Here is an 84,462-nt window from a genome sequence, read left to right on the forward strand (position 1 = left end):
TGATTACCAAACACCGGATGAGGTGTACTACCAACAACCCATGACCCTGGCAGCTTGAACCGGGAATAAAACTGGATCAGAGCTTAACCGCACCTTCAAGCTGTCCAACTGATGGGGTCCACCTCACGGCATCGACGGGATACCTGTCTGCAATCTATCAACCTACTCTGGCGACGTTGAAAAATTCCTAGGGATTATTGAACAGCGTGCGGCCAGTGCCTAACCAGTGCAGGCACGGCGACGCCCATTACATTGCGCCTTTGGCTCCATTCCATGGGCGCGCATGCTGCAGGCGTTAAGTTCTATGGATGGCATCGATACAAGTTTCGTAGCGCAGTTCAAAAATCTTCCATCAGAGCCGCCAATTTCGCTCAGGGGAGGCGATGCTCTCGACGAACACAGAGAGGTGCCTGCGTATGAGCCATCTATCGATAAGCTTTCGCCAGATTATCTAGAAACTTACTTCTGGGGCATCACATATCTGGACGCTATCTCTTGGCGCTATTACCTGCCTTATCTGCTGGGTTATGCGATTCAGAAAGTTAGCGACCCAAACTCTAATGCAGTTGATCATTTTCTATCTAATCTCAGACCTCCCGACCGACAGCCACCTCGATTTGGCTCACTTTCTTCGGGTGAGCAGAGCGTAGTGGTGTCGGTACTCGAAAAGCTCGCTTTTTCGGAGGAATCTGTGTGGCAAGACCAAGCTATAGTCGCACTAGAAGAATATTGGGGGCCGGGGGCGTTGTACCGGTAACTATTAAAAACTTAACAAGTCACTGTTGCGGACTGCCGGTGCTGCGCACCGTCAGCCCCAAAGCTCAGCGTTATGGCTACAAGGAAGTCGAGTGAAAACGAAGGTTTATCTATCCATTTTTGCCAGCCTCATACTGGCAGTCCTTGTCAGCGCACTCGGCGGTTCTTTTGGCAAGGCACTGGCAGAGCACGTAACCAAAGAGACTGCTGAATTGGCATTGGATGGCAGGTCAATATCAGATCTTTCCCGAGAAGAAGCCAACGCGTTGATGCGGGATCCGGAATTTGGCGACCGCTTGGTCGCAGCGAAGAAAGAGGTAACTGACGAGTACTGGTGGTATTTCGGCGCGAACTTCGCTATCCAAATATTGCTAATTCTCGTCATTTGCTTGGTTTGCGGAAAATATGTAATTCATACGGTGACCAAGCATGCGAGGCCATAACCAGGCGGTCAACCGGACGCCAAAAGCGTGGCGCTTTTGGTTCCCTCCGCTGCGCTCCGGCGCCGGTTACCATCAGCGTTAGGTGTGTATGGATACCATAGTCATCGATTGCCAGAATGTCAGAGATGAGAGCGATTTCTGGCAGTTATACGTGGAAATAGTGCGTCCTGAAGGTGCGGAATTCTTCGGTAGAAACGTCTCCGCTTTCTGGGATGCGATTTCCGGGGGCGGGCCAGGTTGGCCCGGCGATGTGAAGTTGCTGTTCGTTCACGCCGAGACTCTTTCGTCGATCAATAGCGGTAACCTTCTCCGCCGATTGCAAGGGTCAACTAAATTGGACACCCACCCCCAACAACTAAATAGAGGACACCCACCCCAAAATCCAGCACTATCACTCCACTCGAACAATAGCCCCAGCCTCATCCACTCTAACTGGCCTAAAAAATCAACCAATCAGCGCCAAACAGTCACCAACGGGTCGCTAAATCGGCAAAGATCGTTTTTTAGACAAAAGCTATCCAGTCTCCCCTCAAAGAGGGCAGACATCATCAAGCAAAGTGGGAACGGTTAAACGGTCGCTATCCCAACAGCACTTGGCAACTGCCAAGCCCAACGGTCCGTCGGTAACCGAATTGCTGGCAGGCAGCCTTCAGGCTGAAGGCTGTGCCGACCAGCCCCTTGAAGCGGCTCTCAAACCGGCGACTCATGTAAAGCCAGTGTTGAGGGTCTATGGCGAGACGTTGGAGGATTGGAGGTAGCGCCTCGGGAATATGGCCTTTCTTGTCGTCTCGAAGCTGGCGGCCGGTCCAGTCCACCAACTCCAGGTAGTCCTCTAGCCGGAAGGGCAAACCGGTCGGCATGTCTTTTCGGGGGTAACCGGCAAACGGGAACAGCCCCCTGGGCTGACGGTGAGCCTCTCGAAGGTACTGTCGCACCCGGGCTCTGACGGAGGTGAACTCGCTTGCCTCCGGTGCCCTGGCGATGCCGGCCCGTATCGGATTGAGATCGACGTACGCCAGGCAGGCAGCAAGGGCCTGCTCGTCCAGCAAGGCCTGTGACTTGAAGCGGCCCTCCCAGAACCGGCCGGTACAGCCGTCCTCAAGGTTGGCCCGCCGGGCAATATCTTCATTCAGGCAGCGCATGAACCAACTGATGTCGTGCAACCGTGCCCGCCAGGTCTCCGCCTGCTCTTCCAGTTTGCGCTGCTCGATGGCGCGCAAGGGTTCGCCCCGCAAGTAGCGTTGGCTGAAGAGAGTCCCCTTGAACAACTGGTGCCACCGCTCGATCGTTGTCCTCAATGACCACTGCTCCGCTTCCGCCTGGTTGATGTGCAGGACCACATGGACATGGTTACTCATAACGGCATACGCGCAGACGTCCAGGGCGAATACGGTCGCCAGCTTCAATAGTCGAGATTCAATCCAGGCTCTACGGTGGGAGAAATCCTGCCCCGTCAGCGGATCCTGGCCGCAGAGGAAGGCGCGGCGGACACAACGGCTGACGCAGTGATAGTACGGTGTCGCTTCGACAGCGACCTGGGCGTTCCTTGCCCGGGGCATTGGCAGATCCTTTCCTTATACACTGTGTGAACGAACAGTATCAGATGTCGTTCGGCCAGACCATGGTTGTGGTAGAGGTTCTGGCCGAATCAGTTTAAAAATAGTGATTTTAATGTATTAAAAATACCTTCATAGAATAAAAAATAAACCTACTCGTTGCCGATGTTTAAAATTTACTTTAAATTGGCAGTATGAATACCGTTAGAGCCTCAAAATTAAACAAGCTTTTAAGCACGCAGCCCAGAGGTATCGTGCTCTTATCCGCATGGCTGGCTGAGCAGGGCTATAGTCTGGAACTGCAAAAGCAGTATCGTAAAAGCCAGTGGTTTGACTCTATCGGCACTGGTGCTCTCGTGCGCTGCGGCGATCAGCTGGACTATCTGGGCGGAGTCTACGCCCTGCAAACCCAGCTTGGCCTGTCAGTGCATCCGGCAGGCAAGACAGCCCTCGCCCTGCAAGGCAAATCACACTATCTGGAGCTATCGGCTAAAAAAGCCCAGCTCTTTGGTAGTGCCGGCGAGAGCCTCCCGCTTTGGTTTAAAAAGCACGATTGGGGGTTAAGCGTTGATTGCAGGCTGAGCTCATTCCTGCCCCCTGAGCTGGGGATGGTGGACCATGAGCATAAGAGCTTCACGGTCAAAATATCATCGCCAGCCAGAGCGGTGATGGAATGCTTGTATATGGCGCCTAAATCCCAGCCGCTTGTTGAGATCTACGAGCTGATGGAAGGACTAAATAACCTGCGTCCGGCCAGCGTTCAAAAACTGCTGGAGAGCTGTCGTTCGGTCAAGGTCAAGCGGCTGTTCCTTTATATGGCCGCAAAAGCCGGTCATCAGTGGCTGGACTATCTCAATCTGGACAAGGTGGATCTCGGATCAGGCAAGCGCGCTATCGTGCCTAACGGCGTTTATGTCTCCAAATACCAGATCACCGTGCCAAGGGAACTGGAGGCGCACCTATGAACGAAGCCTATAAAACGTGAAAACCGGGACGAATTTATTTTCGTGACTAACGCAGTCACAGGGACACATTCCCCCCTCCCCTATCCTGCAAAAGTGCTCCTGCTGCGGGTGTTAGGTCGTAAAAATGAGTGACAAAGACGACGAATCAGGAAAATTAGGCCATCTACTTTCTGCGCTCATCGGGTTCGCGGCTTTCGCAGCATTCGGCTATGAACTTCTCAAAGGGATGCTTGGTGAGGAAATTACGTTCAACTCGTCAAAGTATGGAATCAGCGCGCATGGGCTACCAGCTGTAGCCATGATCAGCTCTATCTGTATTGGTGGTCTTGTATTGTTTATCGCCGGTGTGAGGGGAATTCTTCGTTAGTGAGTGCAGTAACGAAAGGAAAACCGGGACAGACTTATCTTGGTGGCTGTCAGTCCGCAAAATAGTTTTGTGCCGGTTTCCGGGCGAGACAGACTCTTAGTTAATCATAACTCTCGGTACGAACCTCAAACCCCATCTCCCGACAACGCGGCGTCAACGCATCAATCATCCCGGAGTGGCCACACAGATACACCAGCGTGTCCTCCGGATGCAATCCAGCCTCCCGAATGTAATCTTCCGCTAGCGAATCCACCCTGCCCGTGCAGCCCGACCAGCCGGCATTACGGTTTTCATCCGGCCGACTAACAGTGGCCAGGTAGCACACCCGATCCGGGTGGGCCGTGGCCAGTTGGGTCAGCTCGTCGTCGTAGCCGAATTCGTCCTGATAGCTGGTGCCTTGCAGGACGTGGAAGCGGTGTCCGGGATCGGTCTTCTGGAACGCATTCCGCAGGATGCTGATGAAGGGGTTGATGCCGGTGACGGTGGAGATCATGAGGTGATTGGCGAACCGGCTGTCGAAGCGTAATCCGCCTTTGGGTTGGCCCAGGTCGACGGGTTGGCCGATCGTCAGGTTCCGCATCTGTTCGGACATTCGCCCGCCCGGGACAAGCTCCACGAAGAATTCCAGTTGGGGTTCGTGGGGCGCGGAGACGATCGAGAAGCTGCGCCGCACGTCGCCTACGCCCACCTTGACCGACTGACCGGGCACGAAGCGGAAGTCCGTCGGGCGCGGGACGGTGAAGCGCACCAGATCGTCGGTCACGGTCACGATGTCGCCGACGGCGGGATGGGCCGGGCTTTCCACCGATGGGGTTTCGGTCGTACCGGAAGCGGCTTCGCCTTGATCGGCGGAGATCTCCGGCACCACGCCGCCCATCTGGCGCCCGGCCCATTCCAGCAAACGGGACGACTGCGCCCAGCGGCGTTGATGGATGCGGGACAGCATCGACTGCAACCCCGCATCCCCACTGTTCCGGCGGAACGCGTCCAGGCTGTCCAGATCCTCCAGTGTGGCCTGGGCGAGCTGCCGGGCCCGGCGGATGTCGGACGGGCTGGCCATGGCGGTTTACTTCTTCCGGACCAGCGTGCAGATCGCGCCCGGCTCCTCCACCCGCAGCACCAAGCTCTCGCTGGTGAACATCTGGTGATGGATACCGTCGTTGGACGAGTAGCCGGTCATCAGGTCCTGGCCGATGATGATGCGCCCAACCCGCGCATCCACCAGCACGGCGCCCTCGATTTCCGCCTTGAACACGCCCAGTTCGCACAGACGCTTGAGGTGCTCGAGCTGAAGCATGTCGCTGCCTTCGTAGCGGCGGAACAGCTGGTTGTACCAGCTCGGGGGCAGCGCCAGGGCGTAAGGCCCATGGAAGCCTTTTTTGTCCAGCTCGTCGACGGCCGACAGCACGTCGTTGAGTGCCTGCTCGACCTTCGTCCAGTCGGCGGACTTCACCTCGTTGCGGCCTTTGGCGGTCATCAGGCCTTCCAGACCGAAGTCCGGCTGGCCGTAGTAGATGAACTCTTCCTCGCGCCGGGCGACGGCTTCGGCGGCGTCTTCCACCGAGCGCAGGTCCAGCGGCTGGCCCATGGCTTCGTAACCCTGGATGCGGCGCACGCTGAGGCCGAAGCTCTTGCGCAGCATCGGGATGGCGACGGAGCGGCTGAGCACGGCCCCGGCTTCATCCGGCGCCGGTTGCCGGCAGTAGCCTTCTTCGCCCACTTCGATGGCGGTCAGGCCGACGCCGTAGGGGCCATCCACTTCCAGGAAGCGACGGCCAGTAAGGATTTCCCGCGCCGCATTCACGGCCGTGGCGTCGATCTGTTCCCAAATCTCCTTGGAGAATGATGCATTGTCCCGGTTGAGGTAGTTCATGCCTTGGACTCCCCCTTCATCTTGCCAATGGTGAAATTGCTGAGTGCCCGGCGATCCCCGTTACCGACCGGGGTTTCCGCCAGGTCCGACTCCCCTTCCTCGGCTTCCAGGATGGGCTTGTCGGTGTACAGGTAGATGTCCATCTGCTTGGCAAAATCCGGGCTGTTGCGGCGCAGCCATTCCAGCACCATGCAGGCGTGCTCGATCTCTTCCCGCATGTTGTGCAGGAGCAGGCCTTTCAACTCCTCGTCGCCGCTGGCGTCGGCCCGCTGCTGGTACCAGTCGACGGCTTCCAGCTCTTCCTGGACTGACACCAGGGCCCGATGCATGTCCTTGGTCTTCTCGGACAACATCTCCATGGGTTCATGGTAACTCTCACTCGCTCCGGCCATTGCAATCTCCTTTGTGAGGATCCTCAACAAAAGTGGATGACTGTCATCAGCTTAGCTCTTATTCAAGACCTTATGGCACTGAACGCAGATTACAAGGTGACGCAGGCGACTTATCGCCCGGACCGGGAGGGGGAAATCGAGGAAGAGAACGAACAGGGAAAGCCCGGACGCCGCCTTACAGCAGCGCCAGGGTGAGACCGACGCCCAGCAGGCTGCCCAGCGTCAGCCCAACGCCGGAGACTTCGAGACTCCACTTCAACGAGGCGTCGTTGGCGCGGTAGCCGGTCAGGCGCTCCATGATCAGGGCGTTGGCCGCGAACGGTGTTCCGAAGGCCGTGATGGACCAGCCGGAGACCATGGCGACCGCCAGCCCCAGCAACGCCTCGTGCGGCCAGATCGAGCCGAGGATGCCGCCGGTGAGCGTTCCGATCACGATCGGGTTAACGCCCATCAGGCCTGCCACGAAATAGATCCAGGGCACGCAGGCCGCCAGCACCGGCCAGCCCCAGTCCGGCAGTTGGGCACTGCCGTGAATGTGTCCCAGCACCACGCCGCTGATGATGGCACCAATAAACGCCGAACCACCGACAATGGCCAGCTCGTTGCTGACCCGGTCCATCGGGGCGATCGGCGGGTGTTCATCGCGCAGCCAGGCCTGTACCCGTGCGCCCAGCACGACGGCCAGACAACTCAGGGTCACCGCGTGGGCGTAGCTGACGCCCAGCCCATGACTGAGCCCGAAAACGCCCGCGCAGATGCCCAGGATCAGGCCGCCAAATCGAAGCCAGCTGCCAGCGCCGGCGGGTTGGTTGCGGCTGAGCGGCTGACTGGCCGGTTCCGGTTCGCGCCAGATCAGCCCCAGGAAAATCATCACCACCGCAAAGGGAATGGCCACGGCCATCAGGGAGGCGCTTTTCAGCCCCGGCAACAGCGTCAGGGTGAGCACCACGGAAATCGACAGCGGCGAGAACGCCGGCGACGTGCCGAAGCCCCGCAAGACGGCCCGGGTCGCGTTGCGGGTGGCCGGGGAATCGCCGTCGCCACGAATCCGCTCGCCCACCAGGCTGCCCACCACGGCGACCGATCCGAAGTTCAGCGGGATCGACACCAGGGCGGTACCGAACGCCAGGCTGAGATAGCGGCCCGTTGGCCGGCCGTCGAACAGGCTGACGGAAATCCGCTGCAGGTCGCGGGAGCGCCCCAGCACCGTGGACAACAGCATGACCGCCAGAATCAGGCCCGCCAGCCGCGTGACGTTGGCGATCGCGTCGCCCACCAGCGCTTGATCCGCCACCAGCGCATAGACCAGTCCGGCACACGCCACCAGGAACACGCCCTGCGGCACCCGGCGCATCTCCCCCCAGCCCAGGATGACGACGATGGCCACGGCAACCGCGCCGACATAGGTGGCGCCGGGCAGGAATGCCAGGACAGCGGCCAGCAAAGCCAGGTAGGCGAGAATAGATCGTAGACGTGGCGACATGGCGGGTCCTTAGGGAGCCTCAGGTAAAATGAAGGGCCATTGTAAGCAAGCTAAGCACCCCTCGGTATGCGCAATTATGCGAGTACCGTGAACGGGATACGGGTTGCGCTTCCGGCCGTTGCCTCCGGAAAAAAGCGCATTGAACAATCATTCAATTTTGCATCTGTCAACATTGAACGCCCGTTCAATGCCCCGTACCCTGCTTCTGATCCCGACTCCTACAAAAGGATAAGACGCTCTCGAAAAGACGCATTCAGACTGGCTAGAAGGAGATTCCATGCCTAATGCAATCAAGACCACGGCCCTGACTCTGGGCCTTACCCTGGCCACGGGGCACGCCCTGGCCGATGTCTCGGTCGAGCGCGGACCGACGCCGCTCAGGAACGGTGACGCCAAAGCCGCGCAAGACATCCAGCTGCGTAACGACCATCTGGTCGCCTCCATTGCCGTCGACTCGGCACCGCCCTGGGGCGTGGCGCCCGGCGGTATTATCGACGCCGCACCGGTTCACGACGGCAAGCCGGCGCGGGACAAGGTCTCGCTGATCGACTTTATCCCCAACAACTGGTCCAGCTGGCCCACCACGCACCAGGATTTCACCATCGTGGAGAACGGCCCGGAGCGCGGCGTCGTGAAAGTCCAGCGGGACTGGGAAGGCGTGGAACTGACCACCACCTACACCCTCGAAGCCGGTGCCGATCAGATCCACGTCGTCACCGAGATGCTCAACGACAGCGACAAGGCCTACAAAGACATCCTCTCCGGGTATGTCATGTGGCCGGACGGCGGGCACCTGTTCGGACCGGCGGGCATGCACGGCACCGAGGAAGGCCCCACGGACGCGGCCTTCGCCGACTGGTCCGCCGCCTATGACGAGGACTGGGGCTTCGTGCTGCACGCGCCGTACATGAACTACATCGACTACGACGCCCGCGACCTCTACAAGAAACACGATCTGGCACCCGGCGAGTCCCGGACCTTCGAGGGCTGGGTTCAGGTCCTGCCGGACGGCAGCATCGCGCGGGCGGTGGAATCGGCAATCCAGCGCAAGGGCGTGGCCGCCGGCGAGGTGTCCGGCGAGGTGGAAACCGCCGATGGCGACACGGTGGCCGATCCCGTCGTCGTGGTCGAGAAAAACGGCAAGCCCTACACCTGGGCGATGGGCCACGATGGCCACTACGACCTGCAACTGCCCACCGGCGAATACCAGCTCTACGCCACCGCACGCAGCTACGCGGACAGCGCGCCGGTCGATGTCATGGTGACGGCCGACGGCCAACAGACCGTCGACTTTGACGGCGTTAAAGCCCCCGGCACCGTCCACTTCAACGTCACGGATGCCCAGACCGGCGAGCCGCGGGACGCGCTCCTGAAGATCAAGGAAGGCCAGAAACCACTGGTTGGCTTCCTCGGCAAGGAAACCTACTTCACCGATCTCAAGCGGGTGGGTCAGCGGGAAATCCCCATCGCGCCGGGCGACTACGTGTTTGAAGTGGCGTATGGCGAAAACTTCCTGAGCCAGCCGACCAACGTGAAGGTTCATGTCGATTCGGGCGAAACCACCGATCAGGCCGTCACCGTCACCCAGACCACCGCACCGAACGACCGTCACTGGTATTCGGCGGACATGCATCATCATTCCGATGTACTGGACGGCTTCACACCGCCGGAATACGTCATCCGCTCGGAGCTGTCCGCCGGGCTGGACCTGATGCTGTTGCTGGATCACGACACCACGCGCAACCTGCACGAGGCCGCAAAGCTGGCCGCCAGCCGTGACGTGCCGTTCATCCCGTCCATCGAGATTTCCGCATCCTGGGGGCACTTCAACCCCTACCCCATCGATCCGGACGCGGACTACCGCATCAACTCCGGCACCGCCTCCATCCAGGACATCGTGGGTCAGCGGGAAGCCCTGGGCGCGGAAGCGATCCAGATGAACCACCCGTACATCAAGTACGGCTACTACACCAACGTGGAGAACGGCACCGCCACCGGCGGCTACTTCCCGCGGTTCGACCTGATGGAAATCAACATCGAGGGCGAATACGAAAAGACCCTGCACAAGGCCTGGGATCACTGGAGCCACGGCGAGCGGATTTACCTGAGCGCCGGGTCCGATGTGCATGACGTCTGGCAGCACCGTTCCGGTGCCGTGCGGGCGTATGCCCAGGTGCCGGGTGCGGTGGACGCCCAGAACTTTGTCGCGGCCCTGCGAGACGGCCACGCGTTCGTGAGCTTCGGCCCGCTGATCTACCCGGATCACGCCTTCGGCGATGACCTCACCTTCAAGCAGGGGGAATCCACCACGCTCGGGTTTGATCTGGAAGCGGCCAACGGCCTGAAATCCATTCAACTGATTGGCCAGGGCGGCCAGGTCGTGGACGAGCAGACCTTCGACGACAGCCCGACCCAGGGCCGCGCCGAGTTTGACATCACCGTGGACGAGGATACCTTCTACGCGGTGGTGGTCGAGGACGCCGACGGCAAGAAGGCGTTCTCCAACCCGATCTGGATCGATGCCATGGAGCACCGCCCGGCACCGGCGGAAGAGAGCTGATCGAAACCGGCCAACGCTGGGGCGCATCGCGCGCCCCAGTGTTCAACCTGCGGTCCTTCCCCGCAGCCGATATCACCCCATCGCCCATTGCCAAGCCCCCGCCGCACACCTAACCTGAAAGCTCCGTCCATGCTTTCAGGGAGGTCCCCATGCCACTGACGCCGTTTCACCTGGCCATCCAGGTCCGGGATATCGCCGAAGCCCGTGAGTTCTACGGCGGGAAACTCGGCTTCCCGGAAGGCCGCAGCTCGGACCACTGGATCGACTTCAATGTCTTTGGCCATCAGGTGGTGACCCATCTGAACCCGGCCTTGGGCAAGGACGGCAGCGTGCAGGCGATCGCCAATCCCGTCGACGGCCACGGCGTGCCGGTGCCGCATTTCGGTGTGGTGCTGACGTTCGAGGACTGGGAGCGGTTTGCGGAGCAGACGCGTCAGGTGATCGACCGTTTCATCATCGAGCCCTACGTCCGCTTCCAGGGCCAACCCGGCGAACAGGGCACGCTGTTCTTCTCCGATCCCAGCGGCAACGCGCTGGAGTTCAAGGGCTTCCGGGACATCGACAGCGAACTGTTTGCCCGTTGATGCCGTATCCTGACGGGACACGCTTGACCACACGACCACGCCCGATCACAGGATCCCGCTCTTTTGCGCACCTATTCCGATAACGACTACCCCGCGAACCACAAGCCCGACTGGCGTGTGATCGCCAGTCTCTGGCCCTACCTGATGGAGTTCCGGGGCCGGGTGATCCTGGCCGCCGGCTGCCTGGTAATCGCCAAGCTGGCGACGGTGGCCACGCCGATTGCCCTGAAATACATCGTCGATTACCTGGATGCCAGCCGCTCGGGCAATACGGTGCTGTGGATTCCGGTGATGCTGGTGATCGGCTACGGCCTGCTGCGCTTCGGCGGCACCCTGTTCAACGAGGTGCGCGATGCGGTGTTTGCCCGGGTGGCGGAGCGCGCCATGCGCCGGGTGTCCCTGAAAGTGTTCGAACACCTGCACGCCCGGGAACTGGCCTTCCACCTGGACCGCAAGACCGGCGGCCTGGCCCGGGACATGGAGCGAGGCAGCAGCGGGATCAGCTTCCTGCTGCGCTTCACCCTGTTCAACATCGTGCCGACCATCCTGGAGATTGTGATGGTGGCGGGCATCCTGTTGGTGGCGTTCCGACCGGCCTACGTGGTCGCCATCATCATTGCCGTGGTGGTCTACGTGGTGTTTTCCATCAAGGTAACCGAGTGGCGCACCGGCTTCGTGCGGGAGTCCAACGCCCGGGACAACGCCTCCAACGCCCGCGCCATCGACAGCTTGCTCAACTACGAAACGGTCAAGTACTTCAACAACGAGACGTTCGAGGCACGGACCTACGACGAGGATCTGGAAGCCTGGGAACAGGCCCGGCTCAAGAACCGGTTATCCCTGGCCACCCTCAACGCCGGACAGGCCCTGATTATCGGCGTGGCGCTGATCGTGATCATGGGGATGGCCGTCGGCGATGTGGCCAGCGGCGCCATGACGTTGGGCGATTTCACGATGGTCAACGCCTACCTGATCCAGCTGTTTATTCCCCTCAACGCGCTGGGGTTTGTGTACCGGGAGATTCGTCAGGCGCTAGTCAACGTGGAGCGTCTGTTCGGTCTGCTGGAGCAGACGCCGACGGTCACCGACGCGCCGGATGCCCAACCGCTGGCGCCCGATGGCGCGGAGGTTCGCTTCGAACACGTGGGCTTCGCCTACCGCCCGGACCGGCCGATCCTGCGGGACATCGATTTCACGATTCCCGCGGGCCATCGCGTCGCGGTGGTGGGTGCCAGCGGTGCCGGCAAGTCGACCCTGGCGCGCCTGCTGTTCCGCTTTTTCGATGTGGACAGCGGCGCTATCACGATTAACGGCCAGGACATTCGCCACGTCACCCAGGACAGCCTGCGCCGGGCCATCGGCGTGGTGCCGCAGGACACGGTACTGTTCAACGACACGCTCTACAGCAATCTCGCTTACGGTCGCCCCGGCGCCGATCGGGACGACGTCTACCGCGCGGCCCGGCTGGCGCACCTGGACCGGTTCATCGAGAGCCTGCCGGACGGTTACGACACCCGGGTCGGCGAACGGGGCCTCAAGCTGTCCGGCGGCGAGAAACAGCGGGTGGCCATCGCCCGGGTGATCCTGAAGGATCCGCCGCTGCTGATCCTTGACGAAGCCACGTCGTCACTGGATTCACTCTCGGAACAGGCGATTCTCGGCGCCCTGGATGAGGTCAGCCGCAGCCGCACCACGCTGGTGATCGCCCATCGCCTGTCGACCATCCGCGACGCGGACACCATCCTGGTGATGGATCAGGGGGAGATTGTCGAGACGGGGACTCACGCGTCGCTGATCCGGGCCGGTGGACTCTACAGTCGGCTCTGGCACCAGCAGCATGAGGATACGGAGACGGACCGCCCGTCCGCATCGATGGAAGCGGCCGGCCCGGCGCCCAACCGGTCTCAACCGAAGTAGTAGCGCAGCATCTGGGCGACGATGAGCAGCGCCATCAGCGGGAAGATCCACCGCCGGATGCGGCTGAAATCGCGCCCGTCACTGCGCGGCGCGTACTTCTCCACCAGCGGCACCAGGACGAACAGCGCGCCAAACAGCACCGCCAGGATAATCAGCAGGTTGGTCATGAAAACGGTCTCCCGTATTCGGGACGGTCAGGATCGGGCACAAACGTTGCCCTGCCCGATCCATTCCAACACGCCGCCCCACAAGGGTAAAGGCTTCCGAAGGCGCCAGGTTGACCCGGCTTACTCGTTCAGCCAGGCAATGGCCTCTTCTTCGGTGTGGAAGAATTTCAGATCCCCGGAAATAAACCAGGCGGCGATCTTGGCCAGGTGATCCCGCCAGCGCTTGTCGCCAAACACCGCAATCTTGTCGAACTGGTTGCCGTGTTTCAGGCCCAGGTTGAAGTCGTCCCAGGCCGCGCGCAGCTCCCAGCCTTCCAGTTCGGTGGCGTCGAACAGCGCTTTGACGTGGGGTTTCTCCACCGCCGCCAGGGCCGAATCGATCATGGGTGTGATGGTCTGATAATCCTCGTGGGTCAGTTTTCCCTGGGCCTTGAAGGACAGGAAAAACTGGTCCCCCACCCGATCGATGCCAATGGCCAGGCCGTGTCGTTTCATATCCATCGATGTGTTCTCCTGCCGTCACGAATGAAAGAGCGATCTGATATTCAGACTGACAGGAGACGGAAAAGTGCGCCTTGATTCAGGACAGGTTCTGGTGGGATGGCCGGACCGGCCAGGCCTTCAGGCCCGCCGGTCCGGTTCGCTTCAGACGGTAAAGCGGCGGGTGCTCGAGGACAGCCGGTCGGCGTATTCCGACAGGCGCTGGTTCTGGGTGCCCAGCTCGCTGCCGATGGCCTGGGTTTCGCTGCTCTGCTGACGAATCTCTTCCATCTTCTGGGCGATGTCGTCGGTGGTGGTGGAGATCTCCTCCACGGCGACCACCACCTGATCCATTTCCGCATTCAGCGTCTGGATCGACTCCGTGACCGTGCCCATGGCACCAGCGATCTGACCGGCGCTTTCCTCGCTTTCCCGGGCCAGCTTGAGGCCGTGCTGGGTGAGCGAGTCCATGTTGGCGGTCTGCTTGTTGAGCTCGTCGATGATGCGGGTGATGTTGTCGGTCGCTTCCACCGTCTTGCTGGCCAGGGTGCGGACTTCGTCGGCCACCACCGAGAAGCCGCGACCGGCTTCACCGGCCCGGGCCGCTTCGATGGCGGCGTTCAGGGCCAGCAGGTTGGTCTGTTCCGCCAGCCCATTGATCACGTCGATGATACCGGTGACCTTGGTGCAGGACTGGTTCAGGCTCTGCACGCCACTATGGGTGTCCTGGATCAGGTTGGATAGACGCTGCATGGCGTTGACGCTCTCGTCCACAACACGCGCGCCGGACTGGGCAGATTCGTTGGCTTTCTGGGTGGACACGCCCACCTGGGAGGTGCGCTCGGCTACGTCGGTCAGTGTCACGGAAATCTGCTGGCTTGCGGTGGCGGCCTGGACGGTCTGGGATTCCACCGCCTCGCTGTTTCTCGCCAGGCGCTCCATGCTCTTGTCCAGCTCGCCGCGGACTTCGATCAGGTTGTTGGTGCTCTCGATGGAGTCCCGCATCAACCGGTTGATGTTGTCGATCATCTGGTTGGTGGCGGTGGCCAGCCGGTTGAATTCGTCCTTGTCGTTACGGCCGACATCGAGTTTGCGGGTCAGATCGCCGTCCGACACCCGCTGCAGCATTTCCATCACGCCCTGCAGCCGATTGACCAGGGTGCGGGAAATGATGAACAGGATCAGCACCAGAATCGGCGCGAAGATCACCAGGGCACCGAGGCTGACTGTTTTGGCCGACGACTCAGCAGAAGAGGCCTGTTCAATCGCCGCGGCAATCGGGCCGGTCTGGAGCGCTTCGTTCTGGGTATGGATCGCCTTCTGCAGCTTGTTGCCTGCGGCGATGGCGGCGGTGTCCATGGCGGCAATCGCCTTCATCCTGGCCGCTGCCTTGTCGAAGGCCTTACGGTATGCTGCGACCGTCTTGCCCACGACGCTTTCCTGCCAGTCATACTGCTTGACCATCAACTCCAGCCCCTTGACCGCATGCTCGGCAGGCTTGGCAAAGGACACATCGCGGTCCGCGAAATAGCCCTTCTGTGTCCGCGAGACTTCGGCAATGCTCTCATCGAACAAGCTGAGCTGCAGATCCTTGAGGCCGGCGTAGGCTTCGGAAAGCCCCTTGCGCAGGCCGGTCTCGTCGTTGAGGCCAAGATCCGAGACGTTGTCGATCCAGTCACGACGCTGCGCCACGTAGGTGTCCGCCGCACCGACGATCTGCTCGGCGGCGCTGACGATGTCATCGTCTCCCAGTTCTCCGGCGCTGTCCCGGAGTGCCTTTGCATCGGCTTCGAACGCTTCCAGCTGCTGCCTGGCGGCGGTCTGCTCGCCTTCCTTGAAGGAGGCCAGGTTCTTTTCGATCGAGTTCCAGTCAGTGAGCAGCTCACTGGCCTGGTTCTGGTAGCTGACCAGTTCGTAGGTCATTCGGTAGGACGACGACACCGAGGTAATCCCCCAGTAGATGGCCGCGCCAACCGCCAGAAAACCAAGGGGGGTAACAACAATCAGGGCCAGGAATTTCTGGCGCCACGACAGACTGAGATTCACCGGTATTCTCCGTTTTTGTTTTGGGTCGACGCTGAAAAAATCCGCGGGCCAGCAGCCACCCGGCCGTTTTCCAGGGACTTAATCGGTGGCTCAGTACAGAGCACCGCCGGATTCAGGTCAACAGAGTTGTGATCGATTTAACAATTCAATTCAAAAGATTTGCATTTGATTTTTGTAACTCGCGCCACCATCCATGATAAAACCGTTTAGTTTCCTATCGGCCGGCCCAGGCATTACTTCAGTTCCGACTTTGCCCGGATCAACACGAACGCCAGTGAACCCCGTTACCCGGCCGGCTTTTGATGAACGCCAAACACCAAGAGGTCCCATGAATCCAACCATTGAACTCCTACAATCCCACCGTTCGATCCGCAAGTTCACCGGCGAGCGTATTCCGCGCGACCTGTTTGAAGCCTGCATCCGGGCCGGCCAGAGTGCCGCCACGTCCAACCATGTTCAGGCCTACACCATCATCCACGTCGTGAATCCGGAAAAACGCGCCAAGCTGGCCGAATTGGCGGGGGGCCAGGCCTATGTTCACGACAGTTCCGATTTCCTGGTGTTCTGCGCGGATATGAAGCGCCCCACTGAAGCGGCGGCGCGGGCCGGGGCCGATGTGATCCGGGGGATGACGGAGCAATTGCTGGTGGCGAGCATCGACACCGCACTGATGGCGCAAAACATTGCCATTGCGGCGGAATCGGCGGGACTCGGGCTGTGCTACATCGGAGGCATCCGCAACAATCCGGCCGAGGTGAGCGAGTTGCTGGATTTGCCGGAAAATGTGTATCCGGTATTCGGGATGTGCCTGGGCTATCCGGATCAGGACCCGGAGGTCAAACCGCGCCTGCCCCTGGCGTCGATCCTCAAGGAAGACACCTACCAGGACGCAGGCGACGAGGATCTGGTTGCCGGCTTCGACGAAACCATGCGGGGCTACTACCGCAACCGCACCGGCGGCACCAAGGACACCACCTGGTCGGAGCAGCTCAAGCCGCTGTTCACCGCGAAACTGCGCCCCCATATGCAGGACTTCCTTCGGGGCAAGGGCTTTGGTCTGAAGTAAGACTCACAATCAGACAGGCAACGGCCTTCGCCGTTGCCTCAGGCCAAGTTTCCCAGCAACAGCCAGCCGCCAACCAGGACTGCCAGTGCCCCCGCGCCCCTGGCCAGCCAGTCACCGCCGGGCAGCACTTTCTCCAGCAGGACCAACACGGCCAGGCCGGCGATCACCAGCAGGTCCATCACCCCGCCCACGAACAGCAGTGCCATCAGCGCCCAACAACAGCCGACGCAGTAGGCGCCGTGCGTGACGCCCATGTGCAGGGCGCCGGACGATCCCGACCGCCAGTGATGGATCACGAATGCGGCTGGCCCACGACAGTGCGCCAGGCAGGCTTTTTTCCACGGGGACCACTGATACAAACCGGCAATGACCAGAACCATCCCGCTGAAGAGTCCGCTCTGGCTGCGCATCATGGGTGACAGGATCGCCCACTGCTCCAGAGCCCACTGCAATGCCGTGGCGGCGATGCTGAAGATCAGCCAGATCAGGACGTACCCGGCCGCGAACAGCAGGGTTCCCAGCCCGATGTCCGGCAGTCGATTGTGCAGGGCCACCCGCCGGTACAGGAGAATCATGGGGGTCGCACTGGGCAGCATCATCGCCATCATCATGATGGACCACATCAGGCCCATGGCCACGGCGTATGCCGGCGTCCAGGGATGGAAGGTCATCATTCCGCCCATGGCCATACCGACTTCCATACCCGTCGCCATGTCGACCAGATACCACCAGGACAGCACGACCACCGCGGCCAGCGCAGCCAACGTCAACACGGACATCCAGTCCAGCCGATGCGACAATGTCGCCGGCTCCGTCCGGAGCGTACTCATGACCGCCTCCGCTTACCGGAACACACCAGCAGGACCGATATCCAGCCGGGAAAAGTGACTGTGGCTGGCATCCAGCTCCAGCGGAATCGCCGCCCGCGCCGAAGTGTGTCCGCTGGCCACTTCGGCCACCGCGTACTCAAAGCCGTTGGGCAGGTCGATGCGCGCCCGGTGTTCCTGGCCGGTGATCGGATTGATAATGGGCTGACCTTCCGCCTCGATCATATCCCCCACGCGCACGGTAGCCTTGCGGGCATCGACGTCACCGTCGATATCGATGCGACAAAACACGGGATCGTGCATGTGGGTCAGGGTGCTGGCAAAGACGTTGAAGAAGGTCGCGCCGGGTTCGGACGTCTCGCCCGAGAGAATGGCCATCAAACCGTCGCGCTGGGCCTGGCTGGCGCGTTCATCGATAAAGGCCTGGGCGTCGCCGTTGCCTTCGTGGATCGCGCCGGGCCATTTGAAGGTGACCGCGAAGTTCAGATCATCCAGCCGGGTGTCGCCAAAGTGACCGTCCTCGATGTGGAAGGCGCCGAAGGCCTGGCAGTCACCCTGGGTGGGCCGCCCGTTGAACTGACAGGGGCAGCCGAAATCGCAGTTGCAGTTTATGAACTCAAAACCGCGTATTCGCCAATCGGTCTTGTCCATAGCCGTTACTCCTTTTGGGTAACGCCCGCCTCTGCAACAAGATTAAACGCACGAAAGCACCGGGAGCCAGCTTTGTCGGCTCCCGGCTTAGACGAATACGCAGCAAGCCATTCAGTGATAGATCAGGTGATTATCCCCGATCCGGCCCGATTCAATGGAACACCTGCCGGCGGATGGTTTCCTCGTCCTTGTCCACCAGATTTTTGTCCACGCTTTCGCTGACCATGCGGCTCAGCGGCTTGCTCAACGACTGGCGCAGGAGGCCCAGAAAATCCGGAGCCGCGACCAGCGCCAGGTGGTCAAACCGCCCCTGCTGGCGACCTTCTTCCAGGGTTTCGACGATATTGCTGGCAAAGGCTTTCTGCTCCTGGGCCCGGTAATCGGGTTCTTCCATCGGGTGCTGAGCCTGCCCCATCCGATCATTGGTGCGGCCGGGTTTATCAGTGACCAGCTCCTGCTCCTTCAGGCGGCTGTCTTCGTGCTCAAGGCTGGTGATTTCCGCCAGCACGTTATTGCGCTGTGTCGTGGCGAGGATGCGGGCATGGGCACTGTCCGCGACGACAATCCAGGTCTTTTCCATAAAGCCTCCTCGGCAAACCGTTGGCCGTGAATGTCATGACAGCCATGCCCGTGCGGCGGGCACAGCCCACTGCTCACTCTGACCCTACCGCATCGACGCTACCGGCTTAAAGGGCCCGTTGCCTCGCCTGACGAGACGGTCATGTGGCCGCCATCTTAAGTCCGACCTCACACATCAATTTCGTTCAATACGCGGGCGTTGTGGGCGGTCACACTGCAGGCCTGTCTGATCCGGAGAACACGATGAACCTGTCACTGATCCTGCCCATGTCCGCCTTCGCCCTGGCCGCTTCCATTTCGCCGGGACCGGTCAACATCGTCTGCCTGAGCAGCGGCATGCGCTATCGCCTGCACCGTGGCCTGATCTTTGTGACCGGGGCCACACTCGGCTTTATTGCGCTGTTCCTGGCGGTCGGCGCCGGCCTGCACTCGCTGTTGCTGCGTTATCCGGGTCTGAGTGAAGGACTGACCTGGGCCGGTATCGCTTTCCTGCTGTACCTGAGCTATCGACTGGCGCGGGACAACGGCCAGTTGCCGGAGACGGAGGAAGCGCAGCCGCCCGGCTTCTGGACTGGCGCGGCCATGCAGTGGCTCAACCCCAAGGCCTGGCTGGCGTCCGCCTCGGGAATCAGCGCCTACACCAACGGTTCGGCAACCGGCGAGCTGCTGTTGTTCGCCGGCCTCTACCTGCCGATTTGCTGGTTGTCCTTGGGAAGCTGGGTCTGTGCCGGCCGTTTCCTGCGCCAGCATGTGCGACAGCCAAAGGTGCTACAAACCATCAATCGCAGCCTGGCGGCGCTACTTGCGGGCAGCTGCCTGATCCTGATGCTGGACTGACGTGGTGACATACTGGCGGGGTGTCGCGGCGACCAGGCGCTTGAACACCCGCTGGAAATGCGGCTGGTCGGAAAAACCGGCTGCCAGCGCCGCATCGGCGATTGGCTGCCCCGCCTTGAGGGCCTGCTGGCCGAGCCGAATGCGCTGGTTGATCTGGTAGGCATGCGGCGTGAGGCCGAAGTGCTGTCGGAACGAACGGATCAGGTGCCCGGCCGTGCAGCCGGCCCGCTCACAGAGCTGCTCCAGGGTGATCTCGTCGGCGCAATGCTCGTCAATGTAGGCCGCAACCGCCTGCAGCCGCTCCGGCGGTGTGGCAAGCCGATCCGCGGTGGCGGACGAAGTTTCCGCCAGGGCCAGCATGACGTCAGACAGCAGATCGACCACCCGTGACTGCTTTTCCAGCAGTGTCGCCTCAGGCTGCAACAGGCACGCGGCCATGGCCCGGTAGCCGTCATACAGGGCCGGATCGCGCGACGTCGATGCGTCCAGATCGTCCCAGATCGGTGACGCCAGCAATCCCAGTTCGTGGCGCAACGCGGCCAGCCAGTCCTTGTCCACATAGAGCATCAGGTAGGCCCAGGGCTGATCGGCAATCGGGTTGCAAGCGTGCACCCATTCCGGGTTCATGAACACCAGGGTGCCCTCGGTGATCGCCTCCAGGCGATTGGCGTAATCGAAAGTGCTCTGGCCACCGGTGATCGCGCCCATCGACCACTGGGCGTGGGAGTGCGGCGCGTAGCACACCATGCGGCCATCCTCGACACAGCGCAGCTCCACATGGGGCATGCGGTCATCGCGCCAGAAAACGGGTTGGGCGGTCTTTTTCGGGTTCATGCGGGTGTCCTTTCCGGGCGTCCACCGACACCTGAATTCAAAACGTAACACATCTACGACAAAGGGGAGGATTTCCCTGTGCGCTCAACGCGCTATCATGTCGTCAATGTATGCTTTCGCTGAAACCCTGCTGGACCCATAAGAACGTCGGATAATGAGACGCGACATTCACATCGCTATGGCCACGCTGGCTGCCCTGCTGCTGGTGATCGCTGCGCCCCTTCGGGCGGACAGCATCAAGCGCATCGTCCATCCGGACGGGTCAGTGGAGTTCACCAACGTCAAAAGCGGCGGCAATGACCGTCGTGCCTCCTCCGGCGACCAGGTGGTCTACCGCTACAAGGACGAAAACGGCGTGGTGGCCTACACCGAGGAACGGCCGCAGAACGCCGACGTCCATGTGATCCACTTCTACTGCTACGCCTGCGACCCGAATTCCACGGTCGACTGGCACACCACACCGCTGTACCGTTCGCCGTATCGCTCGGAAATCCGCCAGGCCGCGACGACCTACGGCGTCGACCCGTCGCTGGTGCGCGCCGTGATCCACGCCGAGTCGGCCTTCCGGCCCGATGCGATCTCGCCTCGCGGCGCCCAGGGTTTGATGCAACTGATGCCGGCCACGGCCCAGGAACTGGGCGTGGGCAACGCCCTGGCCGCGGCCGACAACATTCGCGGCGGGGTCCACTACCTGGCGGAAATGCTCAAGCGATTCAATGGCGACGTGCGACTGGCGACGGCGGCCTACAACGCCGGCCCGGGTGCTGTCACCCGCTACGACGGTATTCCGCCCTACGCCGAAACCCAGGCCTACGTGAAGCGGGTCGGAATCCTGCGGGACCGGTACGCCGCCAGCCAGTGACCCGCGCGGAATACTTCAACCACCGGCAGTCCCGGCGGCTCCCTGCCCCGCTGCCGATTGCGGCAGCGGCTTTCCGGTCGCCTCCGCCACCGTACGGGCGGTGCGCTCAAACGTCAGGGCCAGGCGCTCGAACATACCCTCAATGATGGCCGTCTGCTGGTTGGGCTCACCGGCCTCTTCGACCGCGTGCAGCAGGCTGGCACTGGCATCCCGGAATTCGGGGTAAAGCAGGCCTTTCGAGCTCTTCAGGTAAGCGGTCGACAGGGCCTTCTGCCATTCTCTCAGGCGGAGGTCGACCGATGCGGAGCGATGACTCTGGATCAGTCGCCGCAGGCGGATGGAAACATGCCCCAGGTTGAGGCCGGTAAAGCCCAGGTCGGTCATATAGCGGTCGCTGGTGCCGGTGCCCTGGTCGAAATTGGCGATCCGCAACAGGCGCTCGCCCATCCGGCCGTTGAACCAGTTCTCGGGATGGTCGTGCTGGTCGATGTCCAGCAGATCCCGTGCGGTGGCGTGGATCAGGCGCCGCTGCAGCAGTTGGCTGTCCGGCGGCGAGATGAGCTTGAAGACCCAGTACAGCACGCTGATCCCCACGAACAGCCCCAGCGCGGTGCTGACCGCCGTATCGGCATGGAACGTCATGTTGTTGCTGGGTTGGGTAATGATGGTGAACGGGATGCAGAAGCCCAGTCCGTAAGGCAGCGTCGGCCGATTGGCCAGCACCAGCAGGCCCACGAAATACGGCCCGGCGAGGACCAGCACCAGAATCTCGAAATCGCCACTGCTCCGGGACAACAGCCCCAGCCCGAACAGCAGCGCCACGGGAATCGCCACCATGGCGCCGATCAGCACCCGTTGCAGGATGAAGGACAGCGCTACCAGCGAGAACCGCGAAAACATCACCGAAAACACCACGGGCATGATCATCAGCATGATGGCCGCCTGACTGGCGGTCTGGACCCAGACAACGGCCCCGATCAGGAACACCGCTGCGGTCCGGAAGCCGTTGACCGCACCCACCAGCGGATCCCGGTGGGTTTTCAGCCGAGGCGCATTGAGCAGCGTCTGGTCGCGGTTTTCCAGGGCATTGTAGGCGCGCAGCACGACCACCAGATCCCCGACCATTTCCAGCGACGTCTGGCTGAGCCGGGAAACAATGGCCTCTTCGCCTTCCTGCTGGTCGCGCAGCTGTTTCAGTTGGCGTCGGAGTTGTTGAGCGAGTCGATAGCCCTCTTCGTAGCTGTCGGTGTCGGCAATCTGTTTGAGCCGCTTGCGCATGAGGGCCAGCAACTCGGCAAACGCCGGCGACACCAGGTCCGCATGATTCCGCCGAAAACGCCCGATAATCTGCGTGACGGCCACCAGCGACAGGATCCGGTTGCACAGCAGGCTGGCCGCCCTGCCCCGCCCGGGGCCTTCCGGGCCTTCGTACGCGACCGCACTGGAGTCGTCGTTCACCGCCACCAGCGTTTCCAGGATCTGGTCGGCGTGCTGGTGGCGCTGTTCGTGGGAGCTTTCGGGATCCAGCTCGACCGTGATGTATTCCAGCGTACCGTTGATGGCCGAGCGGGCCTGGGCGCGCAGGCTGTCCTTCACCTTTACCGGCCACAACAGTTGGCTGACCAGCATGGCGCAGATGGCACCCACGGTAATTTCGCTGATGCGGGCCTGGGCAATGGAGAACACCGCCTGACTGTCGGCAGCACTGGCATTGGCCATGACCAGGATCACCACCAGCCCCGCGGTCATACCGGCCATGGCAAAGGCGTAGATGTAATTGGTGCTGTGGACCATGGACGCCGCTGCGGAATTGAGCCCGATCCACAACGTCAGGCACCCCAGTGCCAGCACCGGGTAGTCGGACAGGAACGCCAGGATCAGGATGCCCACCCCGCCGCCTACCGCCGACCCGACGATCTGGCAGATGGCCTTCTCGATCACCAGGCCGCTCTCGGGGCGAATCTGCAGGAACACCGCTGACACCAGCGCCCAGTAGGGCCGGTCCAGTTGCAGGTACATGGACACAAACAGCGCCAGGGCCATCGAGATCACCCCTTTGAGGGCGAAGATGACCGCACGCCGCTCCGGCATCAGCAACTGGGCGAGAACCGGGTGAAGCGCCATGATGGAGCTCTTACTCCTCGTCGCCGAGGTAGATAGACACCGTCATGCCGGCACTGATGTGCACATCCTCCGGCACCGGATCGAGGGCGATGTCCACCGGAATCCGCTGGGCCAGCCGCACCCAGTTGAAGGCCTGCTGCACCTGCGGGAGCATCTGGTTATTGCTGCTGGTGTTGCTGTCGGCAATGCCTTTCGAGATGCTGCTGACGGTGCCGGTCAGGGTCTCGTCACCGCCCATCAGCCGGATCCGCGCCTTCTGGCCGTCGTGCACCAGCTGAAGCTTGGTCTCCTCGAAATAACCGGTCACGTAGAACGATCCCGATTTAATCAGCGACAGCACCGCATTGCCGCGGGTCACGTAGTTGCCTTCGCGCAGGGTCAGGTTGCTGATGGTGCCGTCCTCCGGCGCCACCACTTCGGTCCGATTCAGGTCGATCTGAGCCGCATAGAGCTGGGCCTGGGCCAGGGTGTAGGCCGCCTTGGCCGACTCCGTGTTGATGCGGTAGGTGTCCAGATCCTCTTCGCTGATGGCCTGGCGACCGGACAGCTGCTGGCGACGCTTGTACTGGTGCTTGGCCAGTTCCCAGGCGATCCGCTGCTGCTCCACCTTGGCCTTGGCCTCGGTGATGGCGGCCTTGTAGCGGGTGTCGTCGATGTGGAAGAGGACATCGCCTTTCTTCACCGTCTGGTGATTACGGACCGCCAGGTCGGTGACCCAGCCGGACACGTCCGGGGCGATGGTGATGACGTCCGCGCGAATCCGGCCGTCGCGCGTCCAGGGTGAATACAGATAGTGGTTCCAGACCCAGGTGCCGGCAGCGATTGCAACCGCGACCACCAGCAGGGTCGTCCCTACACGTAACAGCTTTCCCATGTGTCAGGTCCATTTTCCGTACAGAAAGACAACCGCCGCCAGGAAGCAGACAAAAAGCCCGACGTCGAACCACGCTTCCTTCCAGATCAGTCGGCGCAGGTCCAACTGGTGAAGAACCAGACGGGCGAGCAGCGTCAGCGCAAACGCAATGGGCGCAAACACCACCAGCGGACTGAACAGCATTCCGCCAAAACCCAGTTCGTGCAGCATGGGCCCCTGGTCTCCTTGCTGGCCGGAAGAAAGAATCACCCCCTGCACCGCGTTTTCGGCGGCAGGGACTCCCCTGGAAGGATAGTCAACCCAGACGCCTCCCGGGGACCGGACACGTCTGCTCCCACATTCTGGCCGCTAACACCTTGAAATACCAGCTATCGCTTGAGCGGGGCGGTCCGTGATCTCCGCCATCGACCGGGTCTATTATGTCCTCCCGGCAGGCCAGTCACGCGTCGCCTGCCGTGTTTGCCCAGCAGGCCACATACTCCCCGTCGGGATCGTACTGCGCCGCCTGCTTATCAAGATTGAAACGTCTCAATCCCCGGGGATCGGCGCCCACACCGGCCAGGTACTGCCAGTTGCCGTAATTGCTCGCCACGTCGTAGTCGATCAACTGTTGCTCGAACCAAGCCGCCCCGTAACGCCAGTCGAGGCCCAACTCGTTCACGTAACAACTGGCCACCAGCTGGCGTGCCCGATTGCTGATGTAGCCGGTCTCACGTAACTGGTTCATGGCCGCATTGACCAGCGGATAGACCGTGTTGCCGCCACACCAGTCCGCAAACCGTTCCGCATCGAATTCAGAAGGCCGCTGCTGGCGCTGTGGGCCGTCCCGGTGAAACAGGTCGGCCCCGTGCTTCAGGGCGTACCAGTGGAAATAATCACGCCAGAGCAGCTCGAACCAGAGCCAGTAGGTGGATTCATTGCGGGTATGCACCTGCTCGTACTCCCGGATGGTTTCCGCCACCTCCCGGGCCGACACGCAGCCGTTGGCCAGCCAGGGCGAGAACTTCGAGGACGCGTCCCAGTCGTCCAGCGCGTTGCGGGTTTCCTTGTAGCGTTCAATGCCGTGGATGCCGAAGGTGAAGTGCTGGAGACGGTCGAGCCCTGCCGACTCGCCGCCGGTGAACGGCGTGGCATACTGCGGCTCGACAATGGGCGGGCAATCACCCCGGTTATCACGGGCAAATCCCGGCGGTGGCGGCAAGGCAGAGAGGGTACGAATGCGCAGGATATCGCTATGCTGGGCACCGGCCGCTTCCACCTGTTTGCGGAACCGGGAGAAGGTGGCGGGCAAATCCGCCAGCGCCATGGGCAATGTCCCTTCCGTCAATAATCCCAGGGTCTCGAACTCCCGGCACAACGCATCCGGCAGGGCGGCCTGGATGGACGCCCACTGGTCGGCCTCCTCGGTCCCCGGCTGGCGTGAACGAATCACCTGCTCGATGCCATGAGACGCCGCCAGCTCGGGGATAACCTGTTCCGGAGCACCAAAGGCGATGTGAAGACGCTGCCCCAAAGGCCGCAGGTTGCGCTCCAGGGCCATCAGGCTCTGCCACAGGAAACGCCACCGATGATCACCCATTGGCCGGCAGCCCCATCGGGAAGGAGTGAACCAGCGCGGATCCACCACGTAGACACACAGCAACGTGCCGGACCTGGACGCCGCAAGCAGGGCCGCATTGTCGTGAAGGCGAAGATCGCGGGTAAACCAGTAAAGGGTCTGCACAACGTTATCCCGAACAGCGGAGTGGTTTGTCTGATTACGTACCTCAGCCGCCACCGGATGGCCGTTCCTGCCGGATACGTGCGGCCAGTATAGGGGGACGGCCGGTGTGTTCGACACGGCCGGTTTTCAATGACCGCCATGGAGCCGAGTAATCAGCCTGTGGCAAGCCCCCATACCCTCCGGGAGACAGGCCGGTTATGGTAGCGGGACCGGATGACCAACCACGTCGGAGAAACAGGGCCCGATCATCCGGGAAGAATACGATTCTGGAGCATGAATGAACGACAACGACGAACAGGTGGTGTTGCTGGACAGCCAGCACCGCCCGATCGGAACCGCAGACAAGACGACGATCCATACGACGCAAACACCGCTGCATCTCGCCTTTTCCTGCTATCTGTTCAACGACGAGGGTGAGCTCTTACTGACCCGGCGAGCCCTGAATAAAGTGGCCTGGCCCGGCGTCTGGACGAATTCGGCCTGTGGTCATCCGCTGCCCGACGAGGCGCCCGCCGATGCCGTAAAACGGCGCTGCCGGTACGAGCTGGGCGCCGAGATTCGTGACGTCAAGATCCTGCTGCCGGACTTCCAGTACCGGGCCCGGGACGCCTCCGGCATCGTCGAAAATGAGTTTTGCCCGGTCTTTTCCGCCCGCTGCATCAGCGATCTGAACCGTCGGCCCAGCGAGGTGATGGATCATCAGTGGGTTCGTCCGAGGGATCTGCTGACGGCGGTCGCCGCCACGCCCTGGGCCTTCAGCCCCTGGATGGTGGCTCAACTGAAGCAGATGCAAGCGGCGGGCATCACGGCGTCCTGGTCCTAGTGTCCCGTCTGCAGGTCGATTTATTCCGGCGCCTTCAAAGGCGCTGTACCGGCGGTTTTCCGGGCCTCCGGCTGACCGGCCAGTTCCGCGGTGAGACGCTCCAGATCCTCGGTCTCCAGCGTTTCATGCGCCAGTAATTCCCGGGCGCAGTTTTCCAGCAGGGCGCGATGATCGGACAGCGCCTGGTAGGTTCTGTCAAAGACGTTCTGGACGATCGTTTTCACGGCCTCGTCAATCGCCTCGGCACTGTGCTCGCTGAACGGACGCTCACCCGGCGGAACGTACCCGCCGAGCAAATTCGGTCGCTCCGTGTCGTAGGTGACGCAACCGAGCGTCTCATCCATGCCGTAGCGGGCCACCATGCTGCGGGCGATGTCGGTGGCCTTGGCCAGGTCGTCCGCGGCGCCGGTGGATAGATGGCCGAAGATCAGCTTCTCGGCGGCGCGACCACCCAGCAGGACGGCGATCTTGTTTTCCAGTTCTTCCCGGGTCATCAGGAAGCGGTCCTCGGTAGGTCGCTGCAGAGTGTAGCCCAGGGCACCGATCCCCCGGGGAATGATCGACACCTTGTGGACCGGATCGACACCGGGCAGCATCAGCGCCATCAACGCGTGGCCCATTTCATGATGGGCGACAATCGCCCGCTCGCGGGCGTTGAGGATCCGGTTTTTCTTCTCCAGGCCCGCCACGATACGCTCAATGGCCTGGGTGAAATCCTCCATGGTCACCTGCGTGGCCCGCCGGCGCGTGGCCAGCAGGGCCGCCTCATTGACCAGGTTCGCCAGGTCGGCACCGGTGAAGCCCGTGGTCAGTGCCGCCACCTGCTCCAGAGAGACCAGCGGGTCCAACAGGATCTTTTTGATGTGGACTTTCAGGATCTGGACCCGACCCCGTTTGTCCGGCCGGTCCACCAGAACCTGCCGATCGAAACGCCCCGCCCGCAGCAGCGCCGGATCCAGGATTTCCGGCCGGTTGGTGGCCGCCAGCAACACCAGGCCCTCGCTGGGATCGAAGCCATCCAGTTCCACCAGCAACTGATTCAGGGTCTGCTCCCGCTCATCATGGCCGCCGCCCGGATTGAAGGCCCCCCGCGCCCGGCCCAGCGCATCCAGCTCATCAATGAAGATGATGGCCGGCGCTTTCTGCCGGGCCTGCTCGAACAGATCCCGGACACGGGCTGCGCCGACGCCCACAAACATCTCGACGAATTCCGAGCCGCTGATGGAGAAAAACGGCACCGCCGCCTCGCCCGCTACGGCCCGGGCCAGCAGCGTCTTACCGGTGCCCGGCGGGCCAACCAGGAGCACGCCTTTGGGGATATGCGCCCCGAGGCTGCCATAGCGCTTCGGATCTTTCAGGAACTCGATGATTTCCTGCAGTTCTTCCTTGGCTTCGTCGACGCCGGCGACATCCTCGAAGCCCACGCGGGTGTCCGTTTCCACGTAGATCTTGGCGCGGCTCTTGCCGACCTGCATGAAACTGCCCATGCCGCCGCCACCGGCACCGCCCGCCAGCCGGCGAATCACAAACAGCCAGACGCCGAGGAACAGGGCCATGGGCAGGAGCCAGGAGAGCACCTGGGTGAGCCAGGTCTGGTCCCGGGTGGCGCTGTACTCAACGCCCGCCTTTTCCAGATCGGCACGCAGATCCGCCGGCACGGGAATCGTCGTGAATTTTGAAACGCCACCCTGAAGGGACTTGTACTCACCGCGAATGCGATCACTGCCGATCACCACACTCGCAACCTGACCGTCCGCCAGTGCCTGCTGGAACTCGCTGTAAGGGATCGTCCGGACGTCGCTGTTTCCCTGTAGGTAATCCCGTAAGGCCAACATCCCGAACAGGAAAATCAGGGCGTACCAGAGATAGGACGAATTTCTGGGAGGTGAAGGTAACGTTGCCATAACGGAAACGATAGAGCGACTGGCCGGTCTCCAATATGACTTGCGTCAAGCAAATGTGAGGAAATGCCGGGGTACTTATCAGCCCGCGATGCCCATGCGCCGTCGTGCCCGGTGGGAGGCGCCGTTGCGCAGCGACCAGCGCATGGCCGGCGCCAGGGTGTTCATGCTGCGTTCCACGGCCCGGCGGCGCCAGGGGCTGAGGTTCATGCCGATCAGGGTTTGGGCCCAGTCCGGCAGCAACTGGAGACCGGCCCGGGTCATCACCCGCCCCACCGGCTGGGTGAGCCGATTGGGTGCCGGTGCCGTCATCAGCAGGGACAACACGTCGGCCGTTCGCTCGTCGAAAACCAGCTCCGGTCGCATGCGTTCGAGATAGTCCTGCACCGCCTGTCGTGAACGGGGCACGTCGGTGGCGCCCAGGGCTTCGGCGATCCGCGCCACTTCGTCGTAGTAGCGGTCCTGCTCCGCACCGCTCAGGTCGGGATTGCAATACTGCAGATAGGCCGCCAGAAAACTGCGCACTTCCGCCACATGAACCCAGACCAGCAAGTCGGGGTCGTCCGCGGCGTATGATCGGCCATCCGGCGCAGTGCCCTGCACTTGCGCATGGATCCGGCGCACCCGATCGATCAGTCGGCGGGCATCCGCTTCGGCGGCAAAGGTGGTCCCGGCAATAAACTGGCTGGTCCGCCGCAACCGGCCGATCATGTCCTCTCGGAAATTGGAATGGTCCAGCACACCCGCCAGCGCCAGGGGATGCAGCATCTGCAACATCAGCGCGCCGATGCCGCCACACAGCATGGCCGGAAAGTCCGCATGGACCCGCCAGCACACGCAGCCCGGCCCGAACAGCCCGGGATCTCCCGCCGGCGATTCATAGTCGATACCACCCAGCGCCAAGCCGCTCAGGCCCATGATCTGCTGTTCGAGACGTTGTCGAAGGAATTCCATGGAAGCTCAGGCCATCAATGAAAGACAGGATGCCAGTATCGCGAAATGGCTCGATGTCTCAAGACTTACGCCCGCAAAGCCCAGCCGGACTCAATACCTGGATCAACCGTGAATAGACGCTGCACGCCCATTCAGGCGCGGCTATGCTTTAGGGGTCCACATAGCCATCACGGATGAGCGCAAAGCGATACGAGCAAGGAGATCAGCATGTTCGGGAAACCCTCAATCGCGCGCCTGAATACCGCCTTACTGGGTGCCATACTGACACTGATGTCCAGCCAAGCGACCCAGGCTTGCACCCGCATTCTCTGGTCCACGGACCTGGGCGTGTTCACTGGCCGTACCATGGACTGACCGGAAACGACGGAGCCGGTGCTCATGGCATTTCCCCGGGGTATCAAGCGGGATGGTGGGATCCTTGCCGGTCACCGCATCGTCCAGGACAATCCGGCCCGCTGGACCTCGAAATACGGCAGCATCGTGACCGCAACCTACGGCATTGGTGCGATTGACGGCATGAACGAGCGGGGCCTGGCGGTACACCTGCTCTATTTCAATGCCACCGACTTCGGACCTCGGGATACGTCAAAACAGGGTCTGCAAGCCGGGCTCTGGGGGCAGTACCTGCTGGATAACGCCGCGACTGTTGGCGAAGCCATCGATAGTATGGATGACATCCAGTTGGTCATGGTGGAGACACGGGGTCACAAGGCGAACCTGCACCTGGCGGTGGAGGATGAAACCGGCGACTCCGCCATCATGGAGTACGAAAACGGCACCCTGCACATCTACCACGACCGCAAGTACCGGGTGATGACCAATGACCCGGCCTTCCCAGAGCAGCTGAACATGCTTGGCCAGCAAGACTATTCCAACCCCAGCCGGGATATGACGCTGCCGGGTAACGTCAACCCGATTGATCGCTTTCAGCGCGCCAGCTATTTCCTGAATGTGCTGAAAGAGCCCGCCTCCGACCGGGCGGCCGTCGCCACCATGATGTCCTTGCTGTACAACGTCTCGGTGCCCATTGGCGCCCCCTACAAAGGCCGTGATTCGACCTACGACAGCTACAGCACGGAATACCGCACGATCGCCGATCAGAAGCGCCGACGCTATTTTCTCCAGCTGTCCACCCTGCCGGGGATCATCTGGGTGGACCTCGCCAGCATCGATCTGTCCCGGGGCGCATCGGTGATGACACTCGATCCGAACGACTGGAATCTGTTCGGGAACGTCACCGGTCAGATGAAAGCCGTTAAAGACGCTCCATTCTGACCAAACCACAAGGGCGCCGGGCCCGACCGTACCGGTGGCCATGAAGGCAATCGTTCGGCGAGCGTCCCCGGGTCCGCCCGACCTTTAATAACCCGGCCGGTCGCGTCACGGGTCAGTGATCGCGCACAATCAACCAATGGGTGATGCCCAGGGCGAGCACCACAGCCGCAATCGCCAGAACATCGGTGTAGGCCACTTTTTCAATGTCCAGCACGATGACCTTTCGGGCGATCGCCATCAATGCGGTGGCGACCACCAGCTGGATGGGAATGACGTTGGTGCCGAGATACAGACGGATGTTAATGAAGATCTCCACGGCAATCAGCACGATCATGAAGGTGCCAAACAGCTGGAAGATGTCGCCCACCGACAACAGCAGGAACGGTGGCGACAGGAGTTTCATGATCAGGATGTACCCGACGTCCAGCACGCCCCACACAATCACCAGCGTCATCAGGATGGCCAGAATGGCGATCGAGCCACGTATGACGACGTGAAGCTTGCTGATCAGCTTGTTTTCGTAATCCCTCGGGAGCTCTTCATGGACAATCCGGTGGTCGCGGCGGGATCGTTCATTTGCCATAGTTGTCCTGCGTCCTGTGCTGACTCTACTCTCTGGAGCTTAGATCCCCGGCACCGTCCGGCAAGTTATTCTTTGAAGGCACCGCACCGACTGCAACTGACGCAACTATCCGACGCCAACGTCACCGTCGTAATTCCTTAACCATCCTGTCATTTATCATCGATAACCTCCCTTTCGGATCACCGGGCATAACCGCCCGACGCCTGGATAAAACCTGATGGGGAAATAAAAGCATGAGCAAGGAAATCGAGAGCCACGAAATCTTGAATCGCAGCACGAACGAACCCTTTTCATCGGTCATGGAACGTCGCCTCAACCGGCGGGATGTGATGCGGGGCAGTCTCCAGATCGCGGCCGCCACCATGCTCGGTGGTTTCGGGCTCAGCCTTGCCGGCTGCAGTGACGATGATGACGACAACGACGACGGATCAACCACGCAGCCGTTTTCCCTCGGGTTTGACGCGATCCTCGGCTCCAAGACCGACGCGATCGTTGTCCCGGACGGTTACACCGCCCAGATCCTGATTCCCTGGGGCACCGCACTGAACGACAGCATCAGCGGCTGGAGCGAGTCGCTGGCCTTTACACCGACCATCCAGGAAAACAGCGTCGGCATGCACCACGACGGCATGTACCACTTCCCGCTGGCCGAAGACACCGCCTCCAGCAATTTTATCCTGGCGTTGAACAACGAATACATCGATCAGGCCGCGCTGTGGGAACCGCAAGGCGGCCCGACCACCACCAGCCCACGCCCGGCCGATGAAGTACGTACCGAGATCAACGCGCACGGCGTCACGCTGGTTGAAGTCAAGAAAGCCTCTGACGGCAGCTGGAGCCACGTTGAGAACTCGCCCTACAACCGTCGCATCACGTCGGCCACCGAAATCGGCCTGGCCGGCCCGGTCGCCGGCAGCGATTACGTCATCACCAAGTACTCCACGGACGGCACCAAAACCCGCGGCACCAACAACAACTGTGCAGCCGGTTACACCCCGTGGGGCACCTACCTGACCTGTGAGGAAAACTGGCCGGGTTACTTCGTCAAGACCGCCAGCCGTTACAACGATGACGATCGACTGGGGATCGAGTCCAGCGGCGGTCGCTACGGCTGGGAAACCGCGGCCGGTGACGGCTCCGAAGTCAATGACGAGTTCGGCCGCTTTGACGCCACGCCCTCAGGCGCCACCGCTGCAGACGATTACCGTAACGAGCCGCGCACCTTCGGCTACATCGTCGAGATCGACCCGTACACCGGCGAAGCGATGAAGCGGACCCACCTGGGCCGTTTCCGCCACGAAGGCTGCTGGCCGGGTAAACTGGTGGAAGGCGAGCCGGTGGTGTTCTACTCCGGTCACGATTCCCGCAACGAATACATCTACAAGTTTGTTTCCGATGCCGTCTGGAGCGCATCGGATGCCAACAATGTCGGCGGCACCTATGACCGCATGGCCATCGGCAGCAAGTACATGGACGAAGGCACCCTGTACGTGGCCAAGTTCAATGCCGACGGCACGGGCGAATGGCTGCCACTGACACCGGACGCGGAAACCCCGGCCGGTGGCACCCTGGCTGCGGCCCTGGGCCTGGCTGCCGATGACCTGGCCGGCGTGATCATCAACACCTGTGACGCGGCCGATATCATGGGCGCGACCCCGATGGACCGTCCGGAATGGGGCGCGGTCGATCCGGCCAGCGGCGATGTGTACATGACGCTGACCAACAACTCCAAGCGTACCGCTGAGGGCGTTGCCGCCACTTACACAAACAGCGGCACGGACATCGATGACCTGGGTGTTGGCTATGCCACCGCACCGGTCAACGCCCCCAACCCGCGCGCCGACAACGAAAACGGCCAGATCATCCGCTGGCAGGAAGGCACCGCCTCCTCGACCACGTTTGAGTGGGAAATTTTCGTCTTCGGTGGTGCCGTGACCGGCAACGACAATCCGTCAGGCCTGACCGAACTGAACCAGTTCGCCAGCCCGGACGGTCTGTTCTACGACCAGCGTGATGGTGAAGAGGGTATCCTCTGGATCGAGACCGACAATGGCGGCAACGCCGTGGCAGACTACACCAACGACCAGCTGCTGGCCGTCGTACCCTCGTCGGTCTCCGGCAACAGCAACAGCCCGTCGGTCGTCGATCAGCAGGACCAGAGCAACCTCAAGCGCTTTGCGGTGGGTCCGAACGGCTGCGAAATCACCGGTATCTTTACGACACCGGACAAGACCGCGCTGTTCATCAACGTGCAGCATCCGGGCAACTGGCCGTCTGGTACAGACGCCACCGCGGTGACTTCCGGCACCGTGCGCCCACGGGCATCGACGGTGGTGATCCAGAAGGCCGATGGCGGCAAGGTTGGCGAATAAGCCGACTTTACGACGCTGACAGTAAAAACCGGGGCTTAGGCCCCGGTTTTTTTAACAGGCCACGTCAGCCACTTGCCTGTACTGAACGGACTGCCCCTAAGACAGGACCATCCCATGAGCCGAAGCCGGCGAAAACAGCAGGGCTATGTGCGCTTCGGTCAGGCGTTCAGCCGGATAGCCGTTACCAGATCAGGGGATGGGCGACAGGCCACTCGCCAAACCCCAGCTGATGCCGGAAGCTCGACGCTTCCGGTGCCACCAGGAACCAGGCCACCCCAGCAATGTTGACCAGCACCGCGAGCCAGAAAACGGCCTGGTAACTCACCTTCCGCGTCTTGTGTCGGAACACCTGCTGCGCCAACAGCGCCCCGGGCCAACCGCCCAACACCTCGAACAGATGCAGCCGGTTCTCTGGGATGCGGCGACGGTCCTTACCGGCAGCCCGCTTGTCGATCCCATAGGCAATGAAGGTCAGCAGGCTGGCCATGGCATAGGCGGCGGGCAGCCCCACGGGTACCCAACCCCGTTGGAACGCCAACCCGAGCGCGACGCCGACGAGCAGAACAACCCCGACAGCGACCCAGACGCCAGGACGAAAGCCCGCTGCCAGCCCGGCCGTGCCGACCAACCGGAATTGCCCGGCGCGCAGACGGCCCTGGTTATCACGCTCGATGCGATAGCTCACCTTGCGATGGGCGCGGGGCCGCCCCCGGCCAGCGTAGGCGCTGATGTGGGCAAAGACCTGAGAATCACCCTCGTCGGGCGCAATAAATCCGAAGCCCCGGTCGTCGTTCCAGGTCGTGAGTGTGCCTTTTCTGTTCACGGGCAGATTCCCTATCGAAAGCACGCACTAGAACATAAACCGGTTTAGCGCGCACTCTCCGGCGGCACTACCCCGCCGCCAGAATACGATCGTCGTCCTGCGCCGCGCTCCGTGTCAGCTTGATCGCAATGAATTTCGAGGTGGGCGTATGACTGCCCTCGCCCCGGCTCTCCAACGGCACCAGTGGGTTGGTCTCGGGATAGTAGGCCGCGGCCTGTCCGGCCGGGATGTCGTACGCGAGCACCTTGAAGCCGGTCACCGAGCGTTGACGGCCGTCTTCCCACAGCGACGTCATGTCGACGCGCTCGCCGTCCTCCAACCCCAGCCGTTTGATGTCGTCCGCGTTCATGAACACCACCCGGCGTTGGCCGGAAACACCCCGGTAGCGGTCATTGAGCCCGTACACGGTGGTGTTGTACTGGTCGTGGGAGCGCAATGTCTGCAGGATGACGTCCGGGGTCTGGCCGGAGGCCTTGACCCGGTCGTGCAGCAGGTCGCCCGGCAACGGATTCGGGGAGAAACCGGCCCGGCCACCCGCCGTCTGCCAGCGACGCTCCCGGGCCGGGTTGCCCAGGTAAAAGCCGCGACTCTGTTTCAGGCGTTCATTGAAGTTCTCGAAGCCCGGAATGGTGCGGGCGATCCAATCGCGAATACGGTCATAGTCGGCGATCACCGCATCCCAATCGATGGGTCGATTGCCGAGCGTCGCTTTGGCCATGCCGGCGATGATTGCCGGTTCGGACTTCATCCGATCCGACTGGGGCGGCAACTGGCCGTAAGAGGCGTGGATCATGCTGAAGGAATCCTCCACGGTCACCGCCTGCGGTCCGTTCGCCTGCCGGTCGATGTCCGTCCGACCCAGGCACGGCAGGATCAGGGCGTCCTTGCCGGTGATCAGGTGGCTGCGGTTCAGCTTGGTGCTGATCTGGACCGTCAGGTCGCAGTTGGCCAGGGCCTTGTGGGTCAATGCCGTGTCCGGCGTGGCCTGGGCGAAGTTGCCCCCCAGACCGATGAACACGCGGGCCTCGCCGCTATCCATCGCCTCAATGGCCTCCACCGTATTATGCCCCTGATGCCGCGGCACCTGGATTCCAAACTCCCGTTCCAGGGCGTCCAACAGCGGCGCCGGAGCTTTCTCGTCGATTCCCATGGTGCGATCGCCCTGCACGTTGCTGTGACCGCGAACCGGACAAAGCCCGGCACCCGGCCGACCGATATTGCCCCGCAGCAGTTGCAGGTTGACCAGCTCCTGGACCGTCGGCACCGAGTGTCGATGCTGGGTGATCCCCATCGCCCAGCACACCATCACGTTGTCGGCCTTGCGGTAGATGTCCGCCGCCACTTCGATATCGGCGCGAGTCAGGCCGCTCTGGGATTCGATCTGCGCCCAGGTGGTCATCCGGACCACCGCCAGGTAGGCCGCCAGCCCCTGGGTCTGTTCGTTGATGAAGTCCCAGTCCAGGACGGCAGGCTGTCCATTGGCGCGGGCCTCTTCATCCCAGGTCACCAGACACTTCACCATGCCCCGTACCGCGGCCATATCGCCGCCGAGTGCCGGTCGGAAATAGGCCGTGTTGAGCGGTTCCGAGCCGTTCTTGAGCATGTCGTGGATGGCCTGCGGGTCCTGGAAGCGTTGCAGGCCGCGCTCCTTGAGCGGGTTGAAGCAGACCACCTGCGCACCGCGGCGAACGGCCTCGCTCAACGGCGCCAGCATGCGCGGATGATTGGTGCCCGGGTTCTGGCCAAAGATGAAAATGGCGTCGGCTTCGGCAAAGTCGTCGAAGGTGACGGTGCCCTTGCCGGTGCCAATGGTCTGGGACAAACCAACACCGCTGGCCTCATGGCACATGTTGGAGCAGTCGGGAAAGTTGTTGGTGCCGAAGGTGCGGACGAACAACTGGTACAGGAAGGCGGCCTCGTTGCTGGCGCGGCCGGAGGTGTAGAACTCGGCCTTGTCCGGGCTGTCGAGCCGGTTCAGGTGGTCGGCGATCAGCGTGAACGCCTCGTCCCAGCCGATCGGCTGGTACCGGTCGGTCGAGGCATCGTAACGCATCGGCTCGACCAGGCGGCCCTGATACTCGAGCCAGTGATCGCTGCGCTGCAGCAATTCACTCACGCTGTGCCGGGCAAAGAAGTCGCGACCCACCTGACGCTTGGTGGCCTCCCAGTTCACCGCCTTGGCGCCATTCTCACAAAACTGGATGCGGCCGCCATTGGGGTCATCGCCCCAGGCGCAACCCGGGCAGTCGAAGCTGCCGTGCTGGTTGGTTTTGAGCAGCGCCCGGATGTTCTTGATGGGTTGCTTGCTGTCCAGCCAGAACGCCGCGACGCTCTTGAGCGCGCCCCAGCCGGCGGCGGGACCGTTGTAGGGTTCGAATCGGGGCTCGGGCGTGTGTCCGGGAAGAGACTCGTGCGTCATCAGGGCAACCTGTCGGGCAAATAATCAACAGGTTACGGCGCCGCTTCATAACCGTCCAATCACGATTAAAGATCTATTGATAAGCAATACTTATCGATCAAGACGTCGCTCCGATCAGCCCTGATCCGGCGACACGCGCTCCCGGACGAACTGCTGAAAGGCTTCAGCCAGCGCCGATACCGGATCGCCACGCCGTGTGGCCAGGCACAACGGCGCCAGCGTGTGACTGTCGGCGATCGGCAGCAGCTCCAGCGCCTCGTCGCGATGCTCCAGTCCGCTGCCCAGGGGCATGACCGCACAGCACAGGCCGGCACTGACCGACTGCACCAGGAACTCGACCGAATCCGTTTCCACCAGGGGCTTCAACGCAACACCGGCGCTTTGCAGGGCATGATCCACGGACTGACGAAAGTGCATCCCTTTGCTGAGGATGCCCAGGGGCAAGCTTTCCAGATCCATCCAGTCCAGCGCGGGACGTCCGAAGCGCCAGCGATGGCGATTGAACAGCAGCCCCATGGTGGTCTCCGCCACCTCAAACAACTGGTATTTGCGCTCGTGTCGGCCATCGGCGTAGGCGAAGCCCACATCCAGCCGGTTGGTGTCGAGCCCGGCCAGGATCTGCTCGCTGCTGAGGGACTTCAGGTCAAATCGCACATCGGCGTGCTCTGCCGCAAAGGCCTGCAGCAACGGGATGGGCTCGAAACCCGCCAGAGGCACCATACCGACGCGCAGGGTACCCACCAACTGCCCGCGGCAAACGGATGCCTCCGCATGCAACCCATCGTGCGCCGCCAGTACCGCCCGCGCCCAGGCCAGGATGCGCTCGCCCTCCTCGGTGAACCCGACGAAGCGATGCCCTCGCCTGACCAGCGTCAGCCCGAGTTCATCTTCCAACTGGCGCAGTCGCATGGACAAAGCCGGCTGTGTCACGTGGCATCGGTTGGCCGCCTCGCCGAAATGGCGCAGCTCATCCAGGGCGACGAGGTACTGTAACTGCCGGATATCCATGCCGGACCTCCTGAATCATTCGGAACGCCAAGGATAGCAATTGCGCCGGTCATTCATCAGGATTTTGCCCGGGATCGACGACGCATCAATCCATCAGGGTGATTCCGCGTCAGCGTACCCGGCCGTAGACACCCATGGCCACGACCAGTCGATCCGCCACATCCCCGAGCCGGCCGATCGCCGTTCCCGTCGCCTGGATCTCCTCACCGGTGGCGCGACGCAGTTCTTCCATGGCCTGCATGCTCTGCACCACTTCGGCACTGGCACCGGCCTGGTCTTCCGTGGTGGCCACCATCCGCTCAACCATGCGGGTGGTTTCGCGGATCGCGTTGTCGATCTGACCGAGGATGCGATCCATGGCATCTCCGGACGCCAGCCCCTGCCGGCTGGCGTCCCGGGCATCGCTCATGGCGGTCAGCACCTCTTCTGTGTGACTGCCAATGGTACGAATCAGGTTGTGAATGTTGGAGGTGGAGCTGGCCGTCTTCTGGGAGAGCTGCCGCACTTCGTCGGCCACCACCGCAAAGCCGCGGCCGTGCTCACCGGCCCTCGCGGCCTCGATGGACGCGTTGAGGGCCAGCAGATTCGTCTGTTCGGTAATCGTGCCGATGACCTCCAGGACCTGATCAATCTGGCGCAGCTCGCCATCCAGCGCATCCAGACGACTGGCGGCGGTCTCCACACGCTCGGAGACCCGCTGCAGGACCTGCACGGTGTCTTCACCGGCCTGGTTGCCCTGGTCGACCAGGGCCCGGGTTTCATCCACCTGACTCATCGCCTGCTGGGCGAAAGCCGCCATGTTGTGGCCCTTGTCGTCCATATCCCCCATGGCCGAGCCAATGCGGTTCAGACGTTCTTCCTGGGACTGGGCATTGGCATTGACCGAGTCGGATCGGTCCGCCAGATCGTGGACGGAGGTCCGGGTTTCCGTGACCGCCGTTCCGATCGCCTCAACCAGGCCTTCCACCTGATCGACAAAACTGTTGATGCGTTGGCAGATCTCGCCGATCTCATCGTTCTGGTGCGGTAACCGCTGGCTGAGGTCGCCCTGCTGGAGCCGGTCCACGGCCGCAGACACGTGATGGATGTTGCGACGCAGGCGCCGCCCCACCCACCCCTGGAACAGGGCAATGATCACCACCGCGCCGACCAACGGCGTAATCACGATCCAGACGATGCGTTCCATGGCCTGGGTGATACGCGCACTCGCCGATTCCGCCTCGGAACGGACCTGGGTCGCGAGGGTATTCAGCCCATCGACGGCGGGCTTGAGGTGTTGGTTGTAGAGCACGTCAGGAATGGACAGGGCGTCGGCCGGACTGTCCTGGGCGATATCCAGGGCGGTCATCCAGCCTTTGTAGTAGCTGTCCCAGTGTTCCTTGATGGCGGCGAGTGACTTCTGACTTTCTTCGGACTGGAGCGTTTCGGACAGCCTCTTGAACAGAGGTTCGACGATGGCTCCGGCCTGTTTGAAATGGGGGCGGGTCTCATCCACCAGGATGGGATCATCCCGCGATGTGGCCAATCCCCGGGCCTCGATCTGCAGAATCGCCTTCTCCACCGATTCCAGCGACTGGAAATGCTGATAGTCCTGGCGCAGGTTCAGGAGGGTGTGGCTGGACAGCGCCATGACGGCAAGAAGGCTGACCAGGGTCACCGCCATGACGAGACGGAGCTGGTTGCGGATTTTCATGACAGACCTCGTGGCAACAACAATATGCCTCGGGAAGTCTTTGGCCCGAGTACGCTCTGAAGCGGCCAGTGTGTCTTCAAAAAATGACAGTCAGGTTACAGCGCTATGCCGATAGTCGACTGATCCCGCTGAAAAAATCCATTCAACCGATAGACGTCTTTGCCCGGATCAGGCTTTCTTGACGAATTCCGACTTCAGCTTCATCGCACCCACGCCATCGATCTTGCAGTCGATATCGTGATCGCCGTCGACCAGGCGGATGTTCTTGACCTTGGTGCCGACTTTCACCACCAGGCTGGAACCTTTCACCTTGAGGTCCTTGATGACGGTCACGGTGTCGCCATCCTGCAACGTGTTGCCGTTGGCATCGCGAATCTCGGGACCGGCATCGGCGGCAGCCTGTTCGGCTTCGGTCCACTCATGGCCGCACTCGGGGCACACGAGTTGAACGCCGTCCTCGTAGGTGTATTCAGACTGGCATTGGGGACAGGGAGGGAGTTGTGACATGACAAGGACCTGCAGGTTTGAAAGGCGGAGATCATAGCAGAGGCGCCCATAATGTGCTCCCCAATCTCCGCCCTGCTCCAATCACCGGTCGGTCAGCCGTAACGGCCGGTGATGTAGTCTTCGGTCTGCTTGTTGGCCGGTGTGGTGAAGATCGTTGTCGTGTCGTCGAACTCGACCAGCTCCCCCAGGTACATGAAGGCCGTGTAGTCCGAGACCCGTGACGCCTGCTGCATGTTGTGGGTGACGATCACGATGGTGTAATCGTTCTTGAGCTCGTTGATCAGTTCCTCGATCTTGAGGGTGGAGATCGGATCCAGCGCGGACGCGGGTTCATCCAGCAGCAACACCTCGGGCTTCACCGCGATACCGCGGGCGATGCACAGCCGCTGCTGCTGACCACCGGACAGACGCGTGCCGCCCTGATGCAGTTTGTCCTTCACTTCATCCCACAGCGCGGCCTTGCGCAGGGCCCATTCCACCCGCTCTTCCATGTCCACCCGAGACAGGCGTTCATAGAGTTTGACGCCGAAAGCCACGTTCTCGAAAACCGACATCGGAAACGGGGTCGGCTTCTGGAAGACCATGCCCACCTTGGCGCGCAGCAGGTTCAGGTCCTGCTTGCGATCCAGCACATTGCGGCCATCCAGCAGGATTTCGCCGGAAGCACGCTGGTCCGGGTAAAGCTCGTAGATCCGGTTCATGGTGCGCAACAGCGTGGATTTGCCACACCCGGACGGCCCGATGAACGCCGTCACCTTTTTTTCAGGAATCTTGATATTGATGTCCTGAAGCGCGTGGTATTTGCCGTAGTGGAAATTCAGCCCGTTGACCACGATCTTGGACGGTTCCATGGTCGTATCGACGCTCACCGGTTCGGAGGCCGATGCAGCCACCTTTTCCGGCGCCGACATCTGGTATTGGCTGGACGATCCGTTATTCAGCGGGCCGGCCTGGGTTGCGGACATTCCGGGATAAAGTGCCATAGGTGCGTACCTTTACTTGCTTTCCCGCAGCCAGATGCGGGCGATGATATTGAGAAGCAGGATGGTAACCGTAATCAGAAGCGAGCCGGCCCAGGCCAGGTGCTGCCAGTCGTCATAGGGACTCATGGCGAACTGGAAGATCACCACCGGCAGGTTGGACATGGGCTGGGACATATCCGTTGTCCAGAACTGGTTGTTCAGTGCGGTAAACAGCAGCGGCGCCGTCTCCCCGCTGATCCGGGCGATCCCCAGCAGAATGCCGGTGGCAATGCCGCGAGCGGCCGCCCGGTACACAATCGCACTGACCACTTTCCATTGGGGAGCCCCCAGGGCCGCCGCCGCTTCGCGCATGTGATCCGGCACCAGCTGCAGCATGTCTTCGGTGGTCCGGACGACGACGGGCAGCACGATCAGCGCCAGCGCGACGCCGCCGGCCCAGCCTGAAAAATGCCCGACGTTGATGACAATCAATCCGTAGACGAAGACACCAATGATGATCGAAGGCGCGCTCAGCAGGATGTCATTCACGAAACGCACGACGCTGGCGAAGCGCGATCCCCGCCCGAATTCACACAGGTAGGTTCCGGCCAGCACGCCGGCCGGCGCGCCGATCAGGACACCCACCACCGTCAGCAGCACACTGCCCACGATCGCGTTAGCCAGACCGCCGGCCTCGCCGGGCGGTGGGGTTGACTGGGTAAACAGGTCCAGGCTGATCCACTGCAGGCCATTGCTGAACAGGGTCCACAAAAGCCAGCCTAGCCAGAACAGGCCGAACAGTGTGGTCAGGACCGACACGGTCAGATTGAAATAGTTGGTCAGACGGCGGCGGAGGTACAGTGAAGCGTTCATGAGGTTAGCTCGCCTTCCCTTCTTTGGCTTTGAGACGGATCAGCATGACCTTCGCGATGGCAAGCACGACGAAGGTCAGCAGGAACAGCACCAGACCAAGCGAGATCAGCGAGGACGTGTAGATCTCGCCGGCCGCCTCGGTAAATTCGTTGGCCAGCGTGGAGGAAATCGTGTTACCAGGCATGAACAGGGAGCCGGAGACGTTGTGGGAGTTGCCGATAACAAACGTGACCGCCATGGTTTCGCCCAGTGCCCGGCCCAGTCCCAGCATGACGCCGCCGACAACACCGATCTTGGTGTACGGCAGCACCACCTTCCAGACCACTTCCCAGGTGGTCCCGCCCAGACCGTAGGCGGATTCCTTGTAGACCGGTGGCACGGTCTCGAAGACGTCGCGCATGACCGCGGCCATGAACGGGATAATCATGATGGCCAGGATCAACCCGGCGGTGAACATGCCGATGCCCATCGGTGGGCCCTGGAACAATGAGCCGATCAGCGGCCATCCACCCAGGTTGTCGGTCATCCAGGGCTGGACGTTTTCAGAGAACCACGGGGCGAACACGAACAGGCCCCACATGCCGTAAATGATACTGGGCACCGCCGCCAGCAGCTCGATCGCCACGCCAATGGGGCGTTTGAGCCAGACCGGCGCCAGCTCGGTAATGAACAGCGCGATGCCAAAACTGACCGGCACACCAATCAGGAGAGCCAGCAAGGACGTCACCAACGTGCCGTAGATCGGAGCCACCGCGCCATAGACGTCGGTCACCGGGTTCCAGTCGTTGGTGGTCAGGAAATTGAAGAAGCCGTATTTTTCCAGGGCCGGCCAGGCCCCAACCAGCAGCGTGACAAACACGCCGAGAACAGAGAGCGCCACCAGGAGGGCGAAGAACTGGGTCAGACCGCGGAAGGCCTTGTCGGCCAGATGCCCGGAGCTGCCGGACCGGGTGTCCGTTGTCGGGACCGAACCGTCTGTTGTCAGTTCTGTGCTCACGCCGTGTCCTCCATAGATCCGACCGTTCGGCCGGTGACTAAGCGACCGTCTTTCAAGGTGTCGCTGATTGCAAAAAAACGCACAGGCCCCTCGCGGTGACCTGTTGCGTTCGTGGTGACAAAACCGGGCGGCGCTTCCACGTCCACCCGGTCCTGTCGCGGGTCAATTCACCCGATCAGTTGGACATGCTCACAGTCCACACATCTTTGCCATTGGAGCCTTTGATCTCCTTGGCCCAGGTCTTCTCGACCAGCTTCACAACGCTGTCCGGCATCGGCACGTAGTCCAGCTTGTTGGCCATGTCGTCGCCGTTGGCGTAGCTCCAGTCGAAGAACTTCAGGACCGCCTGGGTCACTTCCGGCTTGGACGCCTGCTTGTAGACCAGGATGAACGTGGCACCGGTGATCGGCCAGCTGTTCGCACCCGGCTGGTCGGTCAGGACCATGTAGAAGCCGTCAGCGTTGGCCCAGTCGGCACCGGCAGCCGCCGCCTGGAAGTTCTCGGCGGTCGGAGACACGTAGTGGCCATCGTGGTTCTCCAGCTGGGCGTAAGCCATCTTGTTCTGCAGGGCATAGGCGTACTCGACGTAGCCGATGGAGCCGTTGATGCGGTCAACGTAGGACGCCACACCCTGGTTACCCTTGCCGCCAACACCAGCCGGCCACTTGACGGCTTTCTCGTTGCCGATCTCGTTTTTCCAGTCGCTGGACACCTTGCTCAGGTAGTTGGTGAAGATCCAGGTGGTACCGGAACCGTCAGAGCGGTGAACCACGGTGATGGCCTTGTCCGGCAGATCCAGGTCCGGGTTCAGTTCAGCGATCTCAGAATCGTTCCACTTCTTGACCTTGCCCATGAAGATGTCGGCCAGTGCTTCGCCGGACAGCTTCAGGTCGCCGGCGTCGATGCCGTCGATGTGGACAACCGGTACCACACCGCCCATGACCATCGGGAACTGCATCAGGCCGATTTCGTCCAGTTTTTCCGGAGTCAACGGTGCGTCGGACGCGCCGAAGTCAACGGTCTTGGCAGAGATCTGCTTGATACCACCGCCAGAGCCGATGGCCTGGTAGTTGAACTTGACGCCGGTTTCCTTCTGGTAGGCACTGGCCCACTTGCCATACACCGGGTACGGGAAGGTGGCACCAGCGCCTGAAATTTCGTTGACGTCCGCCGCAGCGGCCGTGCTCAGGGCAAATGTTGCCGTTGCAACCATCAGGCCCCGTGAAATCAGCTTGAGCATTGTTTTCTCCTTGAATCGGTTTTGAAGGACGCGTTTTTCGCAGTACTCGTGCTGTGAGTCGGAACCAGCTTGGTCAGATCGTGTGACAGTATGGTGACGGCTATATGACAGAAAGATGACACCCCGGGTCAGCAGATGACCTAGAGCATTTGACGACAGGTTTTGGGTCTTGCCCGGACAGATTTTGTCGAAAAATCAGACGCTCAAAGAGGCGAGCGAGCAAACAGGAGGGAGTGGCCCCGGCCAGAACCGGGGCCTGAAAAACAGGGCCTGCGGCGTCACGCCCGGCTGAGGAACTTGCGTTCTTCCACGTTGATCTTGATCCGGTCTCCGGTGGAGATATGCTCGGGCACCTGCACCACCAGGCCGGTGGTCAGGCGGGCGGGCTTGGTCCGGGCCGTCGCGGAGCCGCCCTTGACAGACGGATCGGTTTCCTCAATGACCAGTTCCACGGTCGGCGGCAATGCCAGCGAGACTGGCGCGTCGCTGACCAGGATCACCATCAGGCCCTGCGTCTCTTCGCTGATGAACAGCAGCTCGTCGGCGATGGCTTCGCGATTCAGGCTGTACTGGGTGAAGTCCTCCGAATCCATGAAGACGTACTCCTCGCCGTCGGCGTAGGAAAAAGTCGCCGGACGACGGACCAGGTCGGCCAGGTTCAGCATGTCCGAGTCCTTGAAGGTCTCGTCAATCTTGTTGCCGGTGACCACATCGTACATGCGCATCCGATAAAGGCTGCCACCGGCCCGCCCCTGGGGAACGGAGCGCTCGATGTCCTTCACGAAATAGACGTTGCCCTGGTATTCAACGGCAGAATTCTTCTTGATCTCACTGGCTCTTGGCATGGGTCGGTTCCGTAAAAAAAGAAATGTGCGCTGCCGATATACCATGACGGCCGGCCGTGCGCGAGTGCTTCCACCGCATCAGGGCATCCGGACGACATCAAAACCGGCCATTGCCTCTGCGCGGCAAACACCCCACCATCGGGCTTTCCGGCCAGCCATAAGGACACACTGTCATGACCATCTACAACCTGGGCTCGATCAACCTGGACCATGTCTACCGGGTTAAGCATTTCGTCAGGCCGGGAGAGACTTTATCGTCAGCCGATTATCAGGTCCTGCACGGTGGCAAGGGAGCCAACCAGTCCATCGCCCTGGCCCGGGCCGGTGCTGACGTAAAACACATTGGCGCCATTGGCGAAGCCGATCCCTGGGTCATTGATCAGTTGGCCGATGCTGGCGTCGACACAACCGCCGTGGCCCGACTGAACCAGGCCAGCGGCCACGCCATCATCCAGGTGACAGGCGACGGGGAGAACGCGATCCTGATCTACCCCGGTGCCAATCGGAGCCTGAGCCGCTCTCATATCGAAAAGGCGCTGGCCGGCTGCGAGGATGGAGACTGGCTGTTGCTGCAGAATGAAACCAACGGCCTGGCAGAGGCCATGGACGAGGCGGTAAGTCGTGGGATGCGCGTTGCGTTTAACCCGGCGCCGATGGTCAGCGAAGCGGTCGGACCGCTGCTGGACAAGGTGGACCTGCTGATCGTCAATGAAGTCGAAGCGATGGACCTCGCGGACCGAACCCGTGTCGATGACGCCGAAACCCGGCTGCAGAGCGAGTATCCACACCTGCAGATCCTGCTGACCCTGGGCCGGGCCGGCGTCGTCTACATCGGCCCGGAAGGACGGCAGCAGGCGCCGGCTTTCCCTGTCGATGCCGTCGATACCACCGCGGCCGGCGACACGTTTATCGGCTACTGCCTGGCTGCACTGGCCGCCGGTGAAACGCCGGACGTCGCCTTACGTCGGGGCAGCGCCGCGGCCGCCCTATGCGTCACCCAACCCGGCGCCGCCGCAGCCATTCCCGAGCAACAGGCGGTCGACGCGTTTCTGGCGACCTTCGGGAGATAGGAAAGAAGGGAGAGAAACCGGGACCACCGGCGACCGAAGCGCCGCCCGGCATCAGACGTGCGGGATCAGAATGTGTAGGCGGCGCCTACCGAGAAGTAATCGATATCGAAATTGTCCAGATCGTAGCGTTCGTATTCAGCACGCACCTGGAAAGAAAACAGCGTAATACGGGCGCCCACGCCGTAGAGCGGGTCGGTTCCGTCATCGTCGCCGATGATGTCCGCGTCGCTGTCCCAGTTGATCACGCCAACCTTGCCAAACAGCCCGACCGGGCCCAGCTTGAACCCCGCCAGACCGGCACCGGTCCAGCCGGTCACATCGATGTCGTTACCACCGACACCGCCGATATCCCCACTGAAGTTGCCGAAGTCGACATAGGCCCCTTCCACCGCCAGATCGACCAGCGGCACCAGACCGAAGTTGTAACCGGCAAAGATCTTGTAACCGGCATCATCGTCGTCAAAGTCGATCTTGCCGTAATCCGGGTCATCTTCATCGTAATTGAGCTGGGCCGAGCCCACGGAAGCTCCCACGTAAACACCGCTATCACTGCCCGCGTACGCCACACCGGAGAGGAACAGAAGAGGGACTGCCAAAAAAGAAACAGCAGATATGGATGGAATGGAACGTGTCATGGTCTCAGCCTCCCTAGCTAAAGACACATCCCCCAGAATTTAGACCCGTTAAAGAGGCTTGTCGAAATAATGTCAATTAAAGTTGACGTGAGTACTTATTTACCGGCTACCCGCCTCAAATCGGTCATTGGCATCCGATCCATCACCGGACTCCGTCCCGCTCCCAGGTTCCACAAGCCTCGCCCGGACCCGAGGCAGCTGCTCTGGATAGTGCTGCTGGATATACGTCACCAGTCCCTCGCGAATGGCGCAGCGCAACTCCCAGCTCTGGCTGGAATCCGGCGCGCTCATCAGGAAGCGGATCTGCATGGCCTGGTCGCTCGAATCGGTTACCTGGACCAGTTCCACGTTGCCGTCCCACTGCCTGGACGCCCGCAGCAGACGACCAAACTCGGTTCGCAAGGGTTCAACCGGCATGGTGTAGTCCACCCAGATAAAAACCGTGCCGAGCATGTCGGCCGTGTTGCGCGACCAGTTCTGGAACGGGTTTTCGATAAACCATTGCAGGGGCACGATCAGGCGCCGCAGATCCCAGACCCGCAACACCACATAGGTGGCGGTTACCTCCTCCACCCAGCACCATTCGCCCTGAACGTACAGCACGTCATCGATCCGAAAGGGCTGGGTTAAAGCGATCTGCATCCCCGCCAGCAGATTGCTGAGCACCGGCCGCGCGGCAAAGCCCAAAATGATGCCACCCACACCCGCGGAGGCCAGTAGACTGGCGCCAAGCTGTCGGACGGATTCAAACGTCATCAGCGCCGCGCCCAAACCCAGAATCACGATCAACACGTTCAGGCACCTCACCAGGAAGCGGGTTTGCGTCTCCACCTTCCGGGCACGCTTCCACTGCCCTTCCAGTACCGGATTCAGGTGTACGATGACTTCGCCGATAGCCGACGTCAGACGCACCGCCGCCCAGGTCAGTGCCAGGATCAACAGCAGCGTGGCCATTTGCTGGAAGCCGTCCAGCAACGGAAGATCGTCGGGAACGGCGTTGAGCATCCCGTTGAGCACCAGCAGGCAGGACACGACACCCAGCGCCCGGGCGGCGGCGTCGAGGAACAGGCGGGGAACGGTTCGGGAATCGGTAAAGTGGCGAATCAGTGCGAGCGACAGGCGATAGACCACATAGGTGGCTGCCACCGCCGCCAACGCGGTCAGGCCCGGCAAGAGCCATGCCTGCAGACCAGTTTCCAGAGCTTTCAGCATGACCGGTATCCGAGAACCATGTATTGCAAAACTAACCCATGAACCCGGTGAGCGAAAGCATCCCGTCGGCGCGGGGCTCACAGAATCCGAACAAGCGCTCAACTAACCACCCCGGACGGCCGCCAACCCCCTCCCTTTCCCGTCCGGTGGTCCGAATTGAATCCGAACAAATGACAAAACTAACCTGTTAGCAAGGGGTTAGCTGCCCAGCCAGCCTGTATTGGCAAAGCGGCCACCCCATTCTATTTGCATCAATGACAGGTTATTCCGATGACAGCCGCAGCACTCAAAATGCCGAACAACGCCCAGCCCGGGAACGCCGACGACCACCCCAAGATCCCCATTCGTCACATGAACTTCGAGTTCGACGGCAAGGGCGTGGACATCGACTTCTACCTCAACGCCGAACTGGCCAGTGGTTATTTCTCGGCGCTGTCGATCTTCCTGACGTATGGCGAAGACCTGGTCATCGAGACCGCCCGTTACCATCGGGACTTTCTGAAAGACCCGGTGCTCAAGCAGCGGGTGACGGCGCTGATTGGCCAGGAAGCCCTGCACTCGAAGGTGCATGAGGAATGGAACGACATTCTCAAGATGCATCGCTACCCGGTGTCCTTCTACCGGTTCCTGGCGCAGAACGTCTTCGACTACGGATTCCGCCGCTTCCCGCAACCGCTGAAGCTATCCCTGATGGCGGGCATCGAGCATTTCACCGCAGTCCTGGCGGAATTCTTCATGAAGCATGAGGATTACTTCTTCGAATCCGACGACGAAAAACAGCGCGCCCTGTGGATGTGGCACATGCTCGAAGAGTCCGAGCACAAGGACATCGCCTTCGACGTTTACGAGACGCTTAATGGTAACTACGCCCTGCGTGTCAGCGGCTTTGCCATGGCCCTGTTTACCATCTGGTTTCTGGTGGCCCTGGGCGGCGTCGGCATTCCCGTAATGCGCCGGCCGCGCAACCTGTTCAGTCGACGCTTCTGGAAGGACGCACGGCGCAGCGTCGGGCTGATCATGGGCCGCAAGGACGGCATCTACGGCAGCACCCTCGGCCACGTGTTCGACTACCTGCGCCCGGGATTCCACCCCAACGACCACGACACGTCCGAATACCTGGCCTATTACAAGGAGCGCCTGCTGAATCCCGAGACCGGGCTGCTGGCCCCCTATCTCGTCAAAGAAGTGGTTCCGCCCGTCCGCGCCTGATGCGACGGGCAACCGACGGTCCCCACAAAAAGCGATAGCCAATAGCGATGAATACACCCTCTGTTTACGACACCTTTATCGTGGGCGCCGGCATTTCCGGGCTCGCAGCCGCGATCAAGCTCAAGAAAACCGGCTACCACAATTTCAAGATCATCGAGAAGGCCGACCGAGTCGGCGGCACCTGGCGGGAGAACACCTATCCGGGCTGCGGCTGCGACGTCCCGTCCTCGCTCTATTCCTATTCCTTTGCGCCAAGCAGTCGCTGGAGTCGTCTGTTTGCCAAGCAACCCGAGATCCTCGACTACCTGGAAACCGTCAGCGACGACTTCGGGATCACGCCCCTGATCGAGTTCAACTGCGAGCTGGAACAGGCGGTATGGGATGAAGATCGTCACCTCTGGTGCCTGGACACCAGCAGCGGCCAGTACCTCGCCAGAACGGTGGTGTTTGCCACCGGCCCCATCACCGAGCCGCAGACGCCGCCGATCCCGGGACTGGAGACGTTCACCGGCAATATGTTCCACTCCGCCCGGTGGGATCACGACTACGACCTGACCGGCAAGCGCATCGCCGTGATCGGCACCGGCGCCTCGGCCATCCAGTTCGTGCCCCGGATCCAGCCGAAGGCCAGGGAACTGCATGTGTTCCAGCGCACCGCACCCTGGGTGCTGCCCAAACCGGACCTGCCGTTAGGTGAGGCCGCCAAACAGGCGATCGAGCGGTTCCCGGCGATCCAGCAGGGCTGGCGCAAGGCGGTGGCCGGCTCACTCAACGCCATCAACTTCGGATTGCGCAACCCGCAGGTCCTCAAGCCGGTGAACGAAGCGGCCAAACAGCTCCTGCGCCTGCAGATCAGCGACCCGGCCCTGCGCAGGGCGGTCACGCCGAACTTCCTGCTCGGCTGCAAGCGCATCCTGTTCGCCAACGACTACTACCCCGCCCTGCAGGCGGGCAACACGTCGCTGATTCCCAGCGGCCTGGTGGAAGTGGACGGCAACACCGTGATCGCCGCCAATGGCGAGCGCCGGGAGGTGGATGTGATCATCTGGGGCACCGGCTTTGACGTGTCACACCCGCCCATCGGCAACCGGGTCTTCAACGACAAGGGCGAACGCCTGGCGGACCTGTGGAAAGACAGTTCGCCGGAGGCCTACCTGGGCGCTACCATCGAGAACGTGCCCAACGCCTTCCTGATCCTAGGGCCTAACGTGCTGGTCTACGATTCATTCATCCGCCTGGCCGAGGCCCAGTTGGACTACATCATCGACGGACTCTGGAAGATCAAGCGCCGGTCCATCAGCAAGCTGACCATCAAGCGGAAGGTGCTGAAAAAGCACAACCGGAAGGTCCAGAAAAACCTGCAGACCACCGTGTTCAATGCTGGCGGTTGCAGCAGCTATTACCTGGACCAGAACGGCCGTAACTTCGCCGCATGGCCCTGGTCTTTGAAAACACTGAAGCGGCGACTGAACGTGTTCGAGCTGAAGGACTACGACCTGGCTTATCGTCAGGACACAGGCACCCGACCGACCAAACGTCCTGCCAAATCGAACGCCCGTGTCCGGGAAGAAGCGTTCAGCTAACGTCTACCCTGTGAAGCGGCGGGTTGCCAGCCACGGCCCAACCCGCCCATCCGGATTTTTCAACGGTCTTCTCCCCCTGCGTGCACTACCCTTATCCAAGGGCCCGCTTGCTTTGCATTCTCCAAAGGCGGCCGCACAAACCTGTGCAGACGGTCAGGTTTTAACTATAGTGGTCTCCTATCATTTGCACCGATGAAGGATCTCGGTATGTCCAGATCGCACATATCCCGGCGCGCCTTTCTCAAGGGCAGCGCCATCGCCGGTGTGACAGCCTACCTCGCACCCTTTGGCAGCGACGCCTTTGGCGCCCTGTTCGAGGAACGGGTCCTGTCACCGACCCGGGAAGACTGGCAACTGGCGGAGAGCACCATGCGCTTCCGCCTCGACGGCATCGCCAAAGTCACCGGCAGCAAGGTGTTTGCCCGGGACATCCGGGCGAAGGACATGCCGCACTGGCCGGACCAGCAGTCCCATGCGTTTATCATCCGCGCCACCCGCTGCGATCACCGCTTCGAGGACATCGACCTCAGCCGCCTGGAAAACGCCGGACTGATGCCGGACCGAATCGTGACCGCCGAGGACATGGCCCGCGACCAGATCGAAGTACCGCGCTTCTTCGGCCCTGAATTCTTCCTGCCCAAGGGCGAGACGCCGCTGTACCTGGGCTACCCGGTGGCCATGCTGGTCTACCACGATTTCCCGCGCTATCGGCTGGCCAAGAACCGCATCCGCTTTGCCGACGATGTGGTGGTCTACGGCGACAAGACGCCGCTACCGGAAAAATCCCCTTACGGTGCGTTCCGTTACATCCGCGTCGGCGGCGACACGCCGTTTGCCGAGGACACCTTCTCCGCCCTGCAGGAAACCGTGCTCTATCCGGATTTCCGCAAGCGCCACCCGGTCTGGCCCGAGGCCCTGGAAAACGGCAAGGACACCGAAAAGGCGATGTTCTATGCCAACCAGCTGCAGGACAGACTGGACAATGCCCCCGACGACTGGCTGGTGTTCGAGGGCGAATACCATTCCCAGTACACCGACCATTTTGCGATGGAGGCGGACAACGCCAACTGCTGGTTCGACCGGGACAAGGGCGACATGCACGTGGTCTGTGGCACCCAGTCCCCACAGGAACTGGTCAACTGGATGCCGGAGCTACTGTCCAAGAGCCGCTTCAACAGCCAGCGCTTCTTCCTGCATCCGGCCTACACGGTGGGTTATGGCTCTAAGGACGCCACCATTTTCCCCTACTACGGGCTGATTGCCGCCCTGTATGCCGACGGCAAGCCGGTGCGCCTGGCCAACGACCGCTACGAGCAGTTCCAGGCCACCATGAAGCGCCATCCCTTTACCATGAAAAACCGGCTGGCGGTGGACCGCAAAACCGGTAAGTTCCAGATCTTCAAGCAGGACCTGACCGCCAACGGCGGCGGGCGCGCCAACTTCTCCAACTCCGTGGCCTTTGTCGGCACCACGGCGGCGCAGTCCATCTACTACATGCCCAACAGCGACCTGACGGCCACAGCGATCTATTCCCGCATGCCGGAGGCCGGCTCGTTCCGGGGCTACGGCACCATCCAGAGCATGTCCGCTACCGAACTGATGGTGGATGAAATCGCCGGGCAGCTGAAGATGGACCCGATCGAGCTGCGCCTGCGCAACGTGTTCAAGAGCGGTATGAAGAACACCCAGGGGGCGATTCCGGCCGGCCACCTGCGTGGCGAGGAGATCCTGCACAAGGCCCGGCAGCACACCATCTGGACCGGCCGGGAAGAGCGCAAGCGGACCTACGAAGCCCAGAATCCCGAGGAACACTACGGGGTGGGTTTTGCCTGCGTGCAGAAGGATTTTGGTCACGGTGCCGAATCCGCGTTCTCCGAAGTCCGCCTGACCCCGGAAGGCCGCATCGAACTGCGCAACACCGGCGCCGAAATGGGCACCGGCTATTCCACCGGTCAGGCTGCGGTGGTCGCCACCTGGCTGGGCCGCGCGGCGGATCAGGTGCGCACCGCGGAAATGGAATGGGACGACATGCAGATGTACGAGACCGCCAGCCCCTATTTCATCTCCCAAGACGAACAGGAGAAGGCCGCCCAGGATCCCCGCTGGACGCCGTTGCTGTTGCAGGCCTCGAGCGCCAGTAACTCCGCCTACTATTTCTCGTTCCCGACGCTGGAGGCGGCCAGGGTGATCTTCCGCCACGGCCTGTGGCCTGCCGCCGTCGACTACTGGCAACGCGGCATCGGCGGCGGTCAGTCAGCGCCCTATGTCGTGCGGGAAGATAACGCCCGTTGGGAAGGCGGTCACCTCACCGCCCGGGGCATGGAACCGCTGTCGCTGGAATTCCTCGCCAAGCGCGCCCACGAGATGGGGCTGGTGACCGGCGCCATCACCCACGCCTTCAACCGCTGGGAGTGGTCCCGGGCCGACTACGACATCAACGGTCGCACCGAGAACCTGCCGCTGGATGGCCTCGCCGTCCAGTATGGCCAGGGCGCGTCCGACGAGAAGAAGGCACTGATGTCCAGCAAGCGCGGCTATCACCTGCTGACCCGCAAGAATCTCTACATCCCGCCGACCCAGCGCAATAACGCGGGCGTCACCTACTACAGCGCCTGCGGGGCACTGGTGGAACTGGCGGTGCACAAGGGCACGGGCAAGGTTTCGCTGCTCAACCACCACACGTTCCTGGAATGCGGCAACGCCATCGTCGAACAACTGGTGTCCGGCCAGATCCAGGGCGGCGCGGCCATGGGCATCGGCCATGCGCTCTACGAGGAAATGCCACTGTACGAGGACGGTCCCGGCAACGGCACCTGGAACATCAACCGCTATCACGTACCCCGGGCCAGCGAGGTCGCCGTCTGGCAGCAGACCTCGGAAATCCTGCCCCCCCTGTCGCGCACCGATCCGCCCAAGGGCATCGCCGAGGTGGTGATGATTCCCATCGTCGGCGCCATCGGTAACGGCATCGCCCACGCGACCGGCCACCATTTCCGCAGCCTGCCCATCACGCCGGACAAGATCCGGGAGGTCCTATGACACCGGAGGAGCCCAACACCATGACGATTTCGACGCGGCCGCTGAAGGTGACCATCAACGGCCAGGCCCAGCCGGTGGAAGACATCCCCGAAGAGCTGATGATGCTCGACTACCTGCACGAGTACCGCAACCTCACCGGCACCCGCTTCGGCTGCGGCCAGGGCATGTGCCGGGCCTGCACCGTGATCGTCGACAACCCGGACGGCAGCAGCGAGGAGGTGCGCACCTGCATCACCGGCGCCCACTTCTTCGACGGCAAGACCATCCGTACCGTCGAAGGACACGCCCAACGGGACGACGCGGGCGAGGTCAAGGCGCTGTCCACTGTCCAGCAGCAGTTCCTGGAGCATTTCTCTTTCCAGTGCAGCTACTGCGCGCCCGGTTTCGTCAATGCCGCGACGGTGCTGGTGGAGCGCCTGCAGCGGGAGCCGGTGCCCCGGTCACAACTGGAGGACACCATCAGCGAAGCGCTGGAATCCCACATCTGCCGCTGTACCGGCTATGTACGCTATTTCGAAGCCGTCCGCGACGCCGTACTGAAGACACCCGGCACCACCACGGGGAGGAGCTGATCATGCGTTATCGCAGCGCCCTCACAACGTTGTTCGCCCTGTGCCTGGGCACGACCCCGGCCTGGGCGGCCGACGCCGACAAGGACACCCTGGAGCGGGGCCAGTACCTGGTGCGTGCCGCCGACTGCGCCGCCTGCCACACCCGTGAAGACGGCACCCCCTACGCCGGCGGTCGCCCGATCGACACACCGTTCGGGACCGTCTACGGCACCAACATCACCCCGGACAAGGAATTCGGCATCGGCGACTACAGTGCCGACGCGTTCTATCACGCGCTGACCGAAGGCGAGCTGCCCGACGGCACCCAGCTCTACCCGGCCATGCCTTACACGGCGTACCATACGATTCCCCGCGAGGACTCGGACGCCATGTACGCCTACCTGATGAGCCTCAAGCCGGTGAACATCCAGGCGCCGGAAACCGAACTCAGTTGGCCGTTCAGCATGCGCTGGACCCTTAACTTCTGGAACGTCATGTTCGCCGGTAAAGACGCCCGGGACAGTGACGGGCAGTCCGACACCTGGAAACGCGGCCAGTACCTGGTGGACGTGCTGGGTCATTGCGGCGAGTGCCACACCCCGCGCAACAGCCTGGGCGCCGTGAACCGGGACAAACATCTGCAGGGGGCCGTCATCGGTGGTTACGAGGCCCCCAACCTGAACGCCAAACCACTCGCGGAGCGCGGCTGGACTCCGCAGGCTCTGCGCACCTTCCTGCGCGAAGGCATGAGTGAGCAGGGTTCCATGTTCAGCGAGATGTACCCGGTGTTCCATCACAGCACCCGCCACCTGCACGATGAAGACCTGAAGGCCATGTCCGTCTACCTGATGGGAGACACCCCGCCCGAAGCGACGGTGGTGAAGGCCAACGACACCCAACAGACCGACAGCGCGGGGCGTCGGCACTACCTGAACGTCTGCGCCGGCTGCCACGGTGCCGACGGCGAGGGCATTCCCCATGTGGCGGTCGCCATGAAAGGCAACACCACCCTACGCCTGGACAGCGCCCGCAATCTGGTGAAGGTGATCCACGACGGCATCGGCGCCCAGTCGTTCAACGGTTTCGAGCGTATGCAGGCGATGCCCGGCTTTGCCGACCAGCTCAGTGATGCCGAGATGGCCGAACTGGTGAACTACCTGCGCCAGACCTGGGGCGGACAGGCTCGTTCGATCGACGCGGCCACCGTAAAGGACCTGACAACGACAGCCCACTAGCGGGAGTACCGCTTGCTGGCAAAGGCAACAACGCACAGCGCCAGTGCCGTCAGGCTCACGCCCTGACCAACCACCTCAGGCTGTCCGGCTCCATAAACGACTCCGGTCGGGGTTACGAGACGGCCTCGACTTCCGCTGCCGAGGGCGCGGGTTCATGCTTGCGCTCCGTTCGCGCAATGATAGCCGAGCCCACCAGGTCACCCGTGACGTTGAGCCCGGTGGCCCCCATGCCCACCAGCGCGTCGATCGAGGCCAGCAGGGCAACGGTTTCAATCGGCAATCCGACCTGGGAGAACACCGTCGCAATCATGACAATCCCCGCGCCGGGGACACCGGCCGTCCCGATGGACGTCAGGGTGCCGATCAACACGATCTCGATCATGGTCATCAGGTCCAGGGGCACGCCGACCACATTGGCCGCAAACACCGCGGAAATGGCGATCCGGATCGCGGCGCCGTCCATATTGATGGTGGCACCGAGCGGTAGGCTGAACCCGTAAATGTTCTGGGGAATGCCCATCCGGCGGGCCGCATCGAGGGTCAGGGGTAAGGTGCCGGAACTGCTCTGGGTGGCGAACGCCGTCGCCATGGGCGTGCGGGCCTCGCGGAAAAAGCCGCCCAGGCGCACGCCGAATACGCGCATCAGGCCGCAATAGAATACAAGATGGACCGCCAACGCGATGTACAGCACCAGCACCATATCCCCCAGCGCCAGGATGGTGTTCATGCCCTGCGCGCCCGCCGTCTTGGCCACGATGGCGAAGACACCGATGGGCACGAACTGGAGCACGCCGGCCATGACCTTCAGGGTCACCGCATTGAGCCCTTCGATCACCCGGTAGAGCTGTTCAGCGAGGCCCGCCTGATCCGTGCTTTCGCGGAGTTTCAGCAAGGCGATGCCGAAGACGATGGCGGTAAAAATAATGCCCAGCAGGTTCGGCTCGCTGAAGGCGCTCACGATGTTGGTGGGGACGATACCCAGCAGGACATTGACGACACCGGGGTTCTCGGGGACATCCACACTGGCGTTGTCGTCCAGGGTCATGCCACTGCCGGGCGCCAGGATCGAAGCCACGACCAATCCGACCACGATGGCCAGTGCCGAGGTCGCCACATAGTAGACCAGCAGCTTGCGGCCCACCCGCCCCATGCTGCCGATACTGGCCTGGTTGATGCCCACCATCAGCGTAAACAGGACGATCGGCACGATCAGGAACTTCAACAGGCGCAGCAGCAACTCGCCCACCGGTGCGAGCCACTCGGCCACCGGCTGACCACCGACCAGTCCGACCACAATCCCCAGCACAAGCGCGATACTGACGCGAAGAATCAGGGAGGAGGTCAGGTAAGCGTTCAACAAGGCTCTCATTCGGGTCTCCGATCATGAGTGGATGGATAGTCGGACGGCGGCATCCCTGGCACGCCCTGATTCTGAGGGATACGCCCGATAGGGTAAACCGCAAGGCTCTGAATACGGCGGACCTATGCCCGTCGGATCAGGTACACACCCAGCAGCACCAGAACCGTCCCCGCCATCTGCACTCCGGTGATGGGCTCGGCCAGCAGCAGCCAACTGAAGAAGATCGTCATGATCGGTCCCAGCATACCCACCAGGACCGTGGGCCCGGCGCCGATGCGCTGGATCGCCCCGGACTGGAAAAAAATCGGCATGACCGTCGAGAAAACCGCCATCGCGGCACAGTAGCCGTAGATGGACCAAGGCTGGACCAGATCGCTCACCGGGTTCGTGGCCAGGAAATGGATCTGCGCCGCGACAATCGACACCACCAGCGCCAACACCGAAAACCGGGCCGCCCCCAGTTTGGCGATGGACACTTCCGCAAAGGCGTTGTAGCAGGCGTAAGACACCGCCGAGGCGAACACCAGACCCGCGCCGATCCAGGGCGCACGGCTGTCCTCCGCCAGTTGCGTGTCGCTGACAAACACCAGACTGACGCCGGCATAGCACAGTACCAGGGCGGCGACCAGTTTCGCGCTGACGGGTTTGTTCAGGAACAGCAGACCGATCAGGATGGTGATGGTCGGGTAGGTAAACAGGATGACCCGCTCCAGCCCGGCCGAAATGTACTGCAGCCCCAGGAAGTCCAGGATCGAGGCGCCGTAATAGCCGGCCAGCCCTAAAAAGATCAGCAGCATCCAATCCCTGGCACCCAGTGTCGGACCGTTTCGCAGGTAGGCCCAGCCGCTGACCAGGAACAGCGGCAGCGAAAAGATCATCCGCAACGACAGCAACGTCACCGCGTCGACGGGCGCCGCCTGATAGGCGAGTTTGACGAAAATCGCCTTGAACGAAAAACCAAAAGCCGCCAGCACCGCCAATCCGATACCCAGTTGCCGGGGAGAAACCTGCATACGCATCAAAACCACTCGCCCTTCAAAGATTCAATAAATTGAATCATATGACTCACGAAACACTGATAGAATTGCGTTTTCAGCACACGAGCCTTCGTTTATTTCGAATTCTTCTCATGAAATACAACCTGACGGATTTACGACTGTTCATCGCGGTGGCCGAATGCCAGAGCCTGACCCACGGTGCCGAACGCGTGTTCCTGGCGCCCTCGTCGGCAAGCCACCGGATCAAGATTCTGGAGGGCTCGTTGGGCACCTCCCTGCTGCAACGCAAGGCTCGGGGCGTGCAACTGACCCGGGCCGGCGAGATCTTCCTGCGCCACGCGCGGCAGGTGTTCGCCAAGCTCGAGCAGATGCACTCCGACCTGGCGCCCTATGCTGAAGGCATCCAGGGACATGTGCGGCTGTGGGCCAACACCCATGCCATCCACAGCTACCTGCCCAACGATCTGGCCGCGTTTCTCAGCCGACACCCGCAGATCAGCGTGAACCTGGAGGAGCAGACCAGCGGCGACATCCTCGCCGGCGTCGCCCGGGGTGATGCGGAGATCGGCATCGTGGCGGAGCACGACGATCATCAGGACGTCACCCTGGTGCCCTACCGGGAAGACCGGTTGGTGCTGATCACGGCGCAGGGACACACACTGGCCGGCGCCCGTGCCCTGTCATTCGCGGACGTACTGTCCGAACCGTTCGTCATGCTGCACGCCGGGTCGGCCATCCATACGTTCACCATGAACATGGCGTCGAGCCTTGGGGCGCACCTGAACGTCCGGGTGCAGGTGAAGAGTTTCGAGGCGGTATGTCGCATGGTGGCAGCCGGCGTGGGGATCGGGCTGGTACCGCGGGAAGCGGTGAAGCCGTTTGGCCACCAACCACTCGCGCTCATCGAAGTGAAGGAAGACTGGGCCCAAAGGGATCTGAAGATTTGCACCAATCCGCGTGCCACACCCTCGCCGTTTGCCCAGGCGCTGATCGACCACCTGGCGGCCGCCCGGTCACCCCAGCCAGTGCAGACAGAGTGACAGGGTGACCACCGAACCCACCGTCGACAACAGGACGCTGCTGGCCACCACCGAGGCTTCACGGCGGTAATATTCCGCCAGCATGAACGGTCCGGTTCCAGTGGGCAGCGCACTCAGCAAAAGCGCGGCCTTGGCCCAGAGCGCCGGCAACTGGAAGACGTAGCTGGCCAGGAGCCAGACCAGCAGTGGGTGCACGATCAACTTGATCCCCACCAGACCCGCGGCCCCCTGCGCCCGTCCCCGCTCGCGCTGGGCCAGGAAGGCGCCCAGGGACACCAGGGCACAGGGTGTCGTCGCTGCCCCCAACATATCCAGGAAGCGACTGGCGGCCTCCGGCAGAGCCAGCCCCGAAGCCGCCCAACCGGCGCCCAGGATTGGCGACACCACCAGCGGATTCTTGGCCAGCGCGACGAGCACCTTGCGCACGGCGTGATAGGCCGACCCTTCGCTTTGCAGCCCCACCTCCACGCAGACGATGGCAATAGAAAACAGCACACAGACCACGATCAACGTGGCCACGAGCGCCGGCTCCAGCCCCTCATCCCCGAGCACCAGCACGCACAGGGGAATGCCGATATAGCCGGTATTGGCGTAGGAGGCACTCAACCCGTCAATGCTGGCATCGGCCAGGTGCCGCTCACCACGCCACCGATAGAGCAACGTGATCACGAAGACAAACAGGGTGCCGATACACACCACCGCGATAAAACCGGGGTGCCAGATGGCCTCCAGTGAGGCGGTCGCCGTGGCGGTGAAGAGCAGCGCCGGCAGGCAGAGCCAGACCACGAAACGATTGAGCTCCGAAGCCGCCGTTTCGCCCAGGCAGCCGGTTCGTCGGCAGACGTAGCCGGCCAGGATCAACCCGAAAATGGGCAGCAACACGTTTACAACAGCGGTCATCGACAGGCTCACTCGGCGGGTTCGACAAGAGAGCGCCAGTGTCCCACCTGGCCTTTGATACCGTCTAATGCTATATAATCCATCCATTGATACTTAATTTGCATCAACTATGGATATCCGCCAGCTTCGCAGCTTCCTGACCCTTGCGGACACGCTCAATTTTCGCCGGGCCGCCGAGCGTCTCAACATCACCCAGCCACCATTGAGTCGGCAGATCGCCGCGCTGGAAGAGAGTGTCGGCACGCCGTTGTTCTGGCGGCACTCCCGCTCGGTGGGCCTGACGCCGGCCGGCGAGCAATTCCGGACGGATGTCAGCCGGCTGCTGGACGACCTGGACGTCGCGGTCCAATCCGCCCGGTCGGCCGCCGAGGGCGAGCGCGGCACACTGACGATCGCGTTCACCATGTACGCCGCCTGGAACATCCTGCCGGAACTGGTCGCCTCCTTTTCCGACGCCTATCCCGACGTGGCCCTGGCCCTCGACGAAACCCTGCCCCGGGACCTGCACGCCGCGCTGGTGAACGGCAGCGCCGATGTGGGCATCAGCTTTCCGCTGCGTTTTGCCCACACGCTTCAGTACCGTCCGCTGTTCCACGAGCCGTTGTGCGCGGTCCTGCCGGAGACGCATCGACTGGCGGGAGAAACGATCGTGTCGGTGGGTGACCTCGCGCCGGATCCGTTCATCACGTTCCCGAGCACCACCGCGCCGGCCCTGCACGAAGCCGTCACTGCCTGCTGCCGGCTGTACGATTTCGAGCCCTCTATACGGGTGGAGGCTCACCTTCAGCAGACCATCGTCAACCTGGTGGCGAAGGGACTGGGCGTGGCACTGGTGCCCAACTCCATGCGCCGCATGCAACTGGCGGGAGCAGTCTTCCTGCCGTTGGTCGAATCCCCGCAGGTGGAACAGGGCGTCTACTGGAACGCTGACAACCCCAATCCCTGCCTGCATCGGTTTATCGAAGGACTGGACGCAACATGACCAACGCTGATTTTCTGGGAACAGCCCAACCGCGCCTGGTCCTCTACTTGCCTCATCGACCGAACAGGCTGGCGCAGCTGGCCGTTGATCCGAATGCGGGCGACCTCATCGACGCCAACTCCAACCACTGGCGCAAAATCGTCACCCTGCTGGCCAAAATTGCCAGTCCTGCCGCCGGAGACTGGCGAGCGTTCCGGGACACTGGCCTGTTCCGGCAAACCGCGCTGTGCTTCACCCCCGAACTGATCGGCGGCCCGACCTGGCACTGGATTGGCGGGAAGGACAACCTGCAGCGATTCAGGACACTGGCCCACAACGCCGAACCGCTCGCCGATTGCCCGGAAGTGGCCGTTGATCCCGACAGGAAGCTCCTGCTGACGCCCTACCCGGACTACCGCCAGCTCAGCAACGCGGTAGTGGAGCAGATCCGCGGCGCCTTGAGTGAGCATGCGTTCTACCCACCATGAGCCCCTTCCCGGGTCGATCCTGCCGGCCATATCGGTAGAATAGTCCGCCAACCTGGCCACCGTCTCGACGCTCCCATGACACACCCGTATTACCTCGGCAGCCCCCAATGGTCCGATCCCAAGTGGAACACCCAGCTTCCCGCCGGAGGCAATCCGCTTGAGCGATACAGCCAGGTTCTCAATACCGTGGAAGGCAACACCACCTTCTACGCCACGCCCAGCCTGGCTCAGTGTGCCCAGTGGCGAACGCAGGTGCCGGACGATTTCCGGTTCCTGTTCAAGTTCCCGCGGGCGATCAGCCACGACCAGTTGCTGGCCGGACCCACTTCCGAGATCAACCAGTTCCTGGACATCATTGCACCACTGGAGGACGTGCTGGGCCCGTTCCTCCTGCAGCTGCCCGCCGCCTTCGGGCCGGAGCACCTGGATCGGTTGTGGCGTTTTATCGACGCACTTCCCGAGCCGCTGACCTGCGCGGTTGAAGTTCGTCATGCGGCATTCTTCAGCAAAGGGGACGCCGAAAAGAGCCTGAACCGGGGCCTCCGGGACCGACGGATTGCCCGGGTCTGTCTCGACAGCCGGGCGCTGTTCAGCGCCCAACCGGAGAACGACATCATCGTGGATGCCCAGCGCAAGAAGCCGAAGGTGCCGGTTCATGTGCTGCCGGTCGAGGCGCCGCCGGTAATCCGCTTCGTCGGTCATCCGGTCCTTGAAGCCAACCGCCCGTTCCTGCAGCCCTGGGTGGAAAAGGTCGCCAGCTGGATCGAAGGCGGTCAGCGGCCCTACGTCTTCATGCACATGCCGGACAACGGCGATGCGCTGTCCCTGGCCGCGCTCTGGAGTGAGTTGCTGCAGGCTCGCCTGCCCCACCTGGAGGTGCTCAACCTGGACGGCGAACAGCCCCAGATGGGCTTGTTCTAGCCACTGGGAGGACATCGACGACTGACGTCAAAGACACGCTTTCAGACTTCAAGAGTCTCGCGAATCCATGTCAACGGGCCTTAAAACAACCCGCCCCAAGACAACTTAGATCATATTTGCCAACCCGTTGGCATTGAGCAAATGGCCTCTTGCGACTACAACTATAGAGGACACAACCATTTACGAACGCTCGCCGAGGACGTCGCTTCATCGTTTATCGGGATGAACTCGCTGACCATACGGATTGTCAGACGTCGTTCTGCGGGCCTCTCGAATGGGACGACCAAGCGTGCACTGAAGAGCTGGCGCATTAAGGGGCCGGGGCGGACCGGCCGAATAATAACTGGAGGAACTCATGGCAATAGGTGTCTGGATCAGCTTGCTACTCTACTTTGTCCTTATGCTCGCCATCGGCTTTTACGCCTGGCGCAAATCCACGTCATCATCCGAAGAATACATGCTGGGCGGACGGCAGCTCAGCCCTGCGGTAGCGGCCCTGTCTGCCGGTGCCTCGGACATGAGTGGCTGGCTGCTCCTGGGCCTGCCCGGGGCCCTGTATGCCACCGGGCTGGTTGAAGCCTGGATCGGTATCGGCCTGTTTGTCGGGGCTTTCATCAACTGGATTGTGGTGGCACCCCGTCTGCGTGAACAGACCGAACGCTACGACAACAGCCTGACCATCCCCGAGTTCCTCGCGAATCGCTTCCCGACGAAAGCCATGGCGCTGCGCACCGTATCGGCCATCGTGATCGTGGTGTTCTTTGCGGTGTATACCGCTTCCGGCCTGGTCGCCGGTGGCAAGCTCTTCATGAGCGCCTTCGGGTCCCTCATCGACTCCTCGGTCATCAGCGACTACTCCATCGGGGTCTGGCTGACCCTGGGTATCGTCCTGACCTACACCGTCATCGGTGGCTTCCTGGCGGTCAGCCTGACCGACTTCGTGCAGGGCTGCATCATGATGTTGGCACTGATCATCATGCCGGCGGTGGTGCTGTTTGGCAGCGGCGGCGGTGGTTTTGACCAGGCCTCGGAAACGCTGGCGACGGTCGATCCCAATTTCCTGTCCTGGACGAACGGGCTCACGTTCGTCGGCTTCCTGTCGGCGGTGACCTGGGGGCTGGGTTACTTTGGCCAGCCCCACATCATCGTGCGGTTCATGGCGGTCCGAACGGTTGAAGACGTCCCCAAGGCCCGGAACATCGGCATGACCTGGATGGCCATCTCCCTGATCGGCGCCATCAGCCTGGGCATTTTCGGTCGCGCCTACGCGGTCCGTAACGGCCTGGATGTGGGCGACTCGGAAACGATCTTCATCGTGCTGGCCGACCTGCTGTTCCACCCGCTGATCACCGGTTTCCTCTACGCGGCCCTGCTGGCTGCCATCATGAGTACCATTTCCAGTCAGCTGTTGGTGTCCTCCTCCTCCCTCACCGAGGACTTCTACCGCCTGTTCCTGAACAAGGAAGCCACCGACAAGGAAAGCGTGCTGGTCGGCCGGGTCTGCGTGTTGCTGGTGGGGATCGTCGCGGCCTTCATAGCCAGCGACCCGAACTCCAAGGTGTTGGGGCTGGTCAGTAACGCCTGGGCCGGTTTCGGTGCCGCCTTCGGGCCGCTGATGATCCTGTCGCTGACCTGGAAGCGCATGTCGGGTGCTGGCGCGGTAGCCGGCCTGATCGTCGGCGCCCTCACCGTCATCATCTGGATTTCGCTGGGTCTGAACGGCAGCTTTATGGGCGGCCCCGGCGTCTACGAGATCATTCCGGGCTTCATTGCCGCCTGGATTGCCATCTACGTGGTCAGCCTGGCGACCCAGTCCGACGGCGAATTCCGGCCCCTCGAAAGCCGATAGTAGCGGCGAAAACAAAGCCCCATGGTGCGCAAGCGCCATGGGGCTTTTTATGTCCGGCCAAACGAAACCGACGTCCTAGACGCGAATATCGACCTGCCCACCGATGTTCGGATTGGCACTCGTCGCCGACACAGGCGCATTGGCCGTGACGCTTTCCAGTAACTGAAGCGCGCCCGCCTGGGCCAGGTCCTGGGCGGACTTCAGCACACTGATCTGCACCTGCTCCTGCAATCGGCTCTGGCTGAGCTGGGTACTGAAACTGGCGATGGAAGCAACATCCATGACTGACCCTCAATGCGGTACCGTCACGACCAACCTTCGATCGATGGCCGTGTCGCCACGCTATCACTTTCTCGGGGGTCGACGATAGCGCTCCGACAACGTCATATGGCCTCCAACATCATGTGGCACTGAACCCGCTCACGACGACGGTTTCACAAGGCCCATTTTCTCCAGCGTCAGGGTCTCGTCGGCGCGGCCCCAGCCGCCGTCATTGACCTCTTCCACGAGCACCATCGTGTAGGGTCGAACCTCCTCGCCGAAATACTCGACAAACATCTCGGTCGTGCGATGGATGATCTCTTCCTTGCGGGCGTGATCCAGAATACCTTCGGGGAATTTATAATTGGCAAACGGCATGGTTATCTCCTTCCATTTAGATTGTGGTGGTCCAACAGACCGGAATATCAGGCCATGCCACCGTTGGCGCGCAGGACCTGTGCGTTGATCCAACGTCCCTGGGGTCCGGCGAGGAAGGACACCACATCGGCGATTTCCTCCGGCTCACCCAGGCGCTCCATGGGGGACATGGCCGCAATCGAATCGATCTGTTCCTGGCTTTTGCCTTCGAAGAACAATTCCGTCGCCACGGGGCCGGGTGCCACCGCGTTGACGGTAATTCCCCGTCCACGAAGCTCGTTGGCCAGGACCCGAACCAGTCCTTCCACACCGGCTTTACTGGCAATGTAGGCGCCATAGGCCGGAAAGGACTTGGCCAATACGCTGGATGAGAAGGCGATGATGCGACCGCCCTCGCCGAGGGTTTCAGCCGCCTTGGCCATCACCAGCCAGCTACCGCGCAGGTTGACCGCCACCATGCGGTCCAGCACCTCGACGTTCTCGGCGGTTATAGTGGCTGGCGTCATCACCCCGGCACTGTTCACGACCACATCGATACGTCCGAAGGCTTCAAGCGCCCTGCGGAACAGCTGGTCGACAGCGGTCGCGTCGGCCACATCGCCCTGGATCGCCACGGCCCGGCCACCGCGGGATTCAATGTCAGCCACGGCTTGCTCGGCCAATTGGACATTGCCGGCGTAATTGACCACCACGGCAAAGCCGTCGTCAGCCAGTCGGATCGCGGCAGCACGGCCGATACCGCGGGATGCGCCGGTAACCAGCGCGACAGGTTGGGTGTTTGTCATGTCATGGACTCCTGCTGTTGAATGGATGAGTCCATTATTGGCATTCCAGGTATGCGGATAAATCAGCTAATCTGTCATGACTATTCACTCAAAATAAACAATCGTTATGGACCGATTTGACGCGATGGCGCTCTTTACCCGTATTGTGGAGAGCCGCAGCTTCACCCGTGCGGCCAATGCCCTCGACATTCCGCGTGCGACGGCTACGCTGGCGATACAGCAACTGGAAAGCCGGCTCGGCGTGAGGCTGCTGGAGCGTACGACGCGCCAGGTACGCCCCACGGCAGAGGGCCAGGCCTTCTACGAACGCTGCCTCGGCCTGCTTGCCGACCTGGAGGAGGCCGAGGCCGAGCTGCGCCCGGTCGCCAGCAACCCGCGCGGCGTTCTCCGCGTCGAGCTGCATGGCACTCACGCCAGCCACATCGTGTTACCGCGCATCGACGAATTCCGCGCACGCTATCCCCGACTGGACCTGATCGTGACCAGTGGCGATCGTCGCGTGGATCTGGTTGGCGAAGGCGTGGATTGTGCCGTCCGCGGCGGCGTCCCCGGTGACTCAACGCTGGTTGCCCGACGTCTGACGGTTCTGTCTCAGGTCATCTGCGCCAGTCCGGACTACCTCGCCCGTATGGGCACTCCGAAAACGCCAGAGGATCTGAGCGCGCATCAAAGCGTGCATTTCGTCTCCGGGTACTCCGCGCCGGATGCGGCGCTGGACCTGGTCATCGACGGGCAAACGGTGTCCTTCGATACGAATGGCTGGCTCGCCGTCAATGAGGCAGAAAATTACGTGGTGAGCGGCCGACGTGGGTGCGGGCTGATTCAGCTGCCGCGCTTCCACGTCCAGCCATTCCTGGAGAGCGGAGAACTGGTCGAGGTCCTCGCCGATTGGGAAAAACCGATGATGCCCATCTATGCGGTTTACCCCCATCGCCGCCAGCTTTCTCCGCGGGTGAGAGTTTTTGTGGACTGGCTGGTCACGGTTTACAACGAGTATTTTGGGTAGACTGCGCAGGAATAGACACGGAGATCAATTCGGCTTTTTGCGTTCCGCGGCAGACGGATAGGTCTTGTGGAGCTCGCTGTCCTGCTCTTCCAGCATGACCGCCATATTGATAATCGCCCGTGCCATACCCCGCACCAGATTGAGGAGCATCAGGCCGAAGGCATCCGGCTGCTGCTGATGAAGGTCAAGGAACTGACCACAGGTTATTTCGAGAACCACGGAAGGCTCATCAGCCATCGTGCTCGCCGGCCGATTCGTGAGTGCGATCATGGGCACAAACCCCATGTCATCGCCTGGCTTGTGGCAACGGGCAAGCGTAAAGCCGCCATCGTTCCGGGGCATATAAGTACTGACTGATCCGGTCAGGATGATGTAGAAAGCCTCGCTGCGCTCGCCAATGTCGTAAAGCTTTTCACCCGTTTCAAGTGCGATGAGCCGCCCCTGCCGAAGAAGCTGCAGGACGACGTCATCTTGCAAAGCTCCAAACGTTGAAAGCTCACGAAAGTAGGCGGATCCCTGCGCCTGCCAAAACTCCAGGGCATCGATCTCGCGCATACACCTGTATCCGGTTGGGTGGTCGGCTTTTTTAGTATAGCCGCCCCTGCCGATCACCGGTGAACCATGCATATGTCATCACGCAGCACTTGACCTCAACCTAACTTGAGGCCTCATAACGCCCAACCATGTCCACGCAACAACATGGAGACCGGTACAATGCCTCAGAACATGCCCCCAAGAGGACAAGGAATGGTTGGTAAAACATCGACTGGGAAAGTACTCGTTCTGGGTCGCTCGGCCGCCCTGCTGGAAACCGTGCTGACTGAACTCGATGCCGCCGGTGTCAACGCGCAGGGAACGGCTACCCCGGAGATGGCGCCGCACCAATTCGATGCCCGCGACTTCGACCTCATTGCGCTTGGAAGGGGGCTGCTGGGCGAGACGGGTGACGGGCTTAAAGCACAGTTCCGGAATCGCAATCCCGAGGTGCGATTCCTTGACACCTATGCGCCATTCGCTGCGCATCAGATTGTCGAGGCCATGACCAATGAACCGGCGCCGGCACCGGACCTAGACGCCTATTGTGCCCGAATCGGCTACGCCGGCCCGCTGTCGGCGACCCTGAACACCCTGAAGGCACTGCATGAACGCCACCCGGATGCTATTGCGTTCGAGGCCATCGACGTGCTTCTGGACCGGGGTGTGGATATTTCGCCCGCTGCCGTGGAGCACAAGCTGGTCCAAGCCCAACGCGGAGGCTACTGCTTTGAGCACAATGGTCTGTTCAAACGAGTCCTGGAGGCCCTGGGTTTTCACGTCGAAGGAATGACTGCCCGCGTCCGCTGGATGGCCCAGCCAGGCGTAGCCCCGCAACCGCATTCCCACATGGCGCTGAGAGTCTGGCTCGACAACCGACCCTGGCTGGTCGACGTGGGTTTTGGCGGCAACGTCCTGACGGCGCCGCTGCGCATGGACACCAGCGATCCCCAGCCGACTCAGCACGAGACCTTCCGGCTGATTCCCTTTGGCCCGGGGTTGCTCCTGCAAGCCCAGATCGACGGTCAGTGGCGGCCGGTCTACGAGTTGTCCAGCGAGCCTCTGCTGAGCGGCGATTACACGGTCGCCAACTGGTACACCTCAACGTACCCGGGCTCTCCGTTCCGATCACACCTGATGGTGGCGCGCACCACCCCAACCGCCCGTTACAAGCTGCTCAACAGCCGACTGACCACACGCTACACGGATGGCAGTGAACAACGTGAGGAGCTGGATATAAATGCCCTGGAAGGTGTTTTGCGCGACACTTTCCTGCTGCCGGTGCAGCCGGAATGGCGACCCTTGATCGAACGTGCTGTAGGCTAAGCTGACATGATGAAAACCAGCCGATCTTCCCGATAAAAAATCCCTTCTGAACGATCAAAACCCCGGTTTCTACGAATTGAAACCGGGCCAACTCTATGAAGCATTTTCTGCTTACGTTTCAGCATGTTGTGAAAATGTAAAGAAGCAGAAACCGGCCTATCGGACTGAACGTCGGTTCAATATCATGCCGCGCTCTCATTACCGTCATTTAATCACTGGAGCGAGTTCATGAAAGGAAGAGTCGGGCTGATACTGGGCCTGCTGCTGATGACCGGCTGCGCCACCGCCACCGAGGAACTGCGTGTCTACACCGAGCAATACCCGCCTTACAACATGACCAACAACGGCATGCCGTTTGCCCATTCAGCGGACGACATCACCGGACTGTGCACGGACGTCCTGAAAGCGATCCTCGCCAAAACCGACCTGAAAAACAGCATTAAACTCCGGGATCTCAGTTTTGGTCTGAGCCGCACGGAAGAGCACCCGAACCACGCGATCTACTGCGTCTCCAAGACCGATGAGCGCGAGCCTTTCTTTAACTGGGTCGGCCCCCTGTCGTCCATCAAGTGGACGCTGTTCGCCAAGCCGGGATCGTCCATTGAACTTGATGCCCTGGACGACGCGCGCAAGTACCGCATCGGCGGCTACAAAGGCGACGTCATGACGAACTACCTGAAGGAAAAAGGGTTCGATGTGCTGGCCATCAGCAACAACGGCCTGAACGCCCGTCGTCTGGTGGAAAACCAGATTGACCTGTGGGTCGCCGATGGTCTGGCCGGTCCTTACCTGGCGGCTGACGCCTCGGACGTCACCCATCTCAAGCGCGTCCTGGTGTTCCGCGAGACACCGATGTACCTGGCCGTGAACAAAGACTCCGACCCGGAGATCCTGCATGCGCTGAACGAGGCGTATCGTAAGCTGGTCGAATCCGGTGAGAAGGAAGCGATTTCGCGGGCATACGGTCTCTGAGCCTGACCGGATGACGCGGCGGGATGCTCTTGCCGCCGCGTTATCGCTCTTTTGTCGAGCAGCAACCAAACCACGTGGCTTCCCTTTTTTGATACCTGGCCCAACCTGGCTATTAATCCTGGGCGCCAGGACTGCGCACGACACCCCCCGCCTGCCCCGCAACAGTGCACATCAACCCGTAAAACCACCAAAGACAGTGACTCAACGCTGGCACACTCCATGCTGTGATCCGGCTAAAGGGACTTCCCGCCCGATCAATCAGGAGCAGGCCATGACCACTGCGCATGAACACACCGGAAGTGTCACCGATGAACTCCACAACGACTCACTCACTCCGCTGCCCGCGGAGGAAAAGAAGTGGGGCTGGTTTGAGATCTTTAACGTCTGGGCCAATGATATCCAGAGCCTGTTCGGCTATTCCCTGGTGGCCTCCCTGTTCATTTCCTACGGGGTAACGGGCTGGACGGCGTTTCTGGCGCTGCTGACGGCCAGTGTCCTGGTGATGTTTCTGGTCAATATCTCTGGCAAGCCGGGCGTCGAGCACGGCATTCCCTATCCGGTTCTGGCCCGGGCCAGCATGGGTACCCGTGGCGCTCGCCTGCCGTCCATTCTGCGGGCCACGGTAGCCGTGTTCTGGTACGGCGCACAGACGTACTTCGCTTCAACGGCGCTCTACCTGCTGCTGGTCACGATCACGGGCTATCACAGCGAGTCGGAATGGATGGGCCTGTCGCTGCTGGGCTGGATTTCGTTCCTGCTGGTGTGGTGCCTGCAGATCGCCATCTTCTCTCGCGGCATGCAGTGGGTCGGCACCTTCCTCAATTTAGCCGGACCTTTTGTTTATCTGGTGATGCTGGGCTTGCTGGTGGTGTTGTGGCAGAAGTCGGATGGCCAGCTGTGGGACGCCGCCCAGACCATCTTCGCGCCTGAACATCCGACCTGGCAAAGTGAATTCACCGGCTTTATCGCCATCGTGGGCACCATGGTGGCGTACTTTGCGGCGGTAATGATCAACTTCAGCGACTTCTCCCGCTACTCCCGCAGCCACCGCTCCATGATGCTCGGCAACCTGATCGGCCTGCCCCTGAACATGGTGCTGTTCTCCGCGCTGGCCCTGCTGATCACCGCCGGAGCTGCCGTGCTTTACGGCGAGAAAATCGTCAACCCGTCGCAGATCGTGGAGCGCACCGACAGCGCCCTGCTCAGCGTCATCGCTGCCGTGACGTTCTTTGCCGCCACGGTGGGCATCAATCTGGTGGCCAACTTCATTCCCGCCGTCAACGGCATTGCCAACATGGCCCCGGCCCGGCTCAACTTCAAACGGGCCGGCTGGATCACGTCGCTGTTTGCTCTGGTGATCGGCGGCTTCTGGGTCAGCTTTATCAGCCGGATTGGCATCAGCGGCTTCGTTAACACACTTGGCGCCACCCTCGCCCCGCTCTACGGCATCATGGTGATGGATTACTTCATCGTGAAGAAGCAGCAGCTCAAGCTGAAAGACCTGTACAGCAGCGACCCGGAAGGCGCCTACGCCTACGAGGCCGGCTGGAACCAGAAAGCCCTCTTCGCCTTCCTGATCGGTGCCCTGTTCTCGGTCTCCAGCGTCTGGGTCGAGGAGATGAGCCAGCTCTCCGGTTACGCCTGGCTGCTGGGCGCCGTGATCGGCGCACTGATGTACGCCGTGGCGATGTCGTCCGCCGTCCGTGAGGCCGGTTCACGCTACCACAAGGGGCGCATGGCGCCGTAGGATTTACCGGGCCCGACGAACACCGGTGGCCAGGTCGCGTGTCAGGTCGTGGAGCGCGTCCCTGGCTGCACCGGGCGATGTGGCATGTTCCACACAGCTTACCAATGCTGACCCCACGATCACCGCCTCACTGAACCGGCCGATCGCAGCTGCATCTTCGGCCGTGCGGATACCAAAACCCACGCCGATGGGCAGATCCGTGTGTTTGCGGATGTCGGCCAGGGTGGTTTCCACGCTCTCCTGGGTGGGCGATGCGGCACCCGTCACGCCGGCCACGGAAACGTAGTAGACAAATCCGGACGCCTCACGCAGCACCTGCTTCAGCCGCTCGCCTTTCGTGGTGGGGGTGACGAGTCGAATGATGTGGATTCCCGCATCCCGGGCCGCCTGGAAAAACGCTCCGTCGTGATCGGGTGGCAGGTCCACGATGATGAGGCCATCGACCCCGGCCTCGACCGCGTCCCGCAGGAACCGGTCAGCGCCGTAGCGATAGATGGGGTTGTAGTAGCCCATCAACACCAGCGGGGTTTCCCGGTCCTGTTCGCGAAACTGTTGCACCATCGCCAGTGTCTTTCTCTGGGTCTGCCCGCCGTTAAGCGCTCGCAACGACGACTTCTGGATCGCCGGACCGTCCGCCATGGGATCGGTAAACGGCATACCCAATTCGATAATGTCCGCGCCAGCGGCGGGCAGCCCCTTGAGGATATCCAGCGATGTGTCGAGATCCGGATCACCGGCCGTAACATAGGTCACGAGCGCCGGGCGATTCTCGGCCTGGGTGCCTGCAAGCCGCCGGTCGAGTCGGGAAGTAAGTGTCATGATGCCATCTCCGCTGCGTGTGATGGGTTCGAACCGCCAAGGTACTCGGCGACGCTGGCCATATCCTTGTCGCCCCGGCCGCTCAGGTTCACGACCATCAGGTGGTCTTTCGGCAGTGTCGGCGCCCGCCGGGCCACTTCCGCCAGCGCGTGGGCCGTTTCCAGTGCGGGGATGATGCCTTCCTGCCGGCAACACAGCTGGAAAGCCTCCATGGCTTCCTGGTCCGTGATCGACACATAGTCCACCCGCCCCTGCTCGTGCAACCAGGCGTGCTCGGGGCCAATGCCCGGATAATCCAGGCCCGCCGAGATGGAGTGGGCGTCGGTGATCTGACCGTCCTCGTCCTGCAGCAGGTAGGTGCGATTGCCGTGCAACACACCCGGCGTCCCACCGCTCAGGCTGGCAGCGTGCTTGCCGCTCTCAACCCCATGCCCGCCGGCTTCAACGCCAATCATCTGCACCCCGTCATCCGCCAGGAACGGATGGAACAGGCCCATCGCGTTGGAGCCGCCGCCAATGCACGCCACCAGCGAGTCGGGCAGCCGCCCTTCCTGATCCAGCATCTGCTCTCGGGTTTCGCGGCCGATGACCGACTGGAAGTCCCGCACCATGGCTGGATACGGGTGCGGCCCGGCCACGGTACCGATCACATAGAAGGTGTCGTCGATGTTGGTCACCCAGTCGCGCAGCGCCTCGTTCATGGCATCCTTGAGGGTGCCGGTGCCGCTGCTGACCGGGATGATCTCGGCGCCAAGCAGCTGCATACGGAACACGTTAGGTTGTTGGCGCTCCATATCCGTCTTGCCCATATAAACCACGCATTGCATGCCCAACCGGGCCGCGACCGCGGCCGTAGCCACACCGTGCATGCCGGCCCCAGTCTCGGCAATGATGCGGGTCTTGCCCATACGCTGCGCCAACAGGACCTGGCCGATGCAGTTGTTGATCTTGTGCGCGCCTGTGTGATTGAGCTCTTCGCGCTTGAAGTAAATCGTGGCGCCGCCGAAATGCTCAGTGAGCCGATCCGCCCGGTACAGCGGGCTCGGACGCCCCACATAGTCGCGCTGGAAATACGCCAGCTGCGCCTGGAAATCCGGATCGTCCTGTGCCTTTGCGTAACAGGTCTGGAGTTCCTGGATCAGCGGCATCAGCGTTTCCGCCACAAAGCTACCGCCGAACTGGCCAAAAAAGCCGTTGACGTCTGGCTGCATGGAATAGGGATTCATAACGAACCTGCCTGCTCATTGATTGAGTGAACTGAAATGAGATTAACGAAGGCAAGCGCTGGAAAAAATCGATAGAATTGCATAAACATGTGAGCTGGAGTCACACTTTATGAGCCAGGACATGCCCCCTCTCAGCGCCCTTCGGGCGTTTGAGGCCACCGCCCGACTGGGCAGCGTGACCGCTGCCGCGGGTGAACTTCACGTCACCCACGGCGCCGTCAGCCGCCAGTTGCGCAGCCTCGACGAGCACTTCGGCACGCCTCTGTTTACCAAGGCGGGCCGGGGCATCCGACTCACCCATCAGGGCGAGCAGCTTCAGCGGGGTGTCGGGGATGCCTTTGCCCGCCTGCGCGAGAGTTGCGCCGAGCTCAAACGCAGTTCCGAGGAAGGGCCCTTTGTCCTGAACTGCCCCGGCAGCCTTCTGGCCCGATGGTTCATTCCCCGGCTGGAGCGGCTTCACCGGGAATTGCCGGACATCAGACTGCAAGTCGGTGACAGCGACAGTGAACTCGACCCTCGCCACAGTGAAGCCGGCGCCACGCTCCTTTTTTCCGAGCCGCCTTATCCCGCAGAACTGGGCGTCATCGAACTCGCCCCGGAAAACATCTGCGCCGTAGCCAGGCCCGATCAGGCCGAACGGTTCGATAGCCAGGACCCCGCCACGATATTCACGAGGCCCCTGCTCCACACCCGCTCGCGTCCCCAAGCCTGGCCGCAATGGGCCCAGGCGCACGGACTCGATGAGGCGCGCCTGGCTCAAGCCGTGGAAGCGGGCCAGGGCTTCGACCACCTCTACTACCTGATTGAAGGGGCCCTGGCTGGTCTGGGTGTGGCCATTGCCCCTCGCTTGCTGGTGGAGGACGATCTGGCCTCCGGGCGCCTGATCGTCCCCTGGGGCTCGGTCGAGACCAGCGGTCGGCTGTGCCTGCTGTTGCCGCACTATGTGTCGCACCGGCGTGGCGAACAGCTTGCCGCCTGGCTGCAACGCGAACTCAACCCATAGGCAGCCCAGCCCCGGCGCCCCGCGGTAGCGCTCTTCACATTCCCTCGCATTTAACGGGCTGATTCGTCTTTAAAAATGGCGACCTTTCGCAGTTTGAACCATGCTGTAAACAGGACATTTGACCCGTTTTTCAGTCCATCAGGGAAAAGCCATGATAAGGATGCATGGGGAATACCGCAGGCACCTGCGGTCAGGGATTCGGATTCCGGTCGTTTTCAGCCACGCCGGCCGCACCTTCGAAACGACAACACTCGACATTTCCGCCAGTGGTCTGCGTCTGAAAAGACCGGAGCACGTGCATATTCGTGCCGGCGAAACCATCGACATCGAGTTCCGTGACCGAACCGGCACCAGGGTCGCTGCGACCGTGATGCACTCCGGCAAAACCCACATCGGCTTACAGTTCTATGATCGGCGCTTCTCCGGCAATGAGCTGAAGGCCCTCTACGACGTCGCCCCTCTCTGGCAACGCCTCAGCGCCACCAGCAAACGCACACTCTGGAAGAAGAGCCGTCGTCTGGCGGTTTTTCTCGCCAACACTTACCTGCGCTCGCTGCTCCTCGCCCTGGTCCGGCCCCAGTTCCTGTTCGCCGTGTATGGCAATGAAAAGCAGGTCCGTTCCTACGTCTCCGACGATATGGCGCGGCGCCTGCCCTTCAACCTGATACTGGGGGTCATCCGCAACGAAAACATGCGCGGCTTGATGGTCGCCCCGCAATTCCTGGAGCATGAGTTGCAGGAAGACTCCGACAAAGTCCGCCTGTACATGGAGCGTCTGCAGGAGGATTTTCCGAATGTGCAGCGGATTGCACTGGTCGGACGACTGCCCAACTTCGTAAAGAAAGCAGGCATCGATATAAAGCGACCGCTGGTGGAGGGCAGTCTTGGCACGCGCTATATGATCTGGGACATCGCGCGGCAAATGCGGGAGCGGCCGCAGTATCGCAACCAGAACAGCATTGTCGTGCTGGGCGGGGCCGGGCGCATCGGCAATGCTGTATGCCACGATCTCACCAGCCTGTACGACAGGGTGATTGGCCTTGATCCCCGCTACGAGGAAGACAACGAAATCAAAACCGATCAGGGGACGGTCCTGCAAACCGCGTCCCTCGAGCGTCTGAACGACGAAACGCTGTATATCGCGCTCACTCATCAGGGCGACGCGGTACTGGATCTCTATCAGCACATGCCCAACGGCGCCCTGATTGCCGATGACACTCATCCCTGCATTAGTTTGAAAGTGCGGGAACGCCTGCGGGAGAGTCAGATTGAGGTGGAGAAGATCGTACTGTCTCACGACCAATTTATGATGTGGCCGCGCATGCCGGACTGGAACAACCGGGATATCCCGGGATGTCTGGTGGAGGCCCTCGTCCTGCTTCGACAGCCGGATGTGGCCGAAGGCGGCTTTCACAGATTCTGTCAGGAAGCGGAATTTCTCGGCTTTACCGGCCGCCTGATCCGACCGCTGGATGAATAGCGATAACGGGAACGCCTTATGGTGACTCTCTGCAAATGGGCAGCAGCACTGATGGCCGCCCTGCTGTTGTGCGCCTTTTCCGTCAACGCCGGAGAAGTGATTCTCGATGGGGAGACAGGCCATCACAGCCTGAACGATCGCATCGACTATCAGCTCAGCAGCGGCCAGACACTTGAGCAGGTTGTGCAACAGTCACATTGGCAGGTAAAACGGGATCGCAGCGTACTGAATCTCGGGTTCACGGATCAGTCCGTCTGGCTTAAAACAAATCTGAATATCCCTCACGCCCTGGACCAGCCCTGGTATCTGGTGATTCCCTACCCCCTGCTGGAGCAGGTGGATCTCTATCTCCTGCGCGACGGCCAGCTGCCGGCGTTCTACCACACCAGTCGCGAGGAAACCGAAACCCAGAGGGAGCAGGCCCAAAGCTATCAGATCGCCCTGCCTCTGCCTCAGGATCTCAGTGGCAACGTGAATCTTGTCCTGCGGGCCCAGTCCGCCTCCTCGCTGCAGGTGCCGGTGGAACTTTGGAGCCAGGATCGCCTGCTGGACGACTTTTCCCGGGAAAGCCTCTACTGGGGCATCTATTTCGGCATCCTCGGGGCGATGGCCACTTACAACCTGTTCCTGTTTCTCTCCATCCGGGATCCGGCCTACGGCTACTATGTGCTGTACATCGGCGCGATCAGCCTCTTGATGCTCTGCATCTCCGGCGTGGGCAGCGCCTGGATCTGGAGCGGCCAGCCGCTACTGACCCGATACGCCTTGCCTACAAGCACGGCACTGGTCTCACTCAGTGCCCTGATGTTTGCGCGCAGCTTTTTGAAATGGGAGGAGATTTCCTATCGCTGGGAACGCGGCCTGAACATCACCGCGGGCCTTGCCGGGGTGTTGATTGTCTACACCTGGGTCGATCCGATACACGGTGCCCTGTTCGCCGGTCTGTTGGGCACCCTGGTGATCGTTCTGGTTATCTCTGTGGGGCTGGCCGCCCTCACTGCCGGTGTCGCCAGTGCCCGTTATTTCGTGCTGGCCTGGGCCGCCTTCGCGCTGGGAGCCTCCCTCTACCTGATGAACGTGTTCAACCTGCTGCCGGTGAATTTTCTCACCAACCATGCCATGCAGGCCGGCTCCGCAGCCGAGGTCCTGTTGCTGTCCTTCGCCCTGGCCCATCGCATCAAGGACGAGCGCACCCGCAAACTGGCCGCATTGCATCGCCAGCAACTGGCTGAGCGACAGGTCCGCGACATGGAAATGCAGTCGCTCGAGCAGGCGATGCACGATTCCGCCACCAAACTGCCTAACGGCGCGCTGCTCAATCAGCAACTGCAAACGGTGATTGCCCAGGGACAACGGGTCGCACTCGCGTTGGTCCACTACCCCCAGGTCAAGGAGATTGCATCCAGCATGGGGCACAACCTGGCCGAGGACATGTTTTGCCAGCTGATGAAAACACTGAACCATACGCTGGCGATTCTCGGTGGTGGTATCTGCCTGGAAGCGAAACAGCCCGCCTACATCGCCATTCCGGAGTTCGGTTCTGCCGCGTTCCTGGTCGACCTCAACCAGCTGCAGGGCAACCTGAAGCCGTTCGTAGAGCAGGTGGTCGGGCACCATGAGGTGGCCTTTCATTCGGTCCGACTGCCGGTGCTCATGAACCTGCATTGTGGCGTGGCGCTCGCCCCGGAACATGGCAAGAGCACGGACATCCTCTATCAGCACGCGTCGGCAGCCCGGGACCGTAGCGAATCGAGAAAGGTGCCGGTGCAGGTCTACAGTGAGGAAATATCCGAGTTCGCCCGGCGACGACTGGAACTGCTGACAGCCCTGCCCCAGGCTATTGAAGATGACGAGATCGAACTCTACCTGCAACCGCAAATGAACGGCACCGGCCAGGAACTGGTTGGCGCCGAAGTGTTGCTGCGCTGGCACAGTTCCCGGTTTGGGCCAGTGCCTACCTGGGAGGTCATCGAGATCGCAGAAAATGCAGGGCTGATGGATCTGCTCTCCCGTTATGTGGTCGCCCAGGCCTGGAGAATCATGCAGACTTTACGGGCACAGCATCTGGACATCACCTGCAGCATCAACCTGTCGGTCGAGAACCTGACCGACCGCCACTTCGTGCCGGATGCCCTTGAGGGCATCAGACAACACGGTATCCCGACGGACCGCGTCATTTTCGAGATGACGGAAACGGCGATGATGCACAACATGGAATCGGTCATCGATTCCCTGCTGCTCATTGCCAATGAAGGCTGCCGGATCGCCCTGGATGATTTCGGAACGGGCTACTCGTCCCTGGCCTACCTGAGTCGCCTGCCCATCCATGAATTAAAGATTGATCGCAGCTTTATCAGCCAGATGTGCTTGAATCGCAACGATCAGGAGATCGTCAAGAACACGCTGACCCTGGCCCGCACCCTCAATCTGGAGACTGTGGCCGAGGGTGTAGAGGATAAGGCCACCCTGACACGCCTCAGCGAACTGGGTTGCCACCGCGTTCAGGGCTACCTGTTTGCCAAACCGATGCCGGTGAAAGAGTTCTGTCGCTGGGCGTTGCAGCAAACGGTCGGTGACAGTGCCGGCAAAGGTCACTGAGCGAAGCCCACACTCGCGCCGTTCATGAAGCGCTTTTACCGGACGGCACATGCCCCTATCCCACCCTGTGGCGATGAAACCGCGGCACCTTTCAGGCCAAAGAGAAGAGTGAGTACCTGACGGATATCGGGTAAAGTACGAAACGTGTGCGGCTTTCGCGACGATCGGCTGTGGTGTCTCCGGCCCGTTTTCACTCACAGCCCACCCGATAATCCGTTGCTACCACTGACTTTTCCAGAAGGCCCCTGGGAAGTGGCATGACTCGACACGCCTCGCGCCGCACTGGCCGGTTTTCCACAAGCTGTTTATCCCTGATCGGGTGTCTGGCGCTGTTGCTGCTGGCGTGTTTTTGCGTGCAGGCGACATCGTTCGATGCCCCCACACCGTCTGCCGGCAGCGTTTTCTCCCCGTTGAAATTGAGTCAATTGGACGCCCAGTATCCTCTGGAGTCCCTGAAGCACTCGCCCGGTTTCATTCCGGCACCAACCGGGCAACGGTTGGAGAATGCGCCCGAACGCTCCCCTGACGCCCACCCGTTCGGACTGACACCCGATTTCAGGCAGCACCACCGCTATTGGCTCTACACCCGTGTCACAAACCTCACGGAAAACGACCAGTGGATGCTGCACATCAGTAACTTCGGGAATGTGCAGCCCAGGGTACTGATCCGCGGCCCTCACAGTCAGGAATACAGGACGTTTGACGAACAGGGGCGCACCAAGGACACCACGTCGACCAACACAACGGGCCGGGCGATCCCTTTGACGCTAAGTCCGGGAGAGTCGTACCAGATCATTATCGAGCTGGAGGCCGGATTTGTTGCTATTCAGCCTTATATCGGGTTGATGAGCCTCGGCCATTACAAGCTGTGGACGGCCCAGATGGACTACGCCTTCAAGCTGGCCATTGGTATCGCTCTTGGGCTCGCCCTCGTCGGTCTCACCTGCTGGTTGCTGACGCTGGGAAACGTGTTCCTGTGGGCGGCCTTATCGTCGCTACTGCTGCTGGTCTATTATCTGTGGCACAGCGGTGCCCCCGCCCTCTTTTGGCCATCGAACCACGAAAGAACGAACATCTACTGGATCCTGTTGGCATCGACACTGATCACCCAACTCCTGTTCGCGGCCGGGTTTCTTCGTATCAAACGGACATCGGCAGGGTGGTACCCCTTCTTTGTCGGGGCGGGGGTCATTACCTTGCTGATGTGTGTGGCCAACATGTTCGTTTCTGCACGCACGAATGTGATCCTCATATCCGTGAACTACGCGGTTGTCTGGATCGTCATTATCGCCTCCGGTATTGCCAAGGTTCGAACCGAAGGTCGTTACTATATTATTTATCTCCTGGGTTGGATCGTCCCCATGCTTTCCGTGGCCCATGTCCTCCTGTCGATACACAGCTCCCAGCAGCCAACCGAAGAAATCGGGCCTTCCTATAGAAGTATCCTCGTCCTTTACGGGCTGGTCCTGCACATGTTCCTGCACACGATCGCGTTGATATTGCGGATCAAAAAGATGGGGGAGGAAAAGCTGAAAACCGAGTTCATCAGCCAGGCCAAATCTCGCTTCATCGCCCAGAGCAGTCACGACCTGAACCAGCCACTGCACTCGATGAGTCTTTTCCTGGACCACCTCAAACCGCACGTCCAGGGGCTGGACGGCCAGAAAATCTTCGTTCGTCTCAAGAACACGCATCGGCAGATGCGCGACTCTTTCAAGGCCATCATGGATCTGAGCAAGCTGGAAGCCGGGGGCATCCAACCGCAATTCAAGCCCATCCACCTCGCCGATCTGTTTTCACGTTTGCAGCATGAATACGGGGTACACGCCGCGGAGAAAGGTCTTCGACTGACGTTTCATGACTGTTCGCTGACGGCCTTCAGTGACCCGCTGTTGCTCGAGCGCATGCTGCGCAACCTGATCTCCAACGCCATCAAATACACGGCGTCCGGCCGGGTGGTTGTCGGCTGTCGACGGCGTGGCTCACGGATTGATATCCAAGTTCTGGATACCGGATCCGGCATCGAACTGGCCGCGCACGAGCACATTTTCGACATCTATCAGCGCTCAGCAACGGTATCGGAACAATCGGAAGGCTCAGGGATCGGTCTGTCCATCGTCCGGCACATCTCGGAGTTGCTGGATCATCCGGTCACGATAAGGTCTGAGCCGGGCCGGGGAAGCTGTTTCACCATCAGCATCCCCCGCCTGACGGAACGCTCGCCACGGCAAACCACGACGACTTTCCCGGAGGACAACCCCATCGTGGCACTGGTTTTCCAGGACCGGACACTGCAGGATGCCCTGAGCGAACGATTCCGGAAATGGCATTGCCCGGTGCAGACCTTCGGGTCCATCGAGGCGGCGCAGTCCGCAAACCCGGCACCGTCGGTATTGCTCTGCGACCCGCCCCGCCTGAGCGAGGCGGCGCTGTCTCAGGAAGCCTTACGACAGTTCGCCCAAGGGACCGTAGCAGCCTGCACCAGCAAACCCGACACCGCCCTGCCCGGCGCCTGGATTGCATTGACGCCGGTTATCCGACCGTCCCAGCTGCGAGCCCTGCTCAACATCGCCGTGCGGCGCCGACAGGCCCGATTGACGGGAGCCGCCCCGGACGCGCCATTATTCGACTATGCAAAAGAATCGTTGCAACCGGAGTGAGCTGTTCTCATGACCCTGAAAGTGCTGATCATCGAGGACCATGAACTGTATCGCGATGGACTCCGACTGCTCGTCCTGGAGGCGCTCCCGGGTACGACCGTCCTGGAAGCAGGCGACTTCGCAAGCGCCCGATCCCGGCTCGCGGAACATCCGGATACGGATCTGGTACTGCTGGACATCCACATCCCGGGCACCGTGGGACTCGATGGCCTGAAGACCCTCAAAGCCAACCACCCGGCACTGCCACTGGTGGTGGTCTCCACCGTCGATCATCACGCCAGCATCCAGCAGATGTTGCAACTGGGCGCCGATGGGTTTATTGCCAAAACCAGCTCCAGGGCCGTTATGATCCAGGCCTTCCAGGCCATCATGGACGGCGAAGAAGTCATCATCAGTGGCCAGGACCCCGCCGAAGCCATCAGCCTATCTCCGCGCCAGATTGCAACGCTCGAACAGTTGGCGCTGGGCCTGCCCAACAAGGAAATCGCCTCGCAACTGAACATCGCTCCGGCCACAGTCCGGGAATACGTGTCCGATCTGCTGATGCGGTTCGAGTGTGATAACCGGACGCAGGTCGTGCTAAAGGCAAGGCGTTTGGGATTTATTCTGGATTGAGGGGATCGGTCTGTTGCTTCCACAGCGCTGACTGACTCCTGTGAGCCAGCTGTCATGACAAACGATCATTGACGAGACACAAAAAAGCCGGCCTAGGTCTGGCCGGCTTTCTCTGGCGTGTCTGATTCAATCGTCCATGCTGTCTGCAGACACTGGCTTGGTCAGGTCGATCAGACCGAGGCAGACCGGCTACGCAAGCGCAGCATGACCAACGCCAGCAACCCCAGGCCCAGCAGCGCGCTGGATCCCGGTTCCGGCACGGAAACGGAGTGCCCATTAAATTCGGTGACATGGCTGAATGTCAGCCCATCCAGTTTTTTGACGCCGAAATATTGGGCCAGGTCCAGTACACCCCAATCCATGCTGTTATTGTTATTGAACAGCACGAAGTTTTGGCCATCCTTGACCACAAAGAAGCTCGGCATTGACGTCAGCGCAAAGGCAACGACGGTGCTGGACTCCAGTGTCACGAAGAGGTCGACGGGATCCGTTTTGTCTTCGTAAGTCACCTGATAGCCCAAGACACTCTCAACCCAGTTTTCTTCCGTGGTCGGATTGGCATTGCCCAATACCGACTGCGTGGTCGATGCGACGAAGGTATCAAGCCCACCAACGTCAGTACCGCCTGAGATCATGTAAGCATAAGACGCTGGGCTAATCCCAAGTATCAGCGCAGCTCCGACGAATAGCGATTTAAGACTCATGTTATTTGACTCCAATACCCTTATTACTTCGAACCTCATGAGCCAAGGAAACAACAGCATGGCTTTGAGCCCCATGTAACAACGAGCAATTGCCGCGCCATATCCGTAACTCTCTGTCTTTTAAGACAATGAGCAAGATTCGATCGGAAGAAAGCGACCTACCGTAAAGAAAATCGACAGGTAAAAAGTCGTCGGAGCAGGCAGCCCCCAGAGGCAAGGACCGAGTAGACTTATGCCGCAGCCTATCACCCGCGAGGAACGGCGGAGCAGGCGTTCAAGGGACTGTCACATTTATCGACACGGGTGGATATCAGAGGAGCCCTTTACCGAAAACCACCGCACAGAAACGAACACGGCCCCTTCCCCGGTGGCATCGGTGTGAGCCGTCCTGTGGCGAGCAAAAATCGGAACACGCCCCTACAGCAGAATGACGGCCCAGCAAACCGAAATGACCACCAGCCCCACAAACTGGGCGGCGCTGCCCATATCCTTGGCCTGTTTGGAGAGCGGGTGAAGTTCCATCGACACCCGGTCAACGATGTTTTCAATGGCCGAGTTCAGCAACTCGATGGCGAGGGAAAGCAAGGGCGCGGCGATCAGGACTGCCCGTTCGGCGCGGGTGACATCCACCCAACAGGCGATGGGAATCAGGATGACGTTGATCAACACCAGTTGACGAAACGCCGCCTCATTGAGAAACGCCGCCTTGAGACCCTGCATGGAATAGCGGGTTGAATTCAGGATTCGGGTTATTCCTTTCCCGCCTTTCAGCGCGTGGGCACCGGGTTCATGAATTGATTTGGACATCACTGGCCTTATGTTCATCGGGCAAGGAATAAGAAACCGGCGACGCGTCGAAGCTAGGCAACGGTCCGGGTTTAACAAGAGGCCGAATTATGACCGCTGGATTCGACTTTGAGAATGCGGGTCCTCCGAAGCCCGGCGCACGGTCGTGACCCAAGTCAGGTGTGACCCGCATCGCCCTACCCCTTCACATGGCCTCTTTGCTGGCATGAAGGGCAGAAATACAATCGACGACTCGCCATGGCGGTTTTCACGATCGGCCCATCGCACTCGTGGCAGGCCTGACTTTCACGATTGAACACCATGTGGCGGCGTTGGCCGAAGGTCCAGCCGTGGCGCTTGAGCCGTTCGGCCCGCTCCGGGTCGTTGGTAATGCCCTTCAGGTTATACGCGCGCTGGAGCATCCTCAGGATGGCCTCGGCCAGGCGCCGTCGTTCGACGTCGTCCAGATCCCGGGGGCGCATGTCGGGCGCCAGCCGGGCCTCGAACAGGATCTCCGAACGCAGGTAGTTTCCGATGCCCGCGATAAAGGCCTGATCCAGCAGCAGGCCACCCAGATTCCGGCCGCGGAATCGCCGGTCTTCAAACACAGCCAGCAGGTCGTCCACGCTGACGGCCTGGTTCAGCGGGTCCGGTCCCAGTCGTACCAGATAGTCCACCTGATCCAGTTCATCCGGACGCACCAGCCGGATATCCGACGAACTGTACAACCGGGCCGCTTTTTCCGCACCGAGGATCGCGAACCGAAGCTGCCGGTTGGTCGCCGGTTCCCGATCAGACGGGCCGATCATCCATTTCCCATACAGCTGGTTGTGACTGTACACACACCAGGGACCGTCCTCGTCGGTGGCGGCCAGAAACACCAGGACGGCCTTGCCCCGAGCTTCAACGCTCGTCACCTGACGCCCTGCCAGCAACGGCTCGAACGACTTGAAGCGCTCAAAGGCGAACATCACGGTCTCCGCAGTCCGTCCGGCAACCGCGCTGCCGATCTCATCAACCATGCGGCGTATTTCGGGGCCCTCGGGCATGGATCTCATCTCCTCAATTCGTCGTCCGAAGGACTACGCGAGACCGGCAGGCTCGGACCAGCTCTTTTCGGTATTCCTGTTCAGGGAAATGGCCTGGTGAGTTCAACCGGTCAACGCAAATATGCTTTGCAGCTTCTCCACAGGTGTCAGGTAGTCGAGTGTTTTCCTCGGTCGTTCATTCAGCTTCCTTGCAAATTCATTTAACTGCTTCTGGGAATAGC

At 61.3% G+C, this 84,462-nt stretch carries 77 protein-coding genes; 34 read left to right on the forward strand and 43 right to left on the reverse strand.

The features are described 5' to 3' along the window. Positions 1-304 precede the first annotated feature (304 nt). Positions 305-757: a DUF6714 family protein gene (locus EB809_RS14995; RefSeq protein WP_123635645.1), complete on the forward strand. Its 453-nt coding sequence runs from the start codon at positions 305-307 to the stop codon at positions 755-757. Between the two features lie 91 nt (positions 758-848). Further along, entirely contained in the window at positions 849-1,199 is a 351-nt protein-coding gene (locus EB809_RS15000) for a hypothetical protein (RefSeq protein ID WP_123635646.1), read from the forward strand. Positions 1,200-1,777: 578 nt separating this feature from the next. On the opposite strand, the gene EB809_RS15005 is transcribed toward EB809_RS15000, so the two are convergent. Beyond that, entirely contained in the window at positions 1,778-2,758 is a 981-nt protein-coding gene (locus tag EB809_RS15005; protein WP_123635647.1) for a transposase, read from the reverse strand. Positions 2,759-2,949: 191 nt separating this feature from the next. Here EB809_RS15005 and EB809_RS15010 point away from each other — a divergent pair, with 191 nt between their 5' ends. Continuing rightward, the gene (locus tag EB809_RS15010; RefSeq protein WP_123635648.1) at positions 2,950-3,720 is read left to right on the forward strand and encodes a type IV toxin-antitoxin system AbiEi family antitoxin; all 771 of its coding nucleotides are present in this window, start codon (positions 2,950-2,952) and stop codon (positions 3,718-3,720) included. Positions 3,721-3,844: 124 nt separating this feature from the next. Further along, positions 3,845-4,087, forward strand: a complete 243-nt coding sequence (locus EB809_RS15015) for a hypothetical protein (protein ID WP_123635649.1) — start codon at positions 3,845-3,847, stop codon at positions 4,085-4,087. 100 nt (positions 4,088-4,187) lie between these two features. On the opposite strand, the gene EB809_RS15020 is transcribed toward EB809_RS15015, so the two are convergent. The 4 genes from EB809_RS15020 to EB809_RS15035 all read right to left on the reverse strand — a co-directional run bounded on the left by EB809_RS15020 (position 4,188) and on the right by EB809_RS15035 (position 7,835). Further along, complete coding sequence (locus EB809_RS15020) at positions 4,188-5,147, reverse strand: FAD-binding oxidoreductase (RefSeq protein ID WP_123635650.1); 960 nt, start codon at positions 5,145-5,147, stop codon at positions 4,188-4,190. A gap of 6 nt (positions 5,148-5,153) precedes the next feature. After that, a complete protein-coding gene (locus EB809_RS15025) occupies positions 5,154-5,960 on the reverse strand; it encodes a family 1 encapsulin nanocompartment shell protein (protein WP_123635651.1) in 807 nt (268 codons plus the stop codon). After that, a complete protein-coding gene (locus tag EB809_RS15030) occupies positions 5,957-6,352 on the reverse strand; it encodes an encapsulin-associated ferritin-like protein (protein ID WP_123635652.1) in 396 nt (131 codons plus the stop codon). The genes EB809_RS15025 and EB809_RS15030 overlap by 4 nt, the downstream gene beginning before the upstream one ends. A gap of 175 nt (positions 6,353-6,527) precedes the next feature. Further along, on the reverse strand, positions 6,528-7,835 hold the full coding sequence (locus EB809_RS15035; protein WP_123635653.1) for a hypothetical protein: 1,308 nt from the start codon (positions 7,833-7,835) through the stop codon (positions 6,528-6,530). A 277-nt stretch (positions 7,836-8,112) separates the two neighbouring features. Between EB809_RS15035 and EB809_RS15040 the strand changes: the two genes are divergently transcribed. From EB809_RS15040 to EB809_RS15050, 3 genes are all read left to right on the forward strand, one after another. After that, a complete protein-coding gene (locus EB809_RS15040) occupies positions 8,113-10,395 on the forward strand; it encodes a CehA/McbA family metallohydrolase (RefSeq protein ID WP_123635654.1) in 2,283 nt (760 codons plus the stop codon). Between the two features lie 149 nt (positions 10,396-10,544). Further along, positions 10,545-10,979: a VOC family protein gene (locus tag EB809_RS15045; protein WP_123635655.1), complete on the forward strand. Its 435-nt coding sequence runs from the start codon at positions 10,545-10,547 to the stop codon at positions 10,977-10,979. Positions 10,980-11,042: 63 nt separating this feature from the next. Then, positions 11,043-12,896, forward strand: a complete 1,854-nt coding sequence (locus EB809_RS15050; RefSeq protein WP_123635656.1) for an ABCB family ABC transporter ATP-binding protein/permease — start codon at positions 11,043-11,045, stop codon at positions 12,894-12,896. Here the strand turns inward: EB809_RS15050 and EB809_RS15055 are convergent. The 3 genes from EB809_RS15055 to EB809_RS15065 all read right to left on the reverse strand — a co-directional run bounded on the left by EB809_RS15055 (position 12,884) and on the right by EB809_RS15065 (position 15,589). Beyond that, positions 12,884-13,063 (reverse strand): hypothetical protein, encoded by a 180-nt coding sequence (locus EB809_RS15055; RefSeq protein ID WP_123635657.1) that lies wholly within the window; start codon positions 13,061-13,063, stop codon positions 12,884-12,886. The two genes, EB809_RS15050 and EB809_RS15055, sit on opposite strands and share 13 nt — an antisense overlap. 120 nt (positions 13,064-13,183) lie before the next feature. Next, positions 13,184-13,564, reverse strand: coding sequence for an STAS/SEC14 domain-containing protein (locus tag EB809_RS15060; protein WP_123635658.1), 381 nt, complete (start codon positions 13,562-13,564; stop codon positions 13,184-13,186). A gap of 144 nt (positions 13,565-13,708) precedes the next feature. Next, positions 13,709-15,589: a methyl-accepting chemotaxis protein gene (locus EB809_RS15065; protein ID WP_123635659.1), complete on the reverse strand. Its 1,881-nt coding sequence runs from the start codon at positions 15,587-15,589 to the stop codon at positions 13,709-13,711. Between the two features lie 328 nt (positions 15,590-15,917). On the opposite strand from EB809_RS15065, the gene nfsA reads away from it, so the two are divergent. Then, positions 15,918-16,655 carry an oxygen-insensitive NADPH nitroreductase gene (gene nfsA / locus EB809_RS15070; protein WP_123635660.1) on the forward strand — a complete coding sequence of 246 codons (738 nt, stop codon included), beginning with the start codon at positions 15,918-15,920 and terminating at the stop codon, positions 16,653-16,655. A gap of 38 nt (positions 16,656-16,693) precedes the next feature. Here nfsA and EB809_RS15075 read toward each other — a convergent pair whose 3' ends face one another. The 3 genes from EB809_RS15075 to EB809_RS15085 form a co-directional block, all read right to left on the reverse strand. Then, positions 16,694-17,485, reverse strand: a complete 792-nt coding sequence (locus EB809_RS15075) for a DUF2182 domain-containing protein (RefSeq protein WP_223807989.1) — start codon at positions 17,483-17,485, stop codon at positions 16,694-16,696. A gap of 12 nt (positions 17,486-17,497) precedes the next feature. After that, on the reverse strand, positions 17,498-18,133 hold the full coding sequence (locus tag EB809_RS15080; protein WP_123635661.1) for a DUF1326 domain-containing protein: 636 nt from the start codon (positions 18,131-18,133) through the stop codon (positions 17,498-17,500). 151 nt (positions 18,134-18,284) lie between these two features. Continuing rightward, positions 18,285-18,713, reverse strand: coding sequence for a host attachment protein (locus tag EB809_RS15085; protein ID WP_123635662.1), 429 nt, complete (start codon positions 18,711-18,713; stop codon positions 18,285-18,287). A 248-nt stretch (positions 18,714-18,961) separates the two neighbouring features. Between EB809_RS15085 and EB809_RS15090 the strand changes: the two genes are divergently transcribed. Beyond that, positions 18,962-19,549 (forward strand): LysE family translocator, encoded by a 588-nt coding sequence (locus EB809_RS15090; protein WP_123635716.1) that lies wholly within the window; start codon positions 18,962-18,964, stop codon positions 19,547-19,549. Here the strand turns inward: EB809_RS15090 and EB809_RS15095 are convergent. Further along, entirely contained in the window at positions 19,511-20,383 is an 873-nt protein-coding gene (locus EB809_RS15095) for an AraC family transcriptional regulator (protein ID WP_123635663.1), read from the reverse strand. The genes EB809_RS15090 and EB809_RS15095 overlap by 39 nt on opposite strands. 154 nt (positions 20,384-20,537) lie before the next feature. Here EB809_RS15095 and EB809_RS15100 point away from each other — a divergent pair, with 154 nt between their 5' ends. Continuing rightward, a complete protein-coding gene (locus EB809_RS15100) occupies positions 20,538-21,245 on the forward strand; it encodes a lytic transglycosylase domain-containing protein (protein ID WP_123635664.1) in 708 nt (235 codons plus the stop codon). Positions 21,246-21,260: 15 nt separating this feature from the next. Here the strand turns inward: EB809_RS15100 and EB809_RS15105 are convergent, their stop codons facing one another. The 4 genes from EB809_RS15105 to EB809_RS15120 all read right to left on the reverse strand — a co-directional run bounded on the left by EB809_RS15105 (position 21,261) and on the right by EB809_RS15120 (position 25,966). Then, on the reverse strand, positions 21,261-23,369 hold the full coding sequence (locus tag EB809_RS15105) for an FUSC family protein (protein WP_123635665.1): 2,109 nt from the start codon (positions 23,367-23,369) through the stop codon (positions 21,261-21,263). Positions 23,370-23,379: 10 nt separating this feature from the next. Beyond that, the gene (locus EB809_RS15110; protein WP_123635666.1) at positions 23,380-24,243 is read right to left on the reverse strand and encodes an HlyD family secretion protein; all 864 of its coding nucleotides are present in this window, start codon (positions 24,241-24,243) and stop codon (positions 23,380-23,382) included. 3 nt (positions 24,244-24,246) lie between these two features. Then, the gene (locus EB809_RS15115) at positions 24,247-24,453 is read right to left on the reverse strand and encodes a DUF1656 domain-containing protein (protein ID WP_123635667.1); all 207 of its coding nucleotides are present in this window, start codon (positions 24,451-24,453) and stop codon (positions 24,247-24,249) included. 229 nt (positions 24,454-24,682) lie between these two features. After that, entirely contained in the window at positions 24,683-25,966 is a 1,284-nt protein-coding gene (locus EB809_RS15120; protein ID WP_123635668.1) for a DASH family cryptochrome, read from the reverse strand. Positions 25,967-26,243: 277 nt separating this feature from the next. On the opposite strand from EB809_RS15120, the gene idi reads away from it, so the two are divergent. After that, positions 26,244-26,789, forward strand: a complete 546-nt coding sequence (gene idi, locus EB809_RS15125; protein ID WP_123635669.1) for an isopentenyl-diphosphate Delta-isomerase — start codon at positions 26,244-26,246, stop codon at positions 26,787-26,789. Between the two features lie 20 nt (positions 26,790-26,809). On the opposite strand, the gene ftsH is transcribed toward idi, so the two are convergent. Next, positions 26,810-28,693, reverse strand: coding sequence for an ATP-dependent zinc metalloprotease FtsH (gene ftsH, locus EB809_RS15130; RefSeq protein ID WP_123635670.1), 1,884 nt, complete (start codon positions 28,691-28,693; stop codon positions 26,810-26,812). A 78-nt stretch (positions 28,694-28,771) separates the two neighbouring features. After that, the gene (locus EB809_RS15135) at positions 28,772-29,644 is read right to left on the reverse strand and encodes an oxygenase MpaB family protein (protein ID WP_123635671.1); all 873 of its coding nucleotides are present in this window, start codon (positions 29,642-29,644) and stop codon (positions 28,772-28,774) included. A 207-nt stretch (positions 29,645-29,851) separates the two neighbouring features. Here EB809_RS15135 and EB809_RS21110 point away from each other — a divergent pair, with 207 nt between their 5' ends. Then, entirely contained in the window at positions 29,852-29,998 is a 147-nt protein-coding gene (locus tag EB809_RS21110; RefSeq protein ID WP_223807990.1) for a hypothetical protein, read from the forward strand. A gap of 24 nt (positions 29,999-30,022) precedes the next feature. Further along, a complete protein-coding gene (locus EB809_RS15140; protein ID WP_223807991.1) occupies positions 30,023-30,919 on the forward strand; it encodes a linear amide C-N hydrolase in 897 nt (298 codons plus the stop codon). 112 nt (positions 30,920-31,031) lie between these two features. Here the strand turns inward: EB809_RS15140 and EB809_RS15145 are convergent, their stop codons facing one another. Then, positions 31,032-31,502 (reverse strand): phosphate-starvation-inducible PsiE family protein, encoded by a 471-nt coding sequence (locus EB809_RS15145; protein WP_190294928.1) that lies wholly within the window; start codon positions 31,500-31,502, stop codon positions 31,032-31,034. Between the two features lie 233 nt (positions 31,503-31,735). On the opposite strand from EB809_RS15145, the gene EB809_RS15150 reads away from it, so the two are divergent. Next, positions 31,736-33,874 (forward strand): PhoX family protein, encoded by a 2,139-nt coding sequence (locus EB809_RS15150; protein ID WP_123635672.1) that lies wholly within the window; start codon positions 31,736-31,738, stop codon positions 33,872-33,874. A 181-nt stretch (positions 33,875-34,055) separates the two neighbouring features. Here the strand turns inward: EB809_RS15150 and EB809_RS15155 are convergent, their stop codons facing one another. From EB809_RS15155 to yeiP, 10 genes are all read right to left on the reverse strand, one after another. After that, a complete protein-coding gene (locus tag EB809_RS15155; protein WP_123635673.1) occupies positions 34,056-34,697 on the reverse strand; it encodes a DUF1294 domain-containing protein in 642 nt (213 codons plus the stop codon). Positions 34,698-34,764: 67 nt separating this feature from the next. After that, complete coding sequence (locus EB809_RS15160) at positions 34,765-37,116, reverse strand: FdhF/YdeP family oxidoreductase (RefSeq protein WP_123635674.1); 2,352 nt, start codon at positions 37,114-37,116, stop codon at positions 34,765-34,767. Positions 37,117-37,230: 114 nt separating this feature from the next. Beyond that, positions 37,231-38,124, reverse strand: a complete 894-nt coding sequence (locus tag EB809_RS15165; protein ID WP_123635675.1) for a LysR family transcriptional regulator — start codon at positions 38,122-38,124, stop codon at positions 37,231-37,233. A gap of 109 nt (positions 38,125-38,233) precedes the next feature. Further along, entirely contained in the window at positions 38,234-39,817 is a 1,584-nt protein-coding gene (locus EB809_RS15170; protein ID WP_123635676.1) for a methyl-accepting chemotaxis protein, read from the reverse strand. Between the two features lie 168 nt (positions 39,818-39,985). Further along, on the reverse strand, positions 39,986-40,324 hold the full coding sequence (locus EB809_RS15175; RefSeq protein WP_123635677.1) for a zinc ribbon domain-containing protein YjdM: 339 nt from the start codon (positions 40,322-40,324) through the stop codon (positions 39,986-39,988). A 92-nt stretch (positions 40,325-40,416) separates the two neighbouring features. Next, positions 40,417-41,175, reverse strand: a complete 759-nt coding sequence (gene pstB, locus EB809_RS15180; protein ID WP_123635718.1) for a phosphate ABC transporter ATP-binding protein PstB — start codon at positions 41,173-41,175, stop codon at positions 40,417-40,419. A 144-nt stretch (positions 41,176-41,319) separates the two neighbouring features. Then, entirely contained in the window at positions 41,320-42,159 is an 840-nt protein-coding gene (gene pstA / locus EB809_RS15185) for a phosphate ABC transporter permease PstA (protein WP_123635678.1), read from the reverse strand. Between the two features lie 4 nt (positions 42,160-42,163). Next, positions 42,164-43,156: a phosphate ABC transporter permease subunit PstC gene (pstC, locus tag EB809_RS15190; RefSeq protein ID WP_123635679.1), complete on the reverse strand. Its 993-nt coding sequence runs from the start codon at positions 43,154-43,156 to the stop codon at positions 42,164-42,166. 175 nt (positions 43,157-43,331) lie between these two features. Continuing rightward, positions 43,332-44,396 (reverse strand): phosphate ABC transporter substrate-binding protein PstS, encoded by a 1,065-nt coding sequence (gene pstS, locus EB809_RS15195; protein ID WP_123635680.1) that lies wholly within the window; start codon positions 44,394-44,396, stop codon positions 43,332-43,334. A 278-nt stretch (positions 44,397-44,674) separates the two neighbouring features. After that, positions 44,675-45,241: an elongation factor P-like protein YeiP gene (gene yeiP / locus EB809_RS15200; protein ID WP_123635681.1), complete on the reverse strand. Its 567-nt coding sequence runs from the start codon at positions 45,239-45,241 to the stop codon at positions 44,675-44,677. 173 nt (positions 45,242-45,414) lie between these two features. Between yeiP and EB809_RS15205 the strand changes: the two genes are divergently transcribed. Next, a complete protein-coding gene (locus tag EB809_RS15205) occupies positions 45,415-46,311 on the forward strand; it encodes a ribokinase (protein ID WP_123635682.1) in 897 nt (298 codons plus the stop codon). A gap of 65 nt (positions 46,312-46,376) precedes the next feature. Here EB809_RS15205 and EB809_RS15210 read toward each other — a convergent pair whose 3' ends face one another. Together EB809_RS15210 and EB809_RS15215 are read right to left on the reverse strand one after the other, a co-directional pair. Continuing rightward, positions 46,377-46,907: an outer membrane beta-barrel protein gene (locus EB809_RS15210; RefSeq protein ID WP_223807992.1), complete on the reverse strand. Its 531-nt coding sequence runs from the start codon at positions 46,905-46,907 to the stop codon at positions 46,377-46,379. Positions 46,908-47,045: 138 nt separating this feature from the next. Beyond that, on the reverse strand, positions 47,046-48,158 hold the full coding sequence (locus tag EB809_RS15215; protein ID WP_123635684.1) for a mechanosensitive ion channel family protein: 1,113 nt from the start codon (positions 48,156-48,158) through the stop codon (positions 47,046-47,048). Positions 48,159-48,428: 270 nt separating this feature from the next. On the opposite strand from EB809_RS15215, the gene EB809_RS15220 reads away from it, so the two are divergent. The 5 genes from EB809_RS15220 to EB809_RS15240 all read left to right on the forward strand — a co-directional run bounded on the left by EB809_RS15220 (position 48,429) and on the right by EB809_RS15240 (position 55,775). Further along, positions 48,429-49,367 carry a metal-dependent hydrolase gene (locus EB809_RS15220; protein ID WP_123635685.1) on the forward strand — a complete coding sequence of 313 codons (939 nt, stop codon included), beginning with the start codon at positions 48,429-48,431 and terminating at the stop codon, positions 49,365-49,367. A 47-nt stretch (positions 49,368-49,414) separates the two neighbouring features. Then, entirely contained in the window at positions 49,415-50,950 is a 1,536-nt protein-coding gene (locus tag EB809_RS15225) for a flavin-containing monooxygenase (protein ID WP_123635686.1), read from the forward strand. Between the two features lie 207 nt (positions 50,951-51,157). Continuing rightward, positions 51,158-53,989 carry a xanthine dehydrogenase family protein molybdopterin-binding subunit gene (locus tag EB809_RS15230; protein ID WP_123635687.1) on the forward strand — a complete coding sequence of 944 codons (2,832 nt, stop codon included), beginning with the start codon at positions 51,158-51,160 and terminating at the stop codon, positions 53,987-53,989. Positions 53,990-54,015: 26 nt separating this feature from the next. Next, positions 54,016-54,561: a (2Fe-2S)-binding protein gene (locus EB809_RS15235; protein ID WP_263316999.1), complete on the forward strand. Its 546-nt coding sequence runs from the start codon at positions 54,016-54,018 to the stop codon at positions 54,559-54,561. Positions 54,562-54,563: 2 nt separating this feature from the next. Then, the gene (locus EB809_RS15240; protein ID WP_123635689.1) at positions 54,564-55,775 is read left to right on the forward strand and encodes a c-type cytochrome; all 1,212 of its coding nucleotides are present in this window, start codon (positions 54,564-54,566) and stop codon (positions 55,773-55,775) included. Between the two features lie 112 nt (positions 55,776-55,887). On the opposite strand, the gene EB809_RS15245 is transcribed toward EB809_RS15240, so the two are convergent. Together EB809_RS15245 and EB809_RS15250 are read right to left on the reverse strand one after the other, a co-directional pair. Further along, on the reverse strand, positions 55,888-57,144 hold the full coding sequence (locus tag EB809_RS15245; protein WP_123635690.1) for a dicarboxylate/amino acid:cation symporter: 1,257 nt from the start codon (positions 57,142-57,144) through the stop codon (positions 55,888-55,890). Between the two features lie 113 nt (positions 57,145-57,257). Then, positions 57,258-58,154, reverse strand: coding sequence for a DMT family transporter (locus EB809_RS15250; protein WP_123635691.1), 897 nt, complete (start codon positions 58,152-58,154; stop codon positions 57,258-57,260). A gap of 110 nt (positions 58,155-58,264) precedes the next feature. Between EB809_RS15250 and EB809_RS15255 the strand changes: the two genes are divergently transcribed. Next, positions 58,265-59,173 (forward strand): LysR family transcriptional regulator, encoded by a 909-nt coding sequence (locus tag EB809_RS15255; protein ID WP_123635692.1) that lies wholly within the window; start codon positions 58,265-58,267, stop codon positions 59,171-59,173. Here the strand turns inward: EB809_RS15255 and EB809_RS15260 are convergent. Next, positions 59,147-60,073, reverse strand: coding sequence for an AEC family transporter (locus tag EB809_RS15260; RefSeq protein ID WP_123635693.1), 927 nt, complete (start codon positions 60,071-60,073; stop codon positions 59,147-59,149). The two genes, EB809_RS15255 and EB809_RS15260, sit on opposite strands and share 27 nt — an antisense overlap. Before the next feature lie 109 nt (positions 60,074-60,182). Between EB809_RS15260 and EB809_RS15265 the strand changes: the two genes are divergently transcribed. The 4 genes from EB809_RS15265 to putP all read left to right on the forward strand — a co-directional run bounded on the left by EB809_RS15265 (position 60,183) and on the right by putP (position 64,292). After that, entirely contained in the window at positions 60,183-61,055 is an 873-nt protein-coding gene (locus EB809_RS15265) for a LysR family transcriptional regulator (RefSeq protein ID WP_123635694.1), read from the forward strand. Then, complete coding sequence (locus EB809_RS15270; RefSeq protein WP_123635695.1) at positions 61,052-61,522, forward strand: DUF6942 family protein; 471 nt, start codon at positions 61,052-61,054, stop codon at positions 61,520-61,522. The genes EB809_RS15265 and EB809_RS15270 overlap by 4 nt, the downstream gene beginning before the upstream one ends. Positions 61,523-61,597: 75 nt before the next feature. Then, positions 61,598-62,443, forward strand: a complete 846-nt coding sequence (locus tag EB809_RS15275) for a DUF72 domain-containing protein (protein ID WP_123635696.1) — start codon at positions 61,598-61,600, stop codon at positions 62,441-62,443. Positions 62,444-62,798: 355 nt separating this feature from the next. After that, positions 62,799-64,292 carry a sodium/proline symporter PutP gene (putP, locus tag EB809_RS15280; RefSeq protein WP_123635697.1) on the forward strand — a complete coding sequence of 498 codons (1,494 nt, stop codon included), beginning with the start codon at positions 62,799-62,801 and terminating at the stop codon, positions 64,290-64,292. A gap of 75 nt (positions 64,293-64,367) precedes the next feature. On the opposite strand, the gene EB809_RS15285 is transcribed toward putP, so the two are convergent. From EB809_RS15285 to EB809_RS15295, 3 genes are all read right to left on the reverse strand, one after another. After that, a complete protein-coding gene (locus tag EB809_RS15285) occupies positions 64,368-64,574 on the reverse strand; it encodes a YjfB family protein (protein ID WP_123635698.1) in 207 nt (68 codons plus the stop codon). Positions 64,575-64,712: 138 nt separating this feature from the next. Then, positions 64,713-64,931, reverse strand: coding sequence for a tautomerase family protein (locus EB809_RS15290; protein ID WP_123635699.1), 219 nt, complete (start codon positions 64,929-64,931; stop codon positions 64,713-64,715). 47 nt (positions 64,932-64,978) lie between these two features. Continuing rightward, complete coding sequence (locus EB809_RS15295; protein ID WP_123635700.1) at positions 64,979-65,716, reverse strand: SDR family oxidoreductase; 738 nt, start codon at positions 65,714-65,716, stop codon at positions 64,979-64,981. A gap of 106 nt (positions 65,717-65,822) precedes the next feature. Between EB809_RS15295 and EB809_RS15300 the strand changes: the two genes are divergently transcribed. Continuing rightward, on the forward strand, positions 65,823-66,722 hold the full coding sequence (locus EB809_RS15300) for a LysR family transcriptional regulator (RefSeq protein WP_123635701.1): 900 nt from the start codon (positions 65,823-65,825) through the stop codon (positions 66,720-66,722). A gap of 24 nt (positions 66,723-66,746) precedes the next feature. On the opposite strand, the gene EB809_RS15305 is transcribed toward EB809_RS15300, so the two are convergent. Further along, a complete protein-coding gene (locus tag EB809_RS15305; protein ID WP_190294929.1) occupies positions 66,747-67,277 on the reverse strand; it encodes a cyclic nucleotide-binding domain-containing protein in 531 nt (176 codons plus the stop codon). Positions 67,278-67,469: 192 nt separating this feature from the next. Between EB809_RS15305 and EB809_RS15310 the strand changes: the two genes are divergently transcribed. The 3 genes from EB809_RS15310 (at position 67,470) to EB809_RS15320 (ending at position 71,301) form a co-directional block, all read left to right on the forward strand. After that, a complete protein-coding gene (locus EB809_RS15310; protein ID WP_223807993.1) occupies positions 67,470-68,582 on the forward strand; it encodes an arylamine N-acetyltransferase family protein in 1,113 nt (370 codons plus the stop codon). 228 nt (positions 68,583-68,810) lie between these two features. Further along, positions 68,811-69,554, forward strand: a complete 744-nt coding sequence (locus tag EB809_RS15315; RefSeq protein ID WP_123635703.1) for a substrate-binding periplasmic protein — start codon at positions 68,811-68,813, stop codon at positions 69,552-69,554. Positions 69,555-69,825: 271 nt separating this feature from the next. After that, entirely contained in the window at positions 69,826-71,301 is a 1,476-nt protein-coding gene (locus EB809_RS15320) for an NCS1 family nucleobase:cation symporter-1 (RefSeq protein ID WP_123635704.1), read from the forward strand. Between the two features lie 3 nt (positions 71,302-71,304). On the opposite strand, the gene trpA is transcribed toward EB809_RS15320, so the two are convergent. Beyond that, the gene (trpA, locus tag EB809_RS15325) at positions 71,305-72,120 is read right to left on the reverse strand and encodes a tryptophan synthase subunit alpha (protein ID WP_123635705.1); all 816 of its coding nucleotides are present in this window, start codon (positions 72,118-72,120) and stop codon (positions 71,305-71,307) included. Continuing rightward, positions 72,117-73,346, reverse strand: a complete 1,230-nt coding sequence (gene trpB, locus EB809_RS15330) for a tryptophan synthase subunit beta (RefSeq protein ID WP_123635706.1) — start codon at positions 73,344-73,346, stop codon at positions 72,117-72,119. The genes trpA and trpB overlap by 4 nt, the downstream gene beginning before the upstream one ends. 109 nt (positions 73,347-73,455) lie before the next feature. Here trpB and EB809_RS15335 point away from each other — a divergent pair, with 109 nt between their 5' ends. The 5 genes from EB809_RS15335 to EB809_RS15355 all read left to right on the forward strand — a co-directional run bounded on the left by EB809_RS15335 (position 73,456) and on the right by EB809_RS15355 (position 81,702). Continuing rightward, positions 73,456-74,349, forward strand: coding sequence for a LysR family transcriptional regulator (locus EB809_RS15335; protein ID WP_123635707.1), 894 nt, complete (start codon positions 73,456-73,458; stop codon positions 74,347-74,349). A gap of 151 nt (positions 74,350-74,500) precedes the next feature. Then, complete coding sequence (locus EB809_RS15340; RefSeq protein ID WP_123635708.1) at positions 74,501-75,829, forward strand: PilZ domain-containing protein; 1,329 nt, start codon at positions 74,501-74,503, stop codon at positions 75,827-75,829. An 18-nt stretch (positions 75,830-75,847) separates the two neighbouring features. Then, entirely contained in the window at positions 75,848-78,427 is a 2,580-nt protein-coding gene (locus EB809_RS15345; RefSeq protein ID WP_123635709.1) for an EAL domain-containing protein, read from the forward strand. Between the two features lie 257 nt (positions 78,428-78,684). After that, positions 78,685-81,087 carry an ATP-binding protein gene (locus EB809_RS15350; RefSeq protein WP_123635710.1) on the forward strand — a complete coding sequence of 801 codons (2,403 nt, stop codon included), beginning with the start codon at positions 78,685-78,687 and terminating at the stop codon, positions 81,085-81,087. A 9-nt stretch (positions 81,088-81,096) separates the two neighbouring features. Then, positions 81,097-81,702 carry a response regulator transcription factor gene (locus EB809_RS15355; RefSeq protein WP_123635711.1) on the forward strand — a complete coding sequence of 202 codons (606 nt, stop codon included), beginning with the start codon at positions 81,097-81,099 and terminating at the stop codon, positions 81,700-81,702. A gap of 170 nt (positions 81,703-81,872) precedes the next feature. Here EB809_RS15355 and EB809_RS15360 read toward each other — a convergent pair whose 3' ends face one another. The 3 genes from EB809_RS15360 to nei all read right to left on the reverse strand — a co-directional run bounded on the left by EB809_RS15360 (position 81,873) and on the right by nei (position 84,241). After that, entirely contained in the window at positions 81,873-82,406 is a 534-nt protein-coding gene (locus tag EB809_RS15360; protein ID WP_190294930.1) for a PEP-CTERM sorting domain-containing protein, read from the reverse strand. A gap of 417 nt (positions 82,407-82,823) precedes the next feature. Then, entirely contained in the window at positions 82,824-83,213 is a 390-nt protein-coding gene (locus tag EB809_RS15365; RefSeq protein ID WP_123635713.1) for a diacylglycerol kinase, read from the reverse strand. 176 nt (positions 83,214-83,389) lie between these two features. Next, the gene (nei, locus tag EB809_RS15370; RefSeq protein WP_123635714.1) at positions 83,390-84,241 is read right to left on the reverse strand and encodes an endonuclease VIII; all 852 of its coding nucleotides are present in this window, start codon (positions 84,239-84,241) and stop codon (positions 83,390-83,392) included. Positions 84,242-84,462 lie beyond the last annotated feature (221 nt).

The sequence above is a fragment of the Marinobacter sp. R17 genome (genome assembly GCF_003789045.1).
Classification (GTDB): Bacteria; Pseudomonadota; Gammaproteobacteria; order Pseudomonadales; family Oleiphilaceae; genus Marinobacter_A; species Marinobacter_A mangrovi.

What these genes read in the sequence shown, in the direction of transcription:
- EB809_RS14995 (WP_123635645.1), top strand. Translation starts at nt 305, where the DNA reads ATGGATGGCATCGATACAAGTTTCGTAGCGCAGTTCAAAAATCTTCCA.
- EB809_RS15005 (WP_123635647.1), bottom strand. Translation starts at nt 2,758, where the DNA reads ATGCCCCGGGCAAGGAACGCCCAGGTCGCTGTCGAAGCGACACCGTAC.
- EB809_RS15010 (WP_123635648.1), top strand. Translation starts at nt 2,950, where the DNA reads ATGAATACCGTTAGAGCCTCAAAATTAAACAAGCTTTTAAGCACGCAG.
- EB809_RS15015 (WP_123635649.1), top strand. Translation starts at nt 3,845, where the DNA reads ATGAGTGACAAAGACGACGAATCAGGAAAATTAGGCCATCTACTTTCT.
- EB809_RS15020 (WP_123635650.1), bottom strand. Translation starts at nt 5,147, where the DNA reads ATGGCCAGCCCGTCCGACATCCGCCGGGCCCGGCAGCTCGCCCAGGCC.
- EB809_RS15025 (WP_123635651.1), bottom strand. Translation starts at nt 5,960, where the DNA reads ATGAACTACCTCAACCGGGACAATGCATCATTCTCCAAGGAGATTTGG.
- EB809_RS15030 (WP_123635652.1), bottom strand. Translation starts at nt 6,352, where the DNA reads ATGGCCGGAGCGAGTGAGAGTTACCATGAACCCATGGAGATGTTGTCC.
- EB809_RS15035 (WP_123635653.1), bottom strand. Translation starts at nt 7,835, where the DNA reads ATGTCGCCACGTCTACGATCTATTCTCGCCTACCTGGCTTTGCTGGCC.
- EB809_RS15040 (WP_123635654.1), top strand. Translation starts at nt 8,113, where the DNA reads ATGCCTAATGCAATCAAGACCACGGCCCTGACTCTGGGCCTTACCCTG.
- EB809_RS15045 (WP_123635655.1), top strand. Translation starts at nt 10,545, where the DNA reads ATGCCACTGACGCCGTTTCACCTGGCCATCCAGGTCCGGGATATCGCC.
- EB809_RS15055 (WP_123635657.1), bottom strand. Translation starts at nt 13,063, where the DNA reads ATGACCAACCTGCTGATTATCCTGGCGGTGCTGTTTGGCGCGCTGTTC.
- EB809_RS15060 (WP_123635658.1), bottom strand. Translation starts at nt 13,564, where the DNA reads ATGGATATGAAACGACACGGCCTGGCCATTGGCATCGATCGGGTGGGG.
- nfsA (WP_123635660.1), top strand. Translation starts at nt 15,918, where the DNA reads ATGAATCCAACCATTGAACTCCTACAATCCCACCGTTCGATCCGCAAG.
- EB809_RS15075 (WP_223807989.1), bottom strand. Translation starts at nt 17,485, where the DNA reads ATGAGTACGCTCCGGACGGAGCCGGCGACATTGTCGCATCGGCTGGAC.
- EB809_RS15080 (WP_123635661.1), bottom strand. Translation starts at nt 18,133, where the DNA reads ATGGACAAGACCGATTGGCGAATACGCGGTTTTGAGTTCATAAACTGC.
- EB809_RS15085 (WP_123635662.1), bottom strand. Translation starts at nt 18,713, where the DNA reads ATGGAAAAGACCTGGATTGTCGTCGCGGACAGTGCCCATGCCCGCATC.
- EB809_RS15095 (WP_123635663.1), bottom strand. Translation starts at nt 20,383, where the DNA reads ATGAACCCGAAAAAGACCGCCCAACCCGTTTTCTGGCGCGATGACCGC.
- EB809_RS15100 (WP_123635664.1), top strand. Translation starts at nt 20,538, where the DNA reads ATGAGACGCGACATTCACATCGCTATGGCCACGCTGGCTGCCCTGCTG.
- EB809_RS15105 (WP_123635665.1), bottom strand. Translation starts at nt 23,369, where the DNA reads ATGGCGCTTCACCCGGTTCTCGCCCAGTTGCTGATGCCGGAGCGGCGT.
- EB809_RS15110 (WP_123635666.1), bottom strand. Translation starts at nt 24,243, where the DNA reads ATGGGAAAGCTGTTACGTGTAGGGACGACCCTGCTGGTGGTCGCGGTT.
- EB809_RS15115 (WP_123635667.1), bottom strand. Translation starts at nt 24,453, where the DNA reads ATGCTGCACGAACTGGGTTTTGGCGGAATGCTGTTCAGTCCGCTGGTG.
- idi (WP_123635669.1), top strand. Translation starts at nt 26,244, where the DNA reads ATGAACGACAACGACGAACAGGTGGTGTTGCTGGACAGCCAGCACCGC.
- ftsH (WP_123635670.1), bottom strand. Translation starts at nt 28,693, where the DNA reads ATGGCAACGTTACCTTCACCTCCCAGAAATTCGTCCTATCTCTGGTAC.
- EB809_RS15135 (WP_123635671.1), bottom strand. Translation starts at nt 29,644, where the DNA reads ATGGAATTCCTTCGACAACGTCTCGAACAGCAGATCATGGGCCTGAGC.
- EB809_RS21110 (WP_223807990.1), top strand. Translation starts at nt 29,852, where the DNA reads ATGTTCGGGAAACCCTCAATCGCGCGCCTGAATACCGCCTTACTGGGT.
- EB809_RS15140 (WP_223807991.1), top strand. Translation starts at nt 30,023, where the DNA reads ATGGCATTTCCCCGGGGTATCAAGCGGGATGGTGGGATCCTTGCCGGT.
- EB809_RS15145 (WP_190294928.1), bottom strand. Translation starts at nt 31,502, where the DNA reads ATGGCAAATGAACGATCCCGCCGCGACCACCGGATTGTCCATGAAGAG.
- EB809_RS15150 (WP_123635672.1), top strand. Translation starts at nt 31,736, where the DNA reads ATGAGCAAGGAAATCGAGAGCCACGAAATCTTGAATCGCAGCACGAAC.
- EB809_RS15160 (WP_123635674.1), bottom strand. Translation starts at nt 37,116, where the DNA reads ATGACGCACGAGTCTCTTCCCGGACACACGCCCGAGCCCCGATTCGAA.
- EB809_RS15165 (WP_123635675.1), bottom strand. Translation starts at nt 38,124, where the DNA reads ATGGATATCCGGCAGTTACAGTACCTCGTCGCCCTGGATGAGCTGCGC.
- EB809_RS15170 (WP_123635676.1), bottom strand. Translation starts at nt 39,817, where the DNA reads ATGAAAATCCGCAACCAGCTCCGTCTCGTCATGGCGGTGACCCTGGTC.
- EB809_RS15175 (WP_123635677.1), bottom strand. Translation starts at nt 40,324, where the DNA reads ATGTCACAACTCCCTCCCTGTCCCCAATGCCAGTCTGAATACACCTAC.
- pstB (WP_123635718.1), bottom strand. Translation starts at nt 41,175, where the DNA reads ATGGAACCGTCCAAGATCGTGGTCAACGGGCTGAATTTCCACTACGGC.
- pstA (WP_123635678.1), bottom strand. Translation starts at nt 42,159, where the DNA reads ATGAACGCTTCACTGTACCTCCGCCGCCGTCTGACCAACTATTTCAAT.
- pstS (WP_123635680.1), bottom strand. Translation starts at nt 44,396, where the DNA reads ATGCTCAAGCTGATTTCACGGGGCCTGATGGTTGCAACGGCAACATTT.
- yeiP (WP_123635681.1), bottom strand. Translation starts at nt 45,241, where the DNA reads ATGCCAAGAGCCAGTGAGATCAAGAAGAATTCTGCCGTTGAATACCAG.
- EB809_RS15205 (WP_123635682.1), top strand. Translation starts at nt 45,415, where the DNA reads ATGACCATCTACAACCTGGGCTCGATCAACCTGGACCATGTCTACCGG.
- EB809_RS15215 (WP_123635684.1), bottom strand. Translation starts at nt 48,158, where the DNA reads ATGCTGAAAGCTCTGGAAACTGGTCTGCAGGCATGGCTCTTGCCGGGC.
- EB809_RS15220 (WP_123635685.1), top strand. Translation starts at nt 48,429, where the DNA reads ATGACAGCCGCAGCACTCAAAATGCCGAACAACGCCCAGCCCGGGAAC.
- EB809_RS15225 (WP_123635686.1), top strand. Translation starts at nt 49,415, where the DNA reads ATGAATACACCCTCTGTTTACGACACCTTTATCGTGGGCGCCGGCATT.
- EB809_RS15230 (WP_123635687.1), top strand. Translation starts at nt 51,158, where the DNA reads ATGTCCAGATCGCACATATCCCGGCGCGCCTTTCTCAAGGGCAGCGCC.
- EB809_RS15240 (WP_123635689.1), top strand. Translation starts at nt 54,564, where the DNA reads ATGCGTTATCGCAGCGCCCTCACAACGTTGTTCGCCCTGTGCCTGGGC.
- EB809_RS15245 (WP_123635690.1), bottom strand. Translation starts at nt 57,144, where the DNA reads ATGAGAGCCTTGTTGAACGCTTACCTGACCTCCTCCCTGATTCTTCGC.
- EB809_RS15250 (WP_123635691.1), bottom strand. Translation starts at nt 58,154, where the DNA reads ATGCGTATGCAGGTTTCTCCCCGGCAACTGGGTATCGGATTGGCGGTG.
- EB809_RS15255 (WP_123635692.1), top strand. Translation starts at nt 58,265, where the DNA reads ATGAAATACAACCTGACGGATTTACGACTGTTCATCGCGGTGGCCGAA.
- EB809_RS15260 (WP_123635693.1), bottom strand. Translation starts at nt 60,073, where the DNA reads ATGACCGCTGTTGTAAACGTGTTGCTGCCCATTTTCGGGTTGATCCTG.
- EB809_RS15265 (WP_123635694.1), top strand. Translation starts at nt 60,183, where the DNA reads ATGGATATCCGCCAGCTTCGCAGCTTCCTGACCCTTGCGGACACGCTC.
- EB809_RS15270 (WP_123635695.1), top strand. Translation starts at nt 61,052, where the DNA reads ATGACCAACGCTGATTTTCTGGGAACAGCCCAACCGCGCCTGGTCCTC.
- EB809_RS15275 (WP_123635696.1), top strand. Translation starts at nt 61,598, where the DNA reads ATGACACACCCGTATTACCTCGGCAGCCCCCAATGGTCCGATCCCAAG.
- putP (WP_123635697.1), top strand. Translation starts at nt 62,799, where the DNA reads ATGGCAATAGGTGTCTGGATCAGCTTGCTACTCTACTTTGTCCTTATG.
- EB809_RS15285 (WP_123635698.1), bottom strand. Translation starts at nt 64,574, where the DNA reads ATGGATGTTGCTTCCATCGCCAGTTTCAGTACCCAGCTCAGCCAGAGC.
- EB809_RS15290 (WP_123635699.1), bottom strand. Translation starts at nt 64,931, where the DNA reads ATGCCGTTTGCCAATTATAAATTCCCCGAAGGTATTCTGGATCACGCC.
- EB809_RS15295 (WP_123635700.1), bottom strand. Translation starts at nt 65,716, where the DNA reads ATGACAAACACCCAACCTGTCGCGCTGGTTACCGGCGCATCCCGCGGT.
- EB809_RS15300 (WP_123635701.1), top strand. Translation starts at nt 65,823, where the DNA reads ATGGACCGATTTGACGCGATGGCGCTCTTTACCCGTATTGTGGAGAGC.
- EB809_RS15305 (WP_190294929.1), bottom strand. Translation starts at nt 67,277, where the DNA reads ATGCGCGAGATCGATGCCCTGGAGTTTTGGCAGGCGCAGGGATCCGCC.
- EB809_RS15310 (WP_223807993.1), top strand. Translation starts at nt 67,470, where the DNA reads ATGGTTGGTAAAACATCGACTGGGAAAGTACTCGTTCTGGGTCGCTCG.
- EB809_RS15315 (WP_123635703.1), top strand. Translation starts at nt 68,811, where the DNA reads ATGAAAGGAAGAGTCGGGCTGATACTGGGCCTGCTGCTGATGACCGGC.
- EB809_RS15320 (WP_123635704.1), top strand. Translation starts at nt 69,826, where the DNA reads ATGACCACTGCGCATGAACACACCGGAAGTGTCACCGATGAACTCCAC.
- trpA (WP_123635705.1), bottom strand. Translation starts at nt 72,120, where the DNA reads ATGACACTTACTTCCCGACTCGACCGGCGGCTTGCAGGCACCCAGGCC.
- trpB (WP_123635706.1), bottom strand. Translation starts at nt 73,346, where the DNA reads ATGAATCCCTATTCCATGCAGCCAGACGTCAACGGCTTTTTTGGCCAG.
- EB809_RS15335 (WP_123635707.1), top strand. Translation starts at nt 73,456, where the DNA reads ATGAGCCAGGACATGCCCCCTCTCAGCGCCCTTCGGGCGTTTGAGGCC.
- EB809_RS15340 (WP_123635708.1), top strand. Translation starts at nt 74,501, where the DNA reads ATGATAAGGATGCATGGGGAATACCGCAGGCACCTGCGGTCAGGGATT.
- EB809_RS15345 (WP_123635709.1), top strand. Translation starts at nt 75,848, where the DNA reads ATGGTGACTCTCTGCAAATGGGCAGCAGCACTGATGGCCGCCCTGCTG.
- EB809_RS15350 (WP_123635710.1), top strand. Translation starts at nt 78,685, where the DNA reads ATGACTCGACACGCCTCGCGCCGCACTGGCCGGTTTTCCACAAGCTGT.
- EB809_RS15355 (WP_123635711.1), top strand. Translation starts at nt 81,097, where the DNA reads ATGACCCTGAAAGTGCTGATCATCGAGGACCATGAACTGTATCGCGAT.
- EB809_RS15360 (WP_190294930.1), bottom strand. Translation starts at nt 82,406, where the DNA reads ATGAGTCTTAAATCGCTATTCGTCGGAGCTGCGCTGATACTTGGGATT.
- EB809_RS15365 (WP_123635713.1), bottom strand. Translation starts at nt 83,213, where the DNA reads ATGTCCAAATCAATTCATGAACCCGGTGCCCACGCGCTGAAAGGCGGG.
- nei (WP_123635714.1), bottom strand. Translation starts at nt 84,241, where the DNA reads ATGCCCGAGGGCCCCGAAATACGCCGCATGGTTGATGAGATCGGCAGC.